Source organism: Streptomyces sp. NPDC002588, assembly GCF_040295925.1.
GTDB lineage: Bacteria > Actinomycetota > Actinomycetes > Streptomycetales > Streptomycetaceae > Streptomyces.
Genome location: NZ_JBEOWF010000025.1, coordinates 1 through 114557, shown reverse-complemented (window position 1 = coordinate 114557; position 114557 = coordinate 1). Strand labels below are relative to the sequence as shown.

Genomic DNA, 114557 nt, shown 5'->3' with positions numbered 1-114557 from the left:
CGCTCCAGGGTGGTGACGACGCCGTAGCGGCGGCCCAGCAGGCAGGCGAGGTGGGCCGCGGCCTCGGTGATGTCGACCACGGGTACGTCCACCAGCTCCCGTACGCCTTCGCGTCCGTGCTCGCCGAAGCCCGCCATGACGACGGCGTCGTAGGGCGGGCCGTCGTAGGTGCGGAGGGTGTCGATGACGGCGGCCGCGGAGAGATAGCTGTCCAGCCAGCTCTCCGCGGACTCCGGGCCCCAGGCGGGGGTCAGTCCGGTCACGGTGGTGCCCGGGCCTGCCGCGGCCCGGGCACCTCGCACGATCTCCTCGGTCATCTCCTGCGTGGTGTTGCAGTTGGTGACGACGATTCGTACGCTCCGCACGCTTCTCAGACCTCCGCGGGCTGCTCGGGGACGGCCGCCCGCTCACCGCGGGTCAGCAGGACGTACAGGCCGGCGGCGAGGGCCGTACCGATGAACCAGGAGTACGGGGCGATGTCGCTGAAGGTCTTCACCAGGGCGAGGACCGCGGCGAGAGCGGCCGAGGGGAGGAACGCCCACAGGGCCTTGGGGTTGACGCCCTTGCGGTAGTAGTAGCGGGACCCGGGGGTGGCGTCGAAGAGTTCGCTCACGTCGACGCGGCCGCGCTTGACCGCGTAGTAGTCGACCATGATCACGCCGAACAGCGGGCCGAGGAAGGCACCGAGGCCGCCGAGGAAGTAGTTGACGACGGTGGGGTTGGAGAAGAGGTTCCAGGGGGTGACGACCAGTGCGGCGACCGTGCTGATCATGCCGCCGACCTTGAAGGTGATCTTCTGCGGCCAGACGTTGGCGAGGTCGTACGCCGGGGAGACGAAGTTGGCGACGATGTTGACGCCCATGGTGGCGACGGCGAAGGTCAGCGCGCCCAGCACCATCACCCAGGTGTTGCCGACCTTGGCCACCAGCTCCGCCGGGTCGGTGATGGCCTCGCCGAACACCTCCAGCGAACCGGCCGTGACGATGACGGACACCACCACGAACGCCGTGGAGTTGATGGGCAGGCCCCAGAAGTTGCCGCGCCGGACGGTCCTGTAGTCGGGTGCGAAGCGGGAGAAGTCGCAGAAGTTGAGCATCAGGGTGCCGTAGGTGGCGAGGATCAGCCCGATCGCGCCGAACCACTGCCGCCACTGCTCGCCGACGGACACCGGGTGCGGGGTGGTGGTGAGCGAGATGGTCCAGCCCGCCTTGGCCAGCACCCAGACGGCCAGCGCGATCATCACCAGCCAGATCGCGGGGCCGCAGAAGTCCTGGAACTTGCGCACCGACTCCATGCCCTGGCTGATGATCACTGCCTGGATCAGCCAGAGGGACACGAAGGAGACCCAGCCGAGGGCGTCGAGGCCCAGGAACGAGTGGTGCGTCCAGGAGGCGAGGCCCGGCCAGGCCGCCAGCAGCATCACGTTGACCGCGACGGAGGCCAGGTAGGTCTGGATGCCGTACCACATGATGGCGATCACGGCTCTGATCAGCGCCGGGATGTTGGCGCCCCAGACGCCGAAGCTGATCCGGCTGACCACCGGGAAGGGCACGCCGTGGCGCTGGCCGATCCTGCCCATCCAGTTCATGCCGACGTAGATGAGCACGAAGCCGACGAGGAGGGAGGTGAAGATCTGCCAGACGTTCATGCCGAGCACGAGCAGGCCGGCCGCGAACGTGTAGTTGCCGAGGTTGTGGACGTCCGACATCCACATGGCGAAGAGGTCGAAGACCTTCCAGTTCCGCTTCCCGGCGGGCGCGAGGTCTTCGTTGGTGAGCCGGGGGTCGGGGACGAACGCTGGTGCGCCGGTGGCTTCGGCGCTGTCGGCGAGGGACACGGGGCCTCCATGAGCGACAGGGGCGGGGACGGAGGAGGACTGCTACTGCCGAGCGTTTGGTATACCAAACTGCGGCCATGGTCTCGCCGTCAAGCCTTCCGACCGATGTCCACCCCGTTACGAGTCCGTAAAAGGCTCCTCGGGTCGGCGAAGATGGGCATCATGAGCACCCCGGCGAAGATCGAACCCCTCGGAGCGGTGCGCGAGCGCGTCCTCGCCACGCTGCGGCAGGACATCATCGCGGGCCGGATGCGCCCCGGCGACCGGCTCGTCGAGCGTGAACTCGCCGAGCGGTTCGGCGTCTCACGGGTGCCGGTGCGGGAGGCGATCCGATCCCTGGTCTCCGAGGGCTTCGTCCTCTTCGAGTCCGCACGCCGCACGGTCGTCCGCCGGCTCACCCCCGACGACGTCAAGGAACTCTTCGAGCTGCGCGAGGCGTTGGAGGTGTACGCGACGGGACTCGCCGCGTCCCGGGCGACCCCGCAGACACTCGCCGAGCTACGAGGGCTGCTCGACCAGGCGGCCACCGCGACCGCCACCGGGGACGCCGAGACGATCACCGACGTCAACACCCGTTTCCACGACGCGATCCTGGCCGTGGCGGGCAACAGCCTGCTGATCGCGGTCATGGAACCGGTCGACGGCCGGCTGCGCTGGCTCACCCGGCAGAACGAGGAGTGGCCCCAGCTGCTGACCGAGCACCGCGAGCTCTACGACGCCATCGCGTCCGGCGACCCCGACCGCGCCCGCGCCCACGCGTTGCGCCACGTTCAGGCCAACTACCGTTCTACGGTGCGGCAGCTCTTCGGGGACCTTTCCGGACAGCAGCCTGAAGTCTGAACAGACCCTCCTGCCCCGGAACAGGCCGCCCGGCCCGGCGCAGGGGGGCCGACGTCAGCGCCGGGCGTACCCGTCTATGGCCGCCACCAGCGCCTCGGTGACGCCCGGTGCCGCCGCGTTGTGCCCGGCCTGGTCCACGACCACCAGCTCGCTGTCCGGCCAGGCGTGGTGGAGCCGCCAGACGATGCCGAGAAGGTTGCCGAAGTCGAGGCTGCCCTGAACGAGGGTGCCCGGGACACCCTTGAGGAGGTGGGCGTCCCGCAGGACGACGCCCACCCCGTCGGCCTCCTCCCCCAGGAAGTGGCCGTTGCCCCAGTAATGCGTGACGGTGCGGGCGAAGCCCATGCGGAACACGGGATCCTCGTACCGCTGCACGGACCGCGGCGGCGCGGGGACGATCGCCGTCTCCCAGTCGGTCCACGCCCGTGCCGCACGCTCCCGCACCCCGGGATCGGGGGACTGGAGCAGCCGGTTGTAGGCGGCCGCGAGATTGCCCTCGCGGGCTTCGCCCTCCGGCAGCCCGGCCAGGAACCGTTCGAAGGCCTCAGGGAAGATCTTCCCGAGCCCCCTGGTCAGCAGCTCCACCTCCGCGTCCGACCCGGTCGCGACCCCGGTCAGCACGAGTTCGCTCACCACCCCGGGATGCGTCTGCGCGTATCGCAGCGCCAGCACCGATCCCCACGACACACCCCACACCAGCCACCGCTCGATCCCGAGCCGCCCGCGCAGCAGCTCCAGGTCGGCGAGGAGGTGAGCGGTCGTGTTGACGCTCATGTCGGTGTCGTACGAGCTCGCCCGCGGGGTGGAACGCCCGCAGCCCCGCTGGTCGAGCAGCACGATCCGGTACACCTCCGGATCGAAGAGCCTCCTGGGCCACGGGCTCACTCCGGAGCCCGGCCCTCCGTGCAGCACCAGTGCGGGCTTGCCCTGCGGGTTGCCGCAGGTCTCCCAGTACACGTGGTTGCCGTTCCCGACGTCGAGCATGCCGCGTTCGTACGGTTCGATCTCCGGATACAAGGACATCGGGCCACCGTACGATCCGGCTCCGGGCCCGTCGCCCGAATTTCGCCCCGTGCCCCGCGGCCGCGGCGCTCACGGCAACCCGGCCGCGCCCGCCGCCGTACGCAGCACCTCCCGCAGCATCTCGGGCGTGAGCCGGCCGGTGAAGGTGTTGCGCTGGCTGACGTGATAGCAGCCGAACAGCTCCAGCCCGTCCAGCGACACCCGGGCCCCGTGCGCGAAGGCGGGCCGCGGCCGGGGCACGGGCCGGCCCGCCGCGGCGAACGCGGGCAGCACGGCCTGCCAGCCGAACGCGCCGAGGGCGACGACCGCGCGCAGCGTCGGCCGCAGCAGCCCCAGCTCCCGTACGAGCCAGGGCCGGCAGGTGTCCCGTTCCCCGGGGGTGGGCTTGTTGTCGGGCGGCGCGCAGTGCACCGGCGCGGTCACCCGTACGCCGTACAGCTCCAGCCCGTCGTCGGCAGAGACGGACGTGGGCTGCGACGCGAGCCCCACGTCGTACAGCGCCCGGTACAGCACGTCCCCGGAACGGTCGCCGGTGAACATGCGGCCGGTGCGGTTGCCGCCGTGCGCGGCCGGGGCGAGCCCGACGATCAGCAGCCGGGCGTCCGGCGGGCCGAAGCCGGGGACCGGGCGCCCCCAGTACGTCCAGTCGGCGAAGGCCGCCCGCCTGGTACGGGCCACCTCCTCCCGCCACTCGACCAGCCGGGGGCAGGCCCGGCAGTCGGCGACCCGCCGGTCCAGCGCGGCCAGACCGGAGCGGTGCGGGGTGTCCATGCCTCCACCGTAGGACGCCGCCCCCCCTCTCCCGGCGGCTCTCTCCCGGTTTCTCCTACGCCTCTGTTTCTCCTACGCCTCCGCGCGTACCGCCCTCACCCAGATGCGGTCCTCCGTCAGGTACCGGTCCACCCGCAGCCCCGCCTCGGCGAGCGCCTCCTCGAACTGTTCCCTGGTCAGGGGCCGGGTCCTGAAGGTCTGGGTCCATGTTCCTTCCGGGAACAGGAACTCCGTGTGCACCGCTTGGACTCCGTCCCCGACGGGCTCCGACGACACCATCCGTATCGTGAGGCCGCCCGCGTCGACGCGCTCCCGCGGCAGATTCGTGTGGTAGTCCTCCCCCTCGCGCTGGATCAGCACGCAGCCTCCCTCGGCCATGTGCCGTGCGCAGGTGCGCAGCATGCCGCGCCGTATCTCCGGGTCCCCGGCGTGCACGAGGAACGAGGCCAGCATCACCACGTCGAAGGTCTCGTCCAGGTCGAGGTCCTCGATCGGGCTGCACAAGGTGCGCGCTCCCCGGACGCGCTCCAGCATCTCGGCGGACTCGTCCACCGCCGTGACCGTGAAGCCGCGCTCCAGGAGGGCGTGGGTCACCCGGCCGACGCCGCTGCCCAACTCGAGGATGTGCGCGCCCTCGGGCACCGCCGCGGAGATGATGTCCGGCTCCTTCCCCACCGCCAGGCGCGAGTAGACCTCGACCGCGCTGCCGTCCGGGGTGATCACACCGGGACCCGTGCCCTCGTATCCCTCTCGCTTCTTCTGCGTCATGACCGTCCAACGCTTCGCCCCCGTCACGGAGTTCCCACTCTCCGCAACCGGCCGGTCACCCGTCCGCGACCGGTGTCGCCGCTCCCTTGGAGAGTGTCAGGACGGAGGAGTACGTTTCAGGAGAGGACCGGTGATCGGATGCGTACGGGCAGTGAGCCGACGACAGCGCGCAGTGCACTGAGGATGCGTCTCTGGCTGAGCGTGTGGGGGCTGCTGTGGGCGGTTTTCGGGACCACCGCCTTCGCTCTCGCGGGGCGTCCCGGCTGGGCGGCCGCCTGCGGGGTGCTGTGGCTGGTGGTCACCGTGGACCTGGCGCTGGTCCTCCGGCACATCCGGCAGGGCCCCCACTACCAGCCGGGCCGGGACATCCCGCCGTACCGGCCGCCGGAGCACCGCCACTCCTGAACCGCCCCTGAAGCTCCCCTCGGCGGCGCGCGTCCCGGGCCGCGCTCAGGTCTCGAAGCGGGCCGCCTTCAGGTACTGCGGGTTCGGGTCGAGCGCCGCCGCCAGCCGGAAGTGGCGCTTGGCCTGGTCGCCGCGTCCCTGCCGCTCGTAGGTGCGGGCGAGCGCGAAGTGCGCGTACGCGTTGTCCGGCTCTCGCTCCAGAACCACGGTGAACTCCAGCTCGGCGGGCCGGAGTTGCGCGGAGGCGAAGAAGGCGCGGGCGCGCAGCAGGCGGGCGGCGGTGTTCTCGGGGTGCGCGGCGATGACTCCGTCGAGCAGCTTCACCGCGCCCCGCGGGTCCCGTGCGGCAAGCAGTTGCTCCGCGGCACGGAAGTCGATGACGTGCGTCTCCGGAGTACGTCCGGTGGAACCGCTGGTATCGGGCACGGAAAATTCCTTCCCTTGCTGGGAGGGTTCAACGCGCGGAGCGAGCACCCCTATTCCTGTGCGGACCCCCCGGCGGGCCGCCGCTCGGTGTGCGTCCTGCGCACCAGGCCGGCCCAGACCTCCCGCACGCGCCGCTCCAGTTCCGGCAGCGGTACGTCGTTGTCGATCAGCACGTCGGCGATCTCCCGGCGCTTCTCCCGGGTCGCCTGGGCGGCCATCCGCGCGCGGGCGTCGTCCTCGGTCATACCGCGCAGCCGGACGAGGCGGTCGAGCTGGGTCTCGGCACTGGCGTCGACGACCACCACGACGTCGTAGAGCGGGGCCAGGCCGTTCTCGGTGAGGAGCGGGACGTCATGGACGACCACGGCGTCCTCGGGGGCGGCGGTCTCCAGTTCGCGGGACCGGGCGCCCACCAGAGGGTGCACGATCGAGTTCAGGACGGCCAGTTTCTCCGGGTCGGCGAAGACGATCGAGCCCAGCTTGGGCCGGTCCAGGCTGCCGTCCGGCGCCAGCACGTCCTTCCCGAACGCGTCGACGACCGCCGCGAGCCCGGGCGTTCCCGGCGCGACGACCTCACGTGCGATGCGGTCCGCGTCGATCAGCACGGCTCCGCACTCCACGAGCAGCCGCGACACCTCGCTCTTGCCGGCGCCGATGCCACCGGTCAGGCCCACCTTCAGCATGACGGGAAGCTTAGGGCCTGCCGGTGACAAAGTACCCGGCAGGCCCCGATGTGATGGGTGTGCTTCAGCCGTCGCCCTCGCGCTCCGCGAGGAAACGCTCGAACTCCATACCGATCTCGTCCGCCGACGGGATGTCCACCGGCTCGGCCAGCATGTTGCCCCGGGTCTCGGCGCCCGCGGCGGCGTCGTACTGGTGCTCCAGTCCCTGGACGAGGGCCGTGAGCTCTTCGTCGCCCTCCTGGATCTGGCGCTCGATCTCCGTCTGCGTACGGTGCGCGTCCGTGCGCAGGCCGTGCGCGATGCCCGGCAGGACCAGTCCGGTCGCCGCGGTGATCGTCTCCAGGACGGTCAGCGCCGCGTCCGGGTACGCGGAGCGGGCGATGTAGTGCGGGACGTGCGCGGCGACGCCCAGCACGTCGTGGCCGGCCTCCATGAGCCGGTACTCGACGAGCGCCTCGGCGCTGCCGGGGACCTGGGCCTCGTCGAACGGGCTGCGGTGGCCCGGGACCAGGTCCGTGCGGTTGCCGTGCGGGGTGAGGCCCACCGGGCGGGTGTGCGGGACGCCCATCGGGATGCCGTGGAAGTTCACCGTCAGGCGTACGCCCAGCCGTTCCACGATCTGCTTCACGGCCACGGCGAAGCGCTCCCACTCGACGTCCGGCTCGGGGCCGGACAGCAGCAGGAAGGGGGCTCCGGTGGTGTCCTGGACGAGCCGCACCTCGATGGCCGGCTCCTCGTACTCCGTCCATTGGTCGCGCTTGAAGGTCAGCAGCGGCCTGCGCGCGCGGTAGTCCACCAGCCGGTCGTGGTCGAAGCGGGCGACGACCTGGTGGGGCAGCGAGTCGAGGAGCCGGTCGACGATCTGGTCGCCGGTCTCGCCCGCGTCGATGTATCCGTCGAAGTGGTAGAGCATGACAAGTCCGGCCGATTCCTGGGACAGCGCCATGTCGACGACGCCCAGCCCCTTCGGCTCCCATGCGTACAAACCCTGCGGATCAAGCACCTGGACCGCTCCTCCTCGTGTTCATACACATCAACGCCCGGAGGGACGTGGGCATTCCCGGCCCACGCCCCTGATCGGGTGAGCCTCAGCGACTTCTCACGACCGGCGGGATCACGAGGCGAGCACGCGCGCGTGCAGCGCGGTCACGGCCCTGCGGGCCGAGGTGAAGGCCCCGTGCTGCCAGGCGTCGGTGTAGCTGAGCCAGTCTCCGGCGAAGTGGACACGTCCGGTGGGTTCGTTCAGCGGCCGGTAACGGGGGTCGTCGGGGCCACCCGGGGTGCTGTGCCAGGCCGCCTCCAGGTGCGGTGTCTGGCGCCAGTGGTGGGAGAAGGAGGAGACGAGTTCGGTGCGGTACTTGGCGCCGTAGATCTTCACTCCGGCCGCCACCGCGCGTGCCTCGCGTCCCGCGGGTGTCAGCGCGGCGTACGCGTCGGCGTCGGCGCCGTAGTTGTAGTAACCGATGAGGACACCGCGCTCGCCGTGGAAGCCGTACGACGGGTGCCAGATGTGCGTGACGTCCATGTCGGTCTCGGTGATGCCGCCGTAGATCCGGTGGTCGAGCTCCCACCAGCGGGACCGGTACTCCAGTCCGATCTTGGCGGCGGACGACGGGGTGATCGCCTCGAGGGCACTCTGCACGCCGGAACCCAGGTTGTGCGGCACCTTGGCGAGGATGTTGGGCGGCAGCGCGGCGACGCAGTAGTCGGCCTCGACGACCCTCGTACGGCCGCCCTGCTTGTACGTGACGCTGACGCCGTCACCCGTGTCGGCGATCTTCGAGACGACGGCGCCCGTACGGATCCTGCGCGCGCCGCCGATCGCCCGTGTGAGCGCCGCAGGGATGCGGTCCATGCCGCCGACCGGCTGGAACATCAGCATGGCCTGGTCGAAGCCGAACTCGAAGGAGAAGTAGCGCCCGACGCCGCTGGCGAACACCTGCGAGGCGGCCGGCAGGTCCCCGAGGAGCACGCCCGGGGTGCCGGCCGCGGCGGGGACGGTCGTGTACCCGCGGCGCTCGCCGCCCTCGTACGTCAGGGTGTCGCCGAGCTCGCCCCAGTCCTTGAGGAACTCCACGAGCCGTTCCCGGTCGTCGGCCGTCAGCTCGCCGTCGAGGGCGCCGGTGTCGGTGGCCTTGGCGAGCAGCTCCGCGACATAGCCGTAGACGTCGGCCTTCGCGGTGCGGTAGCGCTCCGGCCGCTTCATGCCGGCGGCCTCGTTGTACAGGTAGGCGTCGGCGTTGACGTTGGTGAACACCTCGATGGGGACGCCGAGTTCCCGGCAGTAGTCGAGGGTGACCATCCACTGGGGGATGCGGGCGGGCCCGGCGTTCATGTAGTGCCCGTCGGCGAAACGCGCGGTCTGCCGGTTGCCGTACAGATCGGTGGTGGTGTCACCGCCGCGTACGGTGAAGTTGCGGCCGCCGGTGCGGTCCCTGGCCTCCAGGACCGTACAGTCGTAGCCCGCCTTGCCGAGTTCGTAGGCGGCGGTCAGGCCGGCGATGCCGCCGCCGACGATGACGACCCTGGCGGCGGCGCGGCCGGTGAGGTGGAAGTCGCCGGGGCTCGGCGCCCTGAAGGGCGTCTCCCGCGGGGCGGCCTGGGCGGTGGGGGCGAGACCGAGGGCTCCCATGGTGGCGAACATGGTTCCGGCGCCGCCGGTGAGTCCGACGTTCCGCAGAAAGGTCCGCCGGCTCGTTCCCGACCCTGGTTGAGGCTGTGCCATGGCTGGGCTCCCTTTCCGATCTTGGACGAAGACCGGGGAAGCGTCCCAACTACGCGTTACAGGGCGGCGGTTACTCGTGTATCCCGCATATTTCCACTCCAGCACTTGTCCAGCGGGTTGGACGGGCCCACGGCTGAGGGGCCGCACCCCGGAAGGTACGGCCCCTCAGTCAGGAGCTACTGCTCAGTGAGCGTTCAGCTCTGGCCGCCGGCGAGCTTCTCGCGGAGCGCGGCCAGCGCCTCGTCCGAGGCGAGGGCACCGGAGGTGTCCGCACCCTCGGAGGAGTACGAGCCGCCACCGGACGCGGCCGGAGCCGCGGCCTCGCCGCCCTCGGCCGCGGCAGCGGCGTCGGCCTCGCGGGACTTGATGACCTGCTGCTGGTGCTGCTCGAAGCGGGTCTGCGCCTCGGCGTACTGGTGCTCCCACGCCTCGCGCTGGGTCTCGTAGCCCTCGAGCCAGTCGTTGGTCTCGGGGTCGAAGCCCTCGGGGTAGATGTAGTTGCCCTGGTCGTCGTAGGACGCGGCCATGCCGTACAGGGTCGGGTCGAACTCGACCGTGGCCGGGTCGGCACCGAAGGCCTCGTTGGCCTGCTTCAGCGAGAGGCTGATGCGACGACGCTCGAGGTCGATGTCGATGACCTTGACGAAGATCTCGTCGTTGACCTGGACGACCTGCTCCGGGATCTCCACGTGGCGCTCGGCCAGCTCGGAGATGTGGACCAGACCCTCGATGCCCTCGTCCACGCGGACGAACGCACCGAACGGAACCAGCTTCGTGACCTTGCCGGGCACGACCTGGCCGATCTGGTGGGTGCGGGCGAACTGCTGCCACGGGTCTTCCTGGGTCGCCTTCAGCGACAGGGAGACGCGCTCGCGGTCCATGTCGACGTCGAGGACCTCGACCGTGACCTCCTGGCCGACCTCGACGACCTCGGAGGGGTGGTCGATGTGCTTCCAGGACAGCTCGGAGACGTGGACCAGACCGTCGACGCCACCCAGGTCCACGAAGGCACCGAAGTTGACGATCGAGGAGACCACACCGGACCGGACCTGACCCTTCTGGAGGGTCGTGAGGAACGTCTGGCGGACCTCGGACTGGGTCTGCTCCAGCCAGGCACGGCGGGACAGGACCACGTTGTTGCGGTTCTTGTCCAGCTCGATGATCTTGGCCTCGAGCTCCTTGCCCACGTAGGGCTGGAGGTCGCGAACGCGGCGCATCTCGACCAGGGAGGCCGGGAGGAAGCCACGGAGGCCGATGTCGAGGATGAGACCACCCTTGACGACCTCGATGACGGTACCGGTGACGATCCCGTCCTCTTCCTTGATCTTCTCGATGGTGCCCCAGGCACGCTCGTACTGGGCGCGCTTCTTCGAGAGGATCAGGCGGCCTTCCTTGTCCTCCTTCTGGAGAACAAGGGCCTCGATCTCGTCACCGACGGCGACGACCTCGTTGGGGTCGACGTCGTGCTTGATCGAGAGCTCGCGGCTCGGGATAACGCCTTCGGTCTTGTAACCGATGTCGAGCAGGACCTCGTCCCGGTCGACCTTCACGATGACGCCGTCGACGATGTCGCCGTCGTTGAAGTACTTGATCGTCTCGTCGATCGCGGCGAGGAAGGCTTCCTCGTTACCGATGTCGTTGACCGCAACCTGCGGGGTGGTGGCGGTGGTCTCGGTGCTGCTCGTCATGTGGGAAAGGGCTCCGGTACGGACATTGAAGTCGTAGGTACTGCTACGCCGGGAGCCCGTGTCGCTCTGAAGAAGCCGGACAGCCAAGGAAGCGCCCCACCGGCGAACCGGCGACGGCGCCTCGACAACCGAGGGGACATACGACAGATGCGGCGCAGCCTGCTACGTCTGAGGTGCGCAGGCTCGCAGCGCAACTTGTAGCATACGGGGGCAGCAGGACAGGGTCAATGCGCGAAGGCGCACACCCGGGGCGGATCGCCGCATACCCGGCACAAAACCTTTCTCCTGAGGCCACGCGGGCCTCAGGAGACCCTCCCGGTGACGCGTCACCGACGCTGTCGGGCGGGTCGCACGGAAGAGCCGCAGACTAATACGAGGGAGCCGATCATCCAAGAGCCCGCATCGTCCGCGCCGGTCCCCGAGCCCGCCTTCGAGCCCGAGGCCACCCGGCGCGACGCTGACGCCACGGAGAGCACCCGGGCCAACCGGGGCTGGTGGGACCGCAACGCGGACGACTACCAGATCGAGCACGGCACGTTCCTGGGCGACGACCGCTTCGTGTGGGGTCCCGAGGGTCTGGACGAGGTGGAGGCCGAGCTCCTCGGCCCGCCGGAGGACCTCAAGGGCAAGGACGTCCTGGAGATCGGCGCCGGCGCGGCCCAGTGCGCCCGCTGGCTGGCCGCCCAGGGTGCGCGTCCGGTCGCCCTGGACCTCTCCCACCGCCAGCTCCAGCACGCGCTGCGGATCGGCGGGACGTTCCCGCTGGTGTGCGCCGACGCGGGCGCGCTGCCCTTCGCGGACGGCTCCTTCGACCTGGCCTGCTCGGCGTACGGGGCGCTGCCCTTCGTCGCCGACCCGGTGCTGGTGCTGAAGGAGGTCCACCGGGTGCTGCGCCCCGGCGGCCGGTTCGTCTTCTCCGTCACGCATCCGATCCGCTGGGCGTTCCCGGACGAGCCGGGTCCCGAGGGGCTGTCGGTGTCCGCGTCCTATTTCGACCGCGTTCCGTACGTCGAGGTGGACGACGAGGGCCGCGCGGTCTACGTCGAGCACCACCGCACGCTGGGCGACCGGGTCCGGGACGTCGTGGCCTCCGGTTTCCGCCTGGTGGACCTGGTCGAGCCGGAGTGGCCGGCCTGGAACACCGCCGAGTGGGGCGGCTGGTCCCCGCTGCGCGGAAACCTGATCCCGGGCACGGCGATCTTCGTCTGCGAACGAGACTAGGGATGTGATCCGTTACGACGCCCTGGACGCGCTGCCCGTTCGGGCCGCCCTGCCCGCCCTGAACGACGCTCTGGACGGGCCCGGCACCGCCGTCCTGGCCGCGCCGCCCGGCACCGGCAAGACCACGCTGGTGCCGCTGGCGCTCGCGGGACTGCTGGGCGAGGGTCCGCGGCGGCGGGTGGTGGTGGCCGAACCGCGGCGGATCGCGGCACGGGCCGCGGCCCGGCGGATGGCGTGGCTGCTGGGCGAGAAGCCCGGCGGGAGTGTCGGGTTCACCGTACGCGGGGAGCGGGTCGTGGGGCGGCACACGCGCGTGGAGGTCGTCACGACCGGTGTGCTGCTGCAACGTCTCCAGCGCGACCAGGAGTTGCCGGGCGTCGACGTGGTGATGCTCGACGAGTGCCACGAGCGGCATCTGGACGCGGACACGTCGGCCGCCTTCCTGTGGGACGTCCGGGAGACCCTGCGGCCCGATCTGCGGCTGGTGGCCGCGTCCGCGACGACCGACACCGAGGGGTGGGCGCGGCTGCTGGGCGGGGCGCCGGTGGTGGAGGCCCACGGGGCCTCGTACGACGTGGAGGTGGTCTGGGCGCCGCCGTCCCGTCCGGTACGGCCGCCGCACGGGACGTGGGTGGATCCTGCGCTGCTCTCGCATGTGGCGTCGGTGGTGCGGCGGGCGCTGGCCGAGCGGGCGGGGGACGTCCTGTGCTTCCTGCCGGGCGTGGGGGAGATCGCGCGGGTCGCGCGGCAGCTCGGGGAGCCGGCCGGCGTGGACGTGCTCCAGGTGCACGGGCGGGCGCCGGCCGCCGTGCAGGACGCGGTGCTGGCACCCGGGGAGCGTCGTCGGGTGGTGCTGGCGACCTCCGTCGCGGAGTCCTCTCTCACGGTGCCCGGGGTGCGGGTGGTGGTCGACTCGGGACTGGCACGGGAGCCGCGGGTGGACCACGCGCGCGGGCTGAGCGCGCTGGCGACCGTGCGGGCCTCGCAGGCGGCGGCGCGGCAGCGGGCGGGGCGCGCCGGGCGTGAGTCGCCGGGGGCGGTGTACCGGTGCTGGGCGGAGGCGGAGGACGCCCGTCTGCCGCGGTTCCCGGCGCCGGAGATCAAGGTGGCCGACCTGACCGCGTTCGCCCTTCAGGCGGCCTGCTGGGGTGATCCGGAGGCGTCCTCGCTGGCGTTGCCGGATCCGCCGCCGGGCGGGGCGATGGCGGCGGCGCGGCGGCTGCTGACGGCTGTGGGGGCTGTCGGTCATGACGGTCGGGCCACTGCACGCGGTGTCCGGCTGGCCCGGCTGGGGTTGCACCCCCGGCTGGGGCGGGCCTTGCTGGACGGCGTCTCGCTGGTGGGAGTGGAGCGGGCGGTGGAGGTCGTCGCCCTGTTGAGCGAGGAGGCCCCGCGGGAGTACGGCGACGATCTGGCCGCCGCTCTGCGTCGTGCGCGGCGTGGCGGTGACGCCTACGCGTCGCGGTGGCGTTCCGAGGTGCGGCGTCTGCGGGCCGTCGTCACCGCCGAGGACGAGACCGGGGCAGGACAGGGCACTGGTGACGAGCGCGCGGCCGGCCTCGTCGCCGCCCTGGCCTTTCCCGAGCGGGTCGCCAGGGCGGACGGCGGGTCGTGTCTCATGGCCTCCGGCACCCGTGCCGAACTCCGCGAGGGCTCCCCCCTGCGCTCCGCACCCTGGCTCGCCGTCGCCGTCGCCGACCGGCCCGTCGGCAGCGGGCACGCGCGTGTGCAGCTCGCGGCCGTGGCCGACGAGGAGATCGCACGGCTCGCGGGTGCCGCGCTGCTCGACGAGCGGGACGAGGTGCGCTGGGCCGACGGGGACGTCGTCGCCCGGCGAGTGGAGCGGCTCGGGGCCGTGGAGCTGGCGGTGCGTCCGCTGCGGGACGCCGACCCCGTGCTCGTACGCGAGGCGCTCCTTGACGGGCTGCGGGAAGAGGGGTTGCGGCTGCTGCGGTGGTCGCCGGGCGCGGGCGTACTGCGGCAGCGGCTCGCGTTCCTGCGGCTGCACGTGGGCGAGCCGTGGCCCGACGTGTCCGACGCCTCCCTCCACGCGCGCGTGGAGGACTGGCTGGAGCCCGAGCTGAGCCGGGCCCGGCGGCGGAGCGATCTCGCGCGGATCGACGCCGGGGCCGCGCTCGGGCGGTTGCTGCCGTGGGCCTCCGGGGAGGCGGCGCGGCTGGACGAGCTGGCGCCGGAGCGGATCGCCGTACCGAGTGGGTCCGGAATCCGGATCGACTACTCGGATCCCGAGCGGCCCGTCCTCGCCGTCAAGTTGCAGGAGATGTTCGGACTGCAGGAGTCGCCGCGGGTGGCGGGGGTGGCGTTGCTCGTCCATCTCCTCTCCCCCGCGGGCCGGCCGGCCGCCGTCACCGCCGATCTCGCCTCCTTCTGGAAGGACGGCTACAAGGGGGTGCGGGCGGAGTTGCGGGGGCGGTATCCGAAGCATCCCTGGCCGGAGGATCCCGCCTCCGCCGAGCCGACGCGGCACACCAACGCGCGGCTCAGGCGGTGACGGGTTCCGGCTCGGCGGCGGGGGCCGGTGCCGGCCCGGCCGGGCGCCGGCCGCGGGCCTCGAGCCAGAGGGAGACGGCCAGCAGCAGGACGCCCAGGGTGAGGAAGCCCCGGGGCAGGTAGGAGGTCAGCAGCAGGACGAGGGTGCGGTTGTGCTTGACCAGGGCGACCGTGTGCTCGACGTAGTCCTCGCGCATCTTGACGTCCCCCGCGAAGGCGGTGACCTTGGCGCGGCCGCCGAGGAGGGAGCCGCCGCGGAGCTCCTCCTTGTGGATCTCCTCGCCGTAGACGGGGGCGCCGGTCAGCGGTTCGACCCAGAACCTGCGGACCGTGGTGTACCAGCGGGTGGTGCCGGTCTTGGCGACGGTCTCGGGGGTGATGCCTGCGACGGGCATGGTCTTGGGCATGGAGACCTTGGTCCAGGGGATGGTCTGCTCGAAGTAGTAGACCTTCACTCCCCGGAAGTCCTGGGTGCCCTTGTAGTGGATGGGGTTGGTGGTGCGGGTCTGGGCGTCGAAGTACTGGTAGTCCCGTTTCTCCGTCATGAAGGGCCACTTGAACTCGATGCCCTCGCGGCGGACCGGGTCGCCGTCGACCGCCTCGCCGGTGGCGTGGACGGGTTCCTGGCTGTGGGCGTCGAAGATGTAACGCTCGGGGACCCTGGAGACCATCTTGCCGTCGGGGCCCTGGATGTAGGAGAGGCCGTCCCAGACGACGACGTCCCGCCCCGCCGTCTTCTCGATCTTCTCGGAGGCCTCCACATTGCCCTTGAGGGTCTGCACGATGGTCACCTTGGGGACCTTGTGGGCGGTCATGCCGGCGTTGTAGTCGAGGAGGGTGGCGTTCTTCGCCTCCAGGACCATCGTCTGGTACTCGTTCGCCGGGATCTTGGCCAGCCGCGGGAAGGCGTACCAGCGCAGCAGCGGGGACAGCGCCGCGAAGAACACGGCGAGGGCGAGCAGGACCAGGCTTGCCTTGCGGCGCATCTCGGCCTCCCTCCGGGGCGGTTACGGGTGTGCGGGCACCGTCGTCAGCAGCGGCTTCGGAGAGGTCTTCCCGGCCGGTGTGCCGATCGCGCCGACCGTGAGGACGAGGGCGAGCGCGACGGCGAGACCGGTCGCGGCGGCGATCAGGGCACGCATACGGGGCCTCCCGGAGCTGACACTGCGTCAGGTGCGGCACCGTAGCAACGGGCGGGCGAGATGAGAACACGTCGGACACGACTGCGGCGCCCCTCCCGAGGGAAGGGCGCCGCAGCGGTCGTACGGGATGCCGGGGTCTACGAGCCGGAGGTGGCCGACTCGGACGACGACGCGCTCGCCGAGGCGCTCGACGACTCGCTCGCCGAAGTGCTCGGGGAGGCGGACGCGCTCGACGACTCGGTGGGCGTCGGGTCGGGCGTCGGGTCGGATGTCGGGGTGGTCGCGGGCGCGGTGACGGTCAGTTCGATCGTCAGGGTGGCGCCGCCCGTGGTGGTGACACGCAGCAGGAAGGTGCCGGCGGTGTCGTCCGCGTACAGCTTCGGCAGCGTCAGCAGGCCGTTCGCGTCCGTCTGAAGGCCCGTCAGGGTGCGGACCGGGTTGCCGGAGGCGTCCTTGAAGTAGGGGCCCTTGTCGTTGGCGGTGGGGTCGTCGGCCGACTTGATCAGGGTGGCGGTGGCGGCGACCTTGTCCGCGACGGCGTCCTTGTAGGTGGCCTTCACCCCGACCTGGGTGGCGAACTCGCCGCCCGCGACGACGGTCAGCGCGGTGCTGTCGGTGCGGGCGAGGGTGTCGGCGGCGCGCTCGGTGACGGTGACCGTGTAGTCGAACGCGGTGACCGTGCGGCCGACGACGGTGGCGCGGACCTTGAAGGTGCCGGTCTTCTCGCCCGCCTGGAGCGCGGGTGCCACGGCGACACCCTTGCTGTCGGTCTGGACCGTGGTGACGCTCTCGCCACCCTTGAAGGTGGCGTCGGTGCCGCCGAGGATGGTGAAGCGGACCCGGACCTTGGCGACGGCCTTGCCGGCCTTGGTCTCGGCGCGGGTGCTGATCTTCCCGGTGAACGCGTCGCCCGCCATGGCGGTGAGCTTGGCCGAGCCCGCGTCCTCGAGGTGGTCGACCGTGTCGGTCGGCGTGGGCGAGGTGCTCGGCGGCGACGGCGTGCCCGGTGTGGCCGGAGTGGTCGGGTCCGCCGGCGTGCTCGGGGTGCCGGGCGTCGACGGCGTGGCGGGCGTGGTGCCGCTGTTGCCGCCCGGGAGTGTTCCGGTGCCGTCGGGGATCTCGTGGGTGCCCTTGCGGTAGTACTCCAGCCACGAGTAGACGGTGTTGTAGTAGTCCGTCGAGTTGTTGTAGCTGAGGATCGCGCTGCGCAGCCCCGCGTCCGTCGACATGTCCCAGTTGTTGCGGCACAGGTAGTGACCGGCGGCGAGCGCCGCGTCGTAGATGTTGTTGGGGTCCTTCTTGCCGTCGCTGTTGCCGTCGCGGCCCGCCCACGCCCAGGTGGACGGGATGAACTGCATGGGGCCGACGGCACGGTCGTAGGTGCTGTCGCCGTCGTAGACGCCGTCGTCGGTGTCGCTGATGCTGGCGAAGCCGTTGCCGTTGAGGACCGGGCCGAGGATCGGGCTGATGGTGGTGCCGTCGGCGGAGACGTCGCCGCCGCGGGCCTGGCCGGACTCCACCTTGCCGATGGCGGCGAGGAGCTCCCAGGGCAGGTTGCAGCCGGGCTTGGACTGCGCCAGCTCCGCCTCGGCCTTCTTGTAGGCGTCCAGGACGGTCGCGGGGATGCCCGCCTCGGAACTGCCGGTGCCGGTGGGGCCGGTCCCGGCGGTCGCGCTCGGCGCGGGGTTCGGGCTGTTCAGCGGCGGCAGGTCCGTGTAGTAGAAGGAGTCGCCGGTGGCACTGTCCGTGCCGCCCGGGCCGCTCCCGGCCTCACCGGCAGGGGCGTCGGCGGCGGTCTGTCTGCCCGCGCCGTCGGCCGTGACGTCCGGTGCCTGGGACGCGGCCAACGCCGCGACCGCCACTGCGGCCACGGTGGTGTTGAGCGCCCCCTTGCGGAGCCTTTTGCCGAAATGCGCCGACGACATGAAGTGAACCCCTCCCGTGGACGCCCGAGCGCCCGACCCTGTCTGCTCTGCACGGTCCGTGCGGCTGTAGTGACGATCAGCCTGCCCCGAGGGTTGCACGGGAGCGGGATCGTCCGGCCCTGTTCGTTTGTTCGACTGCGCCCGGCGGGACGGCAACCCAAGCGACCCTACGACAACTTCTTTTGCACCGGCACCCGTTCGAGCGCCGATTTCATCGGTTGGCCGGGTTCCGTTTGCCCGGGAACCGTGTCCCGCATACTGGGCGTCTTCGATCACCGGCCGAACAAGCACGCCAAGAACCGCCCCCGGGAGTCCCGTTGCCGTTCACCCTGAGTCACGCGGCGGCCGTACTGCCCGCGGTGCGCGGCGACGGCACCGGCCGCGGACGACTGGTACCGGCCGTCCTCGTGGCGGGCTCGTTCGCTCCCGACCTGACCTACTACGCGGCAAGTGTCCTGTCCGGGGCCATGGAGTTCGGTGACGTCACCCATTCGTTCACCGGCGTCTTCACCGTCGACGTGCTCATCGCCTGGGCCCTGGTGGGCCTCTGGCTGCTGCTGCGTGAACCGCTGGTGGCCCTGCTGCCGTCGCACCGGCAGGCCCGCACGGCCACCCTGACGCGCTGCGGAACGCCACGCGCGCGCGTACGCGCTGCCACGGCGGCCCGTTGGTACGTCTCCGCCGCGCTCGGCGCGCTGACGCACGTCGTCTGGGACGCGTTCACCCACCACGACCGCTGGGGCACGCGGCTGTTCCCGGTCCTGGGCGAGACGGTCGCGGGCTCACCGCTCTTCTCGTCCCTGCAGTACGCCAGTTCGGCCGTGGGCGCCGTCGTCGTCGCCGCGTTCGTGGTCCATGCCCTGCGCCGGGTACCCGCCGGCGAACCGGTCGGAGTGCCGTCGTTGTCGGCGCGGGACCGCTGGTGGGCCGGGGCACTGCTCTTGGGCTGCGCGCTGCTGGGTGCCGTGCGGCGGGCGACCCGCTGGTGGGACTACTGGGGGCCGCGCCACGCCAAGCCGTGGGAACTGGTCCCGACGGTCTGTTTCGGTGCGGGCGCGGGCCTGCTGCTCGGCCTGGTGCTGTACGCCGTCGGCGTGCGCGTCCGGCGTCCGGCGCCCCGGTCCGCCGCCGGCGGGCCGCAGACGGAGATCAGCGTCGGGCGGAGCCGTCAGCGCGTCCGGTGAGCGGCGCCGGCGGCACGACGTGGACAGCGATACGTCGCGCCCCGGCCCGGGATCCGCGCACTCGGCGGCCAGCCACCGATCAGCCGTGCCAACAACGCTGCGGGTCAATACACCTAGTGCGCCGCGGACTCCCAGTCCGGGCCCGCGCCCACCGAGACGTCCAGCGGGGCCCTGAGGTGGACCGCGCCGGCCATCTCACGGCGGACCAGTTCCTCCACGGCCTCACGCTCGCCCGGGGCGATCTCGAGGACGATTTCGTCGTGGACCTGGAGCAGCATCCGCGAGGTGAGGTCCGCCGCCCGCAGCGCACCGGCCACCTTGAGCATGGCCAGCTTGACGATGTCGGCCGCCGTGCCCTGGATGGGCGCGTTGAGCGCCATGCGCTCCGCCGCCTCGCGGCGCTGGCGGTTGTCGCTGTTGAGGTCGGGGAGGTAGCGGCGGCGCCCGAACAGCGTGGCCGTGTAGCCCGTGGCCCGCGCCTCGTCGACGGCCCGGCGCAGATAGTCCCGCACCCCGCCGAAGCGCTCGAAGTACGCGTCCATCAGGGCGCGTGCCTCTCCCGCGTCGATGTTCAGCTGCTGCGACAGACCGAACGCCGACAGACCGTACGCCAGGCCGTACGACATGGCCTTGATCTTGCGGCGCATCTCCGCGTCCACCGCGGCGGGCTCGACGCCGAACACCTGCGAGGCGGCCGTGGTGTGCAGGTCCTCGCCCGAGGTGAAGGCCCGGATGAGTCCCTCGTCCTCCGACAGGTGGGCCATCACCCGCAGCTCGATCTGGCTGTAGTCGGCGGTCATCAGGGACTCGAAGCCCTCTCCGACCACGAAGCCGCGCCGGATCGCCCGTCCCTCGTCGGTACGGACCGGGATGTTCTGCAGGTTCGGGTCTGTGGACGAGAGCCGTCCGGTCGCGGCGACCGTCTGGTTGAACGTGGTGTGGATACGGCCGTCGGCGGCGATCGTCTTGATGAGCCCCTCGACGGTCACGCGGAGCTTCGCCTGCTCACGGTGGCGGAGCATGATGACCGGCAGTTCGTTGTCCGTCTGGGTGGCCAGCCAGGCCAGGGCGTCGGCGTCGGTGGTGTAGCCGGTCTTGGTCTTCTTGGTCCTGGGCAGGCCCAGTTCGCCGAAGAGGACCTCCTGGAGCTGCTTGGGAGAGCCCAGGTTGAATTCGTGCCCCGCAGCCGCGTGGGCCTCCTTCACCGCCTGCTGGACGGCACCGGCGAACATCTGCTCCATGGCCTCCAGATGCGCCCGGTCGGCCGCGATGCCATGGCGCTCCATGCGGGCGAGGAGCGCGGAGGTGGGCAGCTCCATGTCCTGCAGCAGATCCGCCGCGCCGACCTCCTCCAGCCGCTCCCGGAAGGCCTCGCCGAGGTCGAGGATCGCGCGGGCCTGCACCATGAGCGCCTCGGCCTCGGCGCCGTCTTCGGCCCCGAAGGCGAGCTGCCCGTCGGCCGCGGCGGCCGGGGCCAGCTCCCGGCCCAGGTACTCCAGGGACAGTGCGTCCAGATCGAACGAACGGCGTCCCGGCTTGACCAGGTACGCGGCGAGAGCGGTGTCCATCGAGACCCCCGCCACGGCCCATCCGTGCTCCGCGAAGACGCGCATCGCGCCCTTGGCGTTGTGCAGGACCTTGGCCCGGTCCTCGGCGGCAAGCCAGGCCGCCCAGGCCCGCTCGTCGTCCTCGTCAAGCTGGGACGGGTCGAACCAGGCGGCGGCTCCGCCGCCGGCGGCCAGCGCGACCTCGGCGACCGAGCCCGCGCCCAGGCCCCAGGTGTCGACCGTGGCGACGCCGAGCGTCTGCGCGCCGTGCTCACCGAGCCAGCCGGCCAGCTCACCGGTGCCCAGCACGGTGCCGTCGACCGCCACCCCGCCGGTGACCACCGGGGTGGCCTCGGCCTCCTGCCCGCCCGGATCGACGGCGAGCAGGCGCTCCCGCAGCGAGGGGTTCCTGATCTCCAGGGTGTCGAGGACCATCGCGACGGCCGTCCGGTCGTACGGCGCCCGCTCCAGCTCGGCGACCGCCTTGGTCAGCTCGACCGTCCGCACCATCTCCGTGAGACGGCGGTTGAGCTTGACGGCCTCCAGGTGGTCCCGCAGATTCTGCCCGGCCTTGCCCTTGACCTCCTCGACCCGCTCGACCAGCTCCGCGAACGACCCGAACTGGTTGATCCACTTCGCGGCCGTCTTCTCACCGACGCCCGGAATACCGGGCAGGTTGTCGGACGGGTCACCGCGCAGCGCCGCGAAGTCCGGGTACTGGGCAGGCGTCAACCCGTACTTCTCGAAGACCTTCTCCGGGGTGAACCGGGTCAGCTCCGAGACGCCCTTCGTCGGATACAGCACGGTCGTGTGCTCGCTGACCAGCTGGAACGAGTCCCGGTCCCCGGTGACGATCAGCACCTCGAAACCCTCGGCCTCGGCCTCGGTGGCAAGAGTCGCGATGACGTCGTCCGCCTCGAACCCGTCGACCGCGAACCGCGACACGTGCATCGCGTCCAGCAGCTCGCCGATCAGCTCGACCTGCCCCTTGAACTCGTCGGGAGTCTTGGAGCGGTTCGCCTTGTACTCCGTGTACTCCTCGGACCGCCAGGTCTTGCGGGAGACGTCGAAGGCGACCGCGAAATGCGTGGGCGCCTCGTCACGCAGGGTGTTGGCCAGCATCGACGCGAAGCCGTAGATCGCGTTCGTCGGCTGTCCGGTCGCGGTGGTGAAGTTCTCCGCGGGCAGCGCGAAGAACGCACGGTAGGCCAGCGAGTGCCCGTCCATGAGCATCAGGCGCGGCCGGCTGCCGCCGGAGGGGGTGTCGGTCTTCTTCGCTGCTGTCTCTGCCACGCCCCCGATCCTGCCACGCCCCACTGACACTCGACCCCACGGCCAGGAACGGGCCGCCCACGACGGACCCCGGGCGTGCGAGGATCTGGGAAACAGTGCAGCAGAGCTGCACAGAGATACACGGATACACGGATACACGGACGCCAGGTCGTTAAGGAGAGCGCGCGATGGCTACCAAGCCCCCCAAGGCCGACCCGGTCCAGGACGCTCCTCAGGTCGCCGGTCCGAAGCACGAGGCGGCGGGCCTGACCGCGATAGGCCACACCCTCCGCATCGCCCAGCAGCAGATGGGCGTGAAGCGCACCGCCCTCACCCTCCTGCGCGTCAACCAGAAGGACGGCTTCGACTGCCCCGGGTGCGCCTGGCCCGAGCCGGAGCACCGCCACACCGCGGAGTTCTGCGAGAACGGCGCGAAAGCGGTGGCCGAGGAGGCCACCCTGCGCCGGGTCACCCCGGAGTTCTTCGCCGAGCACTCCGTCGCCGGCCTGGCGACCCGCAGCGGCTACTGGCTCGGCCAGCAGGGCCGCCTCACCCACCCCATGTACCTGCCCGAGGGCGGCGAGCACTACGAGCCGGTCACCTGGGACCGCGCCTTCGACATCATCGCCGAGGAGACCGCGGCTCTCGCCTCCCCCGACGAGGCCGTCTTCTACACCTCCGGCCGCACCAGCAACGAGGCCGCGTTCCTGTACCAGCTCTTCGCCCGCGAGCTCGGCACGAACAACCTGCCGGACTGCTCCAACATGTGCCACGAGTCCTCCGGCTCGGCCCTGTCGGAGACCATCGGCATCGGCAAGGGCAGCGTCCTCCTCGACGACCTCCACCAGGCCGACCTGATCATCGTCGCGGGCCAGAACCCGGGCACGAACCACCCCCGCATGCTCTCGGCCCTCGAAAAGGCCAAGGCCGGCGGCGCGAAGATCATCAGTGTCAACCCCCTCCCCGAAGCGGGCCTGGAACGCTTCAAGAACCCGCAGACCGCCAAGGGACTCACCACCGGCGCCCCGCTCACCGACCTGTTCCTGCAGATCCGCCTCGGCGGCGACCAGGCCCTCTTCCGCCTCCTCAACAAACTGATCCTCGAGTCGGACAACGCCACGGACGAGCGTTTCATCGCCGAACACACCCATGGCTTCGAGGAGTTCGCCGCGGCCGCCGAAGCCGCCGACTGGGACGAGACGCTCACCGCGACCGGCCTCACGCGCGCGGAGATAGAGAAAGCCCTGAGCATGGCGCTCGCCTCGAAGCGGACCATCGTCTGCTGGGCCATGGGGCTGACCCAGCACAAGCACTCGGTGCCGACCATCCGCGAAGTGGTCAACTTCCTTCTGCTGCGCGGCAACATCGGCCGCCCGGGTGCCGGCGTGTGCCCGGTCCGCGGCCACAGCAACGTCCAGGGCGACCGGACGATGGGCATCTTCGAACGCCCCGCACCGGCCTTCCTGGACGCCCTGGAGAAGGAGTTCGGGTTCGCGCCCCCGCGCGAGCACGGCTTCGACGTCGTACGGGCCATCCGCGCCCTGCGTGACGGCGAGGCGAAGCTGTTCTTCGCCATGGGCGGCAACTTCGTCGCGGCCACCCCCGACACCGAGGTCACCGAGGCGGCCATGCGCCGCGCCCGGCTGACCGTCCACGTGTCCACGAAGCTCAACCGCTCGCACGTGGTCACGGGCGCCCGCGCCCTGATCCTGCCCACGCTCGGCCGCACCGAGCGCGACGTCCAGAGCGGCGGAGAGCAGTTCGTGACCGTGGAGGACTCGATGGGCATGGTGCACGCCTCACGCGGCCGCCTGGCCCCCGCCGGCACCCGGCTGCTGTCCGAGCCGGCCATCGTCTGCCGGCTCGCCCGCCGGGTGCTCGGCGAGGACAGCAGGGTGCCGTGGGAGGAGTTCGAGAAGGACTACGGCACGATCCGCGACCGTATCGCGCGCGTGGTCCCCGGCTTCGAGGACTTCAACGCACGTGTCGCCCGCCCCGGCGGCTTCACCCTCCCGCACGCCCCGCGCGACGAGCGCCGCTTCCCGACGGCCACCGGCAAGGCCAACTTCACCGCCGCGCCGGTCGAGTACCCGAAGCTGCCCGAGGGCCGCCTGCTCCTGCAGACACTGCGCTCGCACGACCAGTACAACACCACGATCTACGGCCTGGACGACCGCTACCGGGGCATCAGGAACGGCCGCCGGGTGGTGCTGGTCAACCCCGAGGACGCGCGCGAGGCCGGGCTCGCGGACGGCACGTACGTGGACCTGGTCAGCGAGTGGCAGGACGGCGTGGAGCGACGCGCTCCCGGCTTCCGCGTGGTGGTCTACCCGACCGCCAGGGGCTGCGCGGCCGCGTACTACCCGGAGACGAACGTCCTGGTGCCGCTGGACGCCACCGCCGACACCAGCAACACCCCGGCCAGCAAGTCCGTCGTGGTCCGTCTGGAACAATCGTCGACCGACTGAGCGTTTGCTCAGTCATCCGCACGTCGTCGCCCGCACGACGTGACCGACGAACGGAGCAGGGCCCCATGGGCGAGCAGCAGCACGTGAAGTTCCCGCAAGAGGTCATCGACGAGTACGCCGCACTCGGCGTCGACCTCGTGGCCCTGTTCTCCGCCGGCCACCTCGGCACCCGCATGGGGGTGCAGATCCTCGAGGCCTCCGCGGACCGGGTCGTCGGAACGATGCCGGTGGAGGGCAACACCCAGCCCTACGGCCTGCTGCACGGCGGCGCCTCCGCGGTACTGGCCGAGACCCTCGGCTCCGTCGGCTCGATGCTGCACGGCGGCAGCTCCAAGCTCGCCGTCGGCGTCGACCTCAACTGCACCCACCACCGCGGCGTCCGCTCCGGTCTCGTCACCGGCGTGGCCACGCCCTTGCACCGGGGCGGCTCCACGGCGACGTACGAGATCGTCATCAGCGACGAGGAGGGCCGCCGGGTGTGCACCGCACGGCTGACCTGTCTTCTGCGCGACGCTCGCGCGGCGGGCTGACACCCCCTAGCGTCGGGGCATGACAACGGCAGGGGCTCGGCGGGCGGTGGCGCGACCGCTCGGAACGGCCTTGTTCACGGGGGTGTTGGTGCGCGCCTGCGGCGAGGCCCCCCTGCGGAGCGCCGCGGACGCCGCTCGGGCGGCCCGCACGGACCGGTACCGCACCGGCGGCCCGGGCGAAGGTTTCCGGCAGTGAGCGGCGTCGGCCCGGTCGAGCCCGGCGAGGGCACGCACGCCTGGGACAGCACGACTTCCCGCGACGGCACACGCGCGTGGTACCCCGCAGCGCCCGACGACGGCACACACGCGCGGGGCACCGCCGGCCCCGCTGCGGACACGCGCGCGGGTGACTCCCCCGGCACCGACTCCCGCGCCCCGGCCACCGGCGTGCGCGCCCGCCTCGCCCCGCTCGCCCACCGCTGCGCCGCCCACCGCAGGACCGCGATCGCCGTCCTCACCGCCGTCTGCCTCCTCGCGGTCGGCGGCCTGCTGTACGCGACCCGCCCCCACCAGCGCGAACCAGCCACTCCGCAACCGCCGTTCCCCGCCCAGGTCGTCGACGTCACCTACCTCGGCGGCCGCGCCGTCCCGCCCGGCGCCCCGCCTCACACCCTCTCCTTCGAGGTGCTGCTGACCGTGGAATCCGGCCCACCGGTCACGGTGACCCGCGTGTCCCAGCCGTACGCGGGCATCTCCCTGACCTCGGCACCGCGGGCGCCATTCCGGACAACGGCCGGTTCCGCCCGCAAGCTTGTCATCACCATGCATGTGACGGAATGCGGGAAAGTGCCGGAGAACGCCGGACTGCCTTTCCTGGACGTAACTCTACGTAATGCGCGTGCAATACAAGTCCAGAGTTTCATCCTGGGTCCCCACTATGCGCAGGACCTCTCCCGGGCCCTACAGGTCGCCTGCAGCAACGATTCCACGTCATGACCAAAACTCCCGAGACACCTGAACCGACCAGGCTTCGTCCTGCGCGTTCTCAGTATGCGGACAGGGCGAATCGACCTGAATTCCCCTGTTCCACCCACCAAGTACCGCTCTGCATTACCTCGTGTCATAACAAGAGCGTCACAGCATGGTTCAGACCCTCCTCCCCGTTACCTCCACGCGCCTAGAGTCACGCCCAGTCACCGCGCGGCTGGATTACCCCTTCGGCTCAGCGCTCGACTCGGCCTCTTCCAGGGGGGAGGGCCGCCCAGGGAAAGGACTGGAACGTGCGTCAACGTTCGCTCATCGCCATCACCGCCGCGCTGTCCGCCGGAGCGCTCACTCTCACAGCCTGCGGTTCGCGCGACAGTGACGACAAGGGCTCCGACAGCGGCGGCACCACCGTCACCATCGGCGTGGACGCCCCGCTCACCGGCGACCTGTCCGCCATGGGCCTCGGCATCAAGAACTCGGCCGACCTCGCCGCGAAAACGGCCAACAAGAAGAAGTACGTCGACGGCATCACCTTCAAGATCGTCTCCAAGGACGACCAGGCTCAGGCCTCCTCCGGTCAGCAGAACGCCACCGCCCTGGTCGCCGACAAGAGCGTCCTCGGCGTCGTCGGCCCGCTGAACTCCTCCGTCGCCCAGTCCATGCAGAAGGTCTTCAACGACGCCGGCCTGGTCGAGGTCTCCCCGGCCAACACCAGCCCGGACCTGACCCAGGGCGCCGACTGGCGCACCAAGAAGGTCCGCCAGTTCAAGTCGTACTTCCGCACCGCGACCACGGACGCCATCCAGGGCCCGTTCGCCGCCCAGTACGTCTACAACGACGCCAAGAAGAAGAAGGTCTTCGTCATCGACGACAAGAAGACCTACGGCGCCGGCCTCGCGGGCACCTTCACGGACGAGTTCAAGAAGCTCGGCGGCACCGTCGTCGGCACCGAGCACATCAACCCCGACAGCAAGGACTTCTCCGCGGTCGCCACCAAGGTGAAGAACTCCGGCGCCGACGTCGTCTACTACGGCGGCGAGTACCCGCAGGCCGGTCCGCTGAGCAAGCAGATCAAGGCCGCCGGCGCCAAGATCCCGCTGGTCGGCGGTGACGGCATCAACTCCGCGGACTACATCCCGCTCGCCGGCGCCAGCGCCACCGGTGACCTGTCGACCTCCGTCGGCGCCCCGGTCGAGCAGCTCGACTCCGCCAAGCAGTTCGTGTCCGACTACAAGGCGGCCGGCTACAAGGACGCGTACTCCGCCTACGGCGGCTACGCCTACGACTCCGCGTGGGCCATCATCGAGGCCGTCAAGAAGGTCGTCGAGGACAACGGCGGCAAGCTGCCGGACGACGCCCGCGCCAAGATCACGGCCGCCATGCAGAACGTCTCCTTCGACGGTGTGACCGGCAAGGTCTCCTTCGACGAGTACGGTGACGCCACCAACAAGCAGCTCACCGTCTACGCCGTCAAGGACGGTGCCTGGGCGCCCGTCAAGACCGGCACCTACACCGGCTGACCACTCCACCCGCACCACTTCTGAGCCGCGCGGGGCGCTGTTCCACTGGCGCCCCGCGCGGACTCACATCCGGCCCCCGTCGAAACATCCGAACCGTCTCGGAGGACATGCGGTGAACGAACTGCCGCAGCAGCTGGTCAACGGCCTGCTACTGGGATCCATGTACGGCCTGGTCGCCATCGGCTACACAATGGTCTATGGCATCGTCCAGCTCATCAACTTCGCCCACGGCGAGATCTTCATGACCGGAGCGTTCGGCGCTCTCACGGTCTATGTGTACATACTGCCCGACGGCACATCCATGGCGATCGCCCTGCCGCTCATGCTCGTGGGCGCCGTCCTCGTCTCCGTCACCATCGCCGTAGGAGCGGAACGGTTCGCCTACCGCCCCCTCCGCAACGCGCCACGCCTCGCACCCCTCATCACCGCCATCGGTCTCTCCCTCGGCCTCCAGCAGGCCGTCTGGGCCTGGTACCCCGAGGCCAAGTCCGCCCGCGTCTTCCCCCAGATCGACGGCGGCCCCTTCGACATCGGCAGCGTCACCATCCAGACCGGCGACATCTTCCTGCTCATCGCCGCCCCGCTCAGCATGGCCTTCCTCGCCTACTTCGTCATGAAGACCCGCACCGGACGCGGCATGCAGGCCACCGCCCAGGACCCGGACACCGCCCGCCTCATGGGCGTCAACACCGACCGCATCATCGTGATCGCGTTCGCCCTCGGCGCCACCTTCGCCGCCGTCGGAGCCGTCGCCTACGGCCTCAAGTACGGCCAGATCTCCTTCACCATGGGCTTCCTCCTCGGTCTCAAGGCCTTCACCGCGGCCGTCCTCGGGGGCATCGGCAACATCTACGGAGCCATGATCGGCGGCGTCGTCCTCGGCATCGCCGAAACCCTGGCCACCGCCTACATCGCCGACATCCCCGGTATGGACAAGTTCGGCAGCAACTCCTGGGCCGACGTCTGGGCCTTCGTACTCCTCATCCTCGTGCTGCTGTTCCGGCCCCAGGGCCTGCTCGGCGAGCGCGTCGCGGACAGGGCGTGACACCGATGACGACACAGACCACCACACCCGAAGCCCCCAGCAGCACCGCCGCCGCCCCGGCCGGCCTCATCGGCATCCCGGAGAACCTCGGCCGCGCCCTCGCCACCGGCGGCGCGATCCTCACCCTCGTCTCCACCTTCCTCGCCTGGACCTGGACCGCCGCCTTCCCCGGCGACCTCACCGTCTACGGCTACCCCGGCGGCCTGCAGGTCCTCGTCCTCATCGGCGCGGCCCTCACCACCCTCTTCGCCCTCTCCTCCTACGGCATCAAGGGCCTCGGCTGGCTCGCCCCCGCCGGCGCCGGCGGCGCCATCAAGTTCGCCGCCCTCGCCACCTTCGCCACCAGCTGGTACACCGTCATCGCGATCAGCTCCGACCTCGGCGGCGTCGTCAACCTCGAACCCGGCGGCTACATCGTCGCCCTGGCCAGCCTCGCCGCCTTCCTCGGCGCCCTGGCCCTCCCGTTCGAGCACCCCGAGCCCGACCCGATCGACCCCGACGACACGTCGTGGGAGCACACCAAGCACAAGCTCAGCCACCAGTGGCAGACCGTCAAGGCCGCCTTCGCCTCCGGCACCCCGCGCCCCGTCGGCAACCTGCCCTCCTACGTCGAGATCCTGATCATCGTCGCCGTCCTCGCCCTCGCCCTCACCGTCTTCACCTACGGCATCGGCACCGAGTACGACGAACTGTTCGTGGGCTTCCTGATCACCGCCGGCTTCGGCTTCGCCGCCGTCACCAAGGCGGGCCTCGTCGCCCAGGCCAGCCAGATCGCCGCCCGGCACCAGAACATCACCATCTGCGGCGCGTTCATCGCGGCGGCCCTGTTCCCCTTCACCCAGACCGACGACCAGTACGCGACCCTCGGCGTCTACATCCTCATCTTCGCCACCGTCGCCCTCGGCCTGAACATCGTCGTCGGCCTCGCCGGCCTGCTCGACCTCGGCTACGTCGCCTTCCTCGGCGTCGGCGCCTACGCCGCAGCCATGGTCTCCGGATCCCCCAGCTCGCCCTTCGACGTGCACTTCCCGTTCTGGGCGGCCGCCCTCGTCGGCGCCGCCGCCTCCCTGGTCTTCGGCGTCCTCATCGGCGCCCCGACCCTGCGACTGCGCGGTGACTACCTCGCCATCGTCACCCTGGGCTTCGGAGAGATCTTCCGGATCACCGCCAACAACCTCGACGGCACCTCCGGACCCGACATCACCAACGGCTCCAACGGCATCTCCTCCATCCCCAACCTGAACATCCTCGGGTTCGACTTCGGCACCGTCCACGACGTCTTCGGCCGATCCATCGGGCGCTTCGCCAACTACTTCTTCCTGATGCTGATCATCACCGTCATCGTCGTGACCGTGTTCCGACGCAGCGGCGACTCCCGCATCGGCCGCGCCTGGGTCGCCATCCGCGAGGACGAGACCGCCGCCCTCGCCATGGGCATCAACGGCTTCCGCGTGAAGCTCATCGCCTTCGCCGTCGGCGCCTCCCTGGCCGGCCTCGCCGGCACCGTCCAGGCCCACGTGACCTACACCGTCACCCCCGAGCAGTACCTGTTCGCCGGTCCCATCCCGCCCAACTCCGCCTTCCTCCTCGCCGCCGTCGTCCTCGGTGGCATGGGCACCATCGGCGGCCCCCTCATCGGTGCCTCACTGCTCTTCCTCATCCCCAACAAGCTCCAGTTCCTGGGCGACTACCAGCTCTTCGCCTTCGGCGTCGCACTCATCCTGCTGATGCGCTTCCGTCCGGAGGGCATGATCCCCAACCGGCGCCGCCAGCTCGAGTTCCACGAGGAAGCGGAAGCGCCCACCGTCCTGACGAAGGCAGGGGCCTGACCACCATGACCACCGACACCACCACCAAGGTCGCCCCGACCGGCGAAAAGGTCCTCGACGCACGCGGCGTCACCATGCGCTTCGGCGGCCTCACCGCCGTCCGCAACGTCGACCTCCACGTCAACGCCGGGGAGATCGTCGGCCTCATCGGCCCCAACGGCGCCGGCAAGACGACCTTCTTCAACTGCCTCACCGGCCTCTACATCCCCACCGAGGGAGAGGTCCGCTACAAGGGCAACGTCCTGCCGCCCAAGTCCTTCAAGGTCACGGCCGCCGGCATCGCCCGCACCTTCCAGAACATCCGCCTGTTCGCCAACATGACGGTCCTGGAAAACGTCCTGGTGGGCCGTCACACCCGGACGAAGGAAGGCTTCTGGTCGGCCGTCCTGCGCGGACCCGGCTTCCACAAGGCCGAGGCCGCCTCCCGCGAACGCGCCATGGAACTCCTGGAGTTCGTCGGGCTCGAGAAGAAGGCCGAACACCTCGCCCGCAACCTCCCCTACGGCGAACAGCGCAAACTGGAGATCGCCCGCGCGCTGGCCAGCGAGCCGGGCCTGCTCCTGCTGGACGAACCGACGGCCGGCATGAACCCCCAGGAGACGCGGACCACCGAGGAACTCGTCTTCGCCATCCGCGACAAGGGCATAGCCGTCCTCGTCATCGAGCACGACATGCGCTTCATCTTCAACCTCTGCGACCGCGTCGCCGTCCTCGTCCAGGGCGAGAAGCTCGTCGAGGGCGACAGCGCCACCGTCCAGGGCGACGAACGCGTCGTCGCCGCCTACCTCGGCGAACCCTTCGAGGGCGCCCCCGGTGACGCGGAGGCCGCCGAGGTCGAGGCCGCCGAGGCGAACGCCGACACCCCGACGGACGCCGTGCCCGGCAAGGAGAACGACCGATGACCGCACTGCTCGAAGTAGAGGACCTCCGGGTCGCCTACGGCAAGATCGAAGCCGTCAAGGGCATCTCCTTCAAGGTCGAGGCCGGCGAGGTCGTCACCCTCATCGGCACCAACGGCGCCGGCAAGACGACGACCCTGCGCACGCTCTCCGGACTCCTCAAGCCCGTCGGCGGCCAGATCAAGTTCAACGGCAAGTCGTTGAAGAAGATCCCCGCCCACAACATCGTCTCGCTGGGACTCGCCCACTCCCCCGAGGGCCGGCACATCTTCCCCCGCATGACGATCGAGGACAACCTCCGCCTCGGCGCCTTCCTCCGCAGCGACAAGGCGGGCATCGAGAAGGACATCCAGCGCGCCTACGACCTCTTCCCCATCCTCGGAGAGCGCCGCAAGCAGGCCGCGGGCACCCTCTCGGGCGGCGAGCAGCAGATGCTGGCCATGGGCCGCGCCCTCATGTCCCAGCCGAAGCTGCTCATGCTGGACGAGCCCTCCATGGGCCTGTCCCCCATCATGATGCAGAAGATCATGGCCACCATCGCCGAGCTGAAGTCCCAGGGCATGACCATCCTGCTCATCGAGCAGAACGCCCAGGCGGCGCTGTCCCTGGCCGACCACGGCCACGTCATGGAGATCGGCAAGATCGTCCTCTCCGGCAGCGGCCAGGACCTCCTCCACGACGAGTCGGTCCGCAAGGCGTACCTCGGCGAGGACTGAGCACCAAGGTCCTCCTACGGCAACGAGGCCCGCGCCCCTTCTCCGGGCGCGGGCCTCGTCGTACGTGCGATGGGGGTCACCCCTTGTTCGACTTCTTCTCCTCGGCGTCCTGGATGACCGCCTCGGCGACCTGCTGCATGGACATCCGCCGGTCCATCGACGTCTTCTGGATCCACCGGAACGCGGCGGGCTCGGTCAGCCCGTACTCCGTCTGGAGGATGGACTTCGCCCGGTCGACCAGCTTCCGCGTCTCCAGCCGGAGCGTGAGGTCGGCGACCTCCTTCTCCAGCTCCTTCAGCTCGGTGAACCGGCTGACGGCCATCTCGATGGCCGGCACGACATCACTCTTGCTGAACGGCTTCACGAGATACGCCATGGCCCCGGCGTCACGGGCCCGCTCGACGAGATCCCGCTGCGAGAAGGCGGTGAGCATGAGCACAGGCGCGATGCGCTCCTCCGCGATCTTCTCGGCGGCGGAGATGCCGTCCATCTTCGGCATCTTCACGTCGAGGATCACGAGGTCCGGCTGGTGCTCGCGGGCGAGCTCGATCGCCTGCTCGCCGTCACCGGCCTCGCCGACGACGCTGTAGCCCTCCTCCTCCAGCATCTCTTTGAGATCGAGCCGGATCAGGGCCTCGTCCTCGGCGATGACGACACGGGTCGTCAGCGGAGGCACGTGCGACTTGTCGTCGTCGGGCGCGTCTGCAGGCTGGGGCGACTCGGGGGCGGTCACGGGGGCTCCTCGTTCAGGGCAGGGGTACTGCTGACAAGAGCGTACCCAGCTGCGGTAAGGTAGTGACACAGCGGGTGACCGCTGACCTTCGTTTCGAAGGGGCCCCGGTAGCCCAGCGGTAGAGGCCATGGATTCAAAACCCATACAGCGTCGGTTCGAATCCGACTCGGGGCACTTTTCCTTGGATGCCAAGGTCACCACAGAAAAGCGGATGTTCCTCTTCTCGTGAACATCCGCTTTTTGCTGCGGGTCGCGGCGATCACTCTCACAGAGTGATCGTATGTGCGACGTCGGTACGCGCAAGCGGGCACTCGCGCGCGCCGCAATTCGCCCCTGGCCCTACCTTGGGCTGTCGTCCTCCCCGATGTGGTGCACCCGGACCAGGTTCGTCGAGCCCGAGACGCCGGGCGGGGAGCCGGCCGTGATCACCACCACGTCCCCCTTCTCGCACCGCCCGTACTTCAGCAGCAGTTCGTCCACCTGGTCGACCATCGCGTCCGTGGAGTCCACGTGCGGGCCGAGGAACGCCTCCACACCCCACGTGAGGCTCAGCTGCGAGCGCGTCGCCGGTTCCGGGGTGAAGGCGAGGAGCGGGATCGGCGAGTGGTAGCGGGAGAGGCGGCGGACCGTGTCGCCGCTCTGGGTGAAGGCGACCAGGAACTTCGCGCCGAGGAAGTCGCCGATCTCCGCCGCCGCGCGGGCGACCGCGCCGCCCTGGGTGCGCGGCTTGGTCGCCTCCGTCAGTTCGGGCAGACCCTTCGCGAGGATGTCCTCCTCCGCCGCCGCCACGATCTTCGCCATCGTCCGGACCGTCTGCACCGCGTGCTTGCCGACGCTCGTCTCGCCCGACAGCATCACCGCGTCCGCGCCGTCGATGACGGCATTGGCCACGTCCGACGCCTCCGCGCGGGTCGGGCGGGAGTTCTCGATCATCGAGTCGAGCATCTGCGTCGCGACGATCACCGGCTTGGCGTTCCGCTTCGCCAGTTTGATCGCCCGCTTCTGGACGATCGGGACCTGCTCGAGCGGCATCTCGACGCCCAGGTCGCCCCGCGCCACCATGACCCCGTCGAACGCGGCCACGATGTCGTCGATGCTCTCGACCGCCTGCGGCTTCTCCACCTTCGCGATGACAGGGAGGCGCCGTCCCTCCTCGTCCATGATCCGGTGGACGTCGACGACGTCCCGCCCGGTCCGGACGAAGGAGAGCGCGACGACGTCGAAGCCCGTGCGGAGCGCCCAGCGCAGGTCTTCCTCGTCCTTCTTCGACAGGGCGGGAACGGAGACGGCCACCCCGGGCAGGTTCAATCCCTTGTGGTCGGAGATGACACCGCCCTCCACCACCCGGGTGTGGACGCGGGGGCCGTCGACCTCGGTGACCTCCAGGCAGACCTTGCCGTCGTCGACGAGGATGCGCTCTCCGGGTGTCACGTCGTCCGCGAGGCCGGCGTAGGTGGTGCCGCAGGCCGTGCCGTCACCGGCGACGCCCTCCTCCACGGTGATCGTGAAGGCGTCCCCGCGTTCAAGGAGTACGGGCCCTTCCGCGAAGTGGCCGAGGCGGATCTTCGGGCCTTGAAGGTCGGCGAGAAGGCCGATGCTGCGGCCGGTCTCGTCGGCGGCCTTGCGGACGCGGTGGTAGCGCTCCTCGTGTTCGGCGTGGCTGCCGTGGCTGAGGTTGAAGCGGGCGACGTCCATTCCGGCATCGACCAGGGCTTTGATCTGGTCGTAGGAGTCGGTGGCGGGGCCCAAGGTACAAACGATTTTCGCTCGGCGCATGAATCGAGCCTACGTCTTACCGATCGGTAGCGAATTGGAGGGACGTGACCGCTCAACAACCGTTGGGTGAAAGGTAGTTGACAAGCGTTGAATTGTGCGGGGGGTCGCTCTTATGAGCACACTTATGTTCCGTGAACGCTCTCGACCTCGCGGCAATTCCACGGCCGAGTGAATTCACAGGGCCGGCGGAACCATCGTGAATTGCGCGCTCACCTCAGCCTGTACCCGCATCCGCTGCGGTTCCAGGTCGAGGGGTTCGGGCCCCGACTCCTCCTCCACGGCCGCCGCCGACATCCGGCGCATACGGCGGCCGAAGCCGGGCCGGGGCTGCCCGGCCGCCGAGCCGGTGCCGGTGTCGGCCAGCTCGATCAGGGCGGCGACGGTCGTGCCGAGCGCCTCCGCGTACTCCTTCGCCCGCTGTACGGCGTCCCGCACCGCCTGCTGCCGGGCCTGGCGGTACACGGGCGAGTCGGTGCGCAGGGCCCACCAGGGGCCGTCGATCGCGGTCAGGTCGAGGTCGGCCAGCCGGGTGGCGAGCTCGCCGAGGGCGGTGAAGTCGGTCAGCTCCGCGGTGAGGTGGACGCGGCCCCGGTAGGCGCGGACGCGTTCACCCCGGCCGTGCTGGCCGAACTCGGGGGTGATGGACACGGCGCCGGTCGAGACGTCCTCCACGGCGTCGCCGTAGGACTTCACCAGTTCGACGACGGTGGTGTTGCGCCGGGCGAGGTCGTCGAGGGTGGTGCGGCGGTCCTTTCCTCGCGCGGTGACGGTGATGCCGATGCGGGCGAGGTCGGGGTCGGTCTCGAGTTCGGCCTCGCCGCGGACCGCGAGGAGGGGGGTGTCGGGGGTGCCGTGCGGCTGAATCCGAGGTGAGGTCATACGCCCCACCTTGTCATGCCTTTCCCGTTTCCCCGGGCGGAGTTGAGCGTTCTGGTCACCAGATCGAAACCTCCCGGACCTGTTGCGGCCGGTCATGTCCGGGACAGAATCTACGCGCGTTTGTCTACGCGCGTCGTTGACCATTCCCCGAGGAGCACGAGACATGCCGTTGAACCGCCGGAAGTTCCTGAAGAAGTCCGCCGTGACCGGGGCGGGAGTGGCGATCGCGGGCGCGGCTGCGGCTCCGGCGGCGCAGGCCGCCGAGGCGAAGAGGCCGGGGAAGCCCGCGAAGCAGCCGAAGCGGTACTCGCTGACCGTGATGGGGACGACCGACCTGCATGGCCATGTCTTCAACTGGGACTACTTCAAGAACGCGGAGTACAAGGACACCGCGGGCAACGCTCAGGGGCTCGCGCGGATCTCGACGCTGGTCGACCAGGTGCGTGCGGAGAAGGGGCGGGAGAACACGCTGCTGCTGGACGCGGGCGACACGATCCAGGGCACTCCGCTGACGTACTACTACGCGAAGGTGGACCCGATCACCGCGAAGGGTGGTCCGGTGCATCCGATGGCGCAGGCGATGAACGCGATCGGGTACGACGCGGCGGCGCTGGGCAATCACGAGTTCAACTACGGCATCGAGACGCTGCGGAAGTTCGAGTCGCAGCTGCGGTTCCCGCTGCTGGGCGCCAACGCGGTGGACGCGAAGACGCTCAGGCCGGCCTTCCCCCCGTATGTGATCAAGACGTTCTGCGTGAAGGGTGCGCCGCCGGTGAAGGTGGCGGTCCTCGGGCTCACCAACCCGGGTATCGCCATCTGGGACAAGGCGTACGTGCAGGGCAAGCTGGCGTTCCCGGGGCTCGAGGAGCAGGCGGCGAAGTGGGTGCCGAGGCTTCGGTCGCTGGGTGCGGATGTCGTGGTGGTGTCGGCGCACTCGGGTTCGTCGGGCACGTCGTCGTACGGTGACCAGCTGCCGTACGTCGAGAACTCGGCGGCGCTGGTGGCGCAGCAGGTGCCGGGCATCGACGCGATTCTGGTCGGGCACGCGCATGTGGAGATTCCCGAGCTGAAGGTGACGAACGCGAAGACCGGGAAGACGGTGGTGCTGTCGGAGCCGCTGGCGTACGCGGAGCGGTTGTCGCTCTTCGACATCGAGCTGGTGTTCGCGAAGGGGCGGTGGGCCGTCGAGTCCGTCTCGTCGAAGGTGCTGAACTCCAACACGGTGGCCGACGACCCGAAGATCACCAAGCTGCTGAGCGACGAGCACGCGAAGGTCGTGGAGTACGTCAACCAGGTGGTCGGTTCGGCGACGGAGACGCTGACGACGGTGGAGGCGCGGTACAAGGACGCCCCGATCATCGACCTGATCACGAAGGTGCAGGAGGACGTGGTGAAGGCGGCCCTGGTGGGTACGTCGTACGCCTCGCTGCCGGTGATCGCGCAGGCTTCGCCGTTCTCCCGTACGTCGGAGATCCCGGCCGGCGAGGTGACGATCCGCGATCTGTCGAGTCTGTACGTGTACGACAACACGCTGGTGGCGAAGCTGCTGACGGGGGCGCAGATCAGGGCGTACCTGGAGTACTCGGCGGAGTACTTCGTGCAGACGGCGGCGGACGCGGTCGTGGACGTCGACAAGCTGACGAACGCGAACAGCCGGCCGGACTACAACTACGACTATGTGTCGGGGCTGTCGTACGAGATCGACATCGCGCAGGCGGCGGGTTCGCGGATCAGGAACCTGACGTACAACGGTGCGGCGCTGGACGACGCCGAGCAGTTCGTGTTCGCGGTGAACAACTACCGGGCGAACGGCGGCGGTGCGTTCCCGCATGTGGCCTCCGCCACCGAGGTGTGGTCGGAGTCGACGGAGATCCGGACGCGGATCGCGGAGTGGGTGACCGCGAAGGGTGTGCTGGATCCGAAGGACTTCGCTTCGGTGGACTGGAAGCTCACGCGGGACGGTACGCCGGTGTTCTAGTCGGCTTTTCGTGAGATGGCGGCCTCAGATTCCCTCCCGCAGCGGTGTCAGTGTCATCGGGCGGCGTGCGGGTGGGATCTGGGGCTGTCGTTGTTGTTGCAGGCCGAAGCTGGTGAAGGCGGTGCGGGTCGGGAGGGGGTAGTTGTCCTTGCCGGTGAGGGCGTTGAGGACGGTGGCGCTGCGGTGGGCGGCGAGGCCGAGGTCGGGGGCGCCGATCCCGTGGGTGTGGCGTTCGGCGTTCTGGATGTAGACGTTGCGTCCGGAGGCGGTGACGGAGGGGTCGAGGACGAGGCGGAAGTGTTCGTCGATGCGGGGGCGTTCGCTGTTGTCGCGGCGGAGGTAGGGGTCGAGGCCGGCGAGGATGCGGTCGAGGGGGCGTTCGCGGTGGCCGGTGGCGAGGACGACGGCGTTGGTGGTGAGGCGCGAGCGGGTGTTCTGCTGGATGTGTTCCACATGGAGTTCGATCTGGGTCGTCGCGATGCGGCCGGCGGTGCGGACCTGGACGCCGGGGGTGAGGACCGCGTCGGGCCAGCCGCCGTTCAGGGTGCGGCGGTAGAGCTCGTCGTGGATGGCTGCGAGGGTGCCGGCGTCGATGCCCTTGTGGAGCTGCCACTGGGCGGCGACGAGCCGGTCGCGGACGGGTTCGGCGAGGGCGTGGAAGTAGCGGGTGTAGTCGGGAGTGAAGTGTTCGAGGCCGAGCTTGGAGTACTCCATGGGGGTGAAGGCCTCGGTGCGGCCGATCCACAGGAGTTGTTCGCGGCCTTCGGGGCGGCCTCTGAGGAGGTCGAGGAAGACTTCGGCGCCGGACTGTCCTGAACCGACGACCGTGACGTGGCCGGCGGTGAGGAGGCTGTCGCGGTGGGCGAGGTAGTCGTTCGCGTGGAGGACGGGGACTCCGGGGGCGTCGACGAGGGGGCGCAGGGGATCCGGGACGTAGGGCTCGGTGCCGATGCCCAGCACGACGTTCTTCGTGTAGGTGCGGCCGACGGCTTCGGCTTCACCGTCGGTGTCGAGTCGGGTGAAGTCGACTTCGAAGACGTCGCGTTCGCCGTTCCAGTGGACGGCGTCCACCTGGTGGCGGAAACGGAGTCCGGGGAGGTTGTCGGCGACCCAGCGGCAGTAGGTGTCGTATTCGGCGCGTTGGATGTGGAAGCGCTCGGCGACGTAGAAGGGGTAGAGGCGTTGGTGGGTCCTGAGGTAGTTGAGGAACGTCCAGGGGCTGGTGGGGTCGGCGAGGGTGACGAGGTCGGCGAGGAAGGGGACCTGGATGCGGGCGCCGTCGATGAGGAGGCCCGGGTGCCAGTCGAAGCGGGGGCGTTGTTCGTAGAAGACGGCGTCGAGTTCGGCGAGGGGATGGGCGAGGGCGGCGAGGGAGAGGTTGCTGGGGCCGATGCCGATGCCGACGAGGTCGCGGGGGGTGGCGGTGTCAGGGTGTGGGGGCGTGTTCATGCGGGGGTGTTTCCTTCCACCAGTTTCAGGAGGGCGGCCAGGTCGCGGGGGCGGGTGTGGGGGTTGAGGAAGGTGGTCTTGAGCCAGAGCCGGCCGTCGATGCGGGCACGGCCGAGGACGGCGCGGCCCTCGGTGAGGAGGCGGCGGCGTATCTCGGCGACGGTGGTGTCGGTGGCGCCCTTGGGGCGGAAGAGGACGGTGCTGATGGTGGGTGGGGCGTGCAGTTCGAGGGTGGGGTGGTCCTGGACCAGGGCGGCGAATGCGCGGGCGTGGTCGCAGACCTGGTCGACGAGGGTGCCGAGGCCGTGGCGGCCGAGGGTCTTGAGGGTGACGGCGATCTTGAGGATGTCGGGGCGGCGGGTGGTGCGCAGGGATCGGCCGAGGAGGTCGGGGAGGCCGGCTTCGGTGTCGTCGTCGGCGCTCAGGTAGTCCGCCTGGTGGTGGAGGGCGGCGAGGTCGGCCGGGTCGCGTACGGCGAGTAGGCCGGCGGCGACGGGTTGCCAGCCGAGTTTGTGCAGGTCGAGGGTGACGGTGTCGGCGGCGTCGAGGCCGGTGAGCCGGGGGCGGTGGCGGTCGCTGAACAGCAGACCGCCTCCGTAGGCGGCGTCGATGTGGAGGCGGGCGCCGTGAGTGCGGCAGAGGGCGGCGATGTCGGGGAGGGGGTCGATGAGTCCGGCGTCGGTCGTGCCCGCGGTGGCGGCGACCACGACGGGTGGGCGGGGGCCGGGGAGGGCGGTGAGGGCGGCGTCCAGGGCGGCGGGGTCGAGGGTGCCGGTGGGGGCGGGTACGACGACGGGTTCGGGCAGGCCGAGCAGCCAGGCGGCGCGGGCGAGTGAGTGGTGGGCGTTGTCCCCGCGGACCAGGCGCATGCTCCCGCCGAGTGACTCCCGGGCCAGGAGCAGGGCGAGCTGGTTGGATTCGGTGCCGCCGGTGGTGACGAGGGCGTCCGTGAGACCGGCCTGCCGCGCGAGCGCCCGGGTGACCACGGCCTCCAGTTCGGAGGCAGCCGGTGCCTGGTCCCAGGAGTCCAGGGAGGGGTTCAGGACACTGACGGCGAGGTCGGCGGCGGTGGCGACGGCGAGCGGCGGGCAGTGCAGGTGGGCGGCGCAGAGCGGGTCGGCGGGGTCGGCGGAGCCTTCCGCGAGGGCGCGGACGACGACTGCCAGTGCCTGTGGGTCGCCGTGGTCGGGCAGGGCGTCCCCCACGGCCTTCCTCAGCCGGGCGGCGACCGCGGCCGGGCCGCCCGCCGGCAGCGGGCCGCCCCGCGCGCGCGTCCCGGCGTCGAGCGCGTCGAGGACGGTGGCGAGCAGCGGTCCCAGGGCGCCCTTGCCTTCGGGGCCTGAGGCGAGCGGCGGGGTGCTCATGGGGGCCTCCGGGCGGGCGTCGGGCGGAGTGGAGTGTGGGGCTTCCAGCTTGTACGCGGATGTGGTGACACGCCCGAAAAGAGCAACGATCGGTACCCGAAAGGGGGTACCGATCGTCGGGGCCGGGGTGCCGGTCAGGCGTCGCCGGGTGCGGAGCGGATCTTCAGGGCGCGTGCCAGGTCGTCGAGTTGGTCGATGAGCTTGCGGCGCAGTGAGGGGGTCGGGTCGGCTTCGCTCAGGCAGGTCTCGCCGAGGCGGAGGTTGTCGGTGTCGACGGCGTGCGCGGGGAATCCCCACTGGCCGACGGCGTCGGCGATGGCGGGGCCGCGGCGGGCGGCGACGGCGGGGGCGTCCTGGTAGTAGCGGGGCACGTACGCGGCCACCAGGTCGGCCTGTTCGGGCTGCCAGAAGCCCTGGGCGGTGGCGGTGAAGAGGTAGTTGGAGAGGTCGTCGGTGGCGAACATGGCGGACCAGGCCCGCTCCTTGGCGTCCGCGTCGGGGAGGGCGGCGCGGCAGCGGGCGGCGCCTTCCTGGCCGGTGGCGGAGGGGTCGCGGTCCAGTTCGGCGGCGATGGCGGTCTCGTCGACGGCGCCGAGGACGGCGAGCCGGGCGAGGACGCGCCAGCGCAGGTCGGGGTCGAGTTCGGGGCCGCCGGGGACGGTGCCGTCGGCGAGCCAGGCGGCGATGGTCTCGGGGTGGGCGGCGACGTTGATGAAGTGGCGTACGGCGATGAGGCGCAGGCCGGGGTGGTCGCCGTCCTCGGTGCGGCGGATGAGGTCGCGGCAGAGGGAGGAGAGGGTGGCGAGGGCGGCGGGGCGCTCCGCGGGGGTGAGGTAGCGGCCCGCGATGTGGGTGGTGGCGAAGGCGAGGACGGCCTGGGTGAGGGCGAGGTCCGTTTCGCGCGGAAGGTGGGCGCGGGCGATGTCGAGGTAGGCGGTGGGGGCGAGTTCGCCGTCGCGGACGGCGTCGCGCAGGGAGTTCCAGACGACCGCGCGGGTGAGGGGGTCGGGCAGGCCGGAGAGGGCGCGGGTGACGCCTTCGGAGGACGGGGCGTCGAAGCGGATCTTGGCGTAGGTGAGGTCGCGGTCGTTGAGGAGGAGCAGGGCGGGTCGTTTGCCGAGGGGCTGGGGTGCCTGTTGCGGGATGTCGAGGTGGAGTCGTTCGCGCAGGACGAGGCGGCCTCCGTCGTCGGCGGGGTCCTGGTCGTAGAGGCCGACGGCGATGCGGTGGGGGCGGCTGCCGGTGTGTTCGACGGTGAGGGCGCGATCGCCGTTGTCGCCGGTGACGGTGGGGGTGAGGGTGTCGACTCCGGTGGTGCGCAGCCAGGCGTCGGCCCAGGCGTGGACGTCGCGTTCGGTGCCGGAGGCGAGGGAGTCGATGAAGTCGGCGAGGGTGGCGTTGGCGAACCGGTGCCGGGCGATGTGGGTGTTGATGCCGGCGAGGAAGTCCTTCTCGCCGAGCCAGGTGACGAGTTGGCGCAGGGCGGAGGCGCCCTTGGCGTAGGAGATGCCGTCGAAGTTGAGGAGGGCCGAGGCGGTGTCGGGGACGGCGTCGGGGGCGACGGGGTGGGTGGAGGGACGCTGGTCGGCGTCGTAGCCCCAGGCCTTGCGGACGAGGCCGAACTCGGTCCAGGTGTCGGTGAAGCGGGTGGCTTCGGTGAGGGTCTGGTAGCCCATGTACTCGGCGAAGGACTCGTTGAGCCAGATGTCGTCCCACCAGCGGAGGGTGACCAGGTCGCCGAACCACATGTGGGCCATCTCGTGGGCGATGACCATGGCGCGGGTCTGGCGTTCGGTGTCGGTGACGGCGGAGCGGTAGACGAACTCGTCGCGGAAGGTGACGAGTCCGGGGTTCTCCATGGCGCCGGCGTTGAACTCGGGGACGAACGCCTGGTCGTAGGAGTCGAAGGGGTAGGGCTCCTCGAACTTCTCGTGGTAGCGGTCGAAGCACGCGCGCGTGATGTCGAGGAGTTCGTCGGTGTCGGCGTCGAGGTGGGGGGCGAGGGAGCGGCGGCAGTGGATGCCGAAGGGCAGGCCGCGGTGTTCGGTGCGTACGGAGTGCCAGGGGCCGGCGGCGACGGCGACGAGGTAGGTGGAGATCAGGGGGGTGGGCGCGGCCTGCCAGCGGCCCTCGCCGAGGTGCTCTGTGATGCCGTTGGCGAGGACGGTCCAGCTTTCGGGGGCGGTGACGGTCAGCTCGAAGACGGCTTTGAGGTCGGGTTGGTCGAAGGCGGCGAAGACCCGCTGGACGTCGTCCATGAAGAGCTGGGTGTAGAGGTACGTTTCGCCGTCGGTGGGGTCGGTGAAGCGGTGCATGCCTTCGCCGGTGCGGGAGTAGCGCATGTCCGCGTCGACGCGCAGTTCGTGTTCGCCCGCGCCGAGTCCCTTCAGGGGGATGCGGTTGCCGTCCAGGGACTCGGGGTCGATGGGCCGGCCGTCGAGGGTGACGGAGCGCAGTTCGGCGGGCTTGACCTCGACGAAGGTGTCCCCATCGGTGCGCGCGGTGAACCGGATGGCGGTGCGGGAGCCGAAGGTCTCGTCGCCGGCGGTCAGGTCGAGCTCGATGGTGTAGCGGTGGACGTCGAGGAGCTGGGCACGGCTTAGCGCTTCGTCGCGCGTCAGTACGGACATGCACGACATGCTGCCTGATCCCGCAGGCCGGGCACAGGGGCGGACCGGTACGCGCCCTTTGCCCGTTCCCGCGCCGGAGGCTCCCGTCGGTCAGCCCGCGGTGGGGGTCTTCGCCTCGCTCGTGTCCTCGGCGATGCGCTCGTGGTGGCGGATCACCTCGGCGATGATGAAGTTGAGGAACTTCTCGGCGAAGGCGGGGTCGAGCCGGGCGTTCTCGGCGAGGGTGCGCAGCCGTTCGATCTGGCGGGCCTCGCGGGCCGGGTCGGCGGGCGGCAGCCGGTGGCGGGCTTTGAGGTGGCCGACCTGCTGGGTGGCCTTGAAGCGTTCGGCGAGCATGTGGACGACGGCCGCGTCGATGTTGTCGATGCTGTCGCGCAGCCGGGCGAGCTCCTCGCGGACGGCGGGGTCGACCTCGCCGTCGCCGGGGCCTGGGGTGTTGCTGGTGGTCATGGGCGATCACCCTAGTGCGCCGTGTCCTCGTACAGTGGAACCGGGTGTACTGGGTGCACGGCCTCCTGGGGGTGCGGGCGTGGCGGACGGCGGACCTGTCGAGCACGGTTATCCGCACCTGGAGACGGTGCGGGCGGCCGTCACCGCGTTGTACCGGCGGTTGTCGTACGACACGATCCACCAGTTCTCGGCCAGTGTGCCCCCGGTGGACGTGGCGTTCGGCGACACCGACGACCTGCATCTGGGGGCGCAGCGGGTGGCGCGGGAGCTGGTGCGGCACTACCGGCTGCCGGACGCCCGGATGATCGTGGCGTTCCGGGAGATGCGGCACGCGGCGAACGTGGAGCTGACGGCGGGCCCGGAGTACTTCGTCGAGCTGAACGACCGGTTCCGCACGCATCGGCGGGACATCGGCGCGGCGCTGGCGCACGAGATCATGCATGTCTACCTGCACCGGATGGATCTGTCGTTCCCGGGGACGCGGGACAACGAGATCCTCACGGACACGGCGACGACGTATCTGGGGGCGGGCTGGCTGCTGCTGGACGCCTACCGGGAGGACGGGGCGTCCTCGCAGAAGCTGGGATATCTGACGCCGGAGGAGTTCGGGTACGTGCTGGCGAAGCGGTCGCTGGTGTTCGGGGAGGACCCGTCGCCGTGGTTCACCAGCGCGCAGGCGTACACGGCGTATGTGCGGGGTATGGAGCGGGCCCGCCATGACGAGCGGCAGCCGCCGCTGACGGCGGCGGGGTGGGCGGGGCGGCGGCGGTACGCGCGCGACCGGCACCGTGCCCAGGACGACCGTCCGGTGGCGGCCGCCCCGGACTCGCCGTACGCGTTCGCGCCCGATCCCGGTGGTCCGCTGCGGGTGACGTTCCCCTGTCCGACCTGCCATCAGCGGATCAGGGTGCCGGTCAAGGGGCGGGTGCGGGCGCGGTGCGGGTTGTGCCGGACGGTGCTGGAGTGCGACACCTGACCTCCTGGACCGGTCAGGCCCCGTACACCGCCCCCGGCGGCTCGGCCTCGGCCAGGAGTTTCCGTACGGCCTCCCCCGCCTCCGACGGGGTCCAGCGGCCCCCTTTGTCGGCGGTGGGGCCGGGCCGCCAGCCCTCCATGACGGTGATCCGGCCGGCCTCCGCCTCGAAGACGCGTCCGGTGACGCCCTCGCCGGCGGCGGAGCCGAGCCAGACGACCAGGGGGGAGACGTTCTCCGGGGCCATCCGGTCGAAGCCGGCGGCGGGGGCGGCCATGGTCTCGGCGAAGGTGTTCTCGGTCATCCGGGTGCGGGCGGCGGGCGCGATGGCGTTGACCTGGACGCCGTAGCGGGCGAGTTCGGCGGCCGCGACGAGGGTCAGGGCGACGATCCCGGCCTTCGCGGCGCTGTAGTTGCCCTGTCCGACCGAGCCGAGCAGTCCGGCGCCGCTGCTGGTGTTGACGACGCGGGCGGCGGGGGCGCGGCCGGCCTTGGTCTCGGCGCGCCAGTGCGCGGCGGCGTGCTTGAGGGGCAGGAAGTGGCCTTTGAGGTGGACGCGCAGGACCGCGTCGAAGTCGTCCTCGTCCAGGTTGACCAGCATGCGGTCGCGCAGGAAGCCGGCGTTGTTGACGAGGGTGTCGAGCCGGCCGTAGGTCTCCAGGGCGGTGGTGACGAGGGAGGCGGCGCCGTCGGGGGTGGCGATGTCGCCGCCGTGTGCGACGGCCTCGCCGCCCGCCGCGCGGATCTCGGCGGCGACCCGGGCGGCGGGGCCGTCCGCGTCGGGGGTGCCGTCCAGTCCGACGCCGAGGTCGTTGACGACGAGTCGCGCGCCCTGCGCCGCGAAGGCGAGCGCGTGGGCGCGTCCGAGGCCGCGTCCCGCGCCGGTGACGACGACGACCCGTCCCTCGCTGATTCCGCTCATGTCAGGTCTCCTTGTTGGCGGTCGCGGCGTCGAGGAAGGCGGGCCGTTCCCCTCCCCCGTGCACGGTCAGGCTCGCCCCGGTGATGTACGCGGCCGCGTCGGAGGCGAGGAAGACGGCGGCCGCGCCCACGTCGGCGGGGAGCGCGAGCCGGCCGAGCGGGACGGTGCGGGCGACGGCCTGGACGCCGTCCTCGCCGCCGTAGTGGAGGTGGGCGAGTTCGGTGCGGACCATGCCGACGACCAGGGTGTTCACCCGGATCTCCGGGGCCCACTCCACGGCCATGGACCGGGCGAGGTGCTCCAGGCCGGCTTTGGCCGCGCCGTAGGCGGCCGAGCCGGGCGAGGGGCGGCTGCCGCTGACGCTGCCGATCATCACGACCGAGCCCCGGGCGCGCCGGAGGTGGTCGTGGGCGGCGAGGGACACGGCCAGCGGCGCGAGGAGGTTGAGTTCGATCACCCGGGTGTGCCGGTCGGCGTCGGCGTGCGTGAGGGGGCGGTAGGGGGCGCCGCCCGCGTTGTTGACGAGGACGTCGAGGCGGGGCAGGCCGGCGAAGAACCGCCGTACGGCGTCCGCGTCGCGGACGTCCAGCGACACGAACTCGGTCCCCGGGACCGGGGCGTCGGGTGGCCGGCGGGCGCAGGCGAGCACGTCGGCGCCGGCCTCGGCGAAGGCCCGCGCGATGCCCGCGCCGACGCCCCGGGTGCCGCCGGTGACGACGACGGTCCTGCCGCGCAGCGAGTTGTCCACAGGCTCTCCCGCTCGTCTCCGTCGGCTGCTAGCTTCGAAGCCTCGCACCTAACAAATGTTTGGTGGAAAGGTAGCTGATGCTTCCATGGGTGTCTCCACCTCGACCCCGGAAAAAGGGATTTCCGTCGTCACCGTCGACTTCCCGCCGGTCAACGCGCTGCCGGTGACGGGCTGGTTCGCGCTGGCGGACGCCGTGCGCGCGGCGGGCCGCGACCCCGGGACACGGTGCGTGCTGCTGGCCGCCGCGGGCCGGGGGTTCAACGCGGGCGTGGACATCAAGGAGATACAGGCCGAGGGCCCGAGCGCGCTGGTCGGCGCCAACCGCGGCTGCTTCGAGGCGTTCGCGGCGGTGTACGACTGCGAGGTGCCGGTGGTGGCGGAGGTGCACGGCTTCTGCCTGGGCGGCGGCATCGGCCTGGTGGGGAACGCGGACGTGGTGGTGGCGAGCGAGGACGCCACCTTCGGCCTGCCGGAGCTGGACCGCGGCGCCCTGGGCGCGGCCACGCATCTGGCCCGGCTGGTCCCCCGCCATCTGATGCGTGCCCTGTACTACACCTCGCGCACGGTCACGGCGGCCGAGCTGCACGCGCACGGCTCGGTGTGGCGGGTGGTGCCGCGCGAGGCGCTGCGCGCGGCGGCCCTGGAGCTGGCGCGGGAGATCGCCGCCAAGGACGGTGAGCTGCTGCGGCTGGCGAAGGCGGCCATCAACGGCATCGACCCGGTCGACGTGCGCCGCAGCTACCGCTTCGAACAGGGCTTCACCTACGAGGCGAGCGTCAGCGGGGTGGCGGACCGGGTCCGGGACACGTTCGGGAAGGAGGGCGCGTAGGTGACCGACAAGACGATGACCGCCGAGGAGGTGGTCTCCCGGCTGCGCAGCGGCATGACCCTGGGGATCGGCGGATGGGGTTCGCGCCGCAAACCGATGGCACTGGTGCGTGCGCTGCTGCGCTCCGACGTCACCGACCTCACGGTCGTCTCGTGCGGCGGCCCGGACGTCGGCATGCTGGCCGCCGCGGGGAGGATCCGCAGGCTGGTCGCCGCGTTCGTCTCGCTGGACTCGATCCCGCTCGAACCGCACTACCGGGCGGCACGCGAGAGCGGCTCCCTGGAGCTGATGGAGGTCGACGAGGCGATGTTCCTGACCGGGCTGCGGGCGGCCGCCCACCGGCTGCCGTTCCTGCCGGTGCGCGCGGGGCTGGGGTCGGACGTGATGCGGGTCAACCCGGGCCTGAGGACGGTGACGTCGCCGTACGACGACGGCGAGACGTTCGTCGCGATGCCGGCCCTGCGGCTGGACGCGGCGCTGGTGCACATGGGGCGGGCCGACCGGCGGGGCAACGGTCAGTATCTGGGCCCGGACCCGTACTTCGACGACCTGTTCTGCGAGGCGGCCGAGTCGGCGTACGTGTCGTGCGAGCGGATCGTGGACACCGCGGAGCTGACGAAGGAGGCACCCCCGCAGTCGCTGCTGATCAGGCGGCACACGGTGACGGGTGTCGTCGAGGCGCCGAACGGGGCGCACTTCACCTCCTGCGTACCGGACTACGGCCGGGACGAGGCGTTCCAGAAGGAGTACGCGAGCACGCCCTGGCCGGAGTTCTCGGCGCGTTACCTCTCGGGCGACGAACAGGCGTACCAGTCCGCGGTCGGGGAGGCACCGTGAGCGGTGACCTGAGCGGTGACATGAACGGGATCAGCCGTGCCGAGTACTGCGTGGTCGCCTGCGCCGAGGCCTGGCGCGGCGCGGGCGAGATCCTGGCGAGCCCGATGGGGCTGATCCCGTCGGTCGGGGCGCGGCTGGCCCGGCGCACCTTCGCGCCCGACCTGCTGCTGACCGACGGCGAGGCGCTGCTCGTCGACGCCGACGGCACGGTCGAGGGCTGGCTGCCCTACCGGCAGCACCTGGCGCTGGCCGCGGGCGGGCGGCGGCACGTGATGATGGGCGCGAGCCAGCTCGACCGCCACGGCAACCAGAACATCGCCTGCATCGGCGACTGGGCGCGGCCGAAGCGGCAGTTGCTCGGGGTGCGCGGGGCGCCCGTCAACACCCTCAACCATCCGACGAGTTACTGGATACCGAAGCACTCCCGGCGGGTCTTCGTGGAGCGCGTCGACGTGGTGTGCGGGGTGGGGTACGACCATGCGGACGGCGCCCGTTTCCACCGTCTGGCGCGGGTCGTCACCGACCTCGGGGTCCTCGACTTCGCCACCCCTGACCGCTCGATGCGGCTGGCGTCGCTGCATCCCGGGGTGACGGCGGAGCAGGTCCGGGAGGCGACCGGGTTCGCGCTGGAGATCCCCGAGGAGGTGCCGTACACGCGTGAACCGACGGCCGCGGAGCTCGAGTTGATCCGCGAGGTGCTCGATCCCGGGGACACGCGGTCGAGGGAGGTCGCCGGGTGACCCCGACCGCGCTCACCCGGCTGACCGGGGTCCGGCATCCGATCGTGCAGACCGGGATGGGATGGGTGGCGGGGCCGCGGCTGGTCTCCGCGGTGGCGGAGGCGGGGGCGCTGGGCGTCCTGGGCTCCGCCACGATGACCGTCGACGGGCTGCGGGAGGCCGTGCGGGAGGTCAGGTCGCGTACGTCGGAGCCGTTCGGGGTGAATCTGCGCGCGGACGCGGCGGACGCCGGGGACCGGGTGCGGATCATCGTCGAGGAGGGGGTGCGGGTCGCGTCGTTCGCGCTGGCGCCCTCCCGGGAGCTGATCGCCGAGCTCAAGGCGGCCGGTGTCGTGGTGATCCCCTCGGTCGGCGCGCGCCGGCACGCGGAGAAGGTCGCGGCGTGGGGCGCGGACGCGGTGGTCGTGCAGGGCGGGGAGGGCGGCGGGCACACCGGTGAAGTTGCGTCGACGGTGCTGCTGCCGCAGGTGGTGGACGCCGTGGACATCCCGGTCGTGGCGGCCGGCGGCTTCTTCGACGGGCGGGGCCTGGTCGCGGCGCTGGCGTACGGGGCGGCGGGGATCGCGATGGGCACCCGGTTCCTGCTGACCTCGGACTCCACCGTGCCGGACGCGGTGAAGGCGCGCTATCTGGCGGCGACGGTGCGGGACGTCACCGTCACCCGGGCGGTGGACGGCCTGCCGCACCGCATGCTGCGCACCGACCTCGTGACGGCGCTGGAGGACTCCGGCCGGGCGAGAGCGCTGCTGCACGCGGTGCGCCGGGCGGCAGGCTTCCGGAAGCTGTCCGGGCTGACCTGGCGACAGCTGGTCCGCGACGGGCTGGCCATGCGGCACGGCAAGGAGCTGTCCTGGAGCCAGGTGCTGCTGGCCGCGAACACGCCGATGCTGCTGAGGTCGGCGATGGTGGAGGGCCGTACCGATCTCGGGGTGATGGCGTCCGGGCAGGTCGCCGGGGTGATCGACGACCTGCCGTCCTGCGCGGAACTGGTGGATCGGATCATGAAGGAGGCGGAGGAGACCAGGGACCGTCTCACAGCCTCTCGATGATCGTCACGTTCGCCTGGCCGCCGCCCTCGCACATGGTCTGGAGGCCGTAGCGGCCGCCCGTCCGTTCCAGTTCGTGCAGGAGGGTCGTCATCAGCTTGGCGCCGGTCGCGCCGAGCGGGTGGCCGAGGGCGATCGCACCGCCGTTGACGTTGACCTTCTCCGGGTCGGCGCCCGTCTCCTTCAGCCAGGCGAGGACGACGGGTGCGAAGGCCTCGTTGATCTCGACGAGGTCGATGTCGTCGAGGGTGAGTCCGGTCTTCTTCAGGGCGTGGGCGGTGGCGGGGATGGGCGCGGTCAGCATCCGGATGGGGTCCTCGCCGCGCACGGAGAGGTGGTGCACGCGCGCGCGGGGGGTCAGCCCGTGCTCGCGCACCGCCCGCTCGGAGGCGAGCAGCAGGGCGGCCGCGCCGTCGGAGACCTGCGAGGAGCAGGCGGCGGTGACGGTCCCGCCGTCGATGACGGGCTTCAGGGCGGCCATCTTCTCCAGGGAGGTGTCCCGGCGCGGCCCCTCGTCGACGGTGACGGCGCCGTACGCCACGGTCTCCTTCCCGAACCGGCCCTCGTCGATGGCGCGGACCGCCCGCGCGTGCGAGCGCAGCGCGAACTCCTCCTGGTCCTGGCGGGAGATGCCCCACTTGGCGGCGATCATCTCCGCGCCGGCGAACTGGTTCACGGGCCGGTCGCCGTAGCGCCGGCGCCAGCCCTCGCTGCCCGCGAAGGGGCCCTGGGTGAAGCCGAGCGGCTCGGCGGCCTGGCGGGTGGCGAAGGCGATGGGTATCTGCGACATGTTCTGCACGCCGCCCGCGACGACCAGGTCCTGGGTGCCGGAGAGCACGGCCTGCGCGGCGAAGTGCACGGCCTGCTGCGAGGACCCGCACTGGCGGTCCACGGTCACGCCCGGCACCTCCTCGGGCAGTCCTGCGGCCAGCCAGCAGGTGCGCGCGATGTCCCCGGCCTGCGGCCCGACGGTGTCCAGGCAGCCGAAGACGACGTCCTCGACGGCCGCCGGGTCGACGCCCGCGCGCCCGACCAGTTCCTTCAGCACATGGGCGCCGAGGTCCGCCGGATGCACTCCGGCGAGCCCTCCCTTGCGCCGCCCCACCGGCGTGCGTACCGCTTCGACGATGTAGGCCTCGGCCATGGCAACTCCCTGAAATCAGCGTGATCAGCGGTCATTCGCGTACGGCGATCCCGTCCAGGACCATCGACAGGTACTGCCGGGCGATCTCCTCGGGGCTGTGCTGTCCACCGGGCCGGTACCAGGACGCGGCGACCCAGACGGTGTCGCGGACGAACCGGTAGGTGAGGCGGATGTCGAGATCGGCGCGGAAGGTCCCGCTCTCCACCCCGCGCTCCAGGGTGGACAGCCACGCCTTCTCGAACCTGCGCTGCGAGTCGGCGAGGAACCCGAAGCGTTCCTGCGCGACGAGTTGTCTGCTCTCCTTCTGGTAGATCGCGACGGCGGCGCGGTGCCGGTCGATCTCCCGGAAGGACTCGGTGACGAGGGCCTCGAGGGTCTCGCGGGGGCCGGTCCCGGCGGCCAGCACGGTGTCGTACCCGTCCCACAGCTCGTCGAGGAAGGTGCGCAGGATCTCCTCGAGCATCGACTCCTTGGAATCGAAGTGGTAGTAGAGGCTGCCCGCGAGCATGCCCGCCTCGTCGGCGATCTTGCGGACGGTGGTGGCGTTGTAGCCCTGCTCGGCGAAGACCTCGGCGGCGGTGTTGAGGAGTTCGCCGCGGCGGTCGGGAGCGGTGGCCGCGCCGGGCTCCGCGGCGGTCACCTGGGGCTTCTTGTTGGTAGGCACGGGCACATTGTCGCCTCCGCCCTCAGGCGCGCTGACTGCTGACGGACACGACCTCTCCGGTCATGTACGAGGAGTAGCCGGACGCGAGGAACACGATCACGTTGGCCACCTCCCAGGGTTCGGCGTAGCGCCCGAAGGCTTCGCGGGCGGTGAGGTCCTGGAGCAGTTCGGGGGTGGTGACCTTCACCAGGTGGGGGTGCATGGCGAGGCTCGGCGACACGGCGTTGACCCGCACTCCGTACGCGGCGGCCTCGATCGCCGCGCACCGGGTCAGCGCCATCACCCCCGCCTTCGCGGCCGCGTAGTGCGCCTGCCCGGCCTGTGCGCGCCAGCCGACGACGGAGGCGTTGTTGACGACGACCCCGCCGCCGGTCTCCCGCATCAGCCGCAGGGCGGCCCGGGTGCAGCGGAAGGTGCCGTTCAGCGTCACGTCGAGCACGCGCGCCCACTGCTCGTCGGTCATGTCCACGAGGTCCGCGGTCCCGCCGAGCCCGGCGTTGTTGACGACGACGTCCAGCCGGCCGTGTTCCCGGACGGCCGTGTCGAACAGGGACCGGACCTGGGTCTCGTCGGTGACGTCGCAGGGCAGCGCGGTCACGGCGCCCGGGAACTCGCGGGCCAGCTCGGCCTCGTACTCCTTGAGCCGGCGCGCGTGCGCGTCGCTTATCAGCACGCGCGCACCCTCCTCGAGGAAGCGGCGCGCGGTCGCCCCGCCGATGCCCGCGCCGGCCGCCGCGGTGACGACGGCGGTGCGGTCCTTCAGCAGTCCGTGTCCGGGCACGTATGCCGGACTCTCGACGCCTGTCATGGGGCCACGCTAACCTACCAAACACTTGTTAGGGAAGGATGGGTGCTCATGGATCTCGCCTTCACGCAGGCGGAGGACGACTTCCGCGCCGAGGCGCGCGCCTGGCTCGCGGCGCATGTACCGCGCGCTCCCCTGCCCTCCCTCGAGACGGCGGAGGGCTTCGCCGCGCATCGCGCGTGGGAGGCCGAACTGGCCTCGGGCGGCTGGTCGGTGGTGGACTGGCCGGCCCGGTTCGGCGGCCGGGACTGCGGCCTGATCCGCTGGCTGCTGTTCGAGGAGGAGTACTACGCGGCGGGCGCCCCGGGCCGCGTCAACCAGAACGGCGTCAGCCTCCTCGCCCCGATGCTCCTGGAGCACGGCGCGGAGGAGCAGCGGGCGCGCGTGCTGCCGCCCATGGCGACGGGCGAGGTGGTCTGGGCGCAGGCCTGGTCGGAGACGGAGGCCGGGTCGGACCTGGCGTCCCTGCGCTCCAAGGCGGTCCGTACGGACGGCGGCTGGCGGCTGAGCGGCCAGAAGACCTGGTCCTCCCGCGCGGCCTTCGCCGATCGTGCCTTCGGTCTGTTCCGCAGCGATCCCGGGGCCCCGAAGCCCCATCAGGGACTCACCTACGTCATGTTCGACCTGCGCGCACCGGGGGTCACCGTCCGCCCGATCGGCCGTCTCGACGGGAAGCCGGCCTTCGCCGAACTGTTCCTGGACGAGGTGTTCGTGCCCGACGAGGACGTGATCGGGGAACCGGGCGAGGGCTGGCGGATCGCGATGTCGACGGCGGCCAACGAACGCGGGCTCACCCTCCGCTCCCCCGGCCGCTTCCTCGCGGGCGCCGAGCGTCTGCACGCCCTCTGGCGGGCACAGGGCAGCCCGCAGGACACCGGCGCGCGCGTCGCCGACGCCCTCATCGGCGCCCGCGCGTACCAGCTCTTCACCTACGCGGCCGCCTCCCGCTTCCTGGCGGGCGAGCGGCTCGGCCCCGAGTCCAGCCTGAACAAGGTCTTCTGGTCCGAGTACGACATCGCGCTGCACGAGACGGCGCTCGACCTGCTCGGCGAGGAGGGCGAGGCGGCCGACACCGACTGGGCGGAACGGTATGTGTTCGCCCTGGCCGGCCCGATCTACGCGGGGACCAACGAGATCCAGCGCGACATCGTCGCCGAGCGTCTGCTCGGCCTGCCGAAGGGACGCCGCTGATGCGCTTCCTCCTCGACACCGAACAGCGGGCGTTCGCCGACTCCCTGGACGCGCTGCTGACGGCCGCCGGCACTCCGGGGGTCGTACGGGACTGGGCCCGCGGCGAGCACACGGGCGGGCGGGCGCTGTGGTCCCGCGTCGCGGAGGCCGGGGTCTTCGCGCTGGCGGTGCCGGAGGCGTACGAGGGGCTGGGGCCGCGGCCCGTGGAGCTCGCGGTCGCCTTCGTGGAGTTGGGGCGGCACGCGGTACCGGGGCCGCTGGTGGAGACGGTCACGGCTGCGGCCCTGCTCACCGAACCCGGTCCCGCCAAGCGGTTCCTGCCCGCCCTGGCCTCGGGCGAGTCGATGGCCACGGTGGCGTACGAGGGGTCGTACGCGCTCGACGGCGACGCGGCGGCGGTACGGCTCTCCCTGGCCGCCGACGGTCTGCGCCTCGCCCCCGGCCACGGTCCCGTCCGCCCCTCCCTCGACCCCGCCCGCCGGCTCACCCGGCTCCAGCCCGGTGGTGAGCTGCTCTCCGCGGACCCGCCCGGGGAGCGGGCGCTGCGCTGGGCCCGGCTCGCCACCGCGGCGCAGGCCCTCGGGGTGGGGCTGGCCCTGCTCGACCGGACGGTGGCGTATGCCGGGCAGCGCACCCAGTTCGGGGTCCCCATCGGCTCGTTCCAGGCGGTCAAGCACCGGCTGGCGGACGCGAAGATCGCGCTGGAGTTCGCCCGGCCGCTGGTCCTGGCCGCCGCCGTGACCATGGATCCGGCGGATGTCGCGGCGGCGAAGGTCAGCGCCTGCGAGGCGGCGTACGCGACCGCCCGGACCGCGCTCCAGCTGCACGGCGCGATCGGGTACACGGCGGAGTACGACCTGTCGCTCTGGCTGACCAAGGCGCGCGCCCTGCGTACGGCGTGGGGGACGCCTGACGAGTGCAGGGCGGCGGTCCTGGCGGCCCCCGGCTGAGCGTCAGCCGGTGACCTTGGCGATGAAGGCGGCCAGGTTGCCCACCGTCCGCCGGATCTTCTCCTCCAGGGTGATCGTCTCCGGCAGCCGGGCGCCGATGCCCGCGTCGCGCAGGCCGCGCACATAGAGCGAGCAGGCGAGGTCGCTGCACATGTAGGCGCCGACCGAGTTGCCCTGCTGGCCGGCCCGGCCCGCCTTCGGCGCGACGAGCAGGGAGACACCACCGGAGTGGGTGGTCAGGCATATCGAGCACATGCTGCGCCGCGCCTGCCCGACGGCCGAGGCGGAGGCCCGCAGCGCGAGGGCCGTCGGCCGGCCGTCGAGCTCGGTGACGAGGTAGGCGCGGTCGGGGGCCTGCGGGTCGCGCCAGCCGAGGTGGTCCAGGTCGTCCCAGGGCCGGTCGGCCAGGTCGCGCGGCACGGACAGGCGTTTCGCCTCGCCCTTGGTGCAGTTGACGAAGGCGGCGCGGATCTCGCGCTCGGTCAGCGGCTTCATAAAACCGAGGCTAATTTGCCTAAATCCTTTAGGCAAACGCATACTGGTTTTAGTCAACTGGCCGGGGAGGACCACCATGGTGCGAGCAGGGCTGACGCCGGAGCGTCTGACCCGGGCGGGCGCGGAGCTCGCCGACGAGGTCGGCTTCGACCAGGTGACCGTCTCGGCGCTGGCCAGACGGTTCGACGTCAAGGTGGCGAGCCTCTACTCGCACGTGAAGAGCTCCCAGGACCTGAAGACCCGGATCGCGCTGCTCTCCCTGGAGGAGCTCGCCGACCGGGCCGGCGACGCCGTGGCCGGCCGGGCCGGACGGGACGCCCTGGCCGCGCTGGCGAACGTGTACCGCGACTACGCGCGCGAGCACCCCGGCCGCTCCGCCGCCACCCGGCTGCGGCTCGACCCCGAGACGGCGGCCGCCAGCGCGGGGATCCGGCACGCCCAGCTGACGCGGGCCATCCTGCGCGGCTACGACCTGTCCGAACCGGACCAGACGCACGCCGTGCGGCTGCTCGGCAGCTTCTTCCACGGCTACGTCAGCCTGGAGCTCGGCGGCGGGTTCAGCCACAGTCTCCCCGACTCGGAGGAGACCTGGACCCGCATGCTGGACGCCCTCGACGCGCTGCTGCGCAACTGGCCCGCCCCCTCACCCACCGGAGCCTGAGGCAATGACCACCGCACGCCCCCCGATCACCACCCCCGTCACGGCAGGGCTCCTGCGCGGCGCCCTGGAGGTCGAGCGCACCGAGCACGGTGTGCTGCCCCACCGGCTGCCGGCAAGGGCCCGCGCCCAGTGCTCCGACGGCCAGCTGCTCATGGCGGAGTCCCAGCCCTCGGGAGTACGGCTGGCCTTCCGCACCGCCGCCACCGCCGTCGAGCTGGAGGCGCTGCCCACCCGGCGCGCCTACGTCGGCGCACCGCCGCGCCCGGACGGTGTGTACGACCTGGTCGTGGACGGGCGCCCGGCCGGGCAGGGCGGCGTGACGGGCGGCGGCCGCACCCTGACCATCGACATGGCCGCCGGCACCACCGACCTCCGCCCCGGAGGACCCGGCACCGTCCGCTTCCCCGCGCTGCCCGAGGGCGTCAAGGACATCGAGATCTGGCTCCCGCACAACGAGACCACCGAACTCGTGGCCCTGCGCACCGACGCCCCCGTCGAACCCGCGCCGCCCAGTGGCCGCAGGGTGTGGCTGCACCACGGCAGCTCGATCAGCCACGGCTCCGACGCGGCGAGCCCGACGGGCGTCTGGCCCGCGCTGGCCGCCCGTCTCAACGACATGGAGCTGATCAACCTGGGCCTGGGCGGCAGCGCCCTGCTCGACCCGTTCACCGCCCGTGCCCTGCGGGACACGCCCGCCGATCTGATCAGCGTCAAGCTGGGCATCAACGTGGTCAACACCGACCTGATGCGACTGCGCGCCTTCGGCCCCGCCGTCCACGGCTTCCTCGACACGATCCGCGAAGGCCACCCGGCCGCGCCCCTGGTGGTCGTCTCACCGATCCTGTGCCCGATGCACGAGGACACACCCGGCCCGACCGCCCTGGACTTCGCCAACGTCTCCGAGGGGCGGCTGTGGTTCCACCCCATGGGCGATCCGGCCGAGGTCGCCGCCGGCAAACTGACCCTGCGCGTCATCCGCGAGGAACTGTCCCGCATCGTGGCGCAGCGCTCGGCCGACGACCCGCATCTGCACTACGTCGACGGCTGTGACCTCTACGGCGAGGCGGACGCCGCCGAACTGCCCCTGCCCGACGGTCTCCATCCGGACGCGGCCACCCACCGCCGCATCGGAGAGCGCTTCGCCGAACGGCTCCGCGCGCTGTAGGACCTACGGCCCCCGCTGGGCCTACGGCCGGACGATCCCGGCGGCCCGCGCCGCCACCAGCCACTTCGGGAACTCCCCCACCAGCCGGTCGTACAGCTCACCGTCCGGCACCTTGCCCGGTTCCGAACCGGCGTGGAAGAAACCGGCGTTGTCGACGGCCCGCTTGGCCGGCACGGGCAGTTCGTCGAGCCCTCGCAGGAAGTCGAACTGCTTGCTGCCGCGGTCGCCGAAGCCGACGAACTGCCAGAACAGCGGCAGCCGCGACGCCTTGCAGAGGTAGCGCTCGGCGGCGAGCTTGTTGACCGGGCCGCCATCCGTCTGGAAGACGACGAGCGCCGGGTCCCGCGAGCCGCTCTCCAGGTAGTGGTCGATGACGGCGTCCATCGCCAGGTGGTAGCTGGTCCGGCCCATGTGCCCGAGCCCGGCCACGATCCGCTCCACGCGGCCCCGGTGGTCGGCGAGGGCGATGTCGGTGACCGCGTCGATGTCGGTGGAGAAGAAGACGACCGGGACCCGGCCGTCGTCGTCCAGGTGCGCCGACAGCCCCAGCACCCGGTCGGCGAGCGCCTGCACGCTCCCGTCCTGGTAGTACGGCTTCATCGACCCCGAGTAGTCGACGACGAGGTAGACGGCGGCCCGCTGTCCCTCGAGGCCGTGCTTCGTGAGGGACACCCCGGCGCTCTTGTAGAGGTTCACCAGCGCGGGAGCGGTCTGCTCCACCTTGCTGAGACTGATCGCGACCATGACCCCCACCCTCCCACACGCACCGGCGTTCGCTATTTTGTTCGCTCTTGCCGAGAAATTCCCGAGGAGCCGGTCGTGGAGTCCGAATCCACCGTCACCACCTGCTACCGCCACCCCAAGGTGGAGTCCTACGTCCGCTGCACCCGCTGCGAGCGGTTCATCTGCCCGGACTGCATGCGTGAGGCGGCCGTCGGCCATCAGTGCCCGGAGTGCGTGCGGGAGGGCGCGCGGTCGGTCCGCCAGGCCCGGACCGTCGTGGGCGGCCGGGTGTCGGCGGTGCCGTTGGTGACGTACGCGCTGATCGGGCTCAACGTGCTCGCGTATGCCGCCGAGCTGGTGGACGAGAACGTGCTCAACCGGTTCGACATGCTCGGCACCGTGCCACGGGGCTACCTCCCGGAGGGCGTCGCGCACGGCGAGTGGTACCGCCTGCTGACCGGCGCGTTCCTCCATCTGCCGCCCACCCAGGGCACGTTCGGGATCCTGCACATCGTGATGAACATGGTGTCGCTGTGGAACCTGGGCCGGGTGGTGGAGGCCCAGCTGGGCCGGGTCCGCTACCTCGCCCTCTATCTGCTGTCGGCGCTCGGTGGTTCGGTACTGGTGCTGCTGATCGCTCCCACCACCCCCACGGTCGGCGCGTCCGGCGCGATCTTCGGGGTCGGCGCCGCCTACTACGTCCTGGCCCGCCGGCTGGGCGCCGACATGGGCCAGGTCAACCGTTTCATGGCGGGCCTGCTGCTGTGGCTGGTGATCTCCGCCGGCCTCACCTCCTGGCAGGGGCACCTGGGCGGGCTGCTGGCGGGCGGTGTGGTGACGCTGGCGTACGCCTACGCGCCCCGCGACGCCCGTCGGCCCTGGATCCAGGCGGGCGTGTGTGCGGTCCTGCTGGTGGTGTTGGTGGTGTGCGTGTGGGCCAAGGTGAACGCGCTCACCTGATCAGCGGCGCTCGACGACCACTCCGTCGCTCAGTTCCAGCACCCGGTCGGCCAGGCCCAGGAGCTGCGGGTCGTGGGTGGCGACCAGGGCCGTGACGTTCTCGCTGCGGACGACGGCCCGCAGCAGTTCCATCACCGCCAGACCGGTGGCGGCGTCGAGCTGCCCGGTCGGCTCGTCGGCGAGCAGCAGGGCGGGCCGGTTGGCGAGGGCCCGGGCGATCGCGACCCGCTGCTGCTGCCCGCCGGACAGCTCCGCCGGCCGCTGGGCCTCGTGACCGGCGAGTCCCACCAGGGCGAGCAACATGGCCACCCGCTCGTCGCGTTCGCGCGGCTCGGTCCTGCGCAGCCGCAGCGGCACGCCCACGTTCTCCGCCGCGGTGAGGATGGGGATGAGCCCGAAGGACTGGAAGACGAAGCCGATCCGGTCGCGGCGCAGTTCCAGCAGCCCGCTCTCGCCCAGCCCGGACAGCTCGGTGCCGTCCAGGACGACCCGGCCGCTCTGCGGCGAGTCCAGTCCGCCGACGAGGTGGAGCAGCGTCGTCTTGCCGGAGCCGGAACGGCCCTTGAGGGCGACCAGTTCGCCGCGCCGGACGCTGAAGGAGACCCCGCGCAGCGCGTGTACGGCGGCGGCCCCGGTGCCGTAGGAGTGGTGCAGGTTCTCGACCCGCAGCATCGGCTCCGCATCGGGGCCGGCGGGGCCGGCGGCCAGGGCGGCGGTGTTCTCCGTCATCGCTGCATCTCATCCGCTGCGGTCCGCACCGTCAAGAGCCACACGATCCCCCATCGAACGCATGTACCTGCCCCGTAACTCCGTGATATGCATGCCGAGTTGGGGAATTCGGGGGGAAGCAGGGGGAAGAGTGACGGGCTTCTTGCTGCTGCGCGTGCGCGCGCACCGGCTGCTGCTCGGGGCCGCCCTGCTGGCGGTGCTGCTGACCACATCCGTGCTCGCCGCTCTCGCCGCCTTCTCCGGTTCCGTCGGCGACGCGGCCCTGCGCTCCACGCTGAGCGGCCGGGCGGCGGCCTCCGCGGCACTCGTCGTCGAGGCGGACGTACCGCCGGACGAAGCGGCGCGGGCCGTGACCCGTGACGCGCGGGAGGCGTTCGGCGGGCTGCCGGTGACCGTGCGGACGCTGGAACGCTCGACCGCGTACGCGCTGCCAGGCTCCGCCCGGGCGGCCCAGCCCGACCTCACCCGCCTCGCCGCCCTGGACCGCTCCCGGATCCGACTGGTCTCGGGCACCCTGCCCGGCCCGGCCCCCGCGGCCCGCACCGCGCCGGTGCCGGTCGCGCTGCCCGAGGCGGCGGCCGGCCCGCTGGGGCTGCGGCCCGGAGCGCGGGTCGAGCTCACCGACCGGCTGAGCGAACGGCCCCTGACCGTCGAGGTGACCGGCGTCTACCGGGCGGCCGACACCGCCGACCCGTACTGGGAGGCGGACGAACTCGGCGGCCACGGTGTGCACACGGTCGTCTTCACCACGTACGGCCCCCTGCTGGCCGACCCGTCCGTGTTCGCCTCGGGCCGGGTCCCCGTCGACGGCACCAGCTGGGTGGCGACGGCCGACTACCGGACGCTCACCACCGACGGCATCGCCCGCCTGCGCGCGGCGAACGTGCGGGCGGCCGGGGAACTGGGCCGGACGCTCGGCGAGAGCGCCTCGGTGCGCACCGAACTGCCCGACGTGCTCGACCGGACCGCGCGGGCCCTGCTGGTGTCCCGGTCCACCTTGCTGATCGTCTCCGTGCAACTGGTGCTGCTCGCCGGGTACGCGCTGCTGCTGGTGGCGCGACTGCTCGACGCCGAGCGGGCCGGCGAGACCGAACTGCTGCGGGCCAGGGGCGGTTCACGCGGGCGGATCGCGGGCCTCGCCGCGCTGGAGGCGCTGCTGCTGGCCGTACCGGCCGCCGTGTGCGCCGCGCTGCTGTCCGGCCCGCTGGCCCGGCTGCTGACCCGCTGGTCCTCGCTGGAGCAGGCCGGGCTGCGGCTGGACGCCGCCGCGCCGGGCCGGGTCTGGCTGGTGGCGGCCGGGGTCGCGGCGGCCTGCGCGGCGGCGGTCGTCGCGCCCGCGCTGGCCGCGACGGCGAGCGGACCGGTGCGGCTGCGCCAGGTGCGGGCCGCGACCTCGGCCGCACCGGTGCGCGCCGGGGCCGACATCGGGCTCCTGCTGGTCGCGGGGGTCGCGTACTGGCAGCTCGACCGGCAGACCGGCGGCCTCAGCCGCGACGGCGTCGGCAGCCTGGGCATCGACCCGCTGCTGGTCGTGGCGCCGGCGCTGGCGCTGCTCGCGGGCACGGTGCTGACGCTGCGGCTGCTGCCGCTCGCGGCATGGCTCGCGGAGCGGTGGTCCGCGCGCGGGCGGGGACTGCCGGGGGCGCTGGCGGGCTGGCAGTTCAGCCGCCGTCCGCTGCGCGGGGCCGGACCGGTGCTGCTGCTGGTCGTCGCCGTGTCGACCGGCATGCTGGCGATCGGGCACGGCGCGTCCTGGGACCGTTCGCAGGACGACCAGGCGGACTTCCGGACGGGCGCCTCGGTCCGGGTGCTGGACGACCGCCCGGGCGGCCCCGGCGAGACGGGAAGCTACGCCGACCTCCCCGGCGCCCGGGACACGGCCCCCGCGAACCGCTCCGCCCTCGGCCTCTCCGGCGGCCGTACGGCGACGGTGCTCGCCCTCGACACCGCGCACGCGGACGAACGGCTGCTGCTGCGCCGCGACCTCGCCGACCCGCCCGTGACGGCGCTGCTGCGTCCCCTCGCCCCGCCGGCCCCGGACGCCGACCGGGCCGTACGGCTGCCCGACGGCACCCGGCGGCTCGCCCTGGACGTACGGATCACCGGGCCGGAGGACTCCGGGGCCGACCTCGCGCCGCGGCTCACCGTGGTCGTCGAGGACCGCTTCGGCATCTCCTACCGGACGGCCGTCGGGCGGATCCCGTCGGACGGCCGGACGCACCGGGTCGCCCTCGACCTGGACGTGACGGCGACCGGCCGGCGTGCCGCCCCGGCCGGGCCGCTCCGGCTGACCGGGCTTCAGCTCGACGGCACGGCCCCGGTCGACCGCCCCGAGGCACACCGGTTCACCGTGGAACGCATCTTCGCCTCCGACGGCTCGGCGCACCCGGTGCCGGCGCCCGCAGGGCTGCGCTGGCAGGGCGGCTGGACCGTGGCCAAGGACGGCGAGACCGCCGCGAGTACGGACCTGGAGCCGACGGTGTCGGGGACCGCGCCGCTGTCCGTCGCCTACGGCACCGGCGTCACCCCCGCCGAGTCCCCCACGCCGACGGAGTACACCGTCCGGGTCGACACCGAGGGGGCGACGGCTGCCGGCACCCTCGCGGCCGTCGCCACCCGGCAGTTCCTGCGGTCGGCGGGGGCGAAGCCCGGCGACAGCGTCGACGTGCCGCTGTCCGGGGAGCGGCTGCCGGTGCGGATCACCGGGGTCGTGGCGGAGCTGCCGACGACGGGGGACGGGGACGGCGGGGCGCTGCTGCTGGATCTGCGGGCGGTGAACGCGGCACTGGCCCGGCTGGCGAGCGCGCCCCTCACCCCGAACGAGTGGTGGGTGAGCGCCGCCCCGGGAAGGGCCGCCGAGGTGGCCCGGGCGCTGCGGGCCCGCCCGGACGTCGAGCCGGACCAGGTGCTCGTCCGCGACGAGATCGCGGCCGGGTCGGTGCACGACCCCCTCGGGGCCGGGCCGCGTGCGGCACTGACCGCGGTGGCGGTGGCCGCCGTGGCGCTCGCCGCCGGGGGCTTCGCGGTGAGCGCCGCCGGGGCGCGGCGGGAGCGGTCCGCGGAGTTCGCCGTGCTGCGCGCCCTGGGCGCGCCGCGCCGGGACCTCGCCCGGCTGGTCGCGACGGAGCAGAGCCTGCTGGCCGGGGCCGGGCTGCTGGCCGGGCTCGGGCTCGGGACCGTGCTGACCCGGGCCGTGGTCCCGCTGATCGTGCTGACCTCCGACGCCACCCGCCCGGACCCGCCCGTCCTGGTGGAACTGCCGGTGTCCCGGGTGGCCCTGCTGCTCGCGGGGGTCGCCGTCCCGCTCCTGCTGATCACCGGCGCGTCGGCGCTGCGCCGCGCCGAACCCGCGGTCGCGCTGCGCCACCAGGGGGAGGACTGACATGGCCCGGCACGACTCCGGCGCGCCCTGGGTGCGCACCCGGCTGCGGGCCGCGCCGGTGGCCGCCGCCGCCCTCGGGGTGCTGGTGCTGGTCACGGCGTTCCTGGCGGCCCTGCTGCCCCGGGCCGTCGAGTCGTACGAGACCCACGGGCTGCGCGAGGCGCTCGCCGCCGCTCCCCCGGACTCCACGGTGCTGGAGCTGACCGCGCCGCAGCCCGGGCTCGAGTTCGCGCAGGACGCCCGCGAGGACGCGGTGCGTCCGGAGGCGCTGTCGGCGGTCCGGGACGCGGCGCAGGCCCTGCTGCCCGCGCCGCTGCGGGCGGACGCCGACGAGTCCGCGTACGGCGTGCACACCGTGAAGAGCCTGGAGGCCGAGGACTCCTTCCTGCCCCGGCCCGACGGCGTGCCGCCCCGGTTCACACTGGCCGCCCAGTCGGGACTCCCCGCGCACGTGACGGTACGGCAGGGGCGGCTGCCCGTCGCCGACGCACCGGTGACCCAGCGCACCAGGGAGGTCGAGGCCGCCGTGACGACGCGGACCGCGCGGACGCTGCGGCTCGAGGCGGGCTCCGCCCTCACCCTCTCCGGCTTCCCGGACGGCGCCCTGACCGTGCGGATCACCGGGATCGTCGAACCCCGGCGCCCGCAAGGGAGTTACTGGTCCGCGGAGCCGGTGCTGCGCACCCCCGCCCTGGCCTACATCCCGGACACCCCGCCGGTGTTCTACTGGGAGGCCGGTCTGCTGCTGGCGCCGGACGCGGCTCCCGTGCTGCTCGGCAGCCAGGGGGAGCCGGAGCGGTACTGGCGGTTCGCGCCCGCCACCTCGGGGCTGACCGCGCGGGACGCGCCGGGGCTCGTCGAAGGGGTCGCCTCCCTCGAAGGCGGACCGGGTCTGCTGCGGATGCGGGAGGCCGCCGGTCCCACCGCACACCTCTCGACCGGACTGGAGCAGGTCGTCGGCTCGTACTCGGCGACCCGTGCGGCGATCGCGCCGGTCGTCGCCGTCGCCGCCGTGGGGATCGCGGCGGTCGCCGTCGTCGTCCTGGTCATGGCCGGCGGTCTGGCCGCCGCCCGCCGGGACACCGAACTCGCCCTGCTGCGGGCCCGGGGCGGCTCCCTGCGCGGCATCGCCGCACGGCTGCTGGCCGAGACGGCGGTGGTGGCGCTGCCCGCCGCCGGCTGCGGTCTGCTGCTCGCCGTGCTCACGGTGGACGGCGCCCGGCTGCTGCCCTCCGGGCTGGGCGCGGCGGCCGTGGCGCTGCTCGCCTGCACGGCGCTCCCGGTGCGGGCGGTCGTGGCGCACCGCCGGCCGCGGGCGCACCAGGAGCGCGACGACCTCGCCGACGCCCGGCCCGGCGGTCGCCGCACCGTCGCCGAGCTGACCCTGCTCGTGCTGGCGGCCGCCTCGGTGGCCGCCCTGCGCCGGCGTGGCGCGGCCGACGCGGGCGACCTGCTGGTGAGCGCCGCTCCGGTGCTGGTCGGACTGGTCGCCGCGCTGGTCCTCGTACGGCTGTACCCGCTGCCGCTGCGCTGGGCGGCGAGGCCGGCGGCGCGGCTGCGCGGGCCGGTCGGGTTCCTGTCGCTGGCCCGCGCCGGGCGTGCCCCGGCGGCGGTCGCCGCCCTGCCGCTGCTGGCCCTGCTGACGGCGCTCACGACGGCGGCGTTCGGGGGCTCCGTGCTGGCGGGGGTCGCCGACGCCCGGGACCGGGCCGCCCTGCTCGCGACCGGCGCGGACGCCCGCCTCGCATCGACCGACGGGAAGCCGCTGCCGACGGCGGCGGTCAGGGCGGTGCGGGACGCGGCGGGCGTGCGGGAGGTGACGGGGCTGCGCGTGGAGCGGGCCACCTACGGCGGCTCCGAGGGGAACGCCCTGACCCTGGCCGGCGTCGAGCCGGACTCCTACGCCCGGCTGGCCCGGGAGACGGGGCTCGGGGCGTTTCCGGCCGGCGCGCTGAAGGACGGGGGCGCGGTCGCCTCTCCCGGGGTCGTCGAGCGGCTGGGGCGCGGGCCGCACCGGATCGACACTCCGGAAGGGCCGGTGACGGTGCGGATCACCGCCGTACGGCCGCGCACCCCCGCCGTCCCCGACGGCGACTTCCTGCTGCTCGACGTCGCGCGGCTGGCGGACTCCGGCGGGCCCACCGTGCTGCTGGCCACGGGGACCGGGCTGGACGCGAAGGCGCTGCGCGGCGCCGGGAAGAACGTCACCGTGACCCTGCGCGGCGAGGAACGCGCGGCGCTGTCCGACGCGCCGTTGCAGCGGGGCGCCGGGCGGATCTACGGCTGGGCCGTCGCCGCGGGCGCGGGGTACGCCGTACTCGCCCTGGTGCTCTCCCTGCTGCGGTCCGCGCCGGAACGGGCCGCGCTGCTGGCCCGGCTGCGCACCCTGGGCCTGACCACCCGGCAGGGCCGTGGGCTGCTCGGTCTGGAGGCGCTGCCGCAGGCGCTGCTCGCGGCCGGCGGGGGCGTCGCCGTCGGCTGGGCGACGGTCGCGCTGCTCGCCCCGGGCATCGACCTGGACCGGCTGGCCCTGGCGGGGGCCGGCGCGACGGAGGGCGCGACGCTGCGGGCCGACGGGTGGTCGCTGGTCCTGCCCGCCGCGGCGACGGTCCTGCTGGCGGGCGCGGTGGCCGTCGCACAGGCCTGGTGGGCGGGGCGCCGGACACCGATCAGCCATCTCAGGGCGGGAGACATGCGATGAGCGACACGGCCTCGGGGACACCCCTGGCGGAGCTGGAGCGGCGTGCGGCGGCGCACCGCGACCGGGCCGCGTACGGGCACGACGCCCTGATCGCCTGCGACCGGCTGGTGCGGATCTTCGCCGGTCGCGCAGCCGGTGGGGGCAGTGGCGACGCCGTGGAGGTGCAGGCGCTGCAGGGCCTCGATCTGCTGGTGCGGGAGGGCGAGTTGATGGCCCTGGTCGGGGCGTCCGGCAGCGGCAAGTCGACGCTGATGAACATCCTCGCGGGCCTGGACGTGCCCACCGCGGGCGCCGCGCGGGTCGCGGGCCGCGATCTGCTGGCGATGGACGCCAAGGCGCGGTTGCGCTACCGCCGTGAGGTGGTCGGTTTCGTCTGGCAGCAGACGGCACGCAACCTGCTGCCGTATCTGACGGCGGCCCAGAACGTCGCGCTGCCCATGCAGTTGGCGGGCGGGCGGCGCGGGAAGCGGTCCGGGCGGGTGGAGGAACTGCTGGCGCTGCTCGGGGTCGCCGACTGCCGGGACCGGCTGCCGCGGCAGATGTCGGGCGGTCAGCAGCAGCGCGTCGCCATCGCCGTCTCGCTCGCCAACTCGCCCGCGGTGCTGCTCGCCGACGAACCGACCGGCGAACTGGACTCGGCTACGGGTGCGGAGGTCTTCGCGGCGTTCCGCCGGGCCAACGAGGAGCTGGGCACGACGATCGTCGTCGTCACGCACGACCAGGCGGTGGCGGGCGAGGTCCGCCGCACGGTCGCCATCCGCGACGGGCGCACCTCGACGGAGGTGCTGCGCCGCACGGAGGTCGACGACGAGGGCCAGGAGTCCCTGGTGGCCCGGGAGTACGCGATGCTGGACCGCGCCGGGCGGCTCCAGCTGCCGGCCGAGTACACGACGGCCCTCGGCATGGAGGACCGCGTGCTGCTGGAACTGGAGGAGGACCACATCCAGGTGTGGCCCGACGAGAACGGCTGAGGGCATGCGGCGGCGCCTGCCAGGTGTCCGGTCGGGGACAGACAGACAGGCGCCGCCTTCAGTTCCGTACGCCGTTGTACGGGACGTTCTTGGGGGTCGGACCCTTCCGGGGTCAGACCATGAGAGCCCGGTCCGTCGGACGGATCGGCGCCGGCAGTTCGCTGGCGCCGGTCAGGAACCGGTCGCAGCCGCGGGCGGCCGAGCGGCCCTCGGCGATCGCCCACACGATGAGCGACTGGCCGCGGCCCGCGTCACCGGCGACGAAGACGCCCGGCACGTTGGTCTGGAAGTCGGCGTCGCGGGCGATGTTGCCGCGCTCGTCGAGGTCCAGGCCGAACTGCTCGACCAGGCCGTTCTCGCGGTCGGTGCCCGTGAAACCCATGGCCAGAGTGACCAGCTGGGCGGGGATCTTGCGCTCCGTGCCCGGCTTCGGGGTCAGCCTGCCCTCGATGAACTCGACCTCGGTGAGGTGCAGCCACTGGACGTTGCCGTCCTCGTCGCCCTCGAAGTGGGTGGTGGAGACGGAGTAGACCCGCTCGCCGCCCTCCTCGTGCGCCGAGGTGATCTTGTAGAGCATCGGGAAGGTCGGCCACGGCTGGGCGACCGCGTTCCGCTCGTCGCCCGGGCGGGGCATGATCTCCAGCTGGGTGACGGAGGCCGCGCCCTGACGGTGGGCGGTGCCCACGCAGTCCGCGCCGGTGTCGCCGCCGCCGATGACGACGACGTGCTTGCCCTCGGCCGAGACCGGGGCGGTGACGTAGTCGCCCTCCTGCACCTTGTTCGCCAAGGGCAGGTACTCCATCGCCTGGTACACGCCCTTCAGCTCCCGCCCCGGGACGGGGAGGTCGCGGGCGGTCGTGGCGCCGGCGGCGATGACGATCGCGTCGTACCGCTTCTTCAGGTCGGTCGCCTTGAGGTCGCGGCCGATCTCGATACCGGTGCGGAAGCGGGTGCCCTCCGCGCGCATCTGCTCGATACGGCGGTTGATGTGCCGCTTCTCCATCTTGAACTCGGGGATGCCGTACCGGAGGAGGCCTCCGACGCGGTCCGCGCGCTCGTAGACGGCGACGGTGTGGCCGGCCCGGGTGAGCTGCTGGGCGGCGGCCAGGCCCGCCGGGCCCGAGCCGATGACCGCGACGGTCTTGCCGGACAGGCGCTCGGGCGCCTGCGGGGCGACGTCGCCGCTGTCCCACGCCTTGTCGATGATCGAGACCTCGACGTTCTTGATGGTCACGGCGGGCTGGTTGATGCCCAGCACGCACGCCGACTCGCAGGGCGCCGGGCACAGACGGCCGGTGAACTCCGGGAAGTTGTTCGTGGCGTGCAGCCGCTCCGACGCGGCCGACCAGTTCTCGCGGTAGGCGTAGTCGTTCCACTCGGGGATCAGGTTCCCCAGCGGACAGCCGTTGTGGCAGAACGGGATGCCGCAGTCCATGCACCGGCTGGCCTGCTTGCTGATGATCGGCAGCAGCGAGCCGGGGACGTAGACCTCGTTCCAGTCCTTGAGCCGCACGTCGACGGGACGGGACTTGGCGACCTCACGGCCGTGGTTCAGGAAGCCCTTCGGGTCAGCCATTGATCGCCGCCTCCATCATCTTCTCGGTGATCTCGGACTCGGAGAGTCCCGCCTGCTCGGCGGCGTCCTTGGCGGCGAGCACTGCCTTGTACGTGCTGGGGATGATCTTGCTGAAGCGCTCCGCGGACGCGTCCCAGTCGGCGAGCAGCTTCTCGGCGACCGTGGAACCGGTCTCCTCGGCGTGGCGGCGCACCACGTCGTGCAGCCACTGCTTGTCGGCGTCGTCGAGCGCCTCCACGGCGTCCAGGTTGCCGACGTTGACGTTGTCGCGGTCGAGGTCGATCACGTAGGCGATACCGCCGGACATGCCGGCCGCGAAGTTGCGGCCCGTCGAGCCGAGGACCACCGCGTGGCCGCCGGTCATGTACTCGCAGCCGTGGTCGCCCACGCCCTCGGAGACGACCAGCGCGCCGGAGTTGCGGACGCAGAACCGCTCACCGGTGCGGCCGCGCAGGAACAGCTCACCGCCGGTCGCGCCGTAGGCGATGGTGTTGCCCGCGATCGTCGAGAACTCGGCGAGGTGGTCGGCGCCCCGGTCGGGACGGACGATGACCCGGCCGCCGGAGAGGCCCTTGCCGACGTAGTCGTTGGCGTCGCCCTCCAGGCGCAGCGTGACGCCGCGCGGGAGGAAGGCGCCGAAGGACTGGCCCGCGCTGCCCGTGAAGGTGATGTCGATGGTGTCCTCGGGCAGGCCCGCGCCACCGAACTTCTTCGTCACCTCGTGGCCGAGCATGGTGCCGACCGTGCGGTTGATGTTGCGGATCGAGACCTGGGCGCGCACCGGCTGGGCGTCCGCCTGGGAGTCCGCGGCGAGGGCGTCGGCGGCGAGCTTGATCAGCTCGTTGTCGAGCGCCTTCTCCAGGCCGTGGTCCTGGGCGATGACCCGGTGCAGGGCCGCGCCCTCGGGCAGCTCGGGCACGTAGAACAGCGGGGCGAGGTCCAGGCCCTGCGCCTTCCAGTGGTCGACGGCCCGCTCGACGTCGAGGACCTCGGCGTGGCCGACGGCCTCCTCGATCGAGCGGAAGCCCAGCTCGGCGAGGAGCTCGCGGACCTCTTCGGCTATGAACCGGAAGAAGTTCACCACGTACTCGGCCTTGCCGGAGAAGCGGTCGCGCAGCACCGGGTTCTGGGTGGCGATGCCGACCGGGCAGGTGTCCAGGTGGCAGACGCGCATCATGACGCAGCCGGAGACGACGAGCGGCGCGGTCGCGAAACCGAACTCCTCGGCGCCGAGCAGCGCGGCGATGATCACGTCACGGCCGGTCTTGAGCTGTCCGTCCGTCTGGACGACGATCCGGTCGCGCAGCCCGTTGAGCAGCAGGGTCTGCTGGGTCTCGGCGAGACCGAGCTCCCAGGGGCCGCCCGCGTGCTTCAGCGAGGTGAGCGGCGAGGCACCCGTACCGCCGTCGTGGCCGGAGATGAGCACGACGTCCGCGTGCGCCTTCGACACACCCGCGGCGACCGTGCCGACGCCGACCTCCGAGACCAGCTTCACGTGGATCCGCGCCTGCGGGTTCGCGTTCTTCAGGTCGTGGATCAGCTGGGCCAGGTCCTCGATGGAGTAGATGTCGTGGTGCGGCGGCGGGGAGATCAGACCGACACCGGGGGTGGAGTGCCGGGTCTTGGCGACCCACGGGTAGACCTTGTGGCCGGGCAGCTGGCCGCCCTCGCCGGGCTTTGCGCCCTGGGCCATCTTGATCTGGATGTCGTCCGCGTTGACCAGGTACTCGCTCGTCACGCCGAAGCGGCCGGAGGCGACCTGCTTGATCGCGGAACGGCGCGCCGGGTCGTACAGGCGGTCCGCGTCCTCGCCGCCCTCACCGGTGTTGGACTTGCCGCCCAGCTGGTTCATGGCGATGGCGAGGGTTTCGTGCGCCTCCTTGGAGATGGAGCCGTACGACATGGCGCCGGTGGAGAAGCGCTTGACGATCTCGGAGACCGGCTCGACCTCGTCGACGGAGATCGACGGGCGGTCCGACTTGAAGCCGAAGAGCCCGCGGAGGGTCATCAGCCGCTCGGACTGCTCGTTCACGCGGTCCGTGTACTTCTTGAAGATGTCGAAGCGGCCCGTGCGCGTCGAGTGCTGGAGGCGGAAGACCGTCTCCGGGTCGAACAGATGCGGCTCGCCCTCGCGGCGCCACTGGTACTCGCCGCCGATCTCCAGCGCGCGGTGGGCCGGCGCGATGCCGGACGCCGGGTAGGCCTTGGCGTGGCGGGCGGCGACCTCCTTGGCGACGACGTCGATGCCCACACCGCCGATCTTGGTGGCGGTGCCGCTGAAGTACTTGGCGACGAAGGCGTCGTCGAGACCGACGGCCTCGAAGACCTGGGCGCCGCGGTAGGAGGCGACGGTGGAGATGCCCATCTTGGACATGACCTTCAGCACGCCCTTGCCGAGGGCGTAGATCAGGTTGCGGATGGCCTGCTCGGGCTCGAGGCCGTTCAGGAAGGTGCCCGCGCGCAGCAGGTCCTCGACGGACTCCATCGCCAGGTACGGGTTGACGGCGGCGGCGCCGAAACCGATCAGCAGGGCGACGTGGTGGACCTCGCGGACGTCACCGGCCTCGACCAGCAGACCGACCTGGGTGCGCTGCTTGGTGCGGATGAGGTGGTGGTGGACGGCCGCGGTGAGCAGCAGCGACGGGATCGGCGCGTGCTCGGCGTCCGAGTGCCGGTCCGACAGGACGATCAGGCGGGCGCCGTTGTCTATCGCGGCGTCGGCCTCGGTGCAGATCTCCTCGAGCCGGGCGGCCAGCGCGTCACCGCCGCCGTGCACCCGGTACAGGCCCGACAGGGTGGCGGCCTTGAAGCCGGGCATGTCGCCGTCGGCGTTGATGTGGATGAGCTTGGCCAGCTCGTCGTTGTCGATCACCGGGAAGGGCAGGGTGACGCTGCGACAGGAGGCGGCCGTCGGCTCGAGGATGTTGCCCTCGGGACCGAGCGACGAGCGCAGGGAGGTGACCAGCTCCTCCCGGATCGCGTCCAGCGGAGGGTTGGTGACCTGCGCGAACAGCTGGGTGAAGTAGTCGAACAGCAGGCGCGGGCGGGAGGACAGCGCGGCGATCGGCGAGTCGGTGCCCATCGAGCCGATCGGCTCGGCGCCGGCCTTGGCCATCGGCGCGAGGATGACGCGCAGCTCCTCCTCGGTGTAGCCGAAGGTCTGCTGGCGGCGGGTGACGGAGGCGTGGGTGTGCACGATGTGCTCGCGCTCGGGCAGGTCGCCCAGTTCGATCTCGCCGGCCTCGAGCCACTCGGCGTAGGGCGCCGCCGCGGCGAGCTCCGCCTTGATCTCGTCGTCCTCGATGATGCGGTGCTCGGCGGTGTCGACGAGGAACATCCGGCCGGGCTGGAGGCGGCCCTTGCGGACGACCCTGGCGGGGTCGATGTCGAGGACGCCGACCTCGGAGCCGAGGACGACGAGGCCCTCGTCGGTGACCCAGTAGCGGCCGGGGCGCAGACCGTTGCGGTCGAGGACCGCGCCGACCTGGGTGCCGTCGGTGAAGGTGACGCAGGCCGGGCCGTCCCAGGGCTCCATCATCGTGGAGTGGAACTGGTAGAAGGCGCGGCGGGCCGGGTCCATGGAGTCGTGGTTCTCCCACGCCTCCGGGATCATCATCAGCACGGAGTGCGGCAGCGAGCGGCCGCCGAGGTGGAGCAGCTCGAGCACCTCGTCGAAGGAGGCCGAGTCGGAGGCTTCCGGGGTGCAGATCGGGAAGACGCGGTCGATCGTGTCCTGGTCGCCGAAGACGTCGGAGACGATCTGGGACTCGCGGGCCGCCATCCAGTTGCGGTTGCCCTTGACGGTGTTGATCTCACCGTTGTGCGCGACGAAGCGGTACGGGTGCGCGAGCGGCCACGACGGGAAGGTGTTCGTGGAGAAACGCGAGTGGACGAGCGACACGGCCGAGGCGAAGCGGCGGTCGGACAGGTCCGGGAAGAAGGGCTCGAGCTGGCCGGTGGTCAGCATGCCCTTGTAGACGATCGTCCGCGCGGACAGCGACGGGAAGTACACGCCGGCCTCGCGCTCGGCGCGCTTGCGCAGCACGAACGCCTTGCGGTCGAGGGCGATGCCCTGGCTGGAACCGTCCGTCACGAATATCTGCCGGAAGGCCGGCATGGTGGAGCGGGCGGTGGCGCCGAGCAGCTCGGGCGCGACGGGGACCTCGCGCCAGCCGAGGACGGTGAGGCCCTCGTCCGCGGCGATCGTATCGATCCGCGAGACGGTGTCCTGCATGCCGTCCTCGGGGAGGAAGGCGATACCGACGGCGTACCCGCCGGCCTCGGGCAGCTCGAAACCGGCCACCTCGCGGAAGAACGCGTCGGGGACCTGGGTGAGGATGCCCGCGCCGTCGCCGGAGTCCGGCTCGGAGCCGGTGGCGCCACGGTGTTCGAGGTTGCGCAGAACGGTGAGCGCCTGCTCGACCAGCGTGTGGCTCGCCTCGCCGGTGAGGTTGGCCACGAAGCCGACGCCACAGGCGTCGTGCTCGTTGCGGGGGTCGTACATACCCTGCGCAGCAGGGCGAGCATCCATGAAGGACCAGTTCTGGCCATTCGCGGAATGCTGGGACGGCTGGCGCGGCGTACGCATCGGCTCTCCCGTCGTCGTCTCAAGTGGCTGAAGGTCCCCCCGGGCCCTTGAGGCCTGAGGGAGCGGCATGCAAGGGACGACGCTGGCCCTCTGCGTGAGCGCAAAATTTCGTGCAGGTTACATGATGGAGCGGTTCTCGGGAACCGGATACTGCGTTCCAGCATGCGGACGCCATCGGCCCGCGGCAGGGGTACCGCGAGCGTGGCTGAAATGTATGGGGGACCGAACGGGACGAGATCGATCAGATCGGCATCCGTCGGCCCGGACGGCGGAGCGGGCGCCTTCACCCACCCCGCGAGCGCGCCGCAGGCCTCGTTGCCCGCAGCGCTTACGGCTCATGCCCACTGGTTAAGCACTCGAAACCAGTCGGTAACGGCTATTTATGCGGCCGCACGCATAAATAGCGGCCGGACTATCCTACGGCGGTACCGAAGAAACTGCCCAGGGCGTACGTCACACCGGCCGCGGCCCCACCGAGCGCGAGCTGCCTCAGACCGCTGAACCACCAGGTCCGCGCAGTCACCCGGGCCACCACGGCACCGCACGCGAACAGCCCGAACAGCGCCAGCAGCACGGCCGGCCACAGGGTGCTCGCACCGAGCAGATACGGCAGGACGGGCAGCAGCGCGCCGAGCGCGAACGCCCCGAAGCTGGACACGGCGGCGACCAGCGGCGAAGGCAGGTCGGACGGGTCGATGCCCAGCTCTTCACGGGCGTGGATCTCGAGGGCCTGCTCGGGATCACGGGAGAGCTGCTGCGCGACCTGCCGCGCGAGCTCCGGCTCGACCCCGCGCGCCTGGTACAGCGCAGCCAGCTCGGCCTCCTCGTCCTTCGGGTGCTTCCGCAGCTCCCGGCGTTCGACGTCCAGCTCGGCCTCGACGAGTTCACGCTGCGAGGCGACGGAGGTGTACTCACCGGCGGCCATGGAGAAGGCGCCGGCGGCGAGCCCGGCCAGCCCGGTCAGCACGACGGTCTGCGGGCTCACCGCCCCGCCGGCCACGCCGGTCATCAGGGCGAGGTTGGACACGAGGCCGTCCATGGCGCCGAAGACGGCGGGCCGCAGCCAGCCGCCGTTGATGTCACGGTGCGTGTGGTTGTCACGGTGCGCCTCGTGCAGCGGCGCCTCGAGTTCGATGATGGCCACGGGATCCCCCAGACAGCCGAGGCGAAGAAAGCCAAGGCAAAGCTAACTTTAGATCTGTTCTAATCTATGACAACAAACAAAGTACGCTCACCAGTCCCCGCCCGCCAGCAAGGCGAGGATGCCCTAACCTGCACGTTTCCCCTCGATCGCTCATTCGATCGGGGGGCCGCACAAATGTCGACCGGGTGACATAAGGGCGTCCCAGGCTCAGGTCAACCGCCGATGGTGGGACATATCGCGCATGGCATCGCATCTGGCATCGATCCGCGAACGGGCCCGCGGCGCCCTGCTCGGCCTCGCCGTGGGCGACGCGCTGGGCGCACCGGCCGAGAACATGAAGCCGTCCGAGATCCGCGCCCGCTGGGGCCGCATCACGGGCTACGTGACGGACACCCCGGCCGGCACGGACGACACGGAATACACGATCTTCTCGGGCCTGCTCCTGGCCCGCCACGGATCGGCGCTGACCCCCACCCACGTGGAGACGGCCTGGCACCAGTGGATCGCCGACCGCGACGAGGGCCCCTTCCGCGGCGCCGGCTTCAGCGAACGCGGCACCCTGGAGAACCTCCGCCGGGGCCTGGCCGCACCCATCTCCGCCCAGCACCGGCACGCATGGAGCGACGGCCTCGCGATGCGGGCGGCACCCTTCGGTGTCTTCGCCGCGGGCCGCCCGGCGGAGGCGGCCCGCCTCGTCGCCGTCGACGGTTCGGTGAGCCACGAGGGCGAGGGCATCTACGGCGGCCAGGCCGTCGCGGCGGGGGTCGCGGCGGCGATGGGGGGCGCGTCCACGATCGCCGTGGTCGCCTCCGCCCTGGCCGTGGTCCCGGAGGACTCCTGGACGGCTCGCTCCCTGCGGCGCGCGGTGGCGGTGGCCCACCGCGGCGAACGCGCGGTCCGCTCCGCCGTCGTCATCGGCGGCTATCCGTGGACCGACCTCGCCCCCGAGGCCGTGGCCCTCGCCTTCGGGGCGTACGCGGCGGCGGACGGCGACTTCGCCGAGGCGGTCCTCACGGCCGTCAACATGGGCCGCGACGCCGACACGACCGCGGCGCTGGCGGGCGCGCTGGCCGGGGCGACCCGGGGCGTCGCGGCCGTCCCCGCCGCCTGGGCGGCGGCGATCGGCCCGGCCAGGGGAAGCTGCCTCCCCTCCATGGCCGGCCACCACGTGCTGGACGTGGCGGAGCTACTGGTGCCTGAGGAGGGCGGCAAGTGGGGAGAGGGCCTGGTGGTACCGGAGTCGGTGTCGGAACTGCTGCGCCGAGAGCACCCGAACGACATGGCGGAGGCACACACATGAGACCACCGGGACCGTTGGGCGAGGGGGCGACGACCGGCGCGGCGGTGACGGCGGAGCCCCGCACACCCCAGGCCGTCGAGGCCGGGGCACCTACCGCCCACCCGCGCCGCATCGAGGGTCTCCTCCTCGGGCTCGCCGCGGGCGACGCCGCCGGCTGGCCCGCCGCCCGCCACCGCGCCGCCCGCATGCCCGAGTGGACCCGCCGCCTCACCCGCGAGCTCGACACCTTCGCCGAGCACAACGCCACCACCACCCTCCCCGTCCCCATCGCCCTCAACCAACCCCCCGAGCCCCTCCGCCTCGGCCCCTCCGACGACGCCGAATGGGCGGCGTTCGCCGCGGAGGCGGTCCTGCGGGCCGGAGACGACACCGCCCTCGGCGACCTCAGCCGGGAACGCCGTATGCGTGCCGCCATCGACCTCACCTGGAACGCCCTCGCCGGCGAGGTCGCCGCGGCGGCGGACCGCGCCCCCGAGATCGAGTCCGCGGTCCTCCCCCTGCGCGCCCGTATCTCCGTCCGGGCCGGCCTCGGCAACCTCGCCGCGGGCCTGCGTCCCCCGGCCACCGGTCACGACAACCCCCACTACTTCGACGACGCCGCCTGCGTACGCGCCTGCGTGCTCGCGGTGGCCCACCCCGGCGACCCCGGACGCGCCGCCGAGCTCGCCGAGTTCGACGCCCGCTACACCCAGGACGGCGACGGCGTGCACGGCGCCCGGGCGATGGCGGCGGCCGTCGCGCTGGCCCTCGTCGGCACACGCCCCGACGCCTGCGTGACCGCGGCTCTCGCCGAACTCCCCGACCACACCGAGATCGGCCGCAACGCCCGCCACGCCCTCGAACTCGCGCGCGGCACGGAGAGCGCCTTCGCCCTGGTCCCGCTCCTGGAACACCAGATCGTCGACCACGTCTACAGCTACGGCATCGCGGCCGCCGAGACGGTCCCGGTGGCCCTCGCCCTCGTCACCGCCTCCCGCGGCCGTATCTCCGAAGCGGTCCCGGCGGCCGCCTGCCTCTCCCGCGTCGCGGACTCGGCCCCGGCCCTCGCGGGCGCGCTGACCGGCGCGCTGGGCGGCGGCGCGACGATCCCCGCCGCCTGGCGGGACACCTGCCGCCCTCTCCCCGGCTGCGTCCTCCCCCGCCTCACCGGCACCGACCTGGTGGAACTCGCCGGACTCCTGGAAGCCGCACAACCGGCCCCACCAGGAGGATGATTCGGGGCATGACGCCCAAAGACTCAGAAAGCACTCTCGAGGAACGGATCACCGGGGCCCTCGTGGGCGCGGCGGTCGGCGACGCCCTCGGCGGCCCCGTCGAGGGCTACTCCCCCGACCAGATCGCCGAACGCCACGGCGGCCGCGTCCGCGGCATCGTCGGCCCCTGGAACGGCGACGCCTGGCGCACCGCCCGCCCCCTCGCCCCGTACCACAAGGGCGACGGCCACGTCACCGACGACACCTTGATGACGCATGCGCTGATCAGGGTCTACGCGGAAGTCCGGGACCACCTGGACGCGTACACCATCGCCGAGCACCTGGTCCCGGACCTGATGACCACCCCCCGCTGGATCCCGGAACTGGAGCAGGAGGCCCTCCCCCTCCACCGGATCTTCCTCGCGGAGAAATGGCTCGTCGCCCGCCTCCACTACGGCCATGCCGATCCCCGGGAGGCCGGCGTCGGCAACATCGTCAACTGCGGCGCGGCGATGTACATGGCGCCGGTCGGCCTGGTCAACGCGGCCAACCCGGCGGGAGCCTACGCCGAGGCCCTGGACATCGCGGGCGCCCACCAGTCGTCGTACGGCCGTGAGGCGGCGGGAGTGTTCGCGGCGGCGGTCGCGGCGGCCTGCGCACCGGACGCGACACCGCGGTCCGTCGTGTCGGCCTGCCTGTCCCTGGCGAAGGACGGCACCCGCGAGGCGATCGAGAAGGTCTGCGAAGAGGCGGCCCGCCACCGGGAGTTCGAGTCGGCGCTGCGCCCGCTCCGCTCGGCCGTGGCCCCCTACGACACCGTGGGCCCCGACTACCGGCAGCCCTCCCTGGCCGCCCGCCGTCCCTCCCGCCTGCACGCGATCGAGGAACTCCCCATCGCGCTGGGCATGTTGGTCGTGGCCGACGGCGACTACCGCCGGGCGGTCCTCGGCGCGGTGAACTACGGCCGCGACTGCGACTCCATCGCGACGATGGCGGGTGCGATCGCCGGTGCCCTGGGCTCCCCCGTCCCGGACGACTGGTCGAAGCGGGTGGCCGAGGCGAGCCGCCTGGACCTCTGGGCACCGCCCCGCGCCCTCGCGGAGGTCACCCGCCACGTCTTCGCCCAGGACACCCGCCGACGCCGGTCCCACGAGACGGCCTTCAGCACCCTTCTCGCAGACACCCTTCCCGGAGGCCCGGAATGCTCCGCCTGACCTGGGTCCAGCCGGAAGACCTCCTGGGCCACGAACTCCGCCAGGCGGCGGAGGACGGCCGGGAGCCCTGGGCGATCGCGGCCCGCTGGCGAGCGGCGGGAGGCCCGGAGGCCCCGGACCGGGCGGGCGCCTCCCCCGAGCGCGCCACCCGCTACCTGCGCCAACTGGCCGAAGACCTCCTGGACGAACTCGCGGACCTCCCCGGCAGACTGGCCGACGACGAGCCCACGGACCTGGAGGGCATCAGGGAGCGCTGCGCCGACTGGCCTCGCCGGGCCCCTGTCCGCCCAGCCCCCACGCAGTCAGCCCTGGAGGCGGCCTGGGTGGGCAGAGCGGCAGGCTGCCTCCTGGGCAAACCCGTCGAGAAACTTCCTCTGGACGCCATCAGGGCCCTCGCCAGGGCCGTCGGCAACTGGCCCCCGAACAGCTACTTCACGGCCCGCGGAGTCCCCGGCGCGCTCCTCGCCGCCCACCCCTGGAACCGCCGCTCGGCAGCCACCTCCCTCGCCGAGAACATCGACGGCATGCCGGAGGACGACGACCTCAACTACCCCCTCCTCAACCTCCTCCTGCTCGGGCGTCACGGGCGGAACTTCACCACCGACGACGTGGCGGGACTGTGGCTCGACGAACTCCCCGCGGGCCGCACCTTCACCGCCGAACGCGTCGCCTACCGCAACCTCCTCTCCGGCATCGAACCCCCGCACACCGCCCGCCACCGCAACCCGTTCCGCGAATGGATCGGCGCCGTCATCCGCGCCGACGTCCACGGCTGGACCAACCCCGGCGACCCGGCCGCCGCGGCCGAACAGGCCCACCGCGACGCCACCCTCACCCACACCGCCAACGGCGTCTACGCCGCGATGTTCACGGCGGCCACCATCGCGACCGCGGCCACCGGCGCCCATGACGTCCACAGCTGCCTGCGCACCGGCCTCACCGTGGTCCCACCCCGCTCCCGCCTCGCGAAAGCGGTCACCCACGCCCTCCAGCTCGCGGAATCCCCGGCGGACTTCGACACGGTCGTGGACGAACTCCACACCACCCACAAGGGCACCCACTGGGTGCACGCCGTCCCCAACACCGCCCTGGTCGCCGCCGCCCTCACCCACGCGAACGGCGACTTCACCGGCTCCATCGCGCGCGCCGTGTCCGGCGGCTGGGACACCGACTCGAACGGCGCGACGGCCGGCGGCATCGCCGCCCTCCTCACCGGCGACCCCGCCGCCCTCCCCGCCCGCTGGACGGCACCTCTCCGCAACCGCCTCGCCACCTCCGTCGCCGGCTTCGACGGCACCGGCTTCGACACCCTCGCCCATCTCACCTGGTCCCTCACCCACCGGGAGGCATCACGCCCATGACCGACATCGTCGTGCTCGGCAGCACGAACATGGACCTGGTCGCCTACGTCGAGAAGGCCCCGCAGCGCGGGGAGACCGTGACGGGACGGGAGTTCCGTACGGTCCCCGGCGGCAAGGGAGCCAACCAGGCGGTCGCCGCCTCCCACGCCGGCGGTACCGTCTCGATGATCGGCGCGGTCGGCAACGACTCCTTCGGCGCCCGTCTGCGCTCCGCCCTGGAGCACGGCGGTGTGAACACCGACCATCTGCGCACCGTCGAGTTCCCCTCCGGCACCGCGCACATCGTCGTGGACGACGAGGGCGGCAACTCGATCGTCGTCGTCCCCGGCGCCAACGCCACCGTCGACCACCTCGCCCCCGGCGACGAGGGCCTCATCGCCTCCGCCGACGTGCTCCTCCTCCAGCTGGAGATCCCCCTGCCCGCCGTCGTCGCGGGAGCCCGCGCGGCCCGCGCCCACGGCGTCCGCACGATCCTCACCCCGGCCCCCGCCCAGCCGCTCCCGCCCGGACTCCTCGCCGCCACCGACCTGTTGGTGCCCAACGAGCACGAGGCCACCGCCCTCACCGGCCACACCGACCCCCGCGAGGCGGCCGCCGCCCTGCTGAACAGTGTCCCGGAGGTCGTCGTCACCCTCGGCGCGGCCGGCAGCCTCTACGCGACGCGCGGCGCGGAACCCCTGACCGTCCCCGCCCCGCAGGTCACCGCCGTCGACTCCACCGGCGCGGGCGACACCTTCGTCGGCGCGCTGGCTGTGGCGCTCGGCGAGGACCGTCCCGTACGGGAGGCCCTGGCCTGGGCGGCGGCCGCGGCGGCCCTCTCGGTCCAGCGGCCGGGCGCCTCCGCCTCGATGCCGTACCGCTCCGAGATCGAGAAGCAGCACACCTCATGACCGAGACGACCAGCCCCACGACCCCCCTGCACGGCCTGCGCGTCCTCGACCTGGCCACCCTCTTCGCCGGTCCCCTCGCGGCCACCCTGCTCGGCGACTTCGGCGCCGAGGTCGTCAAGGTCGAGCACCCCGCGAAACCCGACCCCTCCCGCGGGCACGGCCCCGCCAAGGACGGCATCGGACTGTGGTGGAAGCACCTCGGCCGCAACAAGCGCGCGATCACCCTGGACCTTTCCCGCCCCGGCGGCCGCGCCGTCCTCCTGCGCCTCGCCGCCGGCGCCGACGTGATCATCGAGAACTTCCGCCCGGGCACCCTGGAGAAGTGGGACCTGGGCTGGGAGGAGCTGTCCACCGTCAACCCCCGCCTGATCCTCACCCGGGTCACCGCCTTCGGCCAGTTCGGCCCCTACGCCCACCGGCCCGGTTTCGGCACCCTCGCCGAGGCGATGAGCGGCTTCGCCGCGGTCACCGGCGAACCGGACGCACCCCCGACGCTGCCGCCCTTCGGCCTCGCCGACTCCATCACCGGCCTGGCCACGGCCTACGCCGTCCTGACCGCCCTCGCCGCCCGCGACCGCACCGGCGCCGGCCAGGTCGTGGACATGGCGATCATCGAGCCGATGCTCGCGGTCCTCGGCCCGCAGCCCCTCTGGTACGACCAGCTGGGATACGTCCAGCGGCGCACCGGAAACCGCTCCGCCAACAACGCCCCGCGCAACACCTACCGCACGGCCGACGGCACCTGGGTCGCCGTCTCGACCTCCGCCCAGTCGATCGCGGAACGCGTGATGCGCCTGGTCGGCCGCCCCGACCTGATCGACGAGCCCTGGTTCGCGACGGGCGCCGAACGAGCCGCCCACGCCGACGTCCTCGACGCGGCCGTCGGCACCTGGATCGCCGCCCGTCCCCGCACCGAGGTGCTCGCCGCGTTCGAGAAGGCGGAGGCCGCCGTCGCCCCGGTCCAGGACGTACGGGACGTGATGGCCGACCCCCAGTACCAGGCCCTCGGCACGGTCACCGCCGTCGACGACCCCGAACTCGGCCGGATCCGCATGCAGAACGTCCTCTTCCGGCTCTCCTCGACCCCCGGCGCGATCCGCTGGTCCGGCCGCCCGCACGGAGCCGACACGGACGAGGTCCTGACGGAACTGGGGCTGACGGCGGCCGAGGTGACGGCCCTGCGCGCGGAGGGGGCCGTATGACCGTGCGGACCGCCCTGACCTGGCTGTACGCCCCCGGCGACCGGCCCCACACCGTCAGCAAGGCCCTCGTCTCCGGCGCCGACGTCGTCATCATCGACCTGGAGGACGCGGTCGCCCCCGACCGCAAGGCCTACGCCCGCAAGGCCACCGCCGAGCGCCTCTCCGAGCCCCAGCCGGTGCCGGTCCACGTCCGGGTGAACGCCCTCGACGGGCCCCTGGCCTCCGCCGACCTCCAGGCGGTGGCCGCCCTGCCCGGCGTCCGCGGCCTGCGCCTGCCGAAAGCCACCTCCCCGCAGCAGATCATCCGCATCGCCGAGACCACCGCCCCGGCCGACGGCGGAGCACCCCCGCTGTATGCCCTCCTGGAGAGCGCCCTCGGCGTCGAACAGGCCTACGCCATCGCCTCCGCGCACCCCGCCCTGCGGGGCATCGCCCTCGGTGAGGCCGACCTCCGCGCCGACCTGGGTATCCGCGCCGACGCGGGTCTGGACTGGTCCCGCTCCCGGGTGATCGTCGCCGCCCGGGCCGCGGGCCTCGCCCCGCCGCCGCAGTCCGTCCACCCCGACACCCGGGACCTGAACGGCCTCGCCGCGTCCTGTGCCCACGGCCGCACCCTCGGTTTCCTGGGCCGCGCCGCGATCCACCCACGCCAGCTCCCGATCATCGAGCGCGCCTATCTGCCCACCGAGCAGGAACTGGACGAGGCGGAGACGATCGTCAAGGCGGCGGTCGCCGAACAGGGCGCCCAGGCCCTGCCGGACGGCCGCTTCATCGACGCGGCCGTGGTGGCGGCGGCCCAGCGCACCCTGTCACTGGCGCACCGCCTCTGATCCTCCACACACGTCGAGGGCGCCCGGGCGAACCCCGGACGCCCTCGACGTCATGTCAACAGCCGTCAGCTCTTCTTGCCCGCCGACTCTGCCTCGTCCTTGACCTCGACCTTTGCTTCGAGCTCGGTCTCGTCCGCGGACTTGGTCTCGGCTTCGGTCTCGGCTTTGGTGTCTGCCTTGGCTTCGGTCCCGGCTTCGGCCTTGGCTTCCTTCTCGGCCTCGGCCTCGTCCTTCGCAGGCGCGGGCTCCGACGATTCCGCCGACTCGCCCTCGGCCTTCTCGCCACCGGCGTCACCGCCGGAGGCATCGGGCTCGACGACCTCTTCCCGGCCCGGCCGCTTCTTCGCCGACACCACGATGTACGTCACCGCGAGCAGGCCCACGATGATCGCGGTCCACACGTTGAGCCGGACGCCCAGGATGTGGTGGGCGTCGTCGATGCGCATGTACTCGATCCAGCCGCGCCCCGCGCAGTACGCGGCGACGTACAGCGCGAACGCCCTGCCGTGCCCCAGCTTGAAGCGGCGGTCCGCCCAGATGACGAGGAGCGCGACGCCGATGCACCACAGCGACTCGTAGAGGAACGTCGGGTGGTAGTAGCCCGGCACCCGGCCGTCCGCGGAGGACGTGATGTGCAGGGCCCAGGGCAGGTCGGTCGGCTTGCCGTACAGCTCCTGGTTGAACCAGTTGCCCCAGCGGCCGATGGCCTGCGCGAGGGCGATACCGGGAGCGATGGCGTCGGCGTAGGCGGGCAGCGCGATGCCTCTGCGGCGGCAGCCGATCCACGCGCCCACGGCGCCGAGGGCGATCGCGCCCCAGATGCCCAGGCCGCCCTGCCAGACCTTGAAGGCGTCCACCCAGTCACGGCCCTCGGTGAAGTAGAGCTCGTAGTCCGTGATCACGTGGTAGAGCCGGCCTCCGACCAGCCCGAAGGGCACTGCCCAGACCGAGATGTCGGCCACCGTGCCGGCCCGCCCGCCGCGGGCGATCCAGCGCTTGTTGCCGAGCCAGACCGCGACGAAGACGCCGATGATGATGCAGAACGCGTAGCCGCGCAGCGGGATGGGGCCAAGGTGCAGCACACCGCGCGACGGGCTGGGAATGTAGGCAAGTTCCATGGCAAGGTCGACGCTACCCTGCCGCACCGGGCCCACGACGGGCGGCCCGGCTACGGCTCCATAACGGGCCGGGGAGAATCACTCACCCCTGATCGGCCTCCTCCACCATCTGCTTGAACTTGGCCGGTGTCATCGTCCGGTCCTGGTAGATGTTCTTCCCGTTGAACAGCACGGTCGGGGTGCCGCCGAAGCCGCCGCCCTGGAAGGCCTGGTTGGACTTCACCACCCAGCTGTTGTGCGTGCCGTTCTCGACACAGGTGCGGAACGCGGGGGTGTCGAGGCCGTCGGCCTTGGCCGCCAGTTCGATCAGCTTGCTGTTCTTGCTGTAGGCGTCGTCGGTTTCCTCCGGCTGGTTCTCGTACAGCACGTCGTGGTACGCGGTGAACCTGCCGGCGTCCTGGGCGCAGGCCGCCGCGTTGGCCGCGTTGCGCGAGCCGCTGCCGCCCATGTTGCCGTCGATGAGGGTGGCCAGGTGGTACTCGACCTTGAGCTTGCCGGAGTCGGTCAGCTCGTGGATCGTCGGTCTGTACGCCGTCTCGAAGGCCTTGCAGGCGGGGCAGCGGAAGTCCTCCCACACCGTGAGCGTGGACTTGGCGCTCTGCTTGCCGACCGGGATCGCCAGGGCGTCCTTGCCCTGTGCCCCCGAGGGGGCGACGACCGGGCCGGACTTGGCGCTGTCCTCGTCCTTGCCGGAGTTCGCGGCGACGACGCCGATCACCGCGGCCAGGCCCAGCACGCAGACGACGCTCGCGCCGACGATCAGTGTGCGCCGCCGCCGCTCCGCGGCCTTCTGCTTCTCGCGCTCCGCCGCCAGCCGCTCCCGGGCGGTGCGCTTTCCGTCACGGTTCTTCTCGCTCACACCCCCAGAACGAACCGGGGAGACGCATTGCGCCTCCCCGGTCCCAGGTCCACCCGTTCGAGTGAGTTGTACGAAATATCCCAGTCCTTGTCGGACGGGTCTTCGCGGCCCCGCTACGCCGTTCGGCGCACGCCCTTGGCCAGATCGCCCGCGAGTTCCCGGACCGCCGCGATCCCGGCCGCGTCGTCCGGCGCGTCCAGCATCCGCTTGACGAAGGCCGAGCCGACGATCACTCCGTCGGCGAAGCCGGCCACCTCGGCGGCCTGCTCGGCGTTGGAGACACCGAGGCCGACGCAGACGGGCAGTCCGCTGCCGGTGGCCCGGGTGCGCTCGACCAGGTCCTGGGCCTGCGCGCCCACCGACTCGCGGGTGCCGGTGACCCCCATCAACGAGGCGGCGTAGACGAAACCGCTGCCCGCCGCGGTGATCCGCGCGAGCCGCTCGTCCTTGCTGCTCGGCGCCACGACGAAGACCGTCGCGAGGCCGTGCTTCTCGGCGTGTTCCCTCCACAGCGCCGACTCCTGCACGGGCAGGTCGGGCAGGATGCAGCCCGCGCCGCCCGCCTCGGCCAGCTCGGCGGTGAACCGCTCGACGCCGTAACGGTCGATGGGGTTCCAGTACGTCATGACGAGCACCGGCTTCCCGGTGGCCTCGTGGGCCTCCTTCACCGTGCGCATGACGTCCGCGATCCTGACGCCGCCGCGCAGGGCGATGTCGTCGGCGGTCTGGATGACCGGGCCGTCGAGGACGGGGTCGCTGTGCGGCAGACCGACCTCGACGACGTCCGCGCCGCCGTCGAAGACGGCCTTGATCGCCTCGATGCCGCCGTCCACGGTCGGGAACCCGGCCGGGAGGTAGGCGATGAGCGCGGAGCGGCCCTCGGCCTTCGCGGCGGCGAGGGAGTCGGACAGCAGATGGATGTTCCCGCTCACTTGGCGTCCCCCTCGATCTCGGCGGTGTCGGCCGCGTTGGCGGCGACCTCGGCGTCGGTGTCGTACAGCCCGAAGTAGCGGGCGGCGGTGTCCATGTCCTTGTCGCCGCGGCCGGACAGGTTGATCACGATCAGCCCGTCCTTGCCGAGCTCCCTGCCGACCTCCAGGGCGCCGGCGAGGGCGTGCGCGGACTCGATGGCCGGGATGATGCCCTCGGTGCGCGAGAGCAGCCGCAGCGCCTGCATGGCCGCGTCGTCGGTGACCGCGCGGTACTCGCCGCGGCCGCTGTCCTTGAGGTAGGAGTGCTCGGGGCCGATGCCCGGGTAGTCCAGGCCCGCCGAGATGGAGTACGGCTCGGTGATCTGCCCCTCGTCGTCCTGCAGGACGTAGGAGCGCGAACCGTGCAGGATGCCGGGCTCACCCGCGGTGAGCGTGGCCGCGTGCTCGCCGGTCTCCACGCCGTGCCCGGCCGGCTCGCAGCCGATCAGCCGGACGGAGGCGTCCGGGATGAAGGCGTGGAACAGGCCGATGGCGTTGGAACCGCCGCCGACGCAGGCGACGGCCGCGTCGGGCAGGCGTCCGGCGCGCTCCAGGAGCTGGCGGCGGGCCTCGACGCCGATCACCCGGTGGAAGTCGCGGACCATGGCCGGGAAGGGGTGCGGGCCGGCGACCGTGCCGAAGAGGTAGTGGGTGTGGTCGACGTTGGCGACCCAGTCGCGGAACGCCTCGTTGATGGCGTCCTTCAGGGTGCGGCTGCCGGACTTCACGGCGACGACCTCGGCACCCAGCATGCGCATCCGGGCCACGTTCAGGGCCTGGCGCCGGGTGTCGATCTCACCCATGTAGATCGTGCACTCGAGGCCGAAGAGGGCGCAGGCGGTGGCCGTGGCCACGCCGTGCTGGCCCGCGCCGGTCTCGGCGATGACGCGGGTCTTGCCCATGCGCTTGGTGAGCAGGGCCTGGCCGAGCACGTTGTTGATCTTGTGGGAGCCGGTGTGGTTGAGGTCCTCGCGCTTGAGGAACACCCGGGCACCACCGGCGTGTTCGGCGAAGCGGGGGACCTCGGTGAGGGAGCTCGGCCGTCCCGTGTAGTGGACGAGCAGGTCGTCGAGCTCGCGGGCGAACTCCGGGTCGTGCTTGGCCTTGTCGTACTCGACGGCGACCTCGTCCACGGCGGCGACGAGGGCCTCCGGGATGAACTTGCCGCCGAACGCGCCGAAGTAGCCCTCGGCGCTGGGAACCTGACCCTCGGGGTCGGGGATGAAGAACTCGCTGGGCATGCGGAAACCTCACGGTGAGTTGTGGGACAACACGGTTCGCCGTGGGGCGGGGGTGATCAGTCGGCTGCGGACCCGCTGTGGCCGGTCGCGCCCGCGCGGCGGCAGCCGCACGTGGAAAAGAGCCCCGCGCCCCTGAGGGGGCGCTGCCATCGCATGCCGTTGACCTGTCCGGGTTCGTCTCCGATGACGTACCGGACCCTGCGGCCGTGCACCCTGCGCGCGGGCGCGCGGCAGCCACGGGGGCGGCAGCCGCGCGCGAGGCGCGCGTACCGGTCCGTGGTCGTCTCGGGGCTCGTCGGAGTCATCGGAGCAAGCCTAGCGAAAGATCAGCCCCGGCCGTGCCGCAGTGCCGGGTGCTCGCCCGCCGCCACCAGGTCGGCGACCGCCGTCTTCGGGTCGCGGCCGGTCACGAGGGACTCGCCGACCAGGACCGCGTCGGCGCCGGCGTTGGCGTACGCGATCAGGTCGTGCGGGCCGCGGACGCCGGACTCGGCGACCTTGACGATGTGGTCGGGGATCTCGGGGGCGAGCCGCTCGAAGGTGGAGCGGTCCACCTCCAGGGTCTTCAGGTTGCGCGCGTTGACACCGATGACCTTGGCGCCCGCGTCCACCGCGCGGTCGACCTCCTCCTCGTCGTGCACCTCGACGAGCGGGGTGAGGCCGATGGAGACGGCACGCTCGATCAGCGACTCCAGGGCCGGCTGGTCCAGGGCCGCGACGATCAGCAGCGCGAGGTCGGCGCCGTAGGCGCGGGCCTCCCACAGCTGGTACGAGGTGACGATGAAGTCCTTGCGCAGGACCGGGATGTCCACGCGCGCGCGGACGGCCTCCAGGTCGGCGAGCGAGCCGCCGAAGCGGCGCTGTTCGGTGAGGACGGAGATGACGGCCGCGCCGCCCGCCTCGTAGTCCGCGGCCAGGCCCGCCGGGTCGGCGATCGCGGCCAGCGCGCCCTTGGACGGGCTGGAGCGCTTGACCTCGCAGATCACCTTGACGCCGTCGCCCCGGAGAGCGGCGACCCCGTCCTTCGCGGCGGGAGCCTTGGCCGCGCGCTCCTTGAGCTCGTCGAGGCTGACGCTCGCCTGCCGCTCCGCGAGGTCGGCACGGACTCCGTCGATGATCTCGTCGAGCACACTCACGCGAGCGGCCCCCTTCCGGGCAACCAGTGGAGAACGGTGGTCACTGCGATGGTATCCGGAGGAAGGCGGAGCCCTCGCATCCGGTGGACGGCGGTCCCAATACCTGGACATTCACCCCCCATCAAGGGTGCAGCCAGCCACCGAACGGCGAGTTCCGGACAACCGTGAAGACCAGCACCAACGCGCCCAGCGACCACATGAGCAGGGGGCTGAGGTCGATCCGCAGCGGGCGGCCGCGGGCCGCGTGGACCGTCCAGACGGCCCATACGACGGCGAAGCCCAGATAGGCGCCGACGGCGAGGGCGTTGTCGTGCAGAGCGGTCGCCAGGTCCCCGTGCACGAAGGCGTGCGCGCTGCGCAGACCGCCGCAGCCGGGGCAGTACAGGCCCGTGTAGCGCAGCAGGGGGCAGACCGGATAGTGGCCGGGTTCGTTGGGGTCGACGGCCCCGACGTACGCGAAGGACCCGGCGACCGCGGCGAGGATCCCGGCGGGCACGGCCAGCCGCGCCGCCCTGGCGGCCACCCTCTGACTGTGGGCGTTCACGCCTCGCATTGTGCCCGGCGCGGCGCGCACACGCGCGTGAGGGGCGGCCGGTGTGCGTACCGGCCGCCCCTCACGCGGGATCGTTCGGGGTCGTCGGGGGACTCAGCCCTCGACGCTCGCCGGCTCGGCGGTCGCCTTCGGCGCGACCTCGTGGACGGGGTGCACGTCCTTCGGCTGGCCCAGGCCCGCCGCGCGCATCGCGGCGCCGGCGACACCGCCGAGGGCCACGATCACCATGCCGGCCCAGAAGCCCACCGGCTGGGCCATCACCATGAACGCGCCCGCCACGCAGAAACCGATGAAGGCGATGGTGACACCGGTCCAGGCGGCCGGGGTGTGTCCGTGGCTGCTGCCCGCCATGACTTGCTCCTCGTTGCTGTCCATGTTTCCGTCCGAGCCGGACGCTCGTCGTCCATTGTCCCGTACGCGCGCGCGTACGGGACGCGGGGGTGGCTTCCGGTCGCGTCTGGTTCACCACATCGGAAACCGAGCCGCGTTCTCGTGCCCTGCGGCGGTCACGCCGGGTCGGCACCCGTGGGGTCCTCGCCGCGGTCCAGGGCCTTCCAGATCTCCTCCGGCCGGTCGGGATCGACGGGCCGTGCCACGCGGCGCCGGCGGGGGGTGCCGTCCCGCTCGTAGCGGCCGGACATCGCGGGCCACTCACGGCCGTAGCGCAGGGCGAGCAGGCCGGCGAGGAGGATCAGGACGCCGCCGACGAACGCGACGTAGGGCCAGGCGGTGTGGCTGAAGGAGGCGACGGTGGCCGAGGTGTCGCCGGAGGCCTTCGCGGCCTGCTCGTCGAGCGCGGAGTCGTCGGAGGCGCCGGTCAGGGCCGCGGCGGCGATACCGGCGCCGGAGAGCGCCAGGAGGGCGGAGACCGCGAGGCGGCCGGCCCTGCGGACGGCGAAGACGGCGACGAGCGCGGCGAGGCCCACTATGGCGAGCGCCGCGGGGACGCCCGTGACGTCGCTGCCCTTCGCGGTGAGCGGGAAGGCGCCGCCGGCCACCGTCGCCGTGCCCTGCGACCAGCGCTGACGGGTGGCCAGCAGGGCCACGGCAGCGCCCATGGCGCCGAACAGCAGCGCCAGGCCGAGGCTCAGCCGGCCGAACCGGGCGGAGACGGGGGACACGGAACGGGAGTGCGGTACAGCAGTCACGAGGACCACTATCGCCTGAACCCCGGGCGAACCGTCACCCGGGGCTCACGTGATACACGCCCCATCGGCGCGGGCGGGGTTACCCGGCGAGCCGGTTGGCCGTGTGGACCGCGCGCAGGACCGCCGCGGCCTTGTTGCGGCACTCCTGGTCCTCGGCGGCCGGGTCGGAGTCGGCGACGATGCCCGCGCCCGCCTGGACGTAGGCCGTGCCGTCGCGCAGCAGGGCGGTGCGGATGGCGATGGCGGTGTCGGAGTCGCCCGCGAAGTCCAGGTAGCCCACGCAGCCGCCGTACAGGCCGCGCCGGGACGGCTCCAGTTCGTCGATGATCTGCATGGCGCGGGGCTTGGGGGCGCCGGAGAGGGTGCCCGCGGGGAAGCAGGCGGTGAGGACGTCGAACGCGGTGCGGCCGCGGGCGACCTTGCCGGTGACCGTCGAGACGATGTGCATGACGTGCGAGTACCGCTCGACGGACATGAAGTCGACGACCTCGACCGAGCCGGGCTCGCAGACCCTCCCCAGGTCGTTGCGGCCCAGGTCGACGAGCATGAGGTGCTCGGCGCGCTCCTTGGGGTCGGCGAGCAGTTCGTCGGCGAGGGCCTGGTCCTCCTGCGGGGTGGCGCCGCGGTGCCGGGTGCCGGCGATGGGGTGGACCATGGCCTGCCCGTCCTCGACCTTGACGAGGGCTTCCGGCGAGGAGCCGACGACGTCGAACCCGTCGAAGCGGAACAGGTACATGTAGGGGGAGGGGTTGGTGGCCCTCAGCACCCGGTACACGTCCAGCGCGCTCGCCGTGCACGGCGTTTCGAACCGCTGCGAGGGGACGACCTGGAAGGCCTCGCCGGCGCGGATGCGCTCCTTGATGTCCTCGACGGCCCGCCGGAAGTCGGGGCCGCCCCACAGGGCGGTGTATTCGGGGAGTTCGGAGGGCGGCAGGACGGCGGGCGGCTGGGCGACCGGGCGTGCGAGGTCGGCCTCCATGGCGTCCAGACGGGCCACCGCGTCCGCGTACGACTCGTCCACGCCCGTGTCGAGGTCGTTGTGGTTGATCGCGTTGGCGATCAGCAGGACCGAGCCCTCCCAGTGGTCCATGACGGCGAGGTCGCTGGTGAGCAGCATGGTCAGCTCGGGCAGCTTCAGGTCGTCCCGCTCGCCGGGGCCGATCCGCTCCAGGCGGCGCACGATGTCGTAGCCGAGATAGCCGACCATGCCGCCGGTGAAGGGCGGCAGGCCCTCCTGGTGGGGCGTGTGGAGGGTGTCGATGGTGGCGCGCAGGGCGGCGAGGGGGTCGCCGTCGGTGGGGACGCCGACCGGCGGCGAGCCGAGCCAGTGGGCCTGCCCGTCGCGCGCGGTGAGGGTCGCGGCGGAGCGGACGCCCACGAAGGAGTACCGAGACCATCGAAAAGCTGTACGGCCGTTCTCCGCGGACTCCAGGAGGAAGGTGCCGGGGCGCTCGGCGGCGAGCTTGCGGTAGAGCGCGACCGGGGTGTCGCCGTCTGCGAGGAGCTTGCGGGTGACCGGGATGACACGGCGGTCGGTGGCCAGCTTGCGGAACGTCTCGAGGTCCATGGCGGCAGACCTTACTGATCCGAGGCCGGTGCGCCGGAATCGGCGGTCACGGCGGGCTCGGCGTCCCTGACGGGATCGGTGTCCTCGGTGTCCTTGAGGAGTACGTCGGCGTCGAAGCAGGTGCGCGCCCCGGTGTGGCAGGCGGCGCCGACCTGGTCGACCTTGACCAGCAGGGTGTCCGCGTCGCAGTCGAGGGCGACGGACTTCACCCACTGGAAATGGCCGGAGGTGTCGCCCTTGACCCAGTACTCCCGGCGGCTGCGCGACCAGTAGGTGCAGCGGCCGGTGGTGAGCGTGCGGTGCAGCGCCTCGTCGTCCATCCAGCCGAGCATGAGCACCTCTCCGGTGTCGTACTGCTGGGCGATCGCGGGGAGGAGCCCGTCGGCGCTGCGCTTGAGGCGGGCGGCGACGTCAGGGTTGAGGTTGCTGGGCGGGGGCGTGCTGGTCATGGGAGCCATTGTGCCGCGCGCCACCGACGGTGACGGGACGGTGTCCACTGGGCGGACCCGGTGGGCGGTCGTACGCTGACTGCATGTCGAATTTCGCCAAGCGTGAACGGCTCCTTCTCGCCGACCTCTTGGAAACCGCCGGTCCGGCCGCCCCGACCCTCTGCGACGGGTGGGAGACGCGGGATCTCGCCGCGCACGTGGTGGTGCGCGAGCGCCGCCCCGACGCCGCCGGGGGCATTCTGATCAAGCAGCTGGCCTCCCGTCTCGACAAGGTGATGGCGGAGTTCGCCGCGAAGCCGTACGAGGAGCTGATCCAGCTGATCCGTACGGGTCCGCCCCGGTTCTCGCCGTTCCAGCTGAAGCAGATCGACGAGGCGTCCAACACGATCGAGTTCTACGTCCACGCCGAGGACGTCCGGCGCGCCCAGCCCGACTGGACGCCCCGTGAGCTCGATCCGGTCTTCCAGGACGCCCTGTGGTCCCGTATGGAGCGCACCGCGCGCCTGATGGGCCGCGGTGCCCCCACCGGTCTCGTGCTGCGCCGCGCGGACGGCCGTACGGTGGTCGCCCAGCGCGGCGTCCCGGTCGTGACGGTCACCGGGGAGCCGTCGGAACTGCTGCTGTTCCTCTACGGCCGGCAGAGCGCCGCGAAGGTGGAACTGGACGGCGACAAGGAAGCCATCGAGAAGCTGCACAGCGGAAAGCAGCTCGGGATCTGACCGCGCCCCCGAAAGGCCCCGCCGTGATCAAGGTCGCCATGACCAGCGTGTACGTCGACGACGTCGCGAAGGCCCACGCCTTCTACACCGAGGTGCTGGGCTTCGAGACCCGTCTCCACATGGACCTGGGCGGCGGCACGCTGTTCGTCACGGTCGGCGCGCGGGAGGGGGCCCAGCAGGACCTCCAGCTCCTGCTGGAGCCCGGCCAGGGCCCCATCGCCGAGCCGTACCGCGCGGCCCTGAAGGAGGCGGGGCTGCCCTGCATCGTCTTCTCCGTCGACGACATCGAGTCGGAGTACGACCGGCTGCGCGGCCTGGGCGTCGAGTTCACCCAGGCCCCACGGGAGCAGGGGCCGGTCGTGACGGCGGTACTTGACGACACGGTGGGCAACCTGGTGCAGCTGGCTCAGCCGAAGGGGTGAGACGGGTCAGCGGGGGAGTTCGGCGCGGCGCAGGTCCTTCACGCACAGGACCACCACCCCGCCGAGCCCGCACACCGCCGCACTGACCACGAAGACCGGGCCGGTGCCCCAGGCCCCGATGGCGGCGGCGGAAAGCGGCATGCTGAGCGGAGCGAAGCCCAGACTGACCAGGCTGGAGACGGCCGTCACACGGCCGAGGAAGGCGGGGTCGGCATGGGTCTGCAGCAGGGCTCCGCCCATGGCACCGCTGAGCCCGGCGAGCAGCCCGATCAGCAGGGCCGTCCCGACGGCCGCGGCGACGGTCGGCGCAGAGGCGAGGGCGCCGACTGCGAGCGCCCCCGCCAGGATCGTCCATCCGGCGACCTGTCCGGCGTGCGGAAGCCGTCCCCGTAAGGTCAGCAGCAGCGAGGCGGCGCCCGCGCCGGCACCGAAGCCGGAGAGCACCCAGCCCATGCCGGACGCGCCCCAGCCCCGCTCGTCGGCCAGCAGGGTCAGGCCCACGTTGAGCGGTCCGACGAAGCCGAGGTCGCCGAGGGCGATGGCCAGCAGCAGCGGGGCGAGCACGCGGTGCCGGCAGATGTACCGCAGCCCGGCCAGCAGATCGCGCCAAGCAGTGGTGGTGCGGACGGCGCCCGTGTCGTCCCGGGGCAGCTCCCGGACCCGTACCGAGATCAGCAAGGGCAGCGACACGGCGATCAGCAGCCCGGCGAGCCCGAACGCGGCCGCCGCACCGCCGACCGCCACGCCGAGACCGCCGAGCGGAGCACCGACAACGATGGCGAACCGGTACGCGAGGCCTCGCATGCCCTGTACCCGGGCGAGCTGGCCCTTTCCGGTGATACGCGCGGGCAGCGCACCGACGGCGGGCACGAACACGGCGTCCACGGCGCCGAAGACCAGGGCGAGCACGGCCAGCGGCCACAGCCCCGGCCCGGTGAGGAACAGCAGTCCGGCCACCGCGAGGACGGCCGCGCAGCGCACGGCGTCGCTGCCGATGACGACCCGGCGCGGACCTAACCGGTCCGCGACCACTCCCCCGCCCAGCATCAGCACCGCGCGCGGCAGCGCGCTGACCGACATCACCATTGCGGCCTGCGCAGGGGACCCGGCCTGTACGGAGGCCCAGGACAGGGCGATGTAGTAGACGCCGTCGCCGGCCATCGACGACGCGTACGCGCCGACCCAGCGAAGGACGTTGGCGTCCCGGTGGGCGGGCCGGTCGGTGCCGACGGCCGGGTCTACGAGTGCGACGGGCACGAGGGGTGTCCTCTCAGACGCGGAAAGGGAATCCGTACACGTGCAGCGCGACGTTCTCGCGCCCCTGGGTGTCGCCGGCCGCCACGGCGGCGCGCCCCTGTTCGTCGTACTTCTTCAAGAGGTCGTGCAGCTCCCTCGACAGTTCGGACAGCTCGGCGGGGGTCAGACGCGACAGGTACTCGGAGTCGAAGGAGGCGCTGTTCCACTCGGCCCCCCAGTGGGCCCGCTCGTCGAGGTGGCGGTGGTACAGCTCGCTGCGCTGCGCGTAGAAGAGCCTGGACGCCGAGGTGTGCGCGGCCACCTTCTCCGGCGCGTCCTGGAAGTCCTCGTCGTGGATGCTGACGCCGTCCGACGCGGGTCGCCACCATCGCTCGCGCCCGTCCTCGCTCTGCGGCTCGGCCTCTTCGATCAGCCCGTGTTCGGCGAGCTTGCGCAGGTGGTAGCTCACCAGTGAGACGGCCTCGTCGACCAGTTCGGCGAGCCGTGAGGCGGTGGCCACGCGTTCGAGGTACAGGGCCCGGTACAGCTTCATGCGCAACGGATGGGCGAGCGCCTTCAGCGTGCCCATGTCGGTGATCCTGCGGTTCTCCTTGCTCACCATGACGCCACCGTAGATACAAAAGAAAAGTTGCGCAATCTATTTTGCGCAACTTCCCTTTCGCATCTGGACACAGCTGAGCCCCGGCCACCAGGTGACCGGGGCTCACCTCACCGCTTCAGAAGGTCACCGCACGGGATGTCCCGCCTCGCGCAGCGCCTGCTTCACTTCCCCGATCCGCAGATCCCCGAAGTGGAACACCGACGCCGCCAGCACCGCGTCCGCGCCCGCCTCGACGGCCGGCGGGAAGTCGGCGAGTTTGCCCGCGCCGCCGGAGGCGATCACGGGAACCGTCACGTGCGCGCGGACGGCGGCGATCATCTCCAGGTCGTAGCCGTCCTTCGTGCCGTCCGCGTCCATGGAGTTCAGCAGGATCTCCCCGGCGCCCAGCTCGGCCGCCCGGTGCGCCCACTCGACGGCGTCGATGCCGGTGCCGCGCCGGCCGCCGTGCGTCGTCACCTCGAAGCTCCCGGAAGGCGTCCGCCGCGCGTCGACCGACAGCACCAGCACCTGGCTGCCGAACCGCTCGGCGATCTCCCGGATCAGCTCCGGACGCGCGATGGCCGCCGTGTTGACGCCCACCTTGTCGGCGCCCGCCCGCAGCAGCTTGTCCACGTCCTCGGGGGTGCGTACCCCGCCGCCGACGGTCAGCGGGATGAAGACCTGCTCGGCGGTGCGGCGCACCACGTCGTAGGTGGTCTCGCGGTTCCCCGACGAGGCGGTGATGTCCAGGAATGTCAGTTCGTCGGCGCCCTCGGCGTCGTACACCTTGGCCATCTCGACGGGGTCGCCCGCGTCACGCAGGTTCTGGAAGTTCACGCCCTTGACGACCCGGCCGTTGTCCACGTCCAGGCAGGGGATGACTCGTACGGCAAGGGTCATGCTGCGCCTTCCCCTCGGAACGCCTCCACCTCGACCTCGACGACCAGACTCGGGTCCACGAAGCCGGAGACAATGATCATGGATGCGGCGGGCCGGACGGAGTCGAACAGCTCCTTGTGAGCGCGTCCGACGTCGTCCACGTCCCGGGCATGGGTGATGTACATGCGCGTGCGCACGACGTCGTCCCGCCCCAGACCCAGCTGCCCCAGCGCGGCGAGGGCGACGTTGAAGGCGTTGATGGTCTGCTCGTACGGGCCGCCTCCGGCGATCTGGCCGTCCACTATCGACGTGCAGCCGGCCACCAGCACCAGGCCGTTCGGCAGTTCCACCGCGCGGGAGTAGCCGAAGTTCTCCTCCCAGGGTGCGCCGGTCGTGACGCGCCGTACGTCGCTCACTTGGCCACCGCCTCCAGTGCCTCTTCCAGGGTGAACGCCTTCGCGTACAGCGCCTTCCCGACGATGGAGCCCTCGACACCGAGGGGCACCAGCTCGGCGATGGCCCGCAGGTCGTCCAGGGAGGACACGCCGCCGGAGGCCACGACCGGGCGGTCGGTCGCCGCGCACACGTTCCTCAGCAGCTCGAGGTTGGGGCCCTGGAGGGTGCCGTCCTTGGCGATGTCGGTGACGACGTACCGCGCGCAGCCCTCGCCGTCGAGCCGCTCCAGCGTCTCGTAGAGGTCGCCGCCGTCCCGCGTCCAGCCGCGCCCGCGCAGGGTCGTGCCCTTGACGTCGAGGCCGACGGCGATCTTGTCGCCGTGCTCGGCGATGACCTTGGCGACCCACTCGGGGGTCTCGAGGGCGGCGGTGCCGAGGTTCACCCGGGTGCAGCCGGTGGCCAGCGCCGCGGCGAGGGTCTCGTCGTCGCGGATGCCGCCGGACAGCTCCACCTTGATGTCCATCGCCTCGGTGACCTCGCGCACCAGGGCCCGGTTGTCGCCGGTCCCGAACGCCGCGTCCAGGTCGACCAGATGCAGCCACTCGGCGCCCGCCCGCTGCCAGGCGAGGGCGGCCTCGAGCGGGGAGCCGTACGAGGTCTCCGTGCCGGACTCGCCGTGCACGAGTCGGACGGCCTGGCCCGCGCGGACGTCGACGGCGGGGAGCAGTTCGAGCTTGGCCATGGTCTACAGGGTTCCGATCCAGTTGGTGAGCAGCTGCGCTCCGGCGTCGCCGGACTTCTCGGGGTGGAACTGCGTGGCCCACAGGGCGCCGTTCTCCACGGCGGCCACGAAGGGCTTGCCGTGCGTCGACCAGGTCACCCTGGGCGCGCGCATCGCCTGGTTGTGCGTCTCCAGGGACCACTCGTGGACGGCGTAGGAGTGCACGAAGTAGAAGCGGGCGTCCGCGTCCAGGCCCGCGAAGAGCTGGGAGCCGGCGGGGGCGTCGACGGTGTTCCAGCCCATGTGGGGCACGATCTCCGCCTGGAGCGGCTCCACCGCGCCGGGCCACTCGTCCAGCCCCTCGGTCTCGACGCCGTGCTCGATGCCGCGCGCGAACAGGATCTGCATGCCGACGCAGATGCCCATCACCGGGCGGCCGCCGGACAGCCGGCGGTCGATGATCCAGTCGCCGCGCGCCTCGCGCAGACCCTTCATACAGGCGGCGAAGGCTCCGACGCCCGGCACCAGCAGCCCGTCGGCGTTCATCGCCCGGTCGAAGTCACGTGTGATCTCGACCTCGGCCCCGGTGCGCGCGAGGGCCCGTTCGGCGGAGCGGACGTTGCCGAAGCCGTAGTCGAAGACGACGACCTTCTTCGTGTTGCCGGAAGAGCTGCTCAACTCCACACCCCCAGACGCATCACACCGGCGACGAGACACATCCCCGCGCCTATCGAGAGCAGCACGATCAGGCTGCGCGGCATCTGCTGCTTGACGAACGAGTAGATGCCCCCGACCAGGAACAGGCCGACGACGATCAGGATGGTGGACAGGCTGTTCATGGGGTTACAGCGCGCCCTTCGTCGAGGGGAGGATGCCGGCCGCGCGCGGGTCGCGCTCGGAGGCGTAGCGCAGGGCCCGGGCCAGCGCCTTGAACTGGCACTCCACGATGTGGTGCGCGTTGCGCCCGTAGGGCACGTGCACGTGCAGCGCGATCTGTGCCTGGGCGACGAAGGACTCCAGGATGTGCCGGGTCATCGTGGTGTCGTACTCGCCGATCATCGGCGCCATGTTCTCGGGCTCGGTGTGCACGAGGTAGGGGCGGCCGGAGAGGTCGACGGTGACCTGGGCGAGGGACTCGTCGAGCGGGACCGTGCAGTTGCCGAAGCGGTAGATCCCCACCTTGTCGCCGAGGGCCTGCTTGAAGGCGGCGCCGAGCGCGAGCGCGGTGTCCTCGATCGTGTGGTGCGAGTCGATGTGCAGGTCGCCGTCGGTCTTCACGGTCAGGTCGAACAGACCGTGCCGGCCGAGCTGGTCGAGCATGTGGTCGTAGAAGCCGACGCCGGTCGACACATCGACCTTGCCGGTGCCGTCGAGGTTGATCTCGACGAGGACCGAGGTCTCCTTCGTCGTCCGCTCCACGCGTCCTACGCGGCTCATACGTCCTTCTCCTTCTTGACTTCACGGACCGCGTCGAGGAACGCGTCGTTCTCTTCGGGCGTGCCGGCGGTGACCCGCAGCCAGCCGGGCACTCCGTTGTCCCGGACCAGCACCCCCCGGTCGAGGATCCGCTGCCAGACCTCGTGGGCGTCGGCGAACCGGCCGAACTGCACGAAGTTGGCGTCGGACGCCGTGACCTCGTAGCCGATCGCGCGCAGTTCGCCCACCAGCCGGTCCCGCTCCGACTTCAGCTGCTCGACGTACTTCAGCAGCGTCTCGGTGTGCTCCAGGGCGGCCAGCGCGGTCGCCTGGGTGACGGCCGACAGGTGGTAGGGCAGCCGCACCAGCTGTACGGCGTCCACGACGGCAGGGTGCGCGGCGAGGTAGCCGAGGCGCAGCCCGGCCGCGCCGAACGCCTTCGACATGGTCCGGGAGACGACGAGATTCGGCCGTCCTTCGAGCAGCGGCAGCAGCGAGTCGCCGTGGCTGAACTCGATGTACGCCTCGTCGACCACGACCATCGACGGCCCCGCCGCCTGCGCCGCCTCGTACAGCGCGAGGACCGTCTCCGCGGGGACCGCGGTACCGGTGGGGTTGTTGGGGGTGGTGATGAAGACGACGTCCGGGCGGTGCTCGGCGAGCGCCTTCTCGGCCGCGGCGAGGTCGATGGTGAAGTCCTCGTTGCGGGGGCCGGAGATCCAGCCGGTGCCCGTGCCGCGCGCGATGAGGCCGTGCATCGAGTACGACGGCTCGAAGCCGATCGCGGTACGGCCGGGCCCGCCGAAGGTCTGCAGCAGCTGCTGGATGACCTCGTTGGAGCCGTTGGCGGCCCAGACGTTCGCCAGGCCGACCTGGTGGCCGGAGGTGTCCGTCAGGTACTCCGCGAGCCGGGTGCGCAGTTCGACCGCGTCCCGGTCCGGGTACCGGTTGAGGTCCCGGGCGGCCTCGCGCACCCGCTCCGTGATCCGTTCGACCAGCGGCTCGGGCAGCGGGTACGGGTTCTCGTTGGTGTTCAGCCGTACGGGGACGTCCAACTGGGGCGCGCCGTAGGGGGACTTGCCACGCAGCTCGTCCCGTACGGGAAGATCGTCGATTCCGAAGCTCACTTGCTCGCCGGTACCTTCCAGTCGAACCGCGCCTTGATCGCCGCGCCGTGCGCGGGCAGGTCCTCCGCCTCCGCCAGCGTCACCACGTGGTGCGCGACCTCGGCCAGCGCGTCCTTCGTGTAGTCGACGATGTGGATGCCCCGGAGGAAGGACTGCACGGACAGCCCGGAGGAGTGGCAGGCGCAGCCGCCGGTGGGCAGCACGTGGTTGGAGCCGGCCGCGTAGTCGCCGAGCGAGACCGGCGCCCAGGGTCCGACGAAGACCGCGCCGGCGTTCCTGACCCGGTCGGCCACGGCGGCGGCGTCGGCCGTCTGGATCTCCAGGTGTTCGGCGCCGTAGGCGTCGACGACCCGCAGCCCCTCGTCGATGCCGTCGACGAGCACGATCGCCGACTGCCTGCCCTTGAGGGCCGGGACGATCCGGTCGTCGATGTGCCTGGTCGCCGCGATCTGCGGCTCCAGCTCCTTCTCGACCGCGTCCGCGAGCTCCACCGAGTCCGTGACGAGCACGGCGGCGGCCAGCGGGTCGTGCTCGGCCTGGCTGATCAGGTCGGAGGCGACGTGCACCGGATCGGCCGTCCCGTCGGCGAGGACCGCGATCTCGGTCGGGCCGGCCTCGGCGTCGATGCCGATCTTTCCGGTGAAGTAGCGCTTGGCGGCGGCGACCCAGATGTTGCCGGGGCCGGTGACCATGTTGACGGGGGCGCACGACTCGGTGCCGTACGCGAACATCGCGACGGCGGTCGCGCCGCCGGCCGCGTACACCTCGTCGATGCCGAGCAGGGCGCAGGCGGCGAGGATCGTCGGGTGCGGCAGACCGTCGAAGTCGGCCTGCGCGGGCGAGGCGAGCGCGATGGACTCGACGCCGGCCTCCTGCGCGGGCACGACGTTCATGACCACGGACGACGGATAGACGGACCGCCCGCCGGGCGCGTACAGCCCGACCCGCTCGACCGGTACCCATTTCTCGGTCACCGAGCCGCCGGGCACGACCTGGGTCGTGTGCGTCGTGCGGCGCTGCTCGCGGTGGACGAGACGGGCGCGGCGGACGGACTCCTCCAGGGCCGCGCGCACCGCCGGATCGAGGCGCTCCAGCGCGTCGGAGATCGCCCGGGCGGGGACCCGTACGGATTCCAGCCGCACCCCGTCGAACCTCTCGGCGAAGTCGATCAGCGCCGCGTCGCCCCGATGATGCACGGCCTCGCAGATCGGACGCACCTTCTCCAGGGCGGCCGAGACGTCGAAGTCGGCTCGGGGCAGCAGGTCACGCAGGGCCGGGCCCTCGGGAAGGGCGTCGCCGCGCAGATCGATTCGAGAGATCACAGACCAATTCTCTCAGACCGGCATTCGGCACCGTCCGCGCGTATCAGTGGCTGATACGGAACGTGGCCGGAACCCGGAAGATCACCCTCGCGTCTGGCGTTCGGGGGGTGTTCAGCGGGCAGAACGGCCGTGCGAAGCCGCGTGAGTGACGGAGGGGGACAGGGGTGACCGACGGGGCCGGCGACCTGCCGGACGATCTGACCGCCGCCGAGGCCGGTATGTGGCAGGCCTTCCGCAACGGCACCGTGTACGACCTGAGCGGCGGGGACCCGCTCGTCGACGATCCGCACGGCGGGCACCCGTGGGGCGGGGAACGCACCGTGCGCGCCCGCATCGTCGCCTGGCTGCTGCTGGACGGGCCGCCCGCGCTGGCCGGCCGGGTGTCCTCCCTCAAGCTGGCCGGTGTGCGGATCAGCGGCACCCTGGACCTCGCGGGCGGCACCGTGGTGCCGTACGTCGAGCTGAAGCGCTGCCGGTTCGAGCGGGAGGTGCTGCTGCCGGAGGCGCACTTCACGACCGTGCGGATGGTGGACTGCTCGGTGCCGCGCCTGGAGGCGGCGAGGCTGCACACCGAGGGCGATCTGCACCTCCCCCGCTGCCGCTTCCACCACGGCGTCCGCCTCGCCGACGCCCAGATCGGCACGGACCTGCTGCTCAACCAGGCCGTCGTCGACCGCGACCGCACCGGCCGCTCGATCGCCGCCGACGGCCTGACGGTCGGCCAGGACCTCCAGGCCGAGCTGCTGGAGTCGCACGGCGAGCTGAGCCTGCGCAGCGCCAAGATCGGCGTGTCGCTGAGTCTGCGCGGGGCCCGGCTGGCCAACCCGTACGGCCGGCTCGCGCTGAACGCCCCGCAGCTGACCGTGGGGCGCACCCTGTACCTGACGCCGGCCGGCCTCGGCGGGCAGGCGCTCAGCGGGGCCACACCCGCGCGCGGGACGCGTGTCCGGCGGTTCGAGTGCCGGGGCGGGGTGCGACTGGACGACGGACGGTTCGGCGACGCCGTGGACCTGGAGCGGGCCCGTTTCCTGTGCACCGAGGAGCAGGAGCTGTCGCTGCGCCGGGTGCAGACGCCCGAGCTGCGCTTCCTCGGGGAGCGGCCGGGGCGCGGCAAGGTGGTGCTGTCCGGTGCCCGCGTGATCAACCTGGTGGACCGGGCGAGCGCCTGGCCGGGCCCCGGCAATCTGCACATGGGCGGCTTCGTGTACGAGAACCTGGTGCCGCAGGGTCCGTTCCCGCTGGCCGAGCGGCTGGAGTGGGTGGCCGCGGCGACCGCGGAGTACGCCCCGGAGCCGTACGAGCGGCTGGCGAGCGTGCTGCGGGCCGGCGGGGAGGACGAGGACGCCCGGGAGGTGCTGCTGGCCAAACAGCGCCGCCGCCGGGAGACCCTGCCGCCCGCGGCGAAACTCGTGGGGTACGCCCAGGACTGGACGGTCGCCTACGGCTACCGTCCGGGCCGGGCCGCGGTGTGGATGGCGGTCCTGTGGGCGGCGGGCTCCCTGGCCTTCGCGCACGCCCCGCATCCTCCCGTGAGCCGTGACGGGCACCCGCCCTGGAACCCGGCCCTGTTCGCGCTCGACCTGCTGCTGCCGGTGATCGACCTGGGCCAGGTCGGTCAGTGGCGCCTCAGCGGCGGCTGGCAGTGGCTGGCGACGGCCCTGATCCTGCTGGGCTGGGTCCTGGCGACGACGGTGGCGGCGGGGGCGACGAGACTGCTGCGGCGGGGGTGAAGCCGTGGGGCTGTTGTGGCGGGAGGTGATTCCGTGGGCTGCTGTGGCGGTGTGAGACTCTTGGGCCGCACCCCTCACCCACAGTCGCCCGACAGTCACCTTTTACCGGTCCTTGACCCGGCCCCGTACAACTTTCCGCAGGTTGGGCGAACCCTCTGGCGCATCCCGACCTGCGCCTTTTCAATGGGCGGCACCATGGCTCTGCTGCCCCCCTTCATCCGTGCCTCCCGGTTCTCCCGGACGGCACGGACCGCCGCCCCCCACCCCGGCGCCGGGCTCCCCGCCGACGACGAGGTGCTTCTCGACGTCCCCGACGACCGGCTCGGCCCCGCGCTGGTCGCGGCCGGCAAAGGCGCCTACGAGGCTGCCGCCGAGCTGCTGTCCCGCACCCGTGAGCGGGCCGAGTGGGAGTACCGCGACCGGTACGTGACCCGGCTCGCCTCCTTCGCCCGCTCCCGCTCCGAGTGGTTCGACGACTGGCGGGCCGCCGCCCCCCGCGACCCCGACGTGCTCCTGCTCTCCGCCCAGCTCGCGGTGGAGCGCGCCTGGGGGTCACCGGCCCGTGCCGAGCTGCTGCGCGAGGTGAGCCCGCTGATCACGGCGGCCGCGCAGAGCGACCACCGCGACCCGGTCCCGTGGCGGATCGCGCTGGATCACGCGCGCGGGACCCGGGCCGGCCACAAGTACTTCGGCGAACTCTGGGCGGCCGCGGTCCGCCGCGCCCCGCACCACTACGGCTGCCACGTCGCCGCCAAGCGCTACCTCGCCGAGTCCTGGCACGGCTCCCACCGCGAGTGCTTCGACTTCGCCGACCGCGCCGCCCAGGACGCCCCGGCGGGCTCACTGGTCCAGGCGCTGCCGGTACGGGCGGCGTTCGCCTACCTGACCGACGGCTGCGGCCCCGAGGTACCGCGGCAGCGGCTGGAGGACGCCGCCGACCGCGCGATCTCCCTCTCCGCCCGGTTCCCGTCCCTCGACCCCTGGCCGGCGGAGATCCGCAACCTGCTGGCGTACGTCCTCGTCCGCCTCGACCGCCGCGAGGACGCCCTCGTCCAGTTGCGCCTGATCGGCCCGTTCGCCACCTCGTTCCCGTGGGGCCGCCTCTCCGACGACCCGCTCGGCCACTTCCTCGCGGTCCGCGAGAGCGTGTACCTGGGAGAGCCCGTGCGACGGCCCCGGCATCCACAGAACGGTCACGACGACCGAGCGCACCCGGACGACCACTAGGCTTCTGCGCCGTGACCACCGTCCGTCTGCCGCTCTTCCCCCTGAACTCGGTGTTGTTCCCGGGTCTGGTGCTTCCGTTGAACGTCTTCGAGGAGCGCTATCGCGCCATGATGCGCGATCTGCTCAAGACGCCCGAGGACGAACCGCGCCGGTTCGCCGTCGTCGCCATCCGCGACGGCCACGAGGTCGCGCCCAGCGCTCCCGGGCTGCCCGACCGGACGGCGCTGCCCGAACGGGGTCCGACGGCCGGCTTCGGCGAGGAGCCGCTGAAGGCGTTCCACGGCACCGGCTGCATCGCCGACGCGGCGACGATCCGCGAACGCCCCGACGGCACCTTCGAGGTGCTGGCGACGGGCACGACCCGGGTCCGCCTGCTCTCGGTGGACGCGTCGGGCCCCTTCCTGACCGCGGAGCTGGAGGAACTCCCCGAACAGCCCGGCGACGAGGCGGGCGCGCTCGCCGAGGGCGTCCTGCGGGCCTTCCGCCAGTACCAGAAGCGACTGGCGGGCGCCCGCGAACGCTCCCTGAGCACCGGCGCGGACCTCCCGGACGACCCGTCCGTCGTCTCGTACCTGGTGGCGGCGGCGTTGATGCTGGACACGCCGACGAAGCAGCGTCTCCTGCAGGCCCCCGACACGGCCTCCCGCCTGCGCGACGAACTGAAACTGCTGCGCACGGAGACGGCGATCATCCGTAGCCTGCCCTCACTGCCCGCGGCGGACCTGACCCGCGCCCCGACGAGTCTCAACTGAAGGCGCTCATGCCCAAGAAGCCGAAGAAGTCCCAGCAGCCCGGCGGCACCCCCGCCACGGTCGCCCTCACCGCCGCGGGCGTGGACTTCACGGTCCACGCCTACGACCACGACCCGAGCCACCCGTCCTACGGCGAGGAGGCGGCCGAGGCGATGGGCGTCTCCCCCGACCGCGTCTTCAAGACCCTGGTGGCGGACGTCGACGGGGCCCTCACGGTCGCGGTGGTCCCGGTGGCCGGCTCCCTGGACCTGAAGGCCCTGGCCTCGGCGGTGGGCGGCAAGCGGGCCGCGATGGCCGACCCCACCCTGGCCGAACGCACCACGGGCTATGTCCGCGGCGGCATCTCCCCGCTGGGCCAGCGCAAGAGGCTCCCCACGGTCCTGGACGACTCGGCGACCGCCCACCCCACGATCTGCGTCTCGGCGGGCCGCCGCGGCCTGGAGGTGGAACTCGCCCCGAAGGACCTGGCCACCCTGACCGGCGCGGTACTGGCACCGATCGGCCGCGGTTGACCGCCCGGGGGGCGGCAGCCCCCCGACGGGTCTACGCCACCGGCGCCCCGTACGGATCCTTCGGCGCCGGCGCCGCCGGTTCCTCTTCAGGGTCCCGCGGTCCGAACAGCGCCATCAGCCCCAGATGGACCAGCAGCGCGGCGAACGACCACGCCAGCAACGCCCCCTTCGCGCCCAGCTTGAGCGGCGCCGAGAACGTCACGCCCTTGCCCGCGGCCTTGGCGTGCGCCAGCACGTCGGAGCCCGGCCCCAGCCACACCCCGAGCCGCCACGCCGCCACCGACGCCAGCAGCCCCCCGACGCCGAGCGCCACCACCAGCGGCACACCCCCGCGCCGCCGCCACAGGAACACCGCCGCGCCGCTCAGGGCCCCGAACGCCAGCGCGAGCAGCGTGAACGTCCCGTCCACCCCGATCGCCTGCTCGCCCTCGCTGTCCTTGAGATAGACGACCCAGCCGCCGTTCACCACGTCCCCGACCAGCGGCACCGAGGGCGCCAGCCACTTCCACAACAGCCCGAGCAGCACCCCGGCCACCGCGACCGCCACGGTGACCACGGCGGCTTCCCGCAGTTCGGTCTTCATCCCGGGCCCGTCCTGTCCGTACGCGGGTTCTCCGTACCCCGACTCCCCGGACCCGGCGGCCCGGGGCCCGCCCGGCGGCGGCCAGGCTTCCTGCGAAGACGGTTCGTGCGGCGGCGGAGGCGGAGTCAACGGTGCGGTCACCCTGACATCGTGCCAGGCCCGCCTGTGCGGCGCGTCACCGGACGGCGGCCCGACGGTACGCCCAGGTGGCGACGGCCAGTGAGACGACGCCCACCCCGGCGCACACCGCGAGGTCACCGAGGACGTACGCCCAGTCCGGGTCCGGCCCGAAGGTGCGCGCGAACGCCTCGACGCCGTACGTCGACGGCACCAGGTCCCGGGCGAACCGCACCGCCTCCGGCATCCGGTCCGGCGGCAGCACCCCCAGCAGCAGCGCCGCCGACATCCCGAGCTGCCCCAGCACGGTGGCCAGCTCCGGCCGCGACGCGAGCAGCCCGAAGGCCGCCCCCAGCCCGGACAGCGCGGCGCCCGCCAGCGGAATGACGGCCGCGAGCACCCACAGATGCGTCAGCGGCAGCCCGAACAGCACACAGCCGAACACCGCCGTCACCAGGGTCCCCGGCACGGTGAACGAGGCATAAGCCCCCGCCGCGCCCAGCACCACCGCGGCGGGCGGCACGGGCAGCGTGGCGTAGTGGTCGAGACCCCCGCTGGCCCGCAACTGCCCGAAGTACTGCGCGAGCAGGTTGAGCGCCACGAACGCGACGACCAGCACCGCCGACCCGGCGACCACCGACTCCGCCTCGCGCCCCCCGTCCACGACACCCCGCATCATGATCAGGATGCCGACCGACTGGAAGGTCGCCACGAACAGCAGCGGGATCCGCGCCACGCGCGCGCGGGACAGCTGCGCCCGGTACACGGCCACGAGCGACGGCCACAGCCGCGCGCGCGGCGCCAGCTCGGCGGCCGCGCGGACCGGCTGTGCGACGGCCCGGGCGCCGCCCGGCAGAACCTCGGCGGGTACGACACTCACGTGGCGCTGCTCCTCTTCCCTACGGCTCTCACACCGTCCCATACGGACCATACGCACCGGACGGCCCCCTCGCTCATGCCCGCACCAGCCCCTGCCGGGCGGCCCCGCCCAGTGCCAGGTAGACGTCCTCCAGGCTCGGCGTGGCCAGGGTGAAGTCGTCCAGCGCGGCGAAGGCGGCCCCGCCGGTGACGGTGGCGACGATCGCGCGGGCCTCCTCGGGGCCCAGCCGCAGGGTCCAGCGGCGCCCGGACTCCTCGGCCCGCTCCCGCAGCGCGGCGACCTCGGGCACGTCCAGCGGCGCCCGCTCCCGCCACACCAGCTCGACCCGTACCTCGCCGGCGACCTGCTCCTTGAGCCCGGCGGGCGTGTCGCAGGCGATGACCCGGCCCCTGTCGAGGACGGCCACCCGGTCGAGCACGGTCTCCGCCTCGATGACGTTGTGGGTGACCAGCAGGACGGTGGTGCCCCGCTCGGCGCGCCGCCGGTCGACGGCACCCCACACGGCCCGCCGCGCCACCGGATCCATCCCGGTGGTCGGCTCGTCCAGCACCAGCAGCGGCCGCTCCCCCACCAGCGCGGTCGCGAAGCACGCCAGCCGACGCTGTCCGCCGGACAGCTTGCGCAGCGGCCGCCCGGCGATCGGGGTGAGTCCGAGCTCCTCCAGGACGGCGTCCCGTTCCGCACGGGCCCGCCGTACGTCGAGGCCGCGCAGCCGGCCGGTCGTCTCGGCGGCCAGCGACACGGTCAGCTCGTCGAGGGCGGTGGACTCCTGCCCGAGGTAGGCGAGAATCCGCGCGGCCCGCTCGGGGTGGCGCACGATGTCGTGTCCGAGGATCTCCACGCTGCCGGTGTCGGGCCGCATCAGCCCGGTCAACTGGCGTACGAGAGTGGACTTGCCGGCGCCGTTCGGCCCGAGCAGCCCGAAGATCTCACCGCGCCGGATGTCGAGGTGGACGTCGTCGGTGGCCCGCACCTCGGGGGCCGCCGGGGTACCGCGCCGGCCACGTACCGCCGGGTAGGTCTTGGTCAGTCCGCGCACGGCACACACGACCTCGTCCCCGTGCCCGATGGCCGATTCCGCGCGCGTACTCACAAGGCACGAGGGTACGGGGTCCAGGAGCCCCGCCCGCCGTCGGGGGCGCCCCGTACGCCCGGTTCAGTCCCCGGCGGGCGCGTGCTCGGCAGCCGTCCGTACGTCGATCTCGCGCCAGAAACCCGCCCGGATGGCGTACCGGTCGTGCTCGTCGATCTGGTCGTCCTTGTGTGCGAGGAGCCCGAAGCGGGCCGCGTACCTGAGCAGCTCGCCGTCGATGCGGTGCGGGATGCGCGGATACATGCCGGACAGCTTCTGCAGACGGCTCTGGTCGCCGAGGCGCTCCATCCAGCGGCGGGCGAAGACCTGCCCCACCTCGTAGGGGTCGCCGCCGACGGTGGTGATGTCCTCCTCGCGGTCCGCCCACCGCTGCTCCGCCGTGGTCAGCTGGGCCAGCGTCGGCATCGCGGCGACCTCGGGCGGCTCGGCGACGGCGCCGGGCCGGTCGACCCAGCCCTTGTCGGAGGACCAGCGCAGGGTCGCGGTGGCGGGGTGCTGCACGGGGTTGGCGCCGGGTGCGCGCAGGGCGGCCAGATCCTTGGGGGTGGGAACGCCGCCCTTGGACGCGGAGGCCCGCTCCTGGCCGCCGCCGCGGTCGGCGGCCGCGGAGGTGTGCTCGGACTCCTCGGGGCGCTCGGAGGCGGGGGCGAGCCCCGCGTCGGGCAGCGGCGCGGAGAGGATCGCGGCGATCTCGGGCCGCGGCACGGGTGGCGGAGCGCACACCCCGCCGAGTTCCTTCGCGCGGACGGCCTTGGTGATCCACGTACGGTCCAGGACCCGCCGTTCGTCGGCCTCGGCGACCAGGTCCTCGGACTGGTTGTAGTCGCCGTCGGCGGCCTGGACGGCCCACAGGTGGACGGCGACGCCGTGCTCCTTGGCGGCCATCATGCCCGGCAGCAGATCGCCGTCACCGGTGACGAGGACGACGTCGGAGCAGGCGCGGTTGCGGGCCAGTTCGGTCAGCTCGGCGTGCATGGCGGCGTCGACGCCCTTCTGGGCCCACCGTCCGTCGCTGCGGGTCAGGGCGCCGAGGCGGACGGTGACCCGGGGCATCACGCGCAGCCTGCGGTGTTCGGGCTGGGGGACGCGGTCGGGGGCGCCGTCGAACCAGTAGATGCGCAGCAGCGGCCGCTCGGTGTCGGACTCGGCCTGTTCGCGCAGACCCTGGACGAGAGCGGAGTGGTCGACGGTGATCCGGGACCGCGAGGGCTCTCCGGCGAGGAGGCTCGCCGCGGCACCCAGCAGATACCCGGCGTCCACCAGGACGATGCAGCGGTCCACACGACTCACCCTCTTCCCAGGAGGTTTGCTTCGGGCTGTTCCTTCGAGTCTGCCCGACAGCGCGGGGGTTAACGGCCGGAACTCGATCTTCGGCGTGGCGTTTCGGTCCGATGCGCTCCGAGAACTCCTGTCACAGACGGTAATTATCCGAAATGCGCCTTAAGTCAGCCTATGTGAATCTGGTCCCGGCCCTGGTCCCTACATCCCCCGCAGGAGGCAGATCCCCATGGCCAAGAACAAGAAGCAGGACCGTAAACAGCCGCAGTCCGAGCGTGGTCAGCAGCAGGCCCAGCACTCCTCGATGCAGGAACAGGCCGAGCAGCGCATCTCCCAGGTGACGCCCGCGGACGTGGCGCGCAAGGGCCGGCAGAAGCGATTCGGCCACAACTGACATCCGGGTGACGGGCTGTTGCAGCCCGGGCACACCGAGGGGCGCATCCGGTTCCGGATGCGCCCCTCATGCTCGCGCCGGTCTCAGCCCGCCAGACAGGACGGCCCGAGCAGCACCTTCAGGTCGCCGAACAGCGCCGGATCGGGCTTGACCCGGTGCCGGTCCAGACGCAGGACGGTCGTCTTGGTCGGCCCCTGGAGCTTGATCCGGACCTCGCTGTCACCCTTGTGATGGGTGAGGATCTCGTTGAGCCTGCTGACCATCGGCGGAGTGACCCTGGTGGCCGGGATGGTGAGGATCACCGGGGCGTTGGTGCCCGCGTTGGACAGGTCCGGGACCGCCAGCTCCATCGCGACGAGCCGCGGCACGTCCTCGCGCTTGTCGAGGCGGCCCTTGACGAAGACGACGGCGTCCTCGACCAGTTGGGTCGACACGAGCTGGTAGGTCGCCGGGAAGAACATGCACTCGATGGAGCCCGCGAGGTCCTCCACGGTGGCGATCGCCCAGGCGTTGCCCTGCTTGGTCATCTTGCGCTGCAGACCCGAGATGATGCCGCCGATGGTGACCACCGCGCCGTCCGCGTGCTCACCCCCGGTGAGCTGGGCGATGCCCGCGTCGGCCTTGTCGGACAGCACGTGCTCCAGACCGAACAGCGGATGGTCGGAGACATACAGACCGAGCATCTCCCGCTCCTGGGCGAGCAGATAGGTCTTGTCCCACTCGTCGGTGGTGAACTCGACGTCGAGGCCGAAACCGGGCTCGCTGGTCTCCTCCTCGCCCATCCCGCCGAAGAGGTCGAACTGGCCCTCGGCCTCCTTGCGCTTGACCGCCACCACATTGTCGATCATCGGCTCGAACTGTGCGGTGAGGCCCTTGCGGGTGTGCCCGAGGGTGTCGAACGCGCCCGCCTTGATCAGCGATTCCGTGGTGCGCTTGTTGCAGGCCACCGCCTCGACCTTGTCGAGGTAGTCGGGGAAGGAGGCGTACTTCCCCTTGGCCTTGCGGCTCCTGATGATCGACTCGACCACGTTCGTACCGACGTTGCGGACGGCCTCGAGGCCGAAGAGGATCACGTCGTCGCCCTGGGCGGCGAAGTTGTGCACCGACTCGTTGACGTTCGGCGGCAGGACCTTGATGCCCATGCGCCGGCACTCGTTCAGATAGATCGCGGACTTGTCCTTGTCGTCCTTGACCGAGGTGAGCAGCGCGGCCATGTACTCGGCCGGGTAGTTCGCCTTGAGGTACGCGGTCCAGTAGGAGACCAGTCCGTACGCGGCGGAGTGGGCCTTGTTGAACGCGTAGCCGGCGAACGGGACCAGCACGTCCCACAGGGCCTGGATCGCCTCGTCGCTGTAGCCCTTGTCCCGGGCGCCCTTCTGGAAGAGGACGAAGTTCTTCGCCAGTTCGTCGGGCTTCTTCTTGCCCATCACCCGGCGCAGGATGTCGGCCTCGCCGAGCGAGTACCCGGCGATGATCTGGGCGGCCTTCTGCACCTGCTCCTGGTAGACGATCAGGCCGTAGGTGACGGCCAGGACCTCTTCGAGCGGCTCCTCCAGCTCCTTGTGGATCGGGGTGATCTCCTGGAGCTTGTTCTTGCGGAGCGCGTAGTTGGTGTGCGAGTCCATGCCCATCGGGCCCGGGCGGTAGAGCGCGGACACGGCGGAGATGTCTTCGAAGTTGTCGGGCTTCATCAGCCGAAGCAGCGAGCGCATGGGGCCGCCGTCGAACTGGAAGACGCCGAGGGTGTCGCCGCGCTGGAGCAGTTCGAAGGTGGTCGGATCGTCGAGCGGGAGGGCCAGCAGGTCGAGTTCGACGCCCTTGTTGGACTTCACCATCTTGACGGCGTCGTCCATGATCGTCAGGTTGCGCAGGCCCAGGAAGTCCATCTTCAGCAGGCCGAGCGACTCGCACTGCGGGTAGTCCCACTGCGTGATGGTCACGCCGTCCGTGTGCCGCACCCAGATCGGGGCGTGGTCGACGATGGGCTCGCTGGACATGATGACGCCGGCGGCGTGCACGCCCATCTGCCGCACCAGGCCCTCGACGCCCTTGGCGGTGTCGATGACCTTCTTGACGTCCGGCTCGTTCTCGTACATCGCGCGGATCTCGCCGGCCTCGCTGTAGCGGGGGTGCGAGGGGTCGGTGATGCCGTTGAGGTCGATGCCCTTGCCGAGGACGTCGGCGGGCATCGCCTTGGTGAGGCGGTCACCCATCGCGTACGGGTAGCCCAGCACGCGCGCGGAGTCCTTGATGGCGTTCTTCGCCTTGATCTTTCCGTACGTGCCGATCATGGCGACCTTGTCGGAGCCGTACTTCTCGGTCACGTACCGGATCACCTCGACGCGCCTGCGCTCGTCGAAGTCGATGTCGACATCCGGCATGGAGACACGCTCGGGGTTGAGGAACCGCTCGAAGATCAGGCCGTGCGGGATCGGGTCGAGGTCGGTGATGCCCATGGCGTACGCGACGATCGAGCCGGCCGCGGAGCCTCGGCCGGGGCCGACCGCGATGCCGTTGTTCTTGGCCCACATGATGAAGTCGGCGACGACGAGGAAGTAGCCCGGGAACCCCATCTGGATGATGACGTCCATCTCGTACTCGACCTGCTTCTGGCGGTCCTCGGGTACGCCGCCGGGGAAGCGGCGGTCCATGCCCCGGCGGACCTCCTCCTTGAACCAGGTGATCTCGGTGTAGCCGTCGGGGATGTCGAACTTCGGCATGAGGTTCTTGGCCTCGAACATGCCGGAGGTGTCGATCTGCTCGGCCACCAGGAGGGTGTTGGCGCAGCCCTCCTGCCAGGCGTCCGAGGAGTCGATGGCGTACATCTCCTCCGTGGACTTCAGGTAGTAGCCGGTGCCGTCGAACTTGAAGCGGTCGGGGTCGGAGAGGTTCTTGCCGGTCTGGATGCACAGCAGCGCGTCGTGCGCGGTCGCCTCGTGCGCGTACGTGTAGTGCGAGTCGTTCGTCACCAGGGGCGGGATACCGAGCTTCTTGCCGATCTCCAGCAGGCCGTCGCGGACCCGGTGCTCGATGTCGATGCCGTGGTCCATCAGCTCCAGGAAGTAGCGGTCCTTGCCGAAGATGTCCTGGTAGTCGGCGGCCGCCTTCAGCGCCTCGTCGTACTGGCCGAGGCGCAGCCGGGTCTGGAGCTCGCCGGAGGGGCAGCCGGTGGACGCGATGAGCCCCTCGGACCACTGCGCGATGGTCTCCTTGTCCATGCGCGGCCACTTCTGCAGCCAGCCCTCGGCGTACGCGTCGGAGGACAGCCGGAAGAGGTTGTGCAGACCCGTCGCGTTCGCCGCCCAGATCGTCTTGTGGGTGTAACCACCCGAACCGGAGACGTCGTCCCGCTTCTGGTGCGGCTGGCCCCACTGGATCTTGCGCTTGTTGCGCCGCGACTCGGGCGCGACATACGCCTCGATCCCGATGATCGGGGTGACCCCGGCCTTCTTCGCGGAATGGAAGAAGTCGTACGCCCCGTGGAGGTTGCCGTGGTCGGACATGGCGATGTGGGTCATGCCCATCTCGTTGCACGCGTTGAACATGTCCTTCAGCCGCGCGGCACCGTCCAGCAGCGAGTACTGGGTGTGGACGTGCAGGTGCGTGAACGGCGGCTTTGACACGGCTTGGCCTCCAAGGAAAACAGTCGACGACGGGCCGGCGGACAGTCCGGGGGTCAGCGTCGAAGTCTATGCCTCGCCACTGACACTCGAGGCGCTCCCCCGCGTACCTTCACAGCGGGGTCGCGGGCACTTCCGGACGGCCCCGCCCGTTGGAGACGACAGAAACGCTGTCGTACATGTCATGCACCAGGAGGCACCCAGCGATGTCGGTCCCGCAGCTCAACGACGAGCACCGCGGCGAGGAGATCCTCGCCGTCTTCGACACCGCGTTCGGCGAGCTCCTGGCCGCCGACCCGGCCGCGTTCCGCGTGAAGTTCCGGAAGATGGCGGCCTCCGCGTTCGCGTTCTACCGCGGCACGGCCGCGCTTTTTTACCACGACCTCGACGCCGAGAAGCGGGGCGGCCCGTTCCTGGACGAGCGCACCTCGCGCGTGTGGATCCACGGCGACCTGCACGCGGAGAACTTCGGCACGTACATGGACGCCAACGGCCGGCTGATCTTCAACGTCAACGACTTCGACGAGGCGTACGTCGGCCCCTTCACCTGGGACCTCAAGCGCCTCTCCGCCTCCATCGCCCTCATCGGGTACGCGAAGGCGCTCGGCGACGACCAGATCACCGAGCTGGTGGAGGTGTACGCGGGCGCGTACCGCGAGCGCATCCGCGCGCTGGCCTCCGGCGCCAAGAGCGACGAGGTGCCGCCCTTCACCCTGGACACCGCCCAGGGCCCGCTTCTGGACGCCCTGCGCGACGCCCGCTCGCTGACCCGCTTCGGACTGCTGGACTCCATGACGGAGATCCGCGACTTCGAGCGCCGCTTCGCGCCCGGCGGCGGCTCCATCGAGCTGGACGCGGCCACCCGCTACAAGGTGCTCGCCGCCTTCGACGGCTATCTGGAGACCCTGCCGGAGACCTCCCTGGCCCGCCCGGACTCCTACCGGGTGAAGGACGTCGTCGGCCGCCGCGGCATCGGCATCGGCTCGGCGGGCCTGCCGTCGTACAACATCCTGCTCGAGGGCCACAGCGACGCGCTGGAGAACGACGTCGTGATCTACATCAAGCAGGCCCAGACCCCGGCCGTCTCCCGGCACATCACCGACCCCGCGATCCGCGACTACTTCCAGCACGAAGGGCACCGCACGGTCATCTCCCAGCGCGCCCTGCAGCAGCACGCCGACCCGTGGCTGGGCTGGACCGAGCTGGGCGGCGCCGGCCAGCTCGTCGCCGAGGTCTCGCCTTACGCGGTCGACCTGGACTGGGGCGACATCGACGACCCGGAGGAGATCGCGGGCGTCGTCGCCGACCTCGGCCGGGCCACGGCCACGATGCACGCGGCGGCGGACGACACCTCCGGCGAGTCCCTGGTGCCGTTCTCCACCGAGCGGGCCATCGACGCGGCCATCGCCGCCGACGAGGAGGGCTTCGCACCCCTGCTGGTGGACTTCGCGCACAGCTACGGCGCCCGAGCCCGCGCCGACCACCAGACCTTCGTCGACCTGTTCCGCAACGGGCGGATCCCGGGTCTCTAACGGTCCGCTCTCACAGGGACCCTTTAGGGGTCCCTTACAGGAGCACGTGCCAGACTCTCTGCTGCTATGGACATATCCGGGACCCGACTCAGAGCCGTGCGCGCGGCGCTGTTCACGGCGGTCGTCGTGACGCTCAGCACCGCGTCGCACGTCCTGCTGTCCCGGGCCCCGCTGCCGTTCAACACGGTGGCCGCCGTCGCGGCCGCAGTGTTCCTCCTCGCCTACGCCCTCGCGGGCCGCGAGTGCGGCTTCGGGCGGATCGCCGCCCTGCTCATCCCGCTGGAGCTGGCGGCCGACACGGTCTTCACCACCGGCCAGCAGGTCTGTTACGGCCGCGCGGGCGGCCCGGTCGCCGGCCCGCTGGCCGCGGTCGGCTGGGACGTCCTGTGCGGCAACGGCACCCGGGTGGGCACCCCGCTGGCCCGGGTCGCCGGCACCGATCCGGACCGGCTCGGCGGCCTTCTCGCCCACTCCGCCCCCGCCACCGCCTGGCTGCTGCTCGGCGCGCACGTCACCGTCGGCCTGATCGCGGCCGCCTGGCTGCGCCGGGGCGAGCGGGCGCTGGCCCAGCTGCTGCGGGCGGCCGGCGCGACCACCTTCCGGCCCCTGCTGCTGGCGGTCGCCGCCGTGGCCGTACGACGCGCCCCGGCGGCCCGCCGCCTGCCGCGGCCCGCGCTCCGTACGGCCACCGCCCGGGACCGGATCCTCGTGCACTCGCTGGGCCGCCGCGGGCCACCCCGCCCTGCCGCCTCCGTCTGAGCAGAACCGTTCGCGGGAGCGGCCCCGGCACGAGCAGTCCCCACACACGTAATCCCGCGCACCATCCCGTGCGCGTCCCTGATGGAGATCACCGACATGAGCAAGCGAAACAGCGCGGCGGCCAAGACGGCGGCCCGGGAGCGGCTGCGGGTCGAGCGCGAGAAGCAGGCCAAGCGGGCCAAGGCCAGGCGGCAGATCATCGTCGCCGCCTCGGCGGTCGGCGTGCTGGCCGCGGCCGGCGGCATAGGTTACGCCGTCGTGCAGGCCAACAAGCCGACCTACTGGGAGGAGGCCAAGACCGCCAAGCTGGTCGAGCCGGCCAACACCAGCGGCAAGAACGGCACGACGGTCGTCCTCGGCAAGGCCGACGCCAAGAAGACCCTCGTGATGTACGAGGACCCGCGCTGCCCTATCTGCGCCCAGTTCGAACAGACCGTCGGCTCGACGGTGAAGAAGGACTACGACGACGGCAAGTTCAAGATCCAGTACGTCGGTGCCACCTTCCTCGACCGCAGCCTGACCGGCGAGGGCTCCAAGAACGCGCTGAGCGCCCTGGGTGCCGCGCTCAACGTCAGCCCCGAGGCGTTCCTCGAGTACAAGACCGCGCTGTACTCGGCGAAGTACCACCCCGAGGAGACCGACGACAAGTTCAAGGACGACTCGTACCTGATCAAGGTCGCGGACACCGTCTCGGCGCTGAAGGGCAACACGAAGTTCCAGGACGCCGTGAAGAACGGCACCTATGACCGGTGGGCGCTGGAGATGTCCAAGACCTTCGACTCCAGCGGTGTGTCGGGCACCCCGACCCTGAAGATGGACGGCAAGACGCTGACCGGCTCGGACGGGCAGAACGCCCCGATGACGGTCGCCGACTTCAACACGGCGATCGGGGCGGCCCTGAAGGCCTAGGGCGTGTTTCGAAAGTAGCGTCGTCTGCCCGAAGGGCAGGCCTGGCGGCGTCTGGTGCGTGCGATCACAAGGCGGAGGGTCGCCCCGATACTGGATGTATCGGGGCGCGCCCGACAACGCGGCTGGGGGTCCCCCCTCTGGGGGAGGGCGTGCCAGACGCCGCCAGGCAGGCGGGACTTTCGAAACACGCCCTAG

The 114557-nt window shown here is 71.8% G+C and carries 102 protein-coding genes and 1 tRNA gene (1 of these 103 running past the window's edge); 45 read left to right on the top strand and 58 right to left on the bottom strand.

Going from position 1 to position 114557, the window contains the following annotated elements; all coding sequences use genetic code 11:
• Together ABT057_RS27480 and ABT057_RS27475 are read right to left on the bottom strand one after the other, a co-directional pair.
• On the bottom strand, positions 1–365 hold the 5' portion of the coding sequence (locus ABT057_RS27480) for an aspartate/glutamate racemase family protein (protein ID WP_352346275.1). 364 nt of this gene lie to the left of the window's left edge; 365 of the gene's 729 nt are visible here — the first part of the coding sequence; the start codon lies at positions 363–365; its stop codon lies beyond the left edge, outside the window.
• Between the two features lie 5 nt (positions 366–370).
• A complete protein-coding gene (locus ABT057_RS27475; RefSeq protein WP_352346274.1) occupies positions 371–1837 on the bottom strand; it encodes an NCS1 family nucleobase:cation symporter-1 in 1467 nt (488 codons plus the stop codon).
• 162 nt (positions 1838–1999) lie between these two features.
• Here ABT057_RS27475 and ABT057_RS27470 point away from each other — a divergent pair, with 162 nt between their 5' ends.
• On the top strand, positions 2000–2677 hold the full coding sequence (locus ABT057_RS27470) for a GntR family transcriptional regulator (protein ID WP_502973968.1): 678 nt from the start codon (positions 2000–2002) through the stop codon (positions 2675–2677).
• A gap of 54 nt (positions 2678–2731) precedes the next feature.
• Here ABT057_RS27470 and pip read toward each other — a convergent pair whose 3' ends face one another.
• The 3 genes from pip to ABT057_RS27455 all read right to left on the bottom strand — a co-directional run bounded on the left by pip (position 2732) and on the right by ABT057_RS27455 (position 5239).
• The gene (pip, locus tag ABT057_RS27465; RefSeq protein WP_352346273.1) at positions 2732–3700 is read right to left on the bottom strand and encodes a prolyl aminopeptidase; all 969 of its coding nucleotides are present in this window, start codon (positions 3698–3700) and stop codon (positions 2732–2734) included.
• A gap of 69 nt (positions 3701–3769) precedes the next feature.
• Entirely contained in the window at positions 3770–4471 is a 702-nt protein-coding gene (locus ABT057_RS27460; protein WP_352346272.1) for a uracil-DNA glycosylase, read from the bottom strand.
• A 72-nt stretch (positions 4472–4543) separates the two neighbouring features.
• On the bottom strand, positions 4544–5239 hold the full coding sequence (locus tag ABT057_RS27455; RefSeq protein ID WP_352346271.1) for a class I SAM-dependent methyltransferase: 696 nt from the start codon (positions 5237–5239) through the stop codon (positions 4544–4546).
• 138 nt (positions 5240–5377) lie between these two features.
• Here ABT057_RS27455 and ABT057_RS27450 point away from each other — a divergent pair, with 138 nt between their 5' ends.
• Positions 5378–5644 carry a DUF6343 family protein gene (locus tag ABT057_RS27450; protein ID WP_352346270.1) on the top strand — a complete coding sequence of 89 codons (267 nt, stop codon included), beginning with the start codon at positions 5378–5380 and terminating at the stop codon, positions 5642–5644.
• Positions 5645–5689: 45 nt separating this feature from the next.
• Here ABT057_RS27450 and ABT057_RS27445 read toward each other — a convergent pair whose 3' ends face one another.
• From ABT057_RS27445 to rpsA, 5 genes are all read right to left on the bottom strand, one after another.
• The gene (locus ABT057_RS27445; protein ID WP_352346269.1) at positions 5690–6070 is read right to left on the bottom strand and encodes a tetratricopeptide repeat protein; all 381 of its coding nucleotides are present in this window, start codon (positions 6068–6070) and stop codon (positions 5690–5692) included.
• Positions 6071–6120: 50 nt separating this feature from the next.
• The gene (gene coaE / locus ABT057_RS27440) at positions 6121–6753 is read right to left on the bottom strand and encodes a dephospho-CoA kinase (protein WP_352346268.1); all 633 of its coding nucleotides are present in this window, start codon (positions 6751–6753) and stop codon (positions 6121–6123) included.
• Positions 6754–6817: 64 nt separating this feature from the next.
• A complete protein-coding gene (locus ABT057_RS27435) occupies positions 6818–7756 on the bottom strand; it encodes a PAC2 family protein (protein WP_352346267.1) in 939 nt (312 codons plus the stop codon).
• Positions 7757–7867: 111 nt separating this feature from the next.
• A complete protein-coding gene (locus tag ABT057_RS27430; protein ID WP_352346266.1) occupies positions 7868–9478 on the bottom strand; it encodes an NAD(P)/FAD-dependent oxidoreductase in 1611 nt (536 codons plus the stop codon).
• Positions 9479–9672: 194 nt separating this feature from the next.
• Complete coding sequence (rpsA, locus tag ABT057_RS27425) at positions 9673–11166, bottom strand: 30S ribosomal protein S1 (protein ID WP_030791486.1); 1494 nt, start codon at positions 11164–11166, stop codon at positions 9673–9675.
• A gap of 318 nt (positions 11167–11484) precedes the next feature.
• Here rpsA and ABT057_RS27420 point away from each other — a divergent pair, with 318 nt between their 5' ends.
• Positions 11485–12387, top strand: coding sequence for a class I SAM-dependent methyltransferase (locus ABT057_RS27420; RefSeq protein ID WP_352346265.1), 903 nt, complete (start codon positions 11485–11487; stop codon positions 12385–12387).
• Positions 12388–12391: 4 nt separating this feature from the next.
• Positions 12392–14899, top strand: coding sequence for an ATP-dependent helicase HrpB (gene hrpB / locus ABT057_RS27415; protein ID WP_352346264.1), 2508 nt, complete (start codon positions 12392–12394; stop codon positions 14897–14899).
• Here the strand turns inward: hrpB and pgfA are convergent.
• From pgfA to ABT057_RS27400, 3 genes are all read right to left on the bottom strand, one after another.
• Positions 14889–15884 (bottom strand): cell envelope lipid trafficking protein PgfA, encoded by a 996-nt coding sequence (pgfA, locus tag ABT057_RS27410; protein ID WP_352346263.1) that lies wholly within the window; start codon positions 15882–15884, stop codon positions 14889–14891. The two genes, hrpB and pgfA, sit on opposite strands and share 11 nt — an antisense overlap.
• Positions 15885–15905: 21 nt before the next feature.
• Positions 15906–16040 (bottom strand): SPW_0924 family protein, encoded by a 135-nt coding sequence (locus ABT057_RS27405; protein ID WP_352346262.1) that lies wholly within the window; start codon positions 16038–16040, stop codon positions 15906–15908.
• A gap of 137 nt (positions 16041–16177) precedes the next feature.
• The gene (locus tag ABT057_RS27400; protein WP_352346261.1) at positions 16178–17965 is read right to left on the bottom strand and encodes a lytic transglycosylase domain-containing protein; all 1788 of its coding nucleotides are present in this window, start codon (positions 17963–17965) and stop codon (positions 16178–16180) included.
• Between the two features lie 317 nt (positions 17966–18282).
• Between ABT057_RS27400 and ABT057_RS27395 the strand changes: the two genes are divergently transcribed.
• Positions 18283–19149, top strand: coding sequence for a DUF4184 family protein (locus ABT057_RS27395; RefSeq protein ID WP_352346260.1), 867 nt, complete (start codon positions 18283–18285; stop codon positions 19147–19149).
• 113 nt (positions 19150–19262) lie between these two features.
• Here the strand turns inward: ABT057_RS27395 and polA are convergent, their stop codons facing one another.
• Positions 19263–21989: a DNA polymerase I gene (gene polA, locus ABT057_RS27390; protein ID WP_352346259.1), complete on the bottom strand. Its 2727-nt coding sequence runs from the start codon at positions 21987–21989 to the stop codon at positions 19263–19265.
• A gap of 167 nt (positions 21990–22156) precedes the next feature.
• Here polA and ABT057_RS27385 point away from each other — a divergent pair, with 167 nt between their 5' ends.
• From ABT057_RS27385 to ABT057_RS27350, 8 genes are all read left to right on the top strand, one after another.
• Entirely contained in the window at positions 22157–24436 is a 2280-nt protein-coding gene (locus ABT057_RS27385; protein ID WP_352346258.1) for an FdhF/YdeP family oxidoreductase, read from the top strand.
• Between the two features lie 65 nt (positions 24437–24501).
• Positions 24502–24966: a hotdog fold thioesterase gene (locus ABT057_RS27380; protein WP_352346257.1), complete on the top strand. Its 465-nt coding sequence runs from the start codon at positions 24502–24504 to the stop codon at positions 24964–24966.
• A 192-nt stretch (positions 24967–25158) separates the two neighbouring features.
• Positions 25159–25902: a Tat pathway signal sequence domain protein gene (locus ABT057_RS27375; RefSeq protein ID WP_352346256.1), complete on the top strand. Its 744-nt coding sequence runs from the start codon at positions 25159–25161 to the stop codon at positions 25900–25902.
• Between the two features lie 284 nt (positions 25903–26186).
• Entirely contained in the window at positions 26187–27413 is a 1227-nt protein-coding gene (locus ABT057_RS27370) for a branched-chain amino acid ABC transporter substrate-binding protein (protein ID WP_352346255.1), read from the top strand.
• Between the two features lie 112 nt (positions 27414–27525).
• Positions 27526–28458 (top strand): branched-chain amino acid ABC transporter permease, encoded by a 933-nt coding sequence (locus ABT057_RS27365; protein WP_352346254.1) that lies wholly within the window; start codon positions 27526–27528, stop codon positions 28456–28458.
• A 5-nt stretch (positions 28459–28463) separates the two neighbouring features.
• A complete protein-coding gene (locus ABT057_RS27360; RefSeq protein ID WP_352346253.1) occupies positions 28464–30287 on the top strand; it encodes a branched-chain amino acid ABC transporter permease in 1824 nt (607 codons plus the stop codon).
• A gap of 5 nt (positions 30288–30292) precedes the next feature.
• Positions 30293–31189, top strand: a complete 897-nt coding sequence (locus ABT057_RS27355) for an ABC transporter ATP-binding protein (protein ID WP_352346252.1) — start codon at positions 30293–30295, stop codon at positions 31187–31189.
• A complete protein-coding gene (locus tag ABT057_RS27350) occupies positions 31186–31902 on the top strand; it encodes an ABC transporter ATP-binding protein (protein ID WP_352346251.1) in 717 nt (238 codons plus the stop codon). Before ABT057_RS27355 ends, ABT057_RS27350 begins: the two co-directional genes overlap by 4 nt.
• A 76-nt stretch (positions 31903–31978) precedes the next feature.
• Here the strand turns inward: ABT057_RS27350 and ABT057_RS27345 are convergent, their stop codons facing one another.
• Positions 31979–32635 carry an ANTAR domain-containing response regulator gene (locus ABT057_RS27345; protein WP_352346250.1) on the bottom strand — a complete coding sequence of 219 codons (657 nt, stop codon included), beginning with the start codon at positions 32633–32635 and terminating at the stop codon, positions 31979–31981.
• 101 nt (positions 32636–32736) lie between these two features.
• Here ABT057_RS27345 and ABT057_RS27340 point away from each other — a divergent pair.
• A tRNA-Leu gene (locus ABT057_RS27340) sits at positions 32737–32809 on the top strand.
• A 165-nt stretch (positions 32810–32974) separates the two neighbouring features.
• Here the strand turns inward: ABT057_RS27340 and pyk are convergent.
• On the bottom strand, positions 32975–34411 hold the full coding sequence (gene pyk, locus ABT057_RS27335) for a pyruvate kinase (RefSeq protein WP_352346249.1): 1437 nt from the start codon (positions 34409–34411) through the stop codon (positions 32975–32977).
• A 174-nt stretch (positions 34412–34585) separates the two neighbouring features.
• A complete protein-coding gene (locus tag ABT057_RS27330) occupies positions 34586–35290 on the bottom strand; it encodes an SIMPL domain-containing protein (protein ID WP_352346248.1) in 705 nt (234 codons plus the stop codon).
• A 163-nt stretch (positions 35291–35453) separates the two neighbouring features.
• Here ABT057_RS27330 and ABT057_RS27325 point away from each other — a divergent pair, with 163 nt between their 5' ends.
• Positions 35454–37268 carry a bifunctional metallophosphatase/5'-nucleotidase gene (locus tag ABT057_RS27325; protein ID WP_352346247.1) on the top strand — a complete coding sequence of 605 codons (1815 nt, stop codon included), beginning with the start codon at positions 35454–35456 and terminating at the stop codon, positions 37266–37268.
• Positions 37269–37292: 24 nt separating this feature from the next.
• Here the strand turns inward: ABT057_RS27325 and ABT057_RS27320 are convergent, their stop codons facing one another.
• From ABT057_RS27320 to ABT057_RS27305, 4 genes are all read right to left on the bottom strand, one after another.
• The gene (locus ABT057_RS27320) at positions 37293–38717 is read right to left on the bottom strand and encodes a lysine N(6)-hydroxylase/L-ornithine N(5)-oxygenase family protein (RefSeq protein WP_352346246.1); all 1425 of its coding nucleotides are present in this window, start codon (positions 38715–38717) and stop codon (positions 37293–37295) included.
• Positions 38714–40081, bottom strand: a complete 1368-nt coding sequence (locus tag ABT057_RS27315; protein ID WP_352346245.1) for a pyridoxal phosphate-dependent decarboxylase family protein — start codon at positions 40079–40081, stop codon at positions 38714–38716. Before ABT057_RS27315 ends, ABT057_RS27320 begins: the two co-directional genes overlap by 4 nt.
• A gap of 134 nt (positions 40082–40215) precedes the next feature.
• Positions 40216–42711: an aminopeptidase N gene (gene pepN / locus ABT057_RS27310; RefSeq protein WP_352346244.1), complete on the bottom strand. Its 2496-nt coding sequence runs from the start codon at positions 42709–42711 to the stop codon at positions 40216–40218.
• A gap of 90 nt (positions 42712–42801) precedes the next feature.
• Positions 42802–43161, bottom strand: a complete 360-nt coding sequence (locus ABT057_RS27305; protein ID WP_352346243.1) for a chorismate mutase — start codon at positions 43159–43161, stop codon at positions 42802–42804.
• Positions 43162–43240: 79 nt separating this feature from the next.
• Here ABT057_RS27305 and ABT057_RS27300 point away from each other — a divergent pair, with 79 nt between their 5' ends.
• Positions 43241–44137 (top strand): hypothetical protein, encoded by an 897-nt coding sequence (locus ABT057_RS27300; protein ID WP_352346242.1) that lies wholly within the window; start codon positions 43241–43243, stop codon positions 44135–44137.
• Positions 44138–44150: 13 nt separating this feature from the next.
• On the opposite strand, the gene ABT057_RS27295 is transcribed toward ABT057_RS27300, so the two are convergent.
• Together ABT057_RS27295 and ABT057_RS27290 are read right to left on the bottom strand one after the other, a co-directional pair.
• Entirely contained in the window at positions 44151–45056 is a 906-nt protein-coding gene (locus ABT057_RS27295) for an SDR family oxidoreductase (protein ID WP_352346241.1), read from the bottom strand.
• Between the two features lies 1 nt (position 45057).
• Complete coding sequence (locus ABT057_RS27290; RefSeq protein WP_352346240.1) at positions 45058–45804, bottom strand: SDR family oxidoreductase; 747 nt, start codon at positions 45802–45804, stop codon at positions 45058–45060.
• 85 nt (positions 45805–45889) lie between these two features.
• Here ABT057_RS27290 and ABT057_RS27285 point away from each other — a divergent pair, with 85 nt between their 5' ends.
• The 4 genes from ABT057_RS27285 to ABT057_RS27270 are packed head-to-tail and all read left to right on the top strand — an operon-like array spanning position 45890 to position 49259.
• Positions 45890–46633, top strand: coding sequence for an enoyl-CoA hydratase family protein (locus tag ABT057_RS27285; RefSeq protein WP_352346239.1), 744 nt, complete (start codon positions 45890–45892; stop codon positions 46631–46633).
• The gene (locus tag ABT057_RS27280; RefSeq protein WP_352346238.1) at positions 46634–47470 is read left to right on the top strand and encodes a CoA transferase subunit A; all 837 of its coding nucleotides are present in this window, start codon (positions 46634–46636) and stop codon (positions 47468–47470) included.
• Positions 47471–47490: 20 nt separating this feature from the next.
• Positions 47491–48210 (top strand): CoA-transferase subunit beta, encoded by a 720-nt coding sequence (locus ABT057_RS27275; RefSeq protein WP_352346309.1) that lies wholly within the window; start codon positions 47491–47493, stop codon positions 48208–48210.
• Positions 48207–49259 (top strand): NAD(P)H-dependent flavin oxidoreductase, encoded by a 1053-nt coding sequence (locus ABT057_RS27270; protein ID WP_352346237.1) that lies wholly within the window; start codon positions 48207–48209, stop codon positions 49257–49259. The genes ABT057_RS27275 and ABT057_RS27270 overlap by 4 nt, the downstream gene beginning before the upstream one ends.
• Here the strand turns inward: ABT057_RS27270 and ABT057_RS27265 are convergent.
• Genes ABT057_RS27265 through ABT057_RS27255 form a run of 3 tightly spaced genes read right to left on the bottom strand, consistent with a single transcriptional unit; the run spans position 49243 to position 51872 of the window.
• Positions 49243–50400, bottom strand: a complete 1158-nt coding sequence (locus ABT057_RS27265; protein WP_352346236.1) for an acetyl-CoA C-acetyltransferase — start codon at positions 50398–50400, stop codon at positions 49243–49245. The genes ABT057_RS27270 and ABT057_RS27265 overlap by 17 nt on opposite strands.
• 31 nt (positions 50401–50431) lie before the next feature.
• A complete protein-coding gene (locus ABT057_RS27260) occupies positions 50432–51064 on the bottom strand; it encodes a TetR/AcrR family transcriptional regulator (RefSeq protein WP_352346235.1) in 633 nt (210 codons plus the stop codon).
• A 22-nt stretch (positions 51065–51086) separates the two neighbouring features.
• The gene (locus ABT057_RS27255; protein ID WP_352346234.1) at positions 51087–51872 is read right to left on the bottom strand and encodes an SDR family oxidoreductase; all 786 of its coding nucleotides are present in this window, start codon (positions 51870–51872) and stop codon (positions 51087–51089) included.
• 48 nt (positions 51873–51920) lie between these two features.
• Here ABT057_RS27255 and ABT057_RS27250 point away from each other — a divergent pair, with 48 nt between their 5' ends.
• Positions 51921–53060 (top strand): acyl-CoA dehydrogenase family protein, encoded by a 1140-nt coding sequence (locus ABT057_RS27250; protein ID WP_352346233.1) that lies wholly within the window; start codon positions 51921–51923, stop codon positions 53058–53060.
• Positions 53060–54010, top strand: a complete 951-nt coding sequence (locus ABT057_RS27245; protein WP_352346232.1) for an acyl-CoA dehydrogenase family protein — start codon at positions 53060–53062, stop codon at positions 54008–54010. The genes ABT057_RS27250 and ABT057_RS27245 overlap by 1 nt, the downstream gene beginning before the upstream one ends.
• 3 nt (positions 54011–54013) lie before the next feature.
• On the opposite strand, the gene ABT057_RS27240 is transcribed toward ABT057_RS27245, so the two are convergent.
• A complete protein-coding gene (locus tag ABT057_RS27240) occupies positions 54014–54505 on the bottom strand; it encodes an FBP domain-containing protein (protein WP_352346231.1) in 492 nt (163 codons plus the stop codon).
• Between the two features lie 76 nt (positions 54506–54581).
• Here ABT057_RS27240 and ABT057_RS27235 point away from each other — a divergent pair, with 76 nt between their 5' ends.
• A complete protein-coding gene (locus ABT057_RS27235; RefSeq protein WP_352346230.1) occupies positions 54582–55166 on the top strand; it encodes a TetR/AcrR family transcriptional regulator in 585 nt (194 codons plus the stop codon).
• A gap of 4 nt (positions 55167–55170) precedes the next feature.
• Positions 55171–56331 carry a GDSL-type esterase/lipase family protein gene (locus ABT057_RS27230; protein WP_352346229.1) on the top strand — a complete coding sequence of 387 codons (1161 nt, stop codon included), beginning with the start codon at positions 55171–55173 and terminating at the stop codon, positions 56329–56331.
• 21 nt (positions 56332–56352) lie between these two features.
• Here ABT057_RS27230 and ABT057_RS27225 read toward each other — a convergent pair whose 3' ends face one another.
• On the bottom strand, positions 56353–57075 hold the full coding sequence (locus tag ABT057_RS27225) for a vWA domain-containing protein (protein ID WP_352346228.1): 723 nt from the start codon (positions 57073–57075) through the stop codon (positions 56353–56355).
• A 75-nt stretch (positions 57076–57150) separates the two neighbouring features.
• Here ABT057_RS27225 and ABT057_RS27220 point away from each other — a divergent pair, with 75 nt between their 5' ends.
• Entirely contained in the window at positions 57151–58014 is an 864-nt protein-coding gene (locus tag ABT057_RS27220; protein ID WP_352346227.1) for a rhomboid family intramembrane serine protease, read from the top strand.
• Here the strand turns inward: ABT057_RS27220 and ABT057_RS27215 are convergent, their stop codons facing one another.
• Positions 58015–58743, bottom strand: coding sequence for an ABC transporter ATP-binding protein (locus ABT057_RS27215; RefSeq protein WP_352346226.1), 729 nt, complete (start codon positions 58741–58743; stop codon positions 58015–58017). It abuts the gene before it with no gap.
• Between the two features lie 130 nt (positions 58744–58873).
• Between ABT057_RS27215 and ABT057_RS27210 the strand changes: the two genes are divergently transcribed.
• From ABT057_RS27210 to ABT057_RS27200, 3 genes are read left to right on the top strand one after another with little or no spacing between them, the layout of a single operon-like run.
• Positions 58874–62125, top strand: a complete 3252-nt coding sequence (locus ABT057_RS27210) for an FtsX-like permease family protein (protein ID WP_352346225.1) — start codon at positions 58874–58876, stop codon at positions 62123–62125.
• 1 nt (position 62126) lies between these two features.
• Positions 62127–64826 carry an ABC transporter permease gene (locus tag ABT057_RS27205; protein ID WP_352346224.1) on the top strand — a complete coding sequence of 900 codons (2700 nt, stop codon included), beginning with the start codon at positions 62127–62129 and terminating at the stop codon, positions 64824–64826.
• Positions 64823–65797, top strand: coding sequence for an ABC transporter ATP-binding protein (locus ABT057_RS27200; protein ID WP_352346223.1), 975 nt, complete (start codon positions 64823–64825; stop codon positions 65795–65797). Before ABT057_RS27205 ends, ABT057_RS27200 begins: the two co-directional genes overlap by 4 nt.
• A gap of 112 nt (positions 65798–65909) precedes the next feature.
• On the opposite strand, the gene ABT057_RS27195 is transcribed toward ABT057_RS27200, so the two are convergent.
• From ABT057_RS27195 to ABT057_RS27185, 3 genes are all read right to left on the bottom strand, one after another.
• The gene (locus tag ABT057_RS27195) at positions 65910–67373 is read right to left on the bottom strand and encodes a glutamate synthase subunit beta (RefSeq protein WP_352346222.1); all 1464 of its coding nucleotides are present in this window, start codon (positions 67371–67373) and stop codon (positions 65910–65912) included.
• Positions 67366–71961, bottom strand: a complete 4596-nt coding sequence (gene gltB, locus ABT057_RS27190; RefSeq protein WP_352346221.1) for a glutamate synthase large subunit — start codon at positions 71959–71961, stop codon at positions 67366–67368. The genes ABT057_RS27195 and gltB overlap by 8 nt, the downstream gene beginning before the upstream one ends.
• Positions 71962–72373: 412 nt before the next feature.
• Positions 72374–73105 (bottom strand): VIT1/CCC1 transporter family protein, encoded by a 732-nt coding sequence (locus ABT057_RS27185; RefSeq protein ID WP_352346220.1) that lies wholly within the window; start codon positions 73103–73105, stop codon positions 72374–72376.
• A 241-nt stretch (positions 73106–73346) separates the two neighbouring features.
• On the opposite strand from ABT057_RS27185, the gene ABT057_RS27180 reads away from it, so the two are divergent.
• From ABT057_RS27180 to ABT057_RS27150, 7 genes are read left to right on the top strand one after another with little or no spacing between them, the layout of a single operon-like run.
• Positions 73347–74405 carry an ADP-ribosylglycohydrolase family protein gene (locus ABT057_RS27180; protein ID WP_352346219.1) on the top strand — a complete coding sequence of 353 codons (1059 nt, stop codon included), beginning with the start codon at positions 73347–73349 and terminating at the stop codon, positions 74403–74405.
• Positions 74402–75619, top strand: a complete 1218-nt coding sequence (locus ABT057_RS27175; RefSeq protein ID WP_352346218.1) for an ADP-ribosylglycohydrolase family protein — start codon at positions 74402–74404, stop codon at positions 75617–75619. The genes ABT057_RS27180 and ABT057_RS27175 overlap by 4 nt, the downstream gene beginning before the upstream one ends.
• Before the next feature lie 8 nt (positions 75620–75627).
• Entirely contained in the window at positions 75628–76812 is a 1185-nt protein-coding gene (locus ABT057_RS27170; protein WP_352346217.1) for an ADP-ribosylglycohydrolase family protein, read from the top strand.
• Entirely contained in the window at positions 76800–78173 is a 1374-nt protein-coding gene (locus ABT057_RS27165; RefSeq protein ID WP_352346216.1) for an ADP-ribosylglycohydrolase family protein, read from the top strand. The genes ABT057_RS27170 and ABT057_RS27165 overlap by 13 nt, the downstream gene beginning before the upstream one ends.
• Positions 78170–79063 (top strand): ribokinase, encoded by an 894-nt coding sequence (rbsK, locus tag ABT057_RS27160; protein ID WP_352346215.1) that lies wholly within the window; start codon positions 78170–78172, stop codon positions 79061–79063. Before ABT057_RS27165 ends, rbsK begins: the two co-directional genes overlap by 4 nt.
• Positions 79060–80265 carry a CaiB/BaiF CoA transferase family protein gene (locus tag ABT057_RS27155; RefSeq protein ID WP_352346214.1) on the top strand — a complete coding sequence of 402 codons (1206 nt, stop codon included), beginning with the start codon at positions 79060–79062 and terminating at the stop codon, positions 80263–80265. Before rbsK ends, ABT057_RS27155 begins: the two co-directional genes overlap by 4 nt.
• Positions 80262–81095 (top strand): HpcH/HpaI aldolase/citrate lyase family protein, encoded by an 834-nt coding sequence (locus tag ABT057_RS27150; RefSeq protein ID WP_352346213.1) that lies wholly within the window; start codon positions 80262–80264, stop codon positions 81093–81095. The genes ABT057_RS27155 and ABT057_RS27150 overlap by 4 nt, the downstream gene beginning before the upstream one ends.
• Positions 81096–81160: 65 nt before the next feature.
• On the opposite strand, the gene lgt is transcribed toward ABT057_RS27150, so the two are convergent.
• The 11 genes from lgt to hisI form a co-directional block, all read right to left on the bottom strand.
• Positions 81161–82213: a prolipoprotein diacylglyceryl transferase gene (gene lgt / locus ABT057_RS27145; protein WP_352346212.1), complete on the bottom strand. Its 1053-nt coding sequence runs from the start codon at positions 82211–82213 to the stop codon at positions 81161–81163.
• Positions 82214–82295: 82 nt separating this feature from the next.
• Complete coding sequence (locus tag ABT057_RS27140; RefSeq protein WP_352346211.1) at positions 82296–83072, bottom strand: thioredoxin domain-containing protein; 777 nt, start codon at positions 83070–83072, stop codon at positions 82296–82298.
• Between the two features lie 113 nt (positions 83073–83185).
• The gene (trpA, locus tag ABT057_RS27135; protein ID WP_352346210.1) at positions 83186–84004 is read right to left on the bottom strand and encodes a tryptophan synthase subunit alpha; all 819 of its coding nucleotides are present in this window, start codon (positions 84002–84004) and stop codon (positions 83186–83188) included.
• Positions 84001–85284: a tryptophan synthase subunit beta gene (gene trpB, locus ABT057_RS27130; RefSeq protein ID WP_352346209.1), complete on the bottom strand. Its 1284-nt coding sequence runs from the start codon at positions 85282–85284 to the stop codon at positions 84001–84003. Before trpB ends, trpA begins: the two co-directional genes overlap by 4 nt.
• Positions 85285–85340: 56 nt before the next feature.
• Positions 85341–85589 (bottom strand): tryptophan biosynthesis modulator TrpM, encoded by a 249-nt coding sequence (gene trpM / locus ABT057_RS27125; protein ID WP_352346208.1) that lies wholly within the window; start codon positions 85587–85589, stop codon positions 85341–85343.
• A 21-nt stretch (positions 85590–85610) separates the two neighbouring features.
• The gene (trpC, locus tag ABT057_RS27120; RefSeq protein WP_352346207.1) at positions 85611–86420 is read right to left on the bottom strand and encodes an indole-3-glycerol phosphate synthase TrpC; all 810 of its coding nucleotides are present in this window, start codon (positions 86418–86420) and stop codon (positions 85611–85613) included.
• Between the two features lie 121 nt (positions 86421–86541).
• On the bottom strand, positions 86542–86973 hold the full coding sequence (locus tag ABT057_RS27115) for a DUF2752 domain-containing protein (protein WP_352346206.1): 432 nt from the start codon (positions 86971–86973) through the stop codon (positions 86542–86544).
• 93 nt (positions 86974–87066) lie between these two features.
• Entirely contained in the window at positions 87067–87324 is a 258-nt protein-coding gene (locus ABT057_RS27110; protein WP_352346205.1) for an HGxxPAAW family protein, read from the bottom strand.
• Between the two features lie 155 nt (positions 87325–87479).
• Entirely contained in the window at positions 87480–88130 is a 651-nt protein-coding gene (locus ABT057_RS27105; RefSeq protein WP_352346204.1) for a TIGR02234 family membrane protein, read from the bottom strand.
• 70 nt (positions 88131–88200) lie between these two features.
• Positions 88201–89688 (bottom strand): anthranilate synthase component I, encoded by a 1488-nt coding sequence (locus ABT057_RS27100; protein ID WP_352346203.1) that lies wholly within the window; start codon positions 89686–89688, stop codon positions 88201–88203.
• 11 nt (positions 89689–89699) lie between these two features.
• Positions 89700–90137: a phosphoribosyl-AMP cyclohydrolase gene (hisI, locus tag ABT057_RS27095; RefSeq protein ID WP_352346202.1), complete on the bottom strand. Its 438-nt coding sequence runs from the start codon at positions 90135–90137 to the stop codon at positions 89700–89702.
• Between the two features lie 83 nt (positions 90138–90220).
• On the opposite strand from hisI, the gene ABT057_RS27090 reads away from it, so the two are divergent.
• Positions 90221–90856 (top strand): TIGR03085 family metal-binding protein, encoded by a 636-nt coding sequence (locus tag ABT057_RS27090; protein WP_352346201.1) that lies wholly within the window; start codon positions 90221–90223, stop codon positions 90854–90856.
• Positions 90857–90879: 23 nt separating this feature from the next.
• Complete coding sequence (locus tag ABT057_RS27085) at positions 90880–91278, top strand: VOC family protein (RefSeq protein ID WP_352346200.1); 399 nt, start codon at positions 90880–90882, stop codon at positions 91276–91278.
• A gap of 6 nt (positions 91279–91284) precedes the next feature.
• On the opposite strand, the gene ABT057_RS27080 is transcribed toward ABT057_RS27085, so the two are convergent.
• The 10 genes from ABT057_RS27080 to hisD all read right to left on the bottom strand — a co-directional run bounded on the left by ABT057_RS27080 (position 91285) and on the right by hisD (position 98976).
• On the bottom strand, positions 91285–92535 hold the full coding sequence (locus ABT057_RS27080; protein ID WP_352346199.1) for an MFS transporter: 1251 nt from the start codon (positions 92533–92535) through the stop codon (positions 91285–91287).
• Positions 92536–92548: 13 nt separating this feature from the next.
• Positions 92549–93136 carry an ArsR/SmtB family transcription factor gene (locus tag ABT057_RS27075; protein WP_352346198.1) on the bottom strand — a complete coding sequence of 196 codons (588 nt, stop codon included), beginning with the start codon at positions 93134–93136 and terminating at the stop codon, positions 92549–92551.
• A gap of 123 nt (positions 93137–93259) precedes the next feature.
• A complete protein-coding gene (hisF, locus tag ABT057_RS27070; protein WP_352346197.1) occupies positions 93260–94015 on the bottom strand; it encodes an imidazole glycerol phosphate synthase subunit HisF in 756 nt (251 codons plus the stop codon).
• Positions 94012–94410 (bottom strand): RidA family protein, encoded by a 399-nt coding sequence (locus tag ABT057_RS27065; RefSeq protein WP_352346196.1) that lies wholly within the window; start codon positions 94408–94410, stop codon positions 94012–94014. Before ABT057_RS27065 ends, hisF begins: the two co-directional genes overlap by 4 nt.
• Positions 94407–95132, bottom strand: a complete 726-nt coding sequence (priA, locus tag ABT057_RS27060; protein ID WP_352346195.1) for a bifunctional 1-(5-phosphoribosyl)-5-((5-phosphoribosylamino)methylideneamino)imidazole-4-carboxamide isomerase/phosphoribosylanthranilate isomerase PriA — start codon at positions 95130–95132, stop codon at positions 94407–94409. The genes ABT057_RS27065 and priA overlap by 4 nt, the downstream gene beginning before the upstream one ends.
• 3 nt (positions 95133–95135) lie before the next feature.
• Entirely contained in the window at positions 95136–95795 is a 660-nt protein-coding gene (hisH, locus tag ABT057_RS27055; protein ID WP_352346194.1) for an imidazole glycerol phosphate synthase subunit HisH, read from the bottom strand.
• The gene (locus ABT057_RS27050) at positions 95786–95950 is read right to left on the bottom strand and encodes a CG2302 family histidine operon protein (RefSeq protein ID WP_352346193.1); all 165 of its coding nucleotides are present in this window, start codon (positions 95948–95950) and stop codon (positions 95786–95788) included. The genes hisH and ABT057_RS27050 overlap by 10 nt, the downstream gene beginning before the upstream one ends.
• A gap of 4 nt (positions 95951–95954) precedes the next feature.
• Entirely contained in the window at positions 95955–96548 is a 594-nt protein-coding gene (gene hisB / locus ABT057_RS27045; RefSeq protein ID WP_079662945.1) for an imidazoleglycerol-phosphate dehydratase HisB, read from the bottom strand.
• Positions 96545–97654 (bottom strand): histidinol-phosphate transaminase, encoded by a 1110-nt coding sequence (locus ABT057_RS27040; protein WP_352346192.1) that lies wholly within the window; start codon positions 97652–97654, stop codon positions 96545–96547. Before ABT057_RS27040 ends, hisB begins: the two co-directional genes overlap by 4 nt.
• On the bottom strand, positions 97651–98976 hold the full coding sequence (gene hisD, locus ABT057_RS27035; protein ID WP_352346191.1) for a histidinol dehydrogenase: 1326 nt from the start codon (positions 98974–98976) through the stop codon (positions 97651–97653). The genes ABT057_RS27040 and hisD overlap by 4 nt, the downstream gene beginning before the upstream one ends.
• Positions 98977–99140: 164 nt before the next feature.
• Between hisD and ABT057_RS27030 the strand changes: the two genes are divergently transcribed.
• The 4 genes from ABT057_RS27030 (at position 99141) to ybaK (ending at position 103197) form a co-directional block, all read left to right on the top strand.
• The gene (locus tag ABT057_RS27030) at positions 99141–100706 is read left to right on the top strand and encodes an oxidoreductase (RefSeq protein WP_352346190.1); all 1566 of its coding nucleotides are present in this window, start codon (positions 99141–99143) and stop codon (positions 100704–100706) included.
• A gap of 183 nt (positions 100707–100889) precedes the next feature.
• Positions 100890–101933 (top strand): hypothetical protein, encoded by a 1044-nt coding sequence (locus ABT057_RS27025; protein WP_352346189.1) that lies wholly within the window; start codon positions 100890–100892, stop codon positions 101931–101933.
• 11 nt (positions 101934–101944) lie between these two features.
• Positions 101945–102685 (top strand): LON peptidase substrate-binding domain-containing protein, encoded by a 741-nt coding sequence (locus ABT057_RS27020; RefSeq protein WP_352346188.1) that lies wholly within the window; start codon positions 101945–101947, stop codon positions 102683–102685.
• An 8-nt stretch (positions 102686–102693) separates the two neighbouring features.
• Positions 102694–103197 carry a Cys-tRNA(Pro) deacylase gene (gene ybaK, locus ABT057_RS27015; protein ID WP_352346187.1) on the top strand — a complete coding sequence of 168 codons (504 nt, stop codon included), beginning with the start codon at positions 102694–102696 and terminating at the stop codon, positions 103195–103197.
• Between the two features lie 31 nt (positions 103198–103228).
• Here ybaK and ABT057_RS27010 read toward each other — a convergent pair whose 3' ends face one another.
• The 4 genes from ABT057_RS27010 to ABT057_RS26995 all read right to left on the bottom strand — a co-directional run bounded on the left by ABT057_RS27010 (position 103229) and on the right by ABT057_RS26995 (position 107151).
• Positions 103229–103921 carry an AAA family ATPase gene (locus ABT057_RS27010; RefSeq protein ID WP_352346186.1) on the bottom strand — a complete coding sequence of 231 codons (693 nt, stop codon included), beginning with the start codon at positions 103919–103921 and terminating at the stop codon, positions 103229–103231.
• Positions 103922–103955: 34 nt separating this feature from the next.
• Complete coding sequence (locus ABT057_RS27005) at positions 103956–104777, bottom strand: ABC transporter permease (protein WP_352346185.1); 822 nt, start codon at positions 104775–104777, stop codon at positions 103956–103958.
• A gap of 73 nt (positions 104778–104850) precedes the next feature.
• Positions 104851–105825 (bottom strand): ABC transporter ATP-binding protein, encoded by a 975-nt coding sequence (locus tag ABT057_RS27000; RefSeq protein WP_352346308.1) that lies wholly within the window; start codon positions 105823–105825, stop codon positions 104851–104853.
• A 108-nt stretch (positions 105826–105933) separates the two neighbouring features.
• A complete protein-coding gene (locus ABT057_RS26995) occupies positions 105934–107151 on the bottom strand; it encodes an NYN domain-containing protein (protein WP_352346184.1) in 1218 nt (405 codons plus the stop codon).
• Between the two features lie 226 nt (positions 107152–107377).
• On the opposite strand from ABT057_RS26995, the gene ABT057_RS26990 reads away from it, so the two are divergent.
• Complete coding sequence (locus tag ABT057_RS26990) at positions 107378–107542, top strand: hypothetical protein (protein WP_352346183.1); 165 nt, start codon at positions 107378–107380, stop codon at positions 107540–107542.
• 83 nt (positions 107543–107625) lie between these two features.
• Here ABT057_RS26990 and dnaE read toward each other — a convergent pair whose 3' ends face one another.
• Entirely contained in the window at positions 107626–111165 is a 3540-nt protein-coding gene (gene dnaE, locus ABT057_RS26985; protein WP_352346182.1) for a DNA polymerase III subunit alpha, read from the bottom strand.
• Between the two features lie 203 nt (positions 111166–111368).
• On the opposite strand from dnaE, the gene ABT057_RS26980 reads away from it, so the two are divergent.
• From ABT057_RS26980 to ABT057_RS26970, 3 genes are all read left to right on the top strand, one after another.
• Positions 111369–112694: a DUF2252 domain-containing protein gene (locus tag ABT057_RS26980; RefSeq protein WP_352346181.1), complete on the top strand. Its 1326-nt coding sequence runs from the start codon at positions 111369–111371 to the stop codon at positions 112692–112694.
• Between the two features lie 66 nt (positions 112695–112760).
• Positions 112761–113453: a hypothetical protein gene (locus tag ABT057_RS26975; RefSeq protein WP_352346180.1), complete on the top strand. Its 693-nt coding sequence runs from the start codon at positions 112761–112763 to the stop codon at positions 113451–113453.
• Between the two features lie 96 nt (positions 113454–113549).
• A complete protein-coding gene (locus tag ABT057_RS26970) occupies positions 113550–114362 on the top strand; it encodes a thioredoxin domain-containing protein (protein WP_352346179.1) in 813 nt (270 codons plus the stop codon).
• Positions 114363–114557: the final 195 nt, after the last annotated feature.

Bases quoted from the DNA above. Each gene is read 5' to 3' on its own strand.
- ABT057_RS27470 (WP_502973968.1), top strand. From the start codon at position 2,000: ATGAGCACCCCGGCGAAGATCGAACCCCTCGGAGCGGTGCGCGAGCGC.
- pip (WP_352346273.1), bottom strand. From the start codon at position 3,700: ATGTCCTTGTATCCGGAGATCGAACCGTACGAACGCGGCATGCTCGAC.
- ABT057_RS27460 (WP_352346272.1), bottom strand. From the start codon at position 4,471: ATGGACACCCCGCACCGCTCCGGTCTGGCCGCGCTGGACCGGCGGGTC.
- ABT057_RS27455 (WP_352346271.1), bottom strand. From the start codon at position 5,239: ATGACGCAGAAGAAGCGAGAGGGATACGAGGGCACGGGTCCCGGTGTG.
- ABT057_RS27450 (WP_352346270.1), top strand. From the start codon at position 5,378: ATGCGTACGGGCAGTGAGCCGACGACAGCGCGCAGTGCACTGAGGATG.
- coaE (WP_352346268.1), bottom strand. From the start codon at position 6,753: ATGCTGAAGGTGGGCCTGACCGGTGGCATCGGCGCCGGCAAGAGCGAG.
- ABT057_RS27430 (WP_352346266.1), bottom strand. From the start codon at position 9,478: ATGGCACAGCCTCAACCAGGGTCGGGAACGAGCCGGCGGACCTTTCTG.
- rpsA (WP_030791486.1), bottom strand. From the start codon at position 11,166: ATGACGAGCAGCACCGAGACCACCGCCACCACCCCGCAGGTTGCGGTC.
- pgfA (WP_352346263.1), bottom strand. From the start codon at position 15,884: ATGCGCCGCAAGGCAAGCCTGGTCCTGCTCGCCCTCGCCGTGTTCTTC.
- ABT057_RS27405 (WP_352346262.1), bottom strand. From the start codon at position 16,040: ATGCGTGCCCTGATCGCCGCCGCGACCGGTCTCGCCGTCGCGCTCGCC.
- ABT057_RS27400 (WP_352346261.1), bottom strand. From the start codon at position 17,965: ATGTCGTCGGCGCATTTCGGCAAAAGGCTCCGCAAGGGGGCGCTCAAC.
- ABT057_RS27385 (WP_352346258.1), top strand. From the start codon at position 22,157: ATGGCTACCAAGCCCCCCAAGGCCGACCCGGTCCAGGACGCTCCTCAG.
- ABT057_RS27380 (WP_352346257.1), top strand. From the start codon at position 24,502: ATGGGCGAGCAGCAGCACGTGAAGTTCCCGCAAGAGGTCATCGACGAG.
- ABT057_RS27360 (WP_352346253.1), top strand. From the start codon at position 28,464: ATGACGACACAGACCACCACACCCGAAGCCCCCAGCAGCACCGCCGCC.
- ABT057_RS27355 (WP_352346252.1), top strand. From the start codon at position 30,293: ATGACCACCGACACCACCACCAAGGTCGCCCCGACCGGCGAAAAGGTC.
- ABT057_RS27350 (WP_352346251.1), top strand. From the start codon at position 31,186: ATGACCGCACTGCTCGAAGTAGAGGACCTCCGGGTCGCCTACGGCAAG.
- pyk (WP_352346249.1), bottom strand. From the start codon at position 34,411: ATGCGCCGAGCGAAAATCGTTTGTACCTTGGGCCCCGCCACCGACTCC.
- ABT057_RS27330 (WP_352346248.1), bottom strand. From the start codon at position 35,290: ATGACCTCACCTCGGATTCAGCCGCACGGCACCCCCGACACCCCCCTC.
- ABT057_RS27325 (WP_352346247.1), top strand. From the start codon at position 35,454: ATGCCGTTGAACCGCCGGAAGTTCCTGAAGAAGTCCGCCGTGACCGGG.
- ABT057_RS27320 (WP_352346246.1), bottom strand. From the start codon at position 38,717: ATGAACACGCCCCCACACCCTGACACCGCCACCCCCCGCGACCTCGTC.
- ABT057_RS27315 (WP_352346245.1), bottom strand. From the start codon at position 40,081: ATGAGCACCCCGCCGCTCGCCTCAGGCCCCGAAGGCAAGGGCGCCCTG.
- pepN (WP_352346244.1), bottom strand. From the start codon at position 42,711: ATGTCCGTACTGACGCGCGACGAAGCGCTAAGCCGTGCCCAGCTCCTC.
- ABT057_RS27305 (WP_352346243.1), bottom strand. From the start codon at position 43,161: ATGACCACCAGCAACACCCCAGGCCCCGGCGACGGCGAGGTCGACCCC.
- ABT057_RS27295 (WP_352346241.1), bottom strand. From the start codon at position 45,056: ATGAGCGGAATCAGCGAGGGACGGGTCGTCGTCGTCACCGGCGCGGGA.
- ABT057_RS27285 (WP_352346239.1), top strand. From the start codon at position 45,890: ATGGGTGTCTCCACCTCGACCCCGGAAAAAGGGATTTCCGTCGTCACC.
- ABT057_RS27275 (WP_352346309.1), top strand. From the start codon at position 47,491: ATGAACGGGATCAGCCGTGCCGAGTACTGCGTGGTCGCCTGCGCCGAG.
- ABT057_RS27265 (WP_352346236.1), bottom strand. From the start codon at position 50,400: ATGGCCGAGGCCTACATCGTCGAAGCGGTACGCACGCCGGTGGGGCGG.
- ABT057_RS27255 (WP_352346234.1), bottom strand. From the start codon at position 51,872: ATGACAGGCGTCGAGAGTCCGGCATACGTGCCCGGACACGGACTGCTG.
- ABT057_RS27250 (WP_352346233.1), top strand. From the start codon at position 51,921: ATGGATCTCGCCTTCACGCAGGCGGAGGACGACTTCCGCGCCGAGGCG.
- ABT057_RS27245 (WP_352346232.1), top strand. From the start codon at position 53,060: ATGCGCTTCCTCCTCGACACCGAACAGCGGGCGTTCGCCGACTCCCTG.
- ABT057_RS27240 (WP_352346231.1), bottom strand. From the start codon at position 54,505: ATGAAGCCGCTGACCGAGCGCGAGATCCGCGCCGCCTTCGTCAACTGC.
- ABT057_RS27235 (WP_352346230.1), top strand. From the start codon at position 54,582: ATGGTGCGAGCAGGGCTGACGCCGGAGCGTCTGACCCGGGCGGGCGCG.
- ABT057_RS27230 (WP_352346229.1), top strand. From the start codon at position 55,171: ATGACCACCGCACGCCCCCCGATCACCACCCCCGTCACGGCAGGGCTC.
- ABT057_RS27225 (WP_352346228.1), bottom strand. From the start codon at position 57,075: ATGGTCGCGATCAGTCTCAGCAAGGTGGAGCAGACCGCTCCCGCGCTG.
- ABT057_RS27215 (WP_352346226.1), bottom strand. From the start codon at position 58,743: ATGACGGAGAACACCGCCGCCCTGGCCGCCGGCCCCGCCGGCCCCGAT.
- ABT057_RS27205 (WP_352346224.1), top strand. From the start codon at position 62,127: ATGGCCCGGCACGACTCCGGCGCGCCCTGGGTGCGCACCCGGCTGCGG.
- ABT057_RS27200 (WP_352346223.1), top strand. From the start codon at position 64,823: ATGAGCGACACGGCCTCGGGGACACCCCTGGCGGAGCTGGAGCGGCGT.
- ABT057_RS27195 (WP_352346222.1), bottom strand. From the start codon at position 67,373: ATGGCTGACCCGAAGGGCTTCCTGAACCACGGCCGTGAGGTCGCCAAG.
- gltB (WP_352346221.1), bottom strand. From the start codon at position 71,961: ATGCGTACGCCGCGCCAGCCGTCCCAGCATTCCGCGAATGGCCAGAAC.
- ABT057_RS27180 (WP_352346219.1), top strand. From the start codon at position 73,347: ATGGCATCGCATCTGGCATCGATCCGCGAACGGGCCCGCGGCGCCCTG.
- ABT057_RS27175 (WP_352346218.1), top strand. From the start codon at position 74,402: ATGAGACCACCGGGACCGTTGGGCGAGGGGGCGACGACCGGCGCGGCG.
- ABT057_RS27170 (WP_352346217.1), top strand. From the start codon at position 75,628: ATGACGCCCAAAGACTCAGAAAGCACTCTCGAGGAACGGATCACCGGG.
- ABT057_RS27165 (WP_352346216.1), top strand. From the start codon at position 76,800: ATGCTCCGCCTGACCTGGGTCCAGCCGGAAGACCTCCTGGGCCACGAA.
- rbsK (WP_352346215.1), top strand. From the start codon at position 78,170: ATGACCGACATCGTCGTGCTCGGCAGCACGAACATGGACCTGGTCGCC.
- ABT057_RS27155 (WP_352346214.1), top strand. From the start codon at position 79,060: ATGACCGAGACGACCAGCCCCACGACCCCCCTGCACGGCCTGCGCGTC.
- ABT057_RS27150 (WP_352346213.1), top strand. From the start codon at position 80,262: ATGACCGTGCGGACCGCCCTGACCTGGCTGTACGCCCCCGGCGACCGG.
- lgt (WP_352346212.1), bottom strand. From the start codon at position 82,213: ATGGAACTTGCCTACATTCCCAGCCCGTCGCGCGGTGTGCTGCACCTT.
- trpB (WP_352346209.1), bottom strand. From the start codon at position 85,284: ATGCCCAGCGAGTTCTTCATCCCCGACCCCGAGGGTCAGGTTCCCAGC.
- trpM (WP_352346208.1), bottom strand. From the start codon at position 85,589: ATGACTCCGACGAGCCCCGAGACGACCACGGACCGGTACGCGCGCCTC.
- ABT057_RS27115 (WP_352346206.1), bottom strand. From the start codon at position 86,973: ATGCGAGGCGTGAACGCCCACAGTCAGAGGGTGGCCGCCAGGGCGGCG.
- ABT057_RS27110 (WP_352346205.1), bottom strand. From the start codon at position 87,324: ATGGCGGGCAGCAGCCACGGACACACCCCGGCCGCCTGGACCGGTGTC.
- ABT057_RS27100 (WP_352346203.1), bottom strand. From the start codon at position 89,688: ATGGACCTCGAGACGTTCCGCAAGCTGGCCACCGACCGCCGTGTCATC.
- hisI (WP_352346202.1), bottom strand. From the start codon at position 90,137: ATGACCAGCACGCCCCCGCCCAGCAACCTCAACCCTGACGTCGCCGCC.
- ABT057_RS27090 (WP_352346201.1), top strand. From the start codon at position 90,221: ATGTCGAATTTCGCCAAGCGTGAACGGCTCCTTCTCGCCGACCTCTTG.
- ABT057_RS27075 (WP_352346198.1), bottom strand. From the start codon at position 93,136: ATGGTGAGCAAGGAGAACCGCAGGATCACCGACATGGGCACGCTGAAG.
- hisF (WP_352346197.1), bottom strand. From the start codon at position 94,015: ATGACCCTTGCCGTACGAGTCATCCCCTGCCTGGACGTGGACAACGGC.
- priA (WP_352346195.1), bottom strand. From the start codon at position 95,132: ATGGCCAAGCTCGAACTGCTCCCCGCCGTCGACGTCCGCGCGGGCCAG.
- ABT057_RS27050 (WP_352346193.1), bottom strand. From the start codon at position 95,950: ATGAACAGCCTGTCCACCATCCTGATCGTCGTCGGCCTGTTCCTGGTC.
- hisB (WP_079662945.1), bottom strand. From the start codon at position 96,548: ATGAGCCGCGTAGGACGCGTGGAGCGGACGACGAAGGAGACCTCGGTC.
- ABT057_RS27025 (WP_352346189.1), top strand. From the start codon at position 100,890: ATGGGCGGCACCATGGCTCTGCTGCCCCCCTTCATCCGTGCCTCCCGG.
- ybaK (WP_352346187.1), top strand. From the start codon at position 102,694: ATGCCCAAGAAGCCGAAGAAGTCCCAGCAGCCCGGCGGCACCCCCGCC.
- ABT057_RS26990 (WP_352346183.1), top strand. From the start codon at position 107,378: ATGGCCAAGAACAAGAAGCAGGACCGTAAACAGCCGCAGTCCGAGCGT.
- ABT057_RS26980 (WP_352346181.1), top strand. From the start codon at position 111,369: ATGTCGGTCCCGCAGCTCAACGACGAGCACCGCGGCGAGGAGATCCTC.
- ABT057_RS26975 (WP_352346180.1), top strand. From the start codon at position 112,761: ATGGACATATCCGGGACCCGACTCAGAGCCGTGCGCGCGGCGCTGTTC.
- ABT057_RS26970 (WP_352346179.1), top strand. From the start codon at position 113,550: ATGAGCAAGCGAAACAGCGCGGCGGCCAAGACGGCGGCCCGGGAGCGG.